Below are 107,765 nucleotides of genomic sequence, written 5' to 3' on the forward strand. Positions count from 1 at the left end.
TCTCGATTAAGCCCGTCAATGAAAGTTTTGATAACGCACTGCTTGCCTACAATGCCGTATTGGAACCAAGCATGGATGCCACCCTAGACAAACTGAAGCACTTCGTCAGCGAATTTGTGATTCAAGTGCCGCAGGTTCAAGTTATTGAGTACAAAGGTCAGCAGATCATCATGGATATGTTTGAAGCCTTCAGCGCGGACCCTGAACGCCTGTTGCCACTGCCAATCAGGAAACAATGGCTACAACATCAAGATGAATCCAGAAAGATGCGCGTGATTACCGATTACATCTCATCAATGACCGACGACCTTGCTCAGAAGATACACCAACAGCTGTTTTCAGCACATACTGAGTTCTAGGCTTACTCGCCGTACTTAGACAAGTATTAGTGAGATTACGCTAAGTAGTTTTTCTCAAATACGCCTGGCGGCATTTGATTGATTTGAAACTGAATCATTTGGTCAAATGCCGTTAGCAGCGGGCTGAAATCTCGGTCACCTTCTAATAAGTTCAGCAAATGGTACCCAGCCTCTACCGTCGACAAGCTATTTTCGCTTGGCGCTTTACGGATTCGGTAATTACCTTTGAGATCTTTTGGCAGGTGGACCGTGCTTAGCGCATGCAAGTTGCTAGACACTTGCCACATCTTGAATGCCTTTTTCCAAGTGCCATCGAGTAGAATCACACGCAGCTTTTTATCAAGGCGTGTTAAAGACTCGACAGGCACAGAGTGTTCACTCGGGTACAAAATCACGTGCTGATATTGCTCATCAGCCAGCAATGCATTCAGTCGTTCATTGTCTGAAAAATCTTCTCCGACAATCGTCACACTGTTTTTTAAAGATAACGAGAGGATACGCGCGGTTCCCATCGGACGATGCTCTTCTGATGGGTGCTGAAGAATGATAAGCTCAACGTTCGACTCTAGTGGTGTAACCCACTGACAAATACAAGCTCTCAAAGCCTTGCTGCATTGGGGGCAATAACGAGACATGGATGTAATGTGTACCCTGTTTTAATTTTCACTTCACTTTTATGCGTCATATTCCAACTAGAGCCAGTGCAGACTTGGGTAGTTTGGGATAAAAGTGCGATTGTCGATGGACAATGGTGGCGGATCCTAACAGGAAACTTTTCACATACCAACTACTCACACCTGCTAATGAATCTAGCGGGCTTATGGATCATCAGCTATCTGTTCCAACCCACACGAAAACAACTTACCTCGGCTTTAGCTGTAATTAGCTTAGTTACAGGGTTAGCTCTATTACTTTCAAGCATTCAGATTTACGTAGGCTTATCGGGAACACTGCATGGATTGTTTGGCTTATTCGCGCTTAGAGAGACGCTAAACGGCAGGAAATCGAGTTGGCTTTTGGTATTAGGGTTAGTCGCTAAAATCGCTTGGGAGCAGCTTGTTGGTCCTTCTAGTACGACTGGTGAACTGATCAACGCGAGAGTAGCAATTGAAGCCCACCTAGCAGGTGCACTGGCAGGCGGCTCCATGGCAATCATTTCATTTTTAATGAGTAAAAAAGCGAACTAAAGCTGTATCCTTTCGCGATTCTTTTCAACCGTTGCTTCTCCAATCCCTTTCACACTCGCCAAGTCATCAGCACTCGCAAACGCGCCGTGCTCAGTTCTGTAGTCGACAATATCTTTGGCTTTCTTATCGCCCACGCCTACCAGTAACGCTGATAGCTCTTCTGCGGTCGCAGTATTAATGTTTACTGTAATCTCAATACCTTCGTAGAGTTCAGCTTTGGTTGGTCTGTCTGCAAATACGGTAGGGCTTAAGAAAATCAAAAATGAAAGAAGTAGTGTTGAATATAGAGTGCGCATAATCTATTCCTTTGTGAAAAAAGGTAACTTATGCGTTTGTATCAAGAGATAACATGATCGCTAGATAAAAATAAAGCGGGCCACCTAAGTAACCCGCTTTGTTCTACATCTTATTTTCATCAGCTTGCTTGTTGGCTCACAAATCTGCTTGAGAGCTCGACTAGCGACACAATTGATGATTATTGACCTTGGCCTACAACGTAGTATTCAACGTCTGCGTTTTTGCGTAGTACGTTTAATACGTTAGTCAGATCTTGCTGGTTACCAACACGCTCTAACTGAGCACCAATTTGAGTGCTATATGCAGGGTTAATTTCAGCCGTTACTTTAGATAGCTCTACAACAACGATATTGCCGTTTTGGTCTTTAGACTGGCCGAATACCACTTTGCCTTCTTCTGGCTTCGCTAGAGCGAATACAGACGCAGCTAGTGGAGAGTTGCGGTCAATTGTCTCAAGTTCTGTGAAGTCAAGGTTATTTTCAGCTAGCACTGCTTCGTTACCAGCTTTTAGGTCGTTAACAAGCGAAACACCTAGCTCAACAGCTTGCTCTTCCGCTTTAACAGCAGATAGCGCAGCTACAACTTGATCTTTCACTTCTTCAAGAGGAAGAACAGTCTCATCACGAGTCTCTTCAACACGTACAACGATTACGTGCTCAGGAGCGACTTCGATAACTTCAGAGTTTAGGCCATCTTCTTTCACTTCAGGGCTCAAGATAGCTTGCATTACTGCAGGCGTCTTCAACACTTCAGGTGCATCTACTTGAGAGATAAAATCAGTTGTTGTGATCTTAGCGTTAATAGCCTCTGCAGAATCATCTAGTGAATCAGGAAATTCAAACGCTACTTTTTCTAGCTCAGTTTGCATTTCGTAGAACTGGTCTACTGCGTGTTGGTCTAGAAGTTCTTGCTTAATCTCCGCTGCTACTTCTGCGTATGGCTGAGATTCAGGCGCTTTTAGTTCGTCTAACTTAATGATGTGGAAGCCGAAATCAGACTTAACCAAGCCAGTAGTATCACCTACATTCTGAAGTGCGAAAGCTGCGTCTTCGAATGCTGGGTCCATAACATCACGTTCGATCCAACCTAGGTCACCGCCAACATCCGCACTGCCGAAGTCGTCAGATTTCTCTTCCGCTAGCGTAGCAAAATCAGCGCCTGCGTTTAGCTCGTCTAGGATTGCTTGCGCTTTCGCTTCATCGTCGCCTTCAACAAGAATGTGACTAACTTTACGTTGCTCTGCCGTTGAGTACTTGTCTAAGTGCTCTTGGTAGTATTTTTGTGCTTCTTCGTCGCTTACTTCAAGCTGAGACTTAAGTGATTCAGCAGAAAGTTCGATGTAAGATACTTTAGCTTGCTCTGGACGAGTGTACGCTAGAGGGTTTTCAGTGTAGTACTGTTCGATTTGCTCGTCAGTTAGCTCAACGTTTTTCGCAAGGTCAGCAACAGAAAGAGTTACTGTACGAATATCACGAGTTTGTGCAATTAGCTTGCTTTGCGTGTCGATTTCGCCTTGAAGAACAAACTCACTGCCTTGAAGTGCAGTGACAAGCTGGTTACGCATTAGGTCACGACGCATGTATTCAGCGAAGCTTTCTGCGCTGAACCCTGCACGACGTAGTGCTGCTTGGTAAACTTCTTGGTCGAATTGACCCGCAGTTTGGAACTGAGGCATTTCTAGAATCATAGTACGGATTTGAGAATCACTGATTCGTAGGCCTAGAGACTCTGCTTGCTGCTCAAGTAGAACATCGTTGATCATGCGATCAAGTACTGATTTACGGAAAGACTCTACGTATGCAGGGTCTGCAAGCATTTGAGCAAAGTAATCGCCAAGCTGAGATTGCATGCGATTACGTTCGTTTTGGTAAGCTTGTTCGAACTCACCACGACCGATTTCTGTACTGCCAACTTTAGCTGCTGCGTTGTTACCGCCACCGGTGATGTAGCTACCTACACCTGCGAATACGAATGACAGGATAATCAACCCAAGGATAATTTTTACCGCGATGCTATTCACGCCTTCGCGTAATCGATCCATCATAATTTAAGTGCTCTCCGGATATGAAGCATTGGCTTCAAAATAAAAATCTATTCACGCGATATTATCAGAAAAAGAAATGCGCATCAGTAGGATGCGCATAATTTAAATTAGTTCAATGTGCTTCGCACATATACTGTTTAAGAATGAAACATCATTTTTCAAACAGTAAACGCATTTTACTACCTTCCCCTCTTTCAAATAGAGGTTTCAGCAATAGGAATTAGTTACATGCGTCTTTAAGTGCTTTACCCGCTTTGAAGCCAGGTACTTTAGCTTCTGCGATTTGGATCTCTTCACCAGTTTTTGGATTACGACCTGTACGAGCTGCACGAGTACGAACACTGAAAGTACCAAAGCCAACAAGTGCAACTTGATCGCCTGATTGTAGCGTTGTACCAACAGCTTCGATGAATGCGTCTAGAGCGCGGCCAGCTGAAGCTTTAGAGATGTCTGCGTTTTCTGCGATTGATTCTACTAGTTGTGTTTTATTCACTGTTTTTCCCCTATGTGTCATCTGTGACTACTTCTCGATGACTGTACGTTCCATTTTGGTTTTAATTTAGCCGCAAGCCTTATTGCAAAAGGGCTGCCGCTTTGATCAATAACTTAGCGTCCAAAAAAAACGCTGACAAGCCTTTTCGGGCCTATCAGCGTAATTCTTTACTTATTTTTGCTATGCATCACTATTTTTTCACGTCAAACTCGACCCCTGACGGATCTCGTTCTAGCGCGACTTTCAGTACTTCGTCAATCCATTGGACAGGGATCACCTTCAAGTCAGCGATTACGTTGTCTGGAATCTCTTCCAAATCACGCTCGTTGTCTTTCGGAATCAGTACTGTTTTGATGCCACCACGGTGCGCAGCAAGCAGTTTTTCTTTCAAGCCACCGATAGGTAAAACTTCACCGCGAAGGGTAATTTCACCAGTCATACCAACCTCAGCTTTCACCGGATTCCCCGTTAAGCTAGAGACAAGTGCAGTACACATCGCGATACCCGCACTTGGGCCATCTTTCGGTGTTGCACCTTCTGGTACGTGAACGTGAATATCACGTTTCTCATAGAAATCTGAGTTGATGCCTAGTTTTTCAGCACGAGAACGAACCACGGTCATCGCAGCTTGAATCGACTCTTTCATCACATCGCCAAGAGAACCAGTTTGCGTTAGCTTACCTTTACCCGGCATTGCCTCAGTTTCGATAGTCAGCAGATCACCACCAACTTGAGTCCAAGCTAAGCCTGTTACTTGACCAATACGGTTGCTCTCATCCGCTTTACCGAAGTCGTGACGCTGAACACCTAAGTACTCTTTTAGGTTATCCATCGTAACAGTCACAGACTTAAGGTCGCTGTCTAACAGGATGTTTTTAACCGCTTTACGGCAGATCTTAGAAATCTCACGCTCTAGGCTACGTACACCTGCTTCACGTGTGTAGTAACGGATAATACCGATGATTGCAGAATCTTCGATAGTAATCTCGTTTGTCTTTAGACCGTTGCGTTTCACTTGCTTATCAACAAGGTGACGCTTAGCGATGTTTAACTTTTCGTCTTCTGTGTAACCAGACAGACGAATCACTTCCATACGATCCAGTAGTGGGCCAGGAATGTCCATCGAGTTAGAAGTTGCTACGAACATAACGTCTGAAAGATCGTAATCTACTTCTAGATAATGATCGTTAAACGCGTTGTTTTGCTCTGGGTCTAGTACTTCTAGTAGTGCTGAAGATGGGTCGCCACGCATATCAGAAGACATCTTGTCGATTTCATCTAATAGGAACAGTGGGTTCTTAACGCCAACTTTAGACATCTTCTGGATTAATTTACCCGGAAGAGAACCGATGTAGGTACGACGGTGACCACGAATCTCAGCCTCATCACGGACGCCACCTAGTGCCATACGTGTGTACTTACGACCTGTAGCAGCCGCGATAGAGCGCCCCAGTGACGTCTTACCCACACCTGGAGGACCAACAAGACAAAGGATTGGACCTTTCAGTTTATTAATACGGTTCTGCACCGCCAAGTACTCAAGAATACGTTCTTTAACACGCTCTAGGCCATAGTGATCTTCGTTTAAGATCTCTTCCGCTTTCGCTAGATTCTTCTTAACTTTTGAGCGCTTAGCCCAAGGAACGCCAACCATCCAATCGATATAGCTACGTACTACTGTTGCTTCAGCAGACATTGGCGACATCATTTTCAGTTTTTGCAGCTCTTGCTCGGTTTTTTCACGAGCTTCTTGAGGCATTTTTGACTCTTCGATCTTCTTCTTCAGAGTCTCGAATTCGTCTGGAGCGTCGTCCATCTCGCCAAGTTCTTTCTGAATCGCTTTCATTTGCTCATTCAGGTAGTACTCACGCTGAGATTTTTCCATCTGCTTCTTAACACGGCCACGGATGCGTTTCTCAACCTGCAGGATATCAATCTCTGACTCCATTTGGCCCATCAGGAACTCTAGACGCTCAGTCACATCTAGAATCTCCAGTACGTGCTGTTTGTCTACTAGTTTAAGTGGCATGTGTGCTGCGATGGTATCAGCAAGACGAGCTGCTTCATCAATCCCATTCAGTGAGGTTAGAACCTCTGGTGGAATCTTTTTGTTTAGCTTAATAAAGCCTTCGAACTGATTGATCGCGCTGCGAACAACCACTTCTTGTTCTTTTTCGTCAAGTTCTGAGGTAACAACGTATTCGGCATCCGCTAGGAAAAATTCACTCTCTTTGAACTCGTGAATTTTTGCACGTTGCTGACCTTCAACAAGTACTTTAACCGTACCATCAGGGAGCTTAAGTAACTGAAGAATGGTAGCGACGGTACCTACTTTAAATAGGTCGTCAATTGAAGGCTCATCAGTATCCGCTTCTTTCTGCGCAACAAGTAGTACTTGTTTGTTAGCTTCCATAGCCGACTCTAGGCAAGTAATCGATTTTTCACGACCAACAAACAATGGAATAACCATGTGTGGGTAAACCACTACATCACGTAGAGGTAGCACGGGGATTTCGATACGCTCGGAACGTTCCAAGTTCATATATTTCTCTCTTCCGCTTTAACTTATAAAGCAGTATATGGGGCTTAAACGACTGGATTCAATGGAAGAATAAAAAAAAGGAGGTAATTGCTTACCTCCTTTTTCAATTTGAGCGACTTGTCTAAAAAAGACCTACTCTGCAACAGCAGCTTGATTGTCTGAGTTGCTGTAAATCAACAGTGGCTCTGACTCACCATTGATTACCGACTCATCAATCACAACTTTGCTTACATCAGTTGAAGATGGCAGTTCGTACATCGTTTCTAGTAAAACACCCTCCAAAATAGAACGTAGACCACGAGCGCCCGTTTTACGGCTCATCGCTTTCTTAGCGATCGCACGTAACGCGTCTTCGCGGAACTCTAGCTCTGTATCCTCTAGCTCAAATAATGCTGCGTACTGTTTAGTCAGTGCATTCTTCGGCTCACAAAGGATTTGGATTAGCGCTTCTTCATCAAGCTCTGTCAATGTGGTCGTAACAGGTAGACGACCAATGAATTCTGGGATTAGACCATACTTCACTAGATCTTCAGGTTCTACTTGAGTGAACAGTTCACCAATCGTTTTGGTTTCATCTTTTGAACGCACTTCAGCGCCAAAGCCGATACCAGAACCTGTTTCTACACGTTGTTCAATCACTTTATCTAGGCCAGCAAATGCACCACCACAGATAAATAGGATCTTAGACGTATCCACTTGCAAGAACTCTTGCTGTGGATGCTTACGACCACCTTGTGGTGGAACAGAAGCAACTGTACCTTCAACAAGTTTTAGTAGAGCTTGCTGTACACCTTCACCAGACACGTCACGCGTGATTGATGGGTTTTCAGCTTTACGAGAAATCTTGTCGATTTCATCGATGTAAACAATGCCGCGTTCCGCTTTCGCTACGTCGTAATCACATTTCTGAAGCAACTTCTGGATGATGTTTTCAACATCTTCACCCACGTAACCCGCTTCGGTTAGTGTAGTTGCGTCTGCCATTGTGAAAGGAACGTCTAGGAAACGAGCCAGTGTTTCAGCCAGTAGCGTTTTACCACTTCCGGTAGGACCGATAAGAAGAATGTTACTCTTACCTAGTTCTACGCCTTCAGCTGTCGTATCACCATTACGTAAACGCTTGTAGTGGTTATATACTGCAACTGCTAGCACTTTTTTCGCGTATTCTTGACCGATTACATAGTCATCAAGGTGCTCACGAATCTCACGCGGCGTTGGCAGCGATTCAGATTCTTTCTTAGGAAGAACATCTTTGATTTCTTCACGAATAATGTCGTTACAAAGATCGACACATTCATCACAAATGTAAACAGAAGGACCTGCGATTAACTTGCGAACTTCGTGCTGGCTTTTGCCACAGAAAGAGCAGTAAAGCAGTTTACCGCTACCACCCTCTTTGCTTTTATCTGTCATTCGCTAACCTCTTAGCCTTTACTCTCTATGGTTTGAGTGTATATCAATTTGCATCACTTTGCGTCAAACAATTGCCCTGCAATTATTGACCGCGGTGATTAAGAACTGAATCCACTAAACCGTATTCTACTGCTTGATCAGCAGACATGAAATTGTCACGATCTGTATCACGCTCAACAACTTCTAGAGGCTGACCAGTGTGCTCTGCCAATAGTTTGTTTAGCTTTTGTTTGATCGTTAGGATCTCTTGCGCGTGAATCTGAATATCAGACGCTTGGCCTTGGAAGCCGCCAAGTGGCTGGTGAATCATTACGCGTGAGTTTGGAAGCACGTGACGCTTACCTGGAGTACCACCCGCTAGTAAGAATGCGCCCATAGAACAAGCTTGACCCATACATACTGTGCTCACGTTTGGCTTGATGAACTGCATTGTGTCGTAGATTGACATACCAGCTGTTACGCTACCGCCCGGCGAGTTGATGTAAAGGTAGATATCTTTGTCTGGGTTTTCAGATTCCAAGAAAAGCAGTTGAGCCACGACAAGATTTGCCATGTGGTCTTCCACTTGACCTGTTAAGAAAATGATTCGTTCTTTTAATAGACGAGAATAAATATCGTAAGAACGTTCACCACGGGAAGTCTGTTCAACCACCATAGGAACTAGTGCGTCCATAATCGATGGCATTGTATTTTTTTCTTGGTAGCTCATATTCTTATGTCCCTAAAATAAATGGCCCGAATGATAAAATCATACGGACCATTGTTAGCAGAATTGTCGACCGTACGTCAACCTTCTACGTCAGATATTACTATATTAAGCAGGTTGCTGATTCATTAGCTCGTTGAAGCTAACTTCTTTATCAGAAACTTGAGCTTTAGCAATGATTGCATCAATAGCTTGCTCTTCTAGAGCAACGTTGCGCATGTTGTTCATCATTTGCTCGTTTTGCTCGTAGTAAGCAATAACTTCAGATGGATCTTCGTATGCTGTAGCCATCTCTTCAATGATAGCTTTAACTTTCTCGTCGTCAGCTTTTAGTTCTTCAGTCTTGATTACTTCACCAAGTAGAAGACCTACAACTACGCGACGTTTAGCTTGCTCTTCGAACAGCTCACGTGGAAGTTGGTCAGCAGCTTCAGTGTTGCCACCGAAACGTTGAGCAGCTTGTTGACGTAGAACACCGATCTCTTGATCGATTAGAGCAGAAGGTACGTCGATGTTGTTTTCGTTAACTAGACCGTCGATAGCTTGCTCTTTGATGCGGTTCTTAACAGCTTGCTTAAGCTCACGCTCCATGTTCTTACGAACTTCAGCTTTAAGACCTTCAACGCCGTCAGTTGCACCGAACTTAGCAACGAATTCTTCGTTTAGTTCTGGAAGTTCACGAGCTTCAACTTTGTTTACTTTGATTGCAAACTTAGCTGCTTTACCCTTTAGGTTTTCAGCGTGGTAATCTTCTGGGAAGTTTACGTCGATTTCGAATTCCATACCTGCTGTTTTACCAACGATACCGTCTTCAAAACCAGGGATCATGCGACCAGCGCCCATCTCTAGTGGGAAGTTCTCAGCTTTACCGCCTTCGAACTCTTCACCGTCGATAGAACCAACGAAGTCGATAGTTGCACGAGAACCAGCGTCAGCTGCAGTGTCAACTTCAGTCCAAGTTGCTTGCTGCTTACGTAGAGTTTCGATCATCTCTTCAACGTCTGCATCTTTAACTTCTACTGCTGGCTTCTCAACAGCGATGTTTTCTAGACCTTTCAGCTCAACTTCTGGGTAAACTTCAAAAGTTGCGTTGAATACTAGGTCAGCGCCTTCGTTGTTTTCAACTGGTGCGAAAGTTGGTGCGCCAGCTGGGTTGATTTTCTCTTTAACGATCGCTTCGATGAAGTGACGTTGCATTACTTCGCCCATCACGTCTTGACGTACTGCTTTGCCGTACATTTTAGCAACCATCTTCATTGGCACTTTGCCTTTACGGAAACCATCGAAACGACGATTTTTCGCGATGTTGCGTAGTTCAGCTGTAACTGCATCTTCGATGTTAGCAGCAGGAACAGTAATATTTAGACGGCGCTCTAAGCCTTCTAGCGTTTCAACAGTAACTTGCATTATATAAACCTCAAAACTGGCTCAGTAATCTGAGCATATGAGCCGTAACTTAGCTTTAATTCAAAAGCCGACGTTGTTGGCTGCATCCTTGTGTAGTGCTCTATCCGAACACCTAATTTAAAATCGAGCATTGATGTTTGAATTGATCATTCAACCAAACAACAGACTAATCAGCGATATCTTCATCTTCACATACTTATTAAAATCTCAGTTTTCACTCGCTATTAAAAAGCAGCGAAGCTTGTTTTCGGAAACAAGAAAGGTATCTCCGATTAGCCTCAGGACAGAAATTTTAGACGCGACATTCTAGCGATCTGTTTAATCTCTGTCGAGCCGTTCACCTCTGCTTAATGATGAATGCTCTAAATTCGTCCAACTAAATGATACAAAAACGTTCAGAACATCACTTAGCACAACAGAAATGGGGACAATAGCGACTTTTTCAAGGGAATCGAGGGCTTTTTTTGCTAAAAAACTTAAAAAGAGATCTTGCTCTTGTTTTACCCCTCAGAGTCGATAACTTTTTCAACAATCTCCTTTACAAAGCCTTAACCTAACTCCATCTACTGGCTCTCTATTTTCAGCAAAAACTACCGCTAATTGCTGTGCTGAATGAGAGAAAGCAAGCTTTATATTGTTGCCCCCCGATTTAGCGGAGAACCTGCATGTTTCAAGCTTCGAGAATTCGTATCCTGTTATTGAGCGCCTACAGCGCCTTGATGATCCTTGGTGGCCACTGGGTATGGAATACGAGCCATCAAAGTTTGTTGAATGATCACCAATCTAACTTAGACCGCTTTTCCGTCCACATTGCCAGCCAATTAGATAAGTTTGCCCATATCCCTGAGCTGCTTTCGCAGGATAAAGAGCTGGTTGATGCCCTGCACTCACCAAGTAACACTGCTCAAATAGAACTCACCAATCGCTATCTAGAGCACGTTAACAGTGTGATTCAGGCGTCTGACACCTACTTATTGGATAGCATCGGTACCACTATCGCGGCCAGTAACTGGAACCTAAAACATTCTTTTGTTGGGCGTAACTTTGCCTTTCGCCCTTATTACCAACAAGCCATTCAAGGGCATGAAAAGCAATACTTTGCTTTAGGTTCAACTTCAGGAAAGAGAGGCTACTATTACTCTTATCCGGTCTCTTATGCTGCGGAAATAATTGGTGTAATTGTAGTAAAAATGGATTTGTCTTCGATTGAAGCGAGCTGGCAAGGTAAACAGAGCTTTTTTGTCGCGGATGATAAAGACCAGATTATTTTTATGTCGAGCAATCCCGAATGGCTATTCAAAAGTCTTCAGCCTCTCGATGATGCACAACAAGTTCGCATTCGCGAGAACCAGCAATACCTCGATACCCAGATTGAAAGCCTTCACTTCTCTGGCGAACTTGAGGGCGCGACCAGCAGCATTCGTTCACCTCACCCTTTAGTTAGAGAAAAGTTTTTTACCTCTTCACGCTTTCTACCTGACCCTGGATTAACGGTCAGGGTCTTCTCTCCTACCCACTTGGTTTGGTGGGATTTAGTCGCCTACATGGTGGTATTGAGCTTAGTATTCGCGATTATTTATCTTGTCATCCAGCTTAACCTTCATCGCCAACACCGACGCGCTCAGATCGACAGATTACAGTCTGAAGCGAATCAGAAGCTAGAGTTCCAAGTACTCGAAAGAACCTCTGAGTTGCATGGAGAGATCAAACAACGTATTGAAACCGAGCGAGTATTGAGACATACCCAAGACGAGCTCATCCAAGCAGCCAAACTTGCGGTATTGGGTCAGATGTCAGCCAGTATTAGTCATGAGTTGAATAACCCTCTCGCGGCTATTCGCAGCTATGCCGAAAATGGGCGACTGTTTCTGGCTAAAGAGAAAATAGATCGAGTCGATGACAACTTATCGCGTATTTCAGCACTTACCGAGCGTATGGCTAAAATCAGCGACCAGCTACGCTCCTTTGCTAAAAAGTCAACCGCTGAAGAGCTGCACACCTTGCAAATACTGCCCATTCTTAACTCATCTAAAGAACTGATGAAACCTCAGTTCAAAAGTGAGCGAGTTAACCTTAATGAACTACCCGAAACCTTTGATGCCTCAGTGCTCGCTAACGCCATTCAACTGGAACAGGTCATCATCAACCTGCTCACCAATGCAGTTCAGGCAATGGAAAGCCAAGACGATAAGCAATTAGCCGTTTTGTTAGAACTCAAAGAAACGGAAGAGGCTCAAGATAACACGCTACTGATTCACATCGATGACAACGGGCCTGGCTTTACATCTTCATCAAGCGGTAACTTTTTCGAGCCTTTCCACACCACCAAGAAGAACGGACTTGGACTGGGTTTATCGATATCTCAGCAAATAATCAGCGGAATTAACGGCAAGCTCACAACAGGAACCAGTCCACAAGGTGGTGCTCGATTTAGCATTGAGTTACCCGTTATTGAGTAACAGCAAGAGCAACAGCGAGAACTTCAAAGACAAAAGAATAAGCACCAACATACTAAGCAAAAACAACAGACTGAGATTCGCCCACTCAAATAAGAGCGAACAAAAACTCAGCAATAATTAGCATAAAAGAGCAAAGGAATAACTATGTGTCACGTCTATTTCATTGATGATGAATCCGACCTAAGAATAGCGATTGAGCAGAGTTTTGAGCTCGCGGATATTAACGCCGAATTCTTTCCCGATGCGGAATCAGCTTTGCTCGCGATTCAAGACAACGGGTTACCTCATGTGATCATTACCGATATCTGTCTACCCGGTATCTCTGGCCATGACTTGCTCAACACTGTCATGCATAAAGACACAGAGATTCCCGTCATCATGATCACAGGGCACGGTGACATCTCGATGGCAGTACAAGCGATTCAAGACGGTGCCTACGATTTTATCGAGAAACCTTTTACCAATGAGCGCTTGATAGAGACCACCAAACGCGCCATTGAAAAGCACCAGCTTACCTTGGAAAACCTCGAGCTAAAACGCTCACTCAAAGCCAGTAAAACCCTTGGGCCAAGAATCATTGGTGATAGTCAGTCCATGACTGAGCTTCGCTCTGTGATTACACATGTCGCCGACACCAACGCCGATATCTTGTTATTTGGCGAGACAGGCACAGGTAAAGAGCTGGTCGCACGCTCCCTACATGAGCAAAGCAGCCGCAGAGAACAAAACTTTGTCGCTCTAAACTGTGGAGCCGTTCCTGAAAACCTAATTGAGAGTGAGCTCTACGGCCATGAAAAAGGTGCATTCACAGGTGCAGAGAGTAAACGTGTGGGTAAGTTTGAGTTTGCTCAAGGTGGAACCCTGTTCTTGGATGAAATAGAATCCATGCCGATGCAAGCACAGATACGCCTGCTGCGCGTGTTACAAGAGCGAGTGATTGAACGCATTGGATCTAACCAGTTACTCCCTTTGGATATACGCGTCATTGCTGCTACCAAAGTAGACCTTAAGAGAGCCGCAACGGAAGGCACTTTTAGACAAGACCTCTACTATCGTCTTAATGTTGTAACTCTTGATTTGCCGCCACTTCGCAGCCGCAAAGAGGATATCGCTACCCTCTTCCACCACTTTTTACTGGTTGCCGCAGCTCGCTATGGCAAAACCGCACAGGCACTTCCACGCAGCGACCTTCACAAGCTCATCACCCATGACTGGCCGGGAAACGTACGAGAACTGAGGAATACCGCTGAACGCTTTATCTTACTTGGTAAACTTGCACAGCTGGGAGATACGGTTGAACAGGAATGCTGTCCTAGCCTCGCTGATCAGGTCGCAAGCTTTGAAAAGTCCGTCATTGAACAAGCTTTGAGCGATAACGAAGGCAGTATCAAGCTAACAATGGAGCTGCTTAACGTACCGCGTAAAACGCTCTACGACAAGATGCAACGCTACCACATCGACAAAGACGATTTTAAGTAATGAACGACCTTCTGCAGATTTAGGCTCTAAGTTGGCAGAGATGCATCAGCTCAACCATACTTTCATTATCTAATTAACAACACAAATACAGTTAGGTCATGAACGAGAAAACAACAGTTCCTGCGATATCCGATACCGTTTTGATCGATGGGCATTACGAAGAAGAGAAGCGTTCGGGGCGCGAGCGACGAAAAAGTAACGTTCGTTGGAAAGGTTACGACAGAAGAAACAAAACCTCTCGTCGTGATCCAGGCAACAAAATAGATGAAAAGGTTTAACTTTTCATCTATTCATTGAGGGTAAAGCTGCAAATAATTGTGTTATTTAGTGATGATTTCCGGCCCCATCAAGGTGGTTGGCAACCAAGTTGATACCCAAGGCACGTAAGTTACGATTATCAAGAACAAGAACATCACACCAACCCACGGCAGCGCCGCCTTCACCACATTCATCATCGACATCTTGGCGACACCAGCTGTCACAAATAGGTTAAGCCCAACAGGCGGCGTTATCATGCCAATCTCCATGTTAACGACCATCATGATACCAAGGTGAATTGGGTCAATACCCAGCGCAATCGCGATAGGGAAAACCAGTGGTGCAACAATGATCAACAGACCTGATGGCTCCATGAACTGACCACCAATCAACAGGAGCACGTTCACCACAATCAAAAAGGTGATTGGGCCAAGACCCGCCGATAGCATAGATTCTGTGATCATCTGTGGAATACGTTCTTCTGTTAGAACGTGCTTCAGAATCAGAGCGTTCGCAATGATAAACAGCAGCATGATCGTCAGCTTACCTGCGTCATACAGCGTATCTTTGGTATCTTTGTGGAAGAAGGTTTGGAACACTTTAACCAGTGCTGGCTTGGTGTTGTTCTTATCCGCAAAAGGCCCCATATCTTTGTAGATAAAGTTAGCGATAAAGAAGGCATACACCGCTGCCACTGCCGCAGCTTCGGTTGGAGTAAAGATACCACCGTAGATACCACCAAGAATGATGACAATCAGTAGCAAGCCCCAACTCGCGTCTTTTGCAGCGGCGAACATTTCACCCCACCCAACAAACGGCTGAGCTGGGATCTTCTTAATACGAGCTGCAATGTAAATAGCGATCATCAGCATCACGCCAGCCAGCAAGCCTGGGATCACGCCACCAAGGAACATACGACCTACCGATACATCGGTTGCTGCTGCGTAAACCACCATTACGATTGATGGCGGAATCAAGATGCCCAAAGTACCGGCATTACAGATAACGCCTGCAGCAAACTCTTTTGAGTAACCATTTTTGATCATACCTGCGATAACGATACTACCGATTGCCACTACCGTTGCTGGTGAAGAGCCAGACAGCGCAGCGAACATCATACATGCCACAACCGACGCCATCGCCAAGCCACCACGGAACCAGCCAACCATCGCGATAGCGAAACGAATAATACGTTTCGCCACGCCACCAGTGGACATAAAGCTAGAAGCCAAGATAAAGAAAGGAATCGCTAACAGTGTGTAGTGACCTGCAAAAGCATTAAACAGAGTTTGTGCAACCGATGCCAATGACGCATCTGAATGCATCAACAAAAACAGGATGCTTGATAAACCGAGGGAAATCGCAATTGGCACACCGACCAACATAAAAGCAATTACCATCAAAAATAGATATAACATTGCCATGATTAGTCTTCCTTACCGTTAGGCTTTGTACCCGACACGTTGGTCTTGTTGTTCGTAGTCGAATCCAATACTGCAGTCGCGTCTTCGTCAGAACCCGCAAGCACATCCGCTTTCAACGCATCCAGCTCTTCTTCGGCCTCATGACCTGCAATCATGCGGTCGAGTTTGCCCGTCACAACTTGGTAAGCAATTTGGATGAATCGGAACGTTAGTAATGCCATACCAATCGGCAATGCCATGTAAGGAATAAAGCGTGGCAACTTTTCGTATCGCTCACCTTCATTCAGCCAGTCAGCAAGAAACTGCAGCATCTCTGGCATTGGGATATCATCGGTTTCATACCATGCGCGATCGGTCGCGAATGGGTACCAATAATTCCATGAGCCGATGAGAAGTAAGATTGAAAAGACAAGACAGCTAGTAACAGCAATTAACGCGTACACCTTGCGTAGCTTTTCAGGGGCAAGGTTGATTATGACATCAACGCCAATGTGAAAGTGTTTTTTAACACCGTAAGAAGCGCCTACTAATACCATCCATGCAAACATGAATACTGTCAGTTCCAATGCCCATAAAATATTGTCGTTGAACGCGTATCGAAAGACCACGTTCGCAAAAGTTAGCAGGGTCATAGCACCTAGAAAGAAGGCTATTAAAAACTCTTCAATTGAATCGGTGACTCTTCCGACTTTGGAAAATAAAGACTGTTCCATTTGAGACTGTTCCATAAAATGCTCCGCTTATAATTGTTTTAATAAAGGGCAGCGGTAGAGAGCCGCCGCCCTATAGCGGTGTTATTGGTTTGAAGCTAATGCTGCATCGATAAGATCTGAGCCGATGTCTTTTTCAAACTTCTTCCAAACTGGTTGAAGTGCCGTTACCCATGCTTGACGCTGTTCAGGCGTCAACGTACGAACTTCACCACCAGCTTCGATGATGTTGTTTTTGTTCGCTAGGTTAACTTTTGAAGATTCAGCGTTACGCGTTTCAGAGACTTCCTGAACGATGGTGCCAAGTTGTGTACGTACATCTTCAGGTAGGTCTTTCCAGAAGTCGTTTGACGTTACGACTAGGTAATCCAAGATGCCGTGATTGGTTTCAGTTACGCCGTCTTGTACTTCGAAGAACTTCTTACCGTAGATGTTTGACCATGTGTTTTCTTGGCCATCGATAACCTTAGTTTGCAGGCCACCGTACACTTCTTTAAAAGACATCTTCTGTGGGTTAGCGCCTAGCTGTTCAAACTGAGCCACTAATACGTCTGATGCTTGTACACGAAATTTCAAGCCGTCTGCATCTTCTGGGCTGACAAGCGGTTTGTTCGCAGACATCTGCTTCATGCCGTTGTGCCAAAATGCCAAGCCTTGAAGACCACGACGCTTCATTGCGTTTTTCAGCTTTTCACCAGATTCTGAGTTTTGGAAACGGTCAACAGCTTCTACATTTTCAAACAGGAACGGAAGGTCAAAAATGCGGTATTTCTTAGTGAACTTTTCAAATTTAGACAGTGAAGGTGCCGCCATTTGAACATCACCATTTAACAGGGCTTCCAGTACCTTGTTATCATCGTAAAGCGTTGAGTTTGGGAAAACTTGCATACAAGCTTTACCATTCATTTCCGTGTTTACTCGCTCTTCAAGTAGAGAAGCAGCGATGCCCTTCGGGTGCTTATCCGTGTTGGTTACGTGACTGAATTTAATCACGATTTCACCTGGGTCACAGTTTGCAGCAGCATTAAAACTGGTGAGTGCCAGAGCAGATACAGAAAGCAGGGTAAGAGGCTTAAACATTATTATTCTCCTTATTAAACAAAACAGCCCTTCAATGGGAACTGCGTGCTTTCACTAAGGCAATTAGCGCGCCATATTGACACAAACCATTAACAACCCTTCAACCACAAGGCTTGGCAATATCGAGTCGCTCATCAGGCAGCTCAGCTATTAATATTAATGGGTGGGAAATGACCCATAGAATATTCATAAATGGGTGAGAGTTGACCAAACTATCAGTGATGAAATAAATGGGTGAGAGTTGACCAAACTATCAGTGATGAAATAAATGTAAGGAGGAAAAATAAAGGCCACCACTTCGGTAAACAAAGTGACAGCCTCATATAGAGATTCTTTGGAGCTGGTTATCTCAATAGGATATTGAAATATTTTCTGAATCAGTTGACTACGAGTTCTGCATACGCTTTTTAAGTCGTGCTAAATCAATGGCACTTGAACGTACCGTCAGCTTAATACACTCGTAGTCATACTCTTCTTTCACCACGCTCATGTTTGAGCGGATCTCACCAATGATACCTTGTCCAGAATAAGGAATCGTAATCTCTTCTTCGATCATCCCTTGCTCTGCCACGCCCACGATGTACTTATGAAGCTTGGTGATATCCATTGGATCGCGAGTTGACGTCAGCATCGCATCTGGAAATTCGTCCATCAACGCAAGCTGCTGCTCTTCACTTAATCTGTCGCACTTGTTGAGCACCAAGAGTTTTTCGCTGTCTTCGACGCCAACTTGCGCCAATACTTCGTGTACCACATCAAGCTGAGCGCGAAATGAAGCGTCAGATGCATCAACCACATAAAGCAGTAAGGACGCGTCATGCGCTTCTGCGAGCGTTGAGTGGAATGAAGCAACCAGATCATGTGGCAGCTTCTTGATGAAACCAACCGTATCTGACACTAGGATACGCGGTTGAGTGATCGGCTGAAGTGCACGAACTGTGGTATCTAGGGTTGCGAACAGCTTGTCTTCACCACTCACTTCGGTTGCGGTCATTGCACGCATCATCGAAGATTTACCCGCATTGGTGTAACCGACTAGAGCAACGGTGAAAAGCTCCGAACGCTTGGTGCGTCGGTTCTTCATTTCATCTTGTACACTTATCAGCTCACGCTTAAGCGCAGCAATTTGGTCGCGTACTTTACGACGATCAAGCTCTAGTGAGGTTTCACCAGCACCCTGACCCATCTGACGCTCTTTGTCACCGTCGGCTGTTTCACGAAGCCGAGGTACTAAATAATTTAGGCGAGCGATTTCAACTTGCAGACGTGCGGTACGAGTACGAGCGTGGCGACTGAAAATCTCGATGATGATACCGGTGCGATCAAACACCTCGACACCTAAGTGAGCTTCCACGTTGCGCAGTTGAGAAGGGCTCAAATCACAGTCAAACACCACAACATCAGCGGTACCAAACTCCATCTGTTCAGATGGCAAGTCATCAAAATCGAGCTCATCAATCCCAGCATGAAAGTCAAAAGACTCATCGATGAAATCTTCGTCTTCCACTTCTTGAATCGAACCTTGGTAACCGGTTAGATGAGCAATTTCTGCAAGCTTACCAACACCCAACACGTTTTGTCGTTGAGTGGAACTGTGGTGTTGTGACTGAGTACCGACCACTTTAAACCCTAAGGTTGTCACTAATCGAGCAAGTTCAGCAAGAGACTCTTTTGCTTCGTCACCTTTAAAATCAGGCGTCGTAATAGAGATAAGTAAAGCGTTACTAGCGGAGGGTTTTGCTGTTAGTTTCATGTTTTATTCTGTCTATGCACAAAAGTGCACCTAGTATTGGGTCTAAAGTAGCGCGATCCTACGCTGTTCTCAGTCCGCTTTATAGAGCTAACCGTGACTAATTGGCGATATTATTTCAGTTAATCTATTTATCTCGTTTATCCCTCTGTTTTCATAAGGAAATAAAATGAGCTAAAACAGAAAAAGGCAGCATCACGTTTTCAATTACGAATTAGTGATACTGCCCTACTTTAAGCTTAGCCTTTAATTGAGCGACTGACTCAAAAACTAGAAATCAATTCTCGCTTCAGTCTGTGCATCAAAGAATACCGCTTTCGACAGGTCAAAATGCAGTGGTGCCATCTGCCCTACCGAGACTTCAAATTCCGATGATAAACGACACGCCACTTCTTGATCGTTTACTTTCACCATCGCAATCGTATCTGGCCCTGTCGGTTCTAGCACTTCCAGTTGCAAGTCCAGTTTAGTGGTTGCTGATAGATTATCACCTTGTTGCTCAGTAATATGCTCTGGGCGAAGGCCAATCACCACTTCTTTGCCGTCTTGTTCACGCATACTTTTCGGCAGTCGAATATAGTGCTCTTGATCAGCGGTACCAATCACCTTAATGATTGGGTTCTGCTCCTCGTCGAGATCTACCATGGTCTTGATGAAGTTCATCGATGGTGAACCCATAAAGCCTGCCACAAACATGTTGCTTGGTTTGGTGTAGATCTCTTGCGGTGTACCTAGCTGCTGCAATTCACCATCTTTCATTACCGCGATGCGATCAGCCAGCGTCATTGCCTCAATTTGGTCATGGGTTACATAAACAATCGTGGTATTAAGCTTTTGATGTAGGCGCTTAATCTGGTGGCGCATTTCCACACGCAGCTTCGCATCCAAGTTGGAAAGCGGCTCATCGAACAAGTACAGCTTAGGACGACGCGCCAGTGCACGTCCCATCGCCACACGCTGACGTTGACCACCCGATAGCTGTGATGGTTTACGATCCAGCAGTTGTTCGATTTGCAGCATTTCAGCGACTCGATTCACTTCAGCATCGATCTCGTCCTGCGGCATCTTGCGTATCTTCAAGCCGAAGGCGATATTGCCGCGAACCGTCATGTTTGGGTATAGCGCATAAGATTGGAACACCATCGCGATGTCGCGGTCTTTAGGTTCAACCTGAGCCACGTCGACACCATCAATCACTATCTCACCTGAACTAATGTTTTCTAGCCCAGCAATGGTGTTCATTAGGGTGGATTTTCCACACCCCGAAGGGCCGACAAGTATCAAGAACTCCCCCGAATCGATACTAATGTCGATGCCCTTTAACGTTTCGTTGTCCGCGTTGCGATAAGTTTTACGGATCTGTTTTAAATCTAATGTTGCCATGGGTAATTATCCTTTTACTGATCCTGCCGTTAGGCCACGAACAAAATATTTTCCTGCGAAGACATACACCAACAGCGTTGGCAATGCGGCGATGATCGCAGCAGCCATATCAACGTTGTACTCTTTAACGCCCGTGCTAGTGTTGACTAAGTTGTTTAATGCTACGGTGATTGGTTGAGTCTCTGAGCCTGAATACACCACCCCGAATAAGAAATCATTCCAGATTGCAGTGAACTGCCAGATCACCGTCACCATGATGATCGGTGTTGAGATCGGTAATAAAATCTTAAAGAAAATGGTAAAGAATCCCGCACCATCCAGTTTTGCCGCTTTGATCAATTCATCAGGAATCGAGATGTAGAAGTTACGGAAAAACAGTGTTGTAAACGCCATGCCGTAGATAACGTGTACAAGTACCAAGCCAATAGTGGTGTTTGCTAAACCCATTTTGCCCAGTACGGTCGCCATAGGTAACAGCACCACTTGGAATGGAATGAAGCAACCGAACAGCAGCAAACTAAAGAACAGGTTTGAGCCACGGAACTGCCACTTAGTGACAACATAGCCATTGAATGCGCCTAGTAGTGTTGAGATAGCCACCGCTGGAATCACCATTTGGAACGAGTTCCAGAAATAGCCTTTAACTCCTTCGCATTTTACGCCAGTACACGCGCTGTCCCACGCTTTGTACCAAGCGTCGAACACCCACTCTTTGGGTAAACTCATCAAGTTACCCGCCTTGATATCTGGCAGGGTTTTGAATGAGGTAAGAACCATCACAAACAGCGGCATTAGGTAAACCAAGCAGAAGAAAAGCAGCGCCGAATAGATAAACATTCGAGCAAAGTTGATGTTGTTCATCATGACTTTTTCTCCCTAAGCTCTGAGTAAAGATAAGGCACCAGAATCGCTAGAATACCGGCTAGCATCATCATGGCACTGGCAGCACCTAGGCCAATTTGTCCGCGTGTAAACGAGTGTGCATACATGAATAGCGCAGGAAGATCCGACGAATAACCCGGGCCACCCGCCGTCATTGCTGTCACAAGGTCGAAGCTCTTAATCGCAATGTGTGAAGTAATGATCACCGCGCTGAAAACCACAGGTCGCAAGCAAGGCAAAATGATTTTGAGATAAATAGTGGGTAAGCTTGCACCGTCAATTTGCGCCGCTTTAATGATCGAAGAATCGATACCACGCAGGCCAGCTAAGAACATCGCCATCACGAAACCTGACGACTGCCAAAGCGCGGCAATCACTAAGGTGTAGACCGCCATTTCAGAGTCAACCAACCAGTCAAATTTAAAGTCGGTAAAGCCCCAATCTTGCATCAACTTTTCAATACCTAGACCCGGATTCAGAATCCACTTCCACGCTGTACCCGTCACGATGAATGACAGCGCCATTGGGTAGAGGTAGATGGTACGTATCGCGCCTTCTTGACGAATGTTCTGGTCAAGCAAAATCGCTAAACCGACACCCAAGACGATAGCAATCACCATGAATAGGATCCCAAACGCACCGAGGTTGGTGATTGAGGTTATCCAGCGATCGTTCTCCATCAGCTTTTCATATTGAGCAAAGCCAACAAAATTGAAGCTCGGCAGAAATCGAGAATTAGTAAACGACAGCGCTGCCGTCCAGAATATGTAGCCGTAGATACATACCACAGTCACCAACGCGGTCGGTGCCAGCACAATCTTAGGTAACCAATGCTGTAACCTGTCAGCAAAACTAGGCTTTGGTGCAGGCTGGCTCCTTGTCGGTTTTGGAGTCGACTCAGTCAAAACATGCTCCATAACTTTTCCTTGTTGCACAATTGAGCCAATGGCTTACCTCTCGGCACCACATCAGCATCACGCATATCAGAATTGAGGTGAAGAGCGGATAGGCTCCCTACGAACCTACCCTTAGGGATAAGCAACATACTCAGTAACTCATGTTCTGTTCATATTGCTTGTCAAGCTAGGTTAGATAGCCGCTTTTACCGCTTTCGCTAACTTAGCTGCTGCCTCTTTAGGATCCGCATCTTTTTCGTTGAAGAAGTTAGTCACAACGTCATAGATAGCGCCTTGGGCATAGCTTGTTGTAGACAGGCCGTGAGCCATACTTGGTACAAGGTCACCAGATTCCGCACTCGCTTTGAAGGTTGCCATTGAGTCCAACGCACATTGGTCGAACTTAGACATATCCATATCGAGGCGCACTGGAATCGAGCCTTTGTTTAGGTTGAAGACCTCTTGGAAGTCTTTAGTAAGAATGGTTTTCGCAAGATCTTGTTGCGCTTTTTGATTCTCTTTATCGCCTAGCTCGAAGAAAGCAAAGCTATCGATATTGAAAGTAAATTGGCCGTCAGTACCCGGAGTTGGTGCACAGATGTAGTCTTTGCCTGGCACTTTGCCTGCTGCGGTAAACTCGCCCTTCGCCCAGTCACCCATGATCTGCATTGCCGCTTCACCATTGATAACCATTGAAGTTGCTACGTTCCAGTCACGACCTGGAGAGTTGCTGTCGATGTAGTCACGCATCTTTTTGAACTTGGTGAACACTTCGACCATTTTGTCGCCAGATAAAACGTCCATATCTAAATCAACGAACGCCTTGTTGTAGTCTTCACTGCCGAGTACATCAAGTGCCACCGCTTCGAAGACTGTCGCGTCTTGCCAAGGTTGACCACCGTGTGCCAGAGGGATGAAACCTGCTGCTTTAATCTTGTCTGCAGCGACAAAGAATTCATCTAATGTCGTTGGAACAGTCACACCCGATTTCTGGAGTACTTCTGAGTTTGCCCAAAGCCAGTTAACACGGTGAACGTTCACAGGAACGGCTACGTACTCGCCGTCCCATTTCATTACTTTGGTAACAACAGCAGGAAGTAAGTCATCCCACTTTTCTTGTTTCGCGGTTGCATCGAGAGACGTTAGAAAACCTAAACCACCCCACTCCTGAATATCATGACCTTTGATCTGCGCGGCAGATGGCGGGTTACCAGATACTGCTCGTGTCTTTAAAACGGTCATCGCACTTTCACCGCCGCCACCAGCAACTGCGAAATCTTTCCAAGTATGGCCTTGTTCTTCAATCATCTCTTTAAGTACTGCAGCGGATTTGGCTTCACCACCAGCAGTCCACCAGTGAAGGACTTCCACTTCACCAGCTTGAGAAAATGTTGAGGCAGCAAGAAGAGATAGAGTAAGTAGGGTTTTATTGATTTTCATTATAATCTTCCATGTTTAGCGGACTCGACGCCCGGTTCAATAAAGAGTCTACTTATTCTGATTTATAAGATTGAAACAAAAGGTAAGCCCAATGTAACACAATTGTTACATTACACTTCTAGACCACGTGGGATATAGACTTTGGCTTCTAAGCCACCTTGAGGGGAGTTGCGAATAATGAGATCTCCGCCATGTCCGTGCAGGATATTTCGGCAGATTCCAAGCCCTAGACCATGTCCTTGATCGTCGGTTGCAAGCCTAAAGTAGGGTTCAAAAACCAACTCAAGTTTATCTTCTGGGATGCCTTTGCCGTAGTCCTGAATCGTCACGATTACCCATACAGAATCGCTACTGATATCGACTTTTGCTGATGAACCGTATTTCACCGCATTGTCGATAAGGTTGGTCAGCACACGTTTGATCGCCAATGGTTTAGCGACTAACGGCTCCACCACAATGGGTTCAAACTCTACTAAGGTTTGATGCTGATTATGCGACTCAATAACCGAAGCAACCATATCATTAAGGTCAATAATGGCGTTGTTTTCGTGAAGGTCGGTATCTCTTACAGCTTGCAGAGCCCCCTTAACCATCATCTCTAGCTCATCTAAATCCTTGTTGAACTTATCTTTCTTAACTTCGCTTTCCAACAGCTCAGCTCTCAGCCTAAGCCGAGTTATGGGTGTCTTTAGATCATGAGAGATAGCAGAGAAGAGATGCTCCCTATCGGCCACATAACGACGAATACGCTGCTGCATCCGATTAAACGCCCGAGTCGCCGTGACCAGTTCAGTCGCTCCCTCTTCGTTTAGCGGAGGTTGTTGAATATCCATACTCATCTCGTTAGCTGCCCTTGCGAGCTTTTTAAGTGGGCGCACCTGGCGGCGAATCATTAAGTACGTCAACACCAGCAGAATCAACGTTGATGATAGCAAGAAGATCACCTGCTCACGACCAAGAATAGTATCATCCAGTTTGACGTAGGGAGCTGGCAACAGTGCTGCAATATAAACCCATTCATGACTGGCTAACTCAATCTGAACAACTAGAATCGGTGGATTAAGCGGCTCTAAGGTTAAGGTATGATGCGCCCACGATCGCGGGAGATCGCTCAAGTAGATATCATTTTTAAGCAAGCGAAGGAGTTCTGGGCGAGAGAAATCGACACGAACTGATTCCACCTTATTAAGCTTGCTACTCAAGACACTCTCTATCGCTTCTATCGATGTGATTTTTAAGCGGGTATCGGGGATCGGCTCAACAATCAAAGCCTCTTTATTGAAAGAGACGAAGAATCGCGTCCCCCCCATATTGCGGATTTGGTCTAACACGATATGACGATACTTGACGGGCAAAGACTGAAAGAAGGTCACTGTGGAAGCAAACATGTTAGCCATGCTCGATGAAGCCGAACGAATACCTTCTAACTCTTTATGTTTGGATTCGCTATACCAAATCGAGGTTGCGATACCTTGCGCGATGACGACGGCTAGCAAGGTCAAAAGCAAGGTTCGAGCAACCAAGGAATTTGGCTTTAAACTTCTCAACCACTTCATAAGCAGTTCTTCTTAATCAATGTTCATAATGCACAGGTACAGCCAATATATAGCCGTTACCACGCATGGTTTTGATGTAGTGTGGGTATTTAGCGCAATCACCTAGTCGGCTTCTCAAACGACTTAACTGCACATCAATGCCGCGCTCAAAAGGCAGTGCTTCACGTCCTCTGGTCGCAAAAGAGATGGTGTCTCGGTCTAGCACCTCATTTGGGCGAGTTAGAAACAGCATTAACAGTGAAAAATCACTGCCCGATAAATCCATCTCTTCAGCGCTTTCATTGTGTGAGATTCGGTGCGCAAGAGTATCGAGCGTCCAATCACCAAAGATGATCTGTTTAGGTAATGCGTCACTCGGCTTGTCATCGACCACTTGAACACGTCGTAGCAAGGCCTTAATACGAGCCATTAACTGGCGCGGACTGAATGGTTTGGCGATGTAGTCATCGGCACCAATTTCCAAACCAATGATCTGATCGGTTTCATCCGATACCGCAGTCAGCATAATGATAGGCACATTAGAATTTTTACGAACGCGCTGACACAAGGTAAAACCATCGTCACCAGGAAGCATTACATCGAGAAGTATCAGGTCAGGATACCCTTGGCTTTGTAGATGAGTTTCTAGTTCAGCCCCATCTCCAACCGAAGAGACATCGAAGCCCGATTTTGAAAGGTACTCTTCCAGCAAGTCGCGGATTTCTTGATCATCATCCACCACGAGAATTCGAGTATTTGTTGGCATCGCCCAAACCTATAAAATTTACAACCTATTCACATAGTGTATAGGCAGGTCGACTTTTTGATTATTGATATGTTTGTAAAATTAGAAGAGCAAACAGATAGAGATCACAACTAAGCGACCGCTATCTGTTGGTTTTGTACTGATATGTCGATTTAAGACGAACAGCTGATCTCCATGCCTTTACCCCATTCCGGTGGCAAGGCTGCTAAGTATTCGTAATCGGGGTGCTCTGCATATGGGTCCGCAAGTACCACCATCAGAGCATCAATATCGCTACTATCGCCACGTTCGGCCTTTTCAATCGCCAGCTGAGCCAAATAGTTTCTAAGAATGTATTTAGGATTTACCTGCTTCATCTTTTCGCAGCGCTCTGTAGCCGAGCTCTCTTCGAGTTCACAGCGTTGCAAATAGTTATCTAGCCATAGCTTCGCGGCATCACGATCGATGACTAAATCAATGACTTCCTGAGCAGGTAAAGTGTCTAGATTCGACAGAGTTCTAAAGAACCTAGGGTAATCCACTTTATTTTGCGACATTAACTCGAACATAGATTCAAACAAGCGGCTGTCACCTTCTTGCTTGGAAAGTAAACCGAGCTTTCTACGCATCAACTGACTAAAGTATCCGTTCATTTGTGGCTCGTACTGTTCCAGTGCCGCTTCTAAGTCAGCCCTCTCCACTAACGGTGACAACGCATGTGCCAACGCCGATAAATTCCACATCCCGATTCTTGGTTGCTGATTGAACGCATAACGACCTTGGTAGTCAGAGTGATTGCAGATCAAGCGGGGATCATACTCATCAAGGAAGGCAAACGGACCGTAATCGAAGGTTTGTCCAATAATCGACATGTTATCTGTATTCATCACCCCGTGGGCAAAGCCATTCGCTTGCCACAACGCAATCATCTCCGCAGTACGATCGACAATTTGATTAAACATAGCAGCGTATGGCTTTTCTTCATCTAGGCACTCAGGGAAGTGCCACTCGATGACTTTGTCGGCCAACAACTTTTGTTCAACCAACTGATTTGTGTAAAACAGGTGCTCAAAGTGACCGAAACGGATGTGTGATTCTGCAGCACGTACCAGTAGTGCACCCCATTCTTGCTTCTCTCGGTAAACCGGCGTGTCACTGGTCATCATTGCCAACGCACGAGTCGTTGGGATATTCAGCCCCGCCATCGCTTCACTGCACAAATATTCGCGCACAGTCGATCGGATAACCGCACGCCCGTCACCCATGCGCGAATACGGTGTTTTTCCTGCACCTTTTAGGTGTAAGTCGAACGTTTCGCCACTTTTAGCGACAACTTGAGCTAACAACAACCCTCTTCCGTCGCCCAAATCAGGGTTATAAGCACCAAACTGATGGCCTGCGTATTTCATAGCTAACGGGGAAAATTGCTCTGGTTTCACATTGCCAGACAAGGTATCTAGCAATTCTTCTGAAGCGCTCTCAAATGAAGGAAAGCCGAGTTCAGTCGCAAGGTTTTGATTCCAAGCGAGCCATTGTACATTGCTTAACGGAGTTGGTTGGATTGGGGTATAGAACAGTCGAGGTAATGCAGTAAATCGATTGTTAAATGAAATAGAATCCCAGACAGACATGAGAGATACACTGTAAATAAAAGATAATTTAAGATTATCACAGTTTAGTAACAACTTCAGATCAGGTTATAGGGATAGATAATTTTGGAGAAGGTTGCTTGCTTAATAATAGATCAAGAGAAAGGCTTTGCTAAAGGAAAGAAGGAATTTAGTGGCTAAGCTGTTGAGAAAAGCCACATTTATTGAAGAAAGAGTTCTAACTTTGAAAACTTTTTTACAAGTATGTTCATAATAAAAACAGGAAATATAGAGCCATGAAGCTGACTACATTAGAGCAAGAATACCCACTAGAGATAGAGTAGAGAAAATCCAAGTGCGGCTGATAACGCCAAAGTTGCTGTGTTGAATCATTTCTTGATGCTGCATATGCCTCTCCTTGAGAACGTGATGGTGTAACTACAATATATCGGCTTTTTATTAAAATCAGCAAGCATATTAATGTTAACCTTTTATGACAGCACCAAGAAGTTTCTGTAACTATTCACCCTTTAATAAATCATAGAGTTAAGCTCGACTAGTCGTTGAAAGCAGCGCTCCAGCTCCAATAAACACGCCCCCTGTCACACGATTGAAAACCTTGGCACGACCTTTAGCAAACAACCAGTTCGAAGACTTTGCGCCTAAATACGCGTAGACCAATAACCAAGACAGCTCCATCACAGCAAAGGTTGAGGCAAAGACGGCAAACTGTGGTAATAACGCGAGTGATGGGTCAATAAACTGTGGGAAAAGTGCGGTAAAAAACAGAATCGCTTTAGGATTACTGGCGCCGACAATAAAGCCACTTACGTAGTGAGAAAGGACACTCTCTTTAACGACTTTAGATTCTGATTCCTGACCCGGTAGTTGGTCATAATCTTGCTGGCTCGAGCGTAACGACTTCCATCCAAGGAAAATAAGGTAAGCAGCACCCGTCCATTTAATGACATTAAATACCACTTCAGAAGAAGCAATAATTACACCGAGTCCCGTAAACGATAGCGTGAGGATTCCGGTAATCGCCGTTAGGCTACCCAAGGCAGTAAATATCGATAATTTGAAGCCCGATTGCACACCTTTGGTCATGCACAATAAAGAACTTGGGCCTGGGGATGCCGTCAAGATCAGCACGGCTAGCAGATAGTAAATCCATGTATCAAAGCTCATCGTGAATTCTCCTTAACTCACTAAAACGACTAAATATTAAACACCAATATGTAATAAGACCTCATCTTGATCAACTAAATATTGCACTTAACGTCTTCGATATGAATACAAACATCTTTAATCTAGGCAATAAAAAACGCCATGCAGCAATGCATGGCGTTTAAACAAAACGTTTCAAAGCGAACGTCTTACTAGATTTTAGGTTCTAAGCTTACAGCCCGATGACCGGATCATTCGCTTAATAGCTACAAACTAGTCTTTGTAGATAGAAAACTCATCAGCACAAGCAACTAGCTGCTCGCGAGTCATCATGAATACACCGTGACCACCATTAGAGAACTCAATCCAAGTGAATGGAATCTCTGGGTACTGATCCATCATGTGAACCATTGAGTTACCTACTTCACAGATCAGAATACCGTCATCAGTCAGGTAGTCTGGCGCGTTAGCTAGGATACGGCGAACCAGTTTAAGTCCGTCAGAACCTGCAGCTAGGCCAAGTTCTGGCTCGTGAGTGAACTCATCTGGCAGGCTGTTCATATCTTCCTCATCCACGTATGGTGGGTTAGATACGATCAGGTTGTATTTCTCTTTTGGCAGATCACGGAACAGATCTGAACGGATTGGGAACACTTGTTGCTCCATGCCGTGATCTTGAACGTTCTGCTCTGCAACTTGCAATGCATCTGTAGAGATATCAATTGCGTCAACTTCGGCTTCCGGGAATGCGTGTGCACAAGCGATAGCAATACAGCCACTGCCCGTACAAAGATCCATGATGCGAGTCGGCTCTTCAGTTAACCAAGGTTGGAATTGAGCTTCGATAAGCTCACCAATTGGCGAACGAGGCACGAGTACACGCTCATCAACGAAGAACTCAAGGCCACAGAACCAAGCTTTGTTCGTCAGATAAGCCGTTGGTGTGCGATCATTGATACGCTTGATTACACGCTCAACAATGCGTAAACGCTCGCTGCTCGTCAGGCGAGAGTTCAATACATGTGAAGGAACATCAATCGGCAGATAAAGAGTTGGTAAAATAAGTTGTACCGCCTCATCCCACGCATTATCAGTGCCGTGACCATAAAATAGGCCCGCTGCATTGAAGCGGCTAACAGTCCAACGAATCACATCTTGAAGCGTGTGTAGTTCTGATACCGCTTCTTCTACAAAAATCTTATCCAAAATTGTCTCCGAAAAGCGCTACAATACTGCTAATTACGTTTCAAATTAGAATTCATAACCTGATGAGCAAAAAAGACACCGATTTCGATGACGATTTCGCCCTGTTCAGCGATGCAGTAAAGGGCGTTAAAAAGTTGCAACAGGATACCATAATCCAGCAGCCAAAAAGAAATGCCAAACAAAAAGAAATTACTCGAACGGCAAGACAAGCCAGTGACAGCGAGTTTTATTTCTCAGATGAGTTCATTCCGCACCTTAGCGAAGAGGGTCCAACACGCTATGCGCGTGACGATGTATCCAAGTATGAAGTGAAACGACTTCGTCGTGGTGTCTATGTTCCAGATGTCTATTTAGACATGCATGGCATGACTCAACAAGAAGCCAAACGCGAGCTTGGCGCAATGATCGCACATTGTGTCAAAGAAAGTGTCGCATGTGCCTGTGTTCAGCACGGCATCGGTAAGCACATCTTAAAAGAGAAAGTGCCTTTGTGGTTGGCTCAACATCCAGATGTAATGGCTTTTCACCAAGCGCCTCTTGAGTTTGGCGGCAATGGTGCACTGTTAGTGTTGCTCTCTATTCCAGAGAAATAGAACGAGTCTTGAACACATTACACTAAATAACAAAGAGCACCTCAATTACTGAGGTGCCCTTTTCTATTCTGGCCGTCGCACTATGTCTTATCAACCCCTAAGTTATGGGTTGATGTTCCACAGCAGCTCGCCTTTTTGTGTCTCAAGGTCGAATTCAATACACGCTAAACCTGATGTTGGGAACATCGGTGGCGCCATACCGGTTGCGAATTCAGCAGTTAAGTAGCCCACTAGAGGTAAATGAGAAACAAATAAAATGGTCTCTAGTTTTTCTACTTCAGCCATTGCCACGGTCAAATCAAACACATCGTCAGACATTCCATAAGGCGTGATGTCATCACAGGTTTCTACTTTCTTTCCAGAAAACGCCTGAGAGATCTCTAACCACGTTTCTTGTGCCCTCAAGTATGGGCTCACTAGTACTTTATCGAACTGGCTGATGCCCTGCTCGTTTGCAGCTTGAGCCACCGCAAAAGACGCTATTTTACCGCGCTTAGTTAACGCTCGTTCTGCGTCCGAGTTAGCAAAATGTTCTGCTTCACCGTGGCGCATTATGAATATTTTCATGTTCAGTCCTGTCTACGTAACATTTCGAAAGTCGATATATCCCATATCAGCGATACGCTACTTAGCGTTTGGCCCTCAATCCAGAGGGAGCCGCAGTCTATATAAATAATTATATCAAGTCACTTGCTAAAGAGTTCGACTTTCTTAACAATCTTATTAAAAGAAAATAAATCACTGATAAAAATCGACAAAGTGATTTAGAAGTCGCCAAAAAAAGCACTTCATATCCCAAAATATGACCACAAGGTTTGCATGCCGAACCATCGGGTACATAATTTAAAAACCACCTTCTTCGGAGATGATCCAGTGCACTTAAGCCCCAATGATGAACACCAGTACCGTTACCTCACCTTACATAACGGATTGCGAGTACTTTTGGTTCAAGATCATAGTGCTCAAAAAGCTGCAGCTGCACTCGCCATTAATGTCGGGCACTTTGATGATCCTGCCGACCGAGAAGGATTAGCACATTATCTAGAGCATATGCTATTTCTAGGAACTGAAAAGTATCCAAAGGTCGGAGAGTTCCAAAGTTTTATCAGCCAACATGGTGGCAGCAATAATGCCTGGACTGGAACAGAGCACACCTGCTTCTTCTTTGACGTTGAATTAAATGCCTTTGAGAGCGCCCTCGATCGATTTAGCCAATTCTTTACTGTTCCTCTATTTAACGAAGAAGCGCTAGATAAAGAGCGCCAAGCCGTTGATTCTGAATACAAGATGAAACTCAACGACGATGCGCGACGCCTTTATCAAGTTACCAAAGAACTGGTTAATCACAACCACCCATTCTCGAAGTTTTCTGTCGGTAATATCGATACGTTAGGTGACAGAAATGGCGTCACCATTCGTGAAGAGATTTTCACATTCCACCAGCAACAGTACTCTGCAGACCTAATGACCCTGACGCTGTCTGGCAATCAACCATTAGATGAGATGCAAAACTGGGTTGAGGAGCGCTTTAGCTCCATCCCCAATCACAACCTTCAAGGCAAAAAGGTTGAGGTGCCCATTGTTGGCGAATCGAGTACTGGTGTTCAAGTGCACGTAGAACCGATTAAGGATGTCCGCAAGCTTACCTTAACCTTCCCTATGCCGAGTATGGATGAACACTACGGTGTCAAACCACTGTCATTCTTCGCACACCTATTAGGTTACGAAGGAGAAGGCAGTTTGATGATGAAGCTCAAAGAGAAAGGCTGGATAACATCACTTTCTGCTGGTGGTGGCGCTAGCGGCAGTAACTACCGTGATTTCACAATGAGTTGCTCACTAACTATCGAGGGCTTAACCAAAACAGACCACATCATCCAAGCGGTGTTCCAATATATCAAGTTGATTGAACAACAAGGGATTGAAGAGTGGCGTTACCTTGAAAAACGTGCCGTTTTAGAATCCGCTTTCCGTTTTCAAGAGCCAGCAAGACCGCTCGATGTCGTTAGCCATTTGGTTATCAACATGCAGCACTATCAAGAGCAAGATGTGGTTTATGGCGACTATAAAATGTCGCATTTCGACGAAGATCTACAACGTTCACTGCTTCCTTACTTAACCGTCGACAATATGCGTGCGACCATTATTGCCAAAGGTTTTGAATATGACAGGGAAGCAAAATGGTACTTTACGCCCTACTCGGTGACTCCTTTTACAGCTGAGCAAATACAATGCTTCACCTGCATTAATCCCGGTTGGCAGTTTGAGCTACCCGGTAAAAATCCGTTTATTTGCTACGACTTAGATCCAGCAGAACTTGAAGGTGACGCTGAGCATCCGCAGCTGTTACAAGAGCTCGATGGTTTTAAGCTATGGCATCTACAGGATCACCAGTTTAGAGTGCCAAAAGGCGTAGTGTATATCGCCATCGATAGTCCACATTCAGTTGCGAGCCCAAGAAATATCGTTAAAACACGCTTATGTGTCGAGATGTTCCTAGATTCGCTGGAAAAAGAAACCTATCAGGCAGAGATAGCGGGCATGGGCTACAACATGTATACCCATCAAGGTGGTGTCACACTGACACTCTCTGGATTTAGCGAAAAGCAGCCACAATTGCTCAACATTATCCTAGATCGCTTTCAGGCACGCGACTTTAGTCCAACACGCTTCGAGACCATTAAGCATCAACTTCTCAGAAACTGGAATAACGCATCCCAAGACCGTCCAATTTCGCAACTGTTTAACGCAATGACGGGGATTTTACAGCCCAACAACCCACCTTATGCGGTGTTAATTGAAGCGTTAGAAACCATTGAAGTCGATGAACTCTCTTCATTTGTTCAATCTATTTTGGCCGAGCTTCATGTTGAAATGTTTGTGTATGGCGACTGGCGACAAGCTGATGCTCACAAGATGGCTGAAACACTCAAGGATGCACTGCGAGTTCAAGATCAAGCTTATGAAGAATCGCTACGTCCACTGATCATGCTGGGTGAAAACGGGAGCTTCCAGCGTGAAGTAGTGTGCAATCAAGATGATTCGGCGATCGTGGTTTATTATCAATGCCCTGATATTTCGCCAAAGAATATTGCGCTGTATTCGTTAGCCAACCATTTGATGTCGGCGACATTCTTCCATGAGATACGCACCAAGCAGCAACTGGGCTACATGGTTGGCACGGGCAACATGCCACTCAATCGACACCCTGGCATTGTTCTTTATGTGCAATCGCCGAATGCGGCTCCTGCTGATTTACTCGTTTCAATCGATGAGTTTCTCAACGCCTTTTACATGGTGTTGCTGGAGCTGAACGACTACCAATGGCACAGCAGTAAGCGAGGCCTTTGGAATCAAATATCGACACCAGATACTACATTGCGAGGATGTGCTCAGCGCTTATGGGTCGCGATAGGCAATAAGGATTTGAAGTTCAATCAGAGAGAACGAGTACTAGAAGAGCTCAAAGGGCTCACTCGTTCAGACATGATGCGTTTTGTGGTTAGTCAGCTTAAGCCACGCACTGCTAACCGACTGATTATGCATGCACACGGCAACGCTCATAGCGAAGAAGAGAAACTATCGGCAGGTGTCGAGATTGGCTCTATTGATGAGTTTCAGTTGCGCCCGAAAGATACTGAACTGGGCTAATTAACGGGCTAACAATAAAAAAGGTTGATGTGAAAACATCAACCTTTTTTATTGGGTGAAGCACAAAAACAGATCTCCTATTACGCTCCTTCGTCGCTTTAGGAGATGACGTTAGTTTTGATTGAGATGCGTTTGATTACCTGCCTTATCAACGCAATAGCTTACTTACTTTCTATCTCTCTATCGTCATTCTCGAGAAAGAGGAACAACTGAATTGAGAACCTCCCACACCGAAAACACTACCAGACAAAACACATCACTCTCCCCGTCATTCCCGAGAAGGAGGAACAACTGAGTCGGGAATCTCACTCTTTCCACAATCATTCATAAAACAAAAAGCCCGCATCAACTTCTTGATACGGGCTTAATAGTTAGCGTACTAGAGAATTACTTGTAGAAAGATTCATCCAGACCAGCACGCGTCAGTAGGCCATCACATGGCGCGAAACGATCACCGTACTTCACAGCAAAGTCGTTCATCATCTCAACCAGTGACTTAATACCAATTTGGTCCATGTAACGGAACGGACCGCCCAGGAATGGAGGGAAACCAATACCGAAGATAGCACCAATATCGCCATCACGAGGGCTACGGATAATGCCTTCATCCAGACAACGAACCGCTTCATTCAGCATAGGCAACACGCAACGCATCGCGATGTCGTTATCACTTAGCTTAGGCTCAGGTTGCAGCTTAAGTAGCTTGTAAACAGACTTATCAACTTCCTTCTTCTTGCCTTTATAAGTGTAAAAACCTTTACCACTCTTACGGCCTTTACGGTTGTCATTCAGAAGAATGTCGAACACATCAGGGCCTTGGAAACGGTCACCTAACTCATTGACTAGAATCGGGATGATCTTAGCACCGATATCCACACCTACCTCATCTAGCAAGGTAATTGGGCCAACCGGGAAACCAAAATCTAGCAGTGCACTATCCAGTTTTTCAATCGGCTCATTCGCTAGTAGCAGGTGTGCCGCTTCATTCATGTATGGAGCAAGAATACGGTTTACGTAGAAACCTGCCGTGTCTTTAACAACAATCGGTGTTTTGCCTTGTTTCTTCGCTAATGCCACTACCGTCGAGATAGTCTCTTCTGACGTTGTTTCATGAGGGATGACCTCAACTAGCGGCATTTTCTCTGCAGGACTGAAGTAGTGCAGACCTACCACGTTTTCTGGGCGCTGTGCCTTCTCTGCAATCTTATGGATTGGCAGTGATGAAGTATTCGTCGCGAAGATAGTATCTGTCTTAGCGTTTTGTTCAATGTCTGCAACCATAGACTGCTTAAGGTCGAGATCTTCAAACACCGCTTCAATCACTACATCTGTGTGGTTGAAGCTCGTAAAGTCGATACCACCAGAAAGCTGAAGCATCTTACTTTCAAGGCCAGCACGGCTCAGAATGCGACGCTTACGCTGCTTATCGAACAACTTGTAATTATAGTTAAGCGCGTTCAAGACACCATCATTTGATACATCTTTAATACGAACCGGTACTTTTGCTTTCGCCACACTCACATGGCTAATACCTGCCCCCATTAGACCACCGCCTAACACACCAACACGCTTAACCGCTTTTGGTTCTGCGTCTGCACCGTGTTCTTTCTTCATTTCAGTAGTAGCAAAGAAGATAGAACGAAGTGCTTTTGATTCAGAGGCCATGACCAGTTCAGAGAAACGCTTCGCTTCATACTGAAGACCTTTTTCAAAGCCGTTTTCTAGGCCGTAACGAATCACATCGAGAATCGCGTCAGCTGCTGGGTAGTTACCACGAGTTTTCTGATTGGTTTTCTTGGTAGCTTGTTCGAAAATAACTTTACGACCAAGACTATTGCGAGAAATCAACTTCTCTTTAGTCGAAGCTTGGCTCGTAGAAGCAAGGCGCTTGCCTTTTTTGCTGCCCGTATTCTTTTCAACATAGCTTTTCGCTACTTCAAGTAAAATAGTATCTGGCACACAAGCATCCACAACACCAAGCGATTTCGCTTTCTTAGCGCGCAGTTGCTTACCGGTAAGAATAAGATCGAGTGACGGTAGCAAACCAATTAAACGAGGCAAGCGTTGTGTACCGCCAGAACCTGGCAGTAAACCTAGCTGAACTTCAGGTAAACCAAGGCGCGTCTTATCAGAATCGGTACATACACGGTAGTCACAAGCTAATGCGAGCTCTAAACCGCCACCAAGACATGGGCCGTGAATTGCAGCAACAACTGGGTAAGGAAGATCAGACAACGCTTGGAACATCTCCTGACCTTGGCGTGCTAGAGATTGTGCTTCATCAGCGGTTTTACACGCATCCAGCATTCGAACATCAGCACCAGCGATAAAGTTATCTGGCTTAAGAGAATGAACGATTAGGCCTTTAACACGGCTTTGTTTCTCTTTTAACTGCTCAAAGATCGCTTTCATCTCTTCAGCAAAAGCCGCTTGTAGCGTGTTCATTTTCTCGCCTGGTACATCAATCGCTAGCCAAGCAATGTCTTGGTCATCGATGTTAAGAGAGAATGCAGTCGCTTTCTTTTTCGGTGCTTCAGTCATTGGAGTTGACTCCGCGTTAGTAACTACTTCTTTTTCTGTTGTTGCATCAAGAGTCGTAGACATTATTCTACCTCCAAGATCATTGCTGCGCCTAAACCACCAGCTGCACATGCTGTATTCAGTGCCAAGCCGCCACCGCGACGTTTTAATTCACGTAATGTTTGAGTCATCATACGCGCGCCAGTTGCTGCAAACGGGTGACCGTAAGCAATTGAACTGCCCAGCACGTTGAACTTATCCATATCAATCTCACCGATCGCTTTATCACGGCCAAGATTCTTCTGCGCGAACTCATCACTCGCAAACATCTTCACATTCGCTAAAACTTGAGCTGCGAAGGCTTCATGCATCTCGATAAGTGTCAGGTCCGATAGCTCTAAGCCAGTGTTTTTCAATACTTGAGAGGTCGCGTAAGTCGGGCCCATTAGCATATCCGTTTCAACGCCAATCGCTGAGAACGCGTAGCCACGAATATAACCTAACACTTCTAAGCCTAGCTCTTTCGCTTTGCCTTCGCGCATTAACATCACAGCTGCACCACCATCAGTCAGCGGTGTTGCATTAGCAGCAGTCACACTGCCGTATTTTCTATCGAATGCAGGACGAAGTTTGGCGTAACCTTCAACCGTAGAGTCATGACGAATGTTGTTATCTTCCGCTAGGTACTTTTTGTATGGTGCCGGAAATGCCGTCATTACTTCATCTTTAATCTTGCCTTCTTTCCATGCTTGAGAAGCCAAAGAGTGAGAACGGTGAGCAAGCGCATCTTGAGCTTCACGAGTAATACCGTGTGTCTTTGCCATCTGCTCAGCAGTTTGTCCCATCGATAAACCAGTCGAGTACTCAGCAACCGCAGGAGGCACTGGCATCAAGTCTTTCACTGAAAGTGTTTTAAGGATTTTCAGTTTTTGGCCCATGGTTTTCGTTTTGCTCAGCGCTAGTAAGTTAGCGGCAAGCTTTTTAGAAACACCAATCGGCAATACAGAAGAAGAATCTGCACCACCAGCAATGCCGACATCAATCGTGCCAGCCATAATGCTTTCAGTCACATTAACAGCAGCTTGGAAGCTGGTCGCACATGCTCGAGTCACACTATAGGCATCGGTATTGATATCCATGCCTGTACCCAACACGATTTCGCGCGCGATGTTCGGTGCTTCTGGCATTTGCACTACCTGGCCGAACACGACTTGTTCGATAAGCGCAGGATCGACATCAGTTCTTGCAAGCATTTCACTCACAACCATTTTGCCTAAGTCGACCGCAGGCACTTGACTAAATTCGGTGCTCTGGCGAGCGAATGGGGTTCGTAATCCAGCGACAACGGCAACACGTTCTCCAGAACGCGTTTTGACTTCCTGTTTGCCCATGGTTTCTCCTTAAAGTTAAGAGGTCAGACCTGAAGCATTGTAAAGAAGTTGTTAATTAAATCAAACGAGCGTTTAAATAAACGTGATACGAGTATCTCACTGTCTGAAAATATAACTGCAAATTCAGGCGAACCTTTTGAGGTGAAAGGTTGTCGTAAGATACTAAGCTATTGTCGGTAAAGACTGTTATAGCGGTGTAGGAGATGGGTTTTCTTGAGGAAAAAAAACCACACAATACTGTGTGGTCGGAATGTATAAAGCAATTAACTTAACGCCAATTGAAATAATCAGTTTCCTGATTAGGAGAAAGTAAAGTCAGCCTTCAAAAGGAAGTGCCGTCTTGCTCAACATGCTAGTCATCAATGACTAACTAGACGACAAGGTGTACTATAACTTTTTCAGGGTCTTAGATTTTGAAGTAGATCAATTTTAATGTGATTTTACGAATTCCTGCCTCTCGTTCGCTCTAAAGACGAAACAGATTATAAAACGAAGCACAACGAATAGAGCACAACTATACGCAGAGCAATTATGGAGGCTCGAGTGTCAATAATAAAAATGTTTGGAAAGAAAAAAGCCAAACGTCCGGTCAACTCTGATATGGACAAACAAAGAAAATATGAAGCTCTCGTACGTGCCTATCACCGTGACCTCTTTCGCTACGCCTATTGGTTATGCAAAGACAAAAGCATTGCCGAAGATTTAGTGCAAGAAACTTGCCTCCGCGCATGGAAATCACTCGATAACCTAAAAGATGAAAAAGCCGCGAAGTCTTGGCTGATTACTATCTTGCGCCGCGAGAATGCTCGACGTTTTGAACGCAAACAATTTGATCTGGTTGATATCGACGATCATGGTAACGATGCCAGTGTCAGTGATGACCCGCACCATCAACACCAATGGTTGCAAGTCCAGATAATGAAACTTGAAATTGATTACCGTGAACCTCTCTTCTTACAAGTGATTGGTGGTTTTAGTGGTGACGAGATCGCGGATATTCTCGATCTCAACAAAAACACGGTGATGACACGTTTATTCAGAGCTCGAAACCAATTGAAAGAGATGCTGGATACAGAAGAAGCAGAGAGGGGGCAACATAATGGATGATTTAGAATTTCGTCGTCGTGTATTGTCGGAACCTAAACAACGCACACAAGATATTGTTGATGCAGCCGCGAGCAGTGAAGCTAACAGTCACTTTTTAGATGACGTACTGTCGCTTGATAAACAGATCCACTCTGCAATGAATGTAGATGTGCCAGACGATCTTGCCGATCGTATTCTGTTCAATCAAACCTCAAGCGAAGAGAGCAAAGTCGTAAGGCCCACGTTTGCGAGACGTGCAATGGCAATGGCGGCCTCTGTAGCGTTTGTTGCTGGTCTATTGGTTGGCCAGGTAAACTGGGGGAATGCGTTAGTATCTCCAGCACACGCAAGCTTGGCTGATACGGCGATGCAGCATGTTATCGATGAAAAAAGCTTTGTCAGCACCATTGATGAACAAGTTACATCACAGCAAATCAATGCAAAAATGAACCCATTTGCTTTTCAGTTTGATGAAACTTTCCCATACCACGTCTATTACCTGAACCATTGTGGTTTTGGGAAGTCTACCGCAGTACACATGGTATTCCAGGGTGAAAAAGGCAAAGTTACGCTATTTCTGACTAGCATCCCGTCTGACAAACCAGTCGACTTTGATGAAAAAGGAATGTCAGGTTCGGTGACACCAATTGATAACAGCAGTTTGATACTCGTCGGTGAAAATGGCGAGGATGTGTCTAAAATCTCAGAAAAGCTGACGAAAATGATCAAACCGATGAGCTAATCAGCTCTCAAAGCCCCTCAATTAAAGGCCCAGCAATTATACTCTTGATATTGCTGGGCTTTATTTATAAATAAAACACCAATCCATTCACAAAACAAATAGCCTTAGAGTTAAAACTCTAAAAAACAGCATTTAGCGCCATTTTCGTGCCAGATAGGCGTCATTTCCATAATTTTCCACTCAAATTTTCCAATGGTCGGATTTGTATATCGTATACTTGCGAATAGGATCAGCCACCATTGAGCAATTGCTCAAATTAATCGCCCTGTAGAGGCGGATATATAAAGGAATAAATGAATGACTACCAACAACACGCGTCTGTTTAAAAAGTCTCTTTTAGCAGTAACAATTACACTGGCGTCTTCGCAAGCGATGGCAGCAGGTTTCCAACTTAACGCACAATCAGCAACCGGTATCGGCCGTGCTTTCGCTGGTGATGCAGTAATCGCAGATAACGCGTCAGTAATGGCACGTAACCCTGCAGCAATGGCACTATTTGACAAAACCGAGCTATCTCTTGGTTTTGAAACAATCACTTCAATGATTGAAGTAAAAGATGCTAGCTACAACACTCTTGGCGGCGCTATGCCGGTAGATAACGTTGATGATGTTGGTGATACTTCAGTAGCTCCAAACATCCACCTCATTGTTCCTGTTAACGAAAAATTTGCTTGGGGTGTGAACGCTTACTCTAACTTCGGTACTAAAACTGAATTCTCAGATGATTACCTAGCTAGTGAATATGGCGGTTTAACCGATGTAATGAGCATCAACTTCGGTCTTGCAGGCTCTTACCGTCTAAACGACCAATGGAGCTTTGGTGCAGGTCTTGACCTGATCTACGGTGAAGGCACAATGAAGCGTACTGCTGGTGTAGGCTTTGGCCCAGCCGCAGGACAAAAGCTACTTGACGTAGATGGTGCAACTGGTTGGGCTGTCGGCTTCAACGTAGGAACAGTTTACGAGCTCGATGAAAACAACCGTTTTGGTTTATCTTACCGTTACAGCCCTGAATTCACTGCGGAAGATGACAATGGTCAAGAAATCACATTACCTCTACCAGATATGGCAGAGTTCTCTGGTTTCCACAAAATTGAAGACACTAAATTCGCTGTTCACTACTCTGTTCAATGGATTGGCTGGAGTGCATTCGACTCGATTGATTTCGAGAAGTTAGATCCTACTCAATCGACACTAGCTTACGCATTAAGCGGCGGCACAGGTGCATACCAGAAAGATTACAAATGGCAAGATGGTTGGCACTACGCTATTGGTGGTACATACTACCTGAACACTGATTGGACGCTTCGTGCTGGTTACATGTACGACACAAGTGCACAAGATTCACTAACTTCTATCTCTGTACCAGATTCAGATCGTCAGTGGTTCTCTGCTGGTTTCACATACCACATTAATACCGACTCTAACGTAGACTTTGGTTTCACTTACCTACTAGGTGATGATACTAAAGTTGAAGAAAGCTTAGGCGCAACTTCTGTTAGCGCAACAACGCACGCTGATGCAATCCTACTAGGCCTACAATACAGCCGCAGCTTCTAATATAAGCTAGGTTATAATTCTCAAAGGGTCGCTTTATGCGACCCTTTTTTATTGTCTAAGCCACTGACTAACATTAATTTAAACTTACAGCTGTAGCCTACACGGGCTATTTATAGCTACAAGTGTACGCTCAAATTCGATCACACACTCGAAACATTCAGACTATTAAGCTAATAATCAGTCATATTTTATCATTTAATCGCTAAAACACTGTTTTACTCGAATTTCATTTTTAATGTAATAACTCTAAAAGTAAAATTGTGGCACTAAATACTTATAATTCAGCGAACATAATAATGAAAATGAATAAGACTCTTCTATCTACTGCAGTGGCAGTTGGACTACTTTCAACTTCTACGGTGACTCAAGCAGCGGGCTTTCAACTAGCAGAATACTCAGCAACAGGCCTGGGCCGAGCTTACGCTGGTGAAGCAGCAATGGCTGACGGTGCAGACGCACAATGGCGTAACCCTGCAATGCTAACTTACCTAGAAGGCACTCAAGTTTCAGTTGGTGCTATCTATGTTGATCCAAACATCGACATCGACGGCACTTCTACCTCTATGATGGGACAATCGACTCCATCAAATTCTAGTGATTTTGCACACAGTGCAGTAATTCCAAACTTTTATGTTTCTCATAAGTACAACGACAAATTCGCGTTAGGTTTTGCGGCTGGCACGAACTACGGCATGGAAACTGACCTAGGTACAGACTTCGGTGGCGCAAACCACGGCAACGAAGCAAGCGTTAAAACCATGGAGCTAAACCTTAACGCCGCTTACCAAGTACTTGAAAGCGTATCTATTGGCGGAGGTATTCGCTACGTAATGGCTGAAGGTAGCTTTGGTGCGGTATCTACTGCGAATTCTCTAGTTCAGATTCCTTTTGGCACAGCTTTAAAATACATGGAAGGTGATGACACAGCGTGGGGCTGGCAAGTTGGTACAGCTTGGCAAATCAATGAAAATAACCGCTTAGGCTTTACCTACAAGTCAGAAGTAGACCTAACGCTTGAAGGCCACGCTAACGGTGTCGCTTTTGATGTTGTTGCTGGTACTTTAGGTTCTCCCGTGAAGTCAAAATACAACGGCTCAATGGAACTAGCTTTACCAGCTACAGCGGAACTGGCAAGTTTCCACCAACTTACCGACAAGGTAGCGGTTCACGCGAGCGTTAACTGGACCAACTGGAGCAGCTTTAAAGAGCTAGTTGCAGACATTCCTGAATTCGGCCCAGCTCGAACTCAAGATATCAAAGAAGAAAACTGGGAAGACAACTACCGCTTCGCTATTGGTACCACATACCAAATGACACCTAAGCTGGCACTACGTTCTGGTATCGCCTACGATACTTCAGCAGTAAGTGATGAGCACCGTACCGCGACGATTCCAGAAACTGACCGTACTTGGTTAAGTATTGGTGCAGGTTACCAATGGTCTGAACAACTAACATTAGACGCTGGTTTTACTTACATTCTAGCTAAAGATGCAAAAATGGTTGAAGCGGACACAGCTTCTGCACCATTTGGTGGTAACTTCGAAGGTGAAGTTACTGGTAGCATCTGGCTAGTTGGTGTACAAGCTAACTACCGCTTTTAATCTGTTGATTTAATCTATAGTCTCAAGCATTAAAAAGGCTCGATGTTATTTTCAACATCGAGCCTTTCTTTTATCGCTTTCTTCATCTAAATCTAGTAGTCGTCTAGATATCCATCGATGAAATCTTCTTGTTCGAGATCCACCTCTTCAGGTTCAATCTCAGCTTTAAAGTCACGGCGTTGGATGTAGACATCACGTGTTAACGCGTATGGATCTGGAGAGTCATCTAACAAGGCTTCTTGAGATACTAACTGAGCACGTGTTTCCATCCCTTCAAAGGCCCACTTGCCCAGACCGGCCCAAACGTTCAACAAAGACAGAGGCACATAGAGGCTGTCCACCTGACTCGTCACTTCACGAGTCGTGACAGGACCGTAACCTGGCACCATAAAATACGGCCCATTTCCTACACCGTAATGACCAATTGCATCAGAGAAAGATTTATCATCATATTTAGTGATCCCGGCTTCGCTAGCAATGTCAATCAAACCTAACAAACCAAACGTCGAGTTAATCCAAAAACGATTAAAATGGTCAACTGCTTTTCTGCCATTACCCATAAGTAAGTTATTCACCATACTGGCTGGTTCGTCTAAATTGGCGAGAAAATTGGAGATTCCTGTGCGAATGGGGGCAGGTGTGTAATCAACATAAGCGACAGACACCGGCCGAACCAAATAAGGATCTAAGTAGTCATAATTGACCGTCCACATCGCTCGGTTGAAACCTTCAAAAGGATCATTAGGGTGGGACTCTTCGACGTATTCAGAGGTTTCAAGATTATTATTGCTTTCATCTGGCGCACTAGAGCAGCCCACCGTAAGGCTTGCGATAAAGAGTAAACTCGAGAGTCTTAAAACACTGACAGACATATCACCTTTCCATAAGGAATAATAAAAAGGCCAGCAATCGCTAGCCTCAATTGTTGGCGTAAGTCTATACCGTTTATATAAAAATCGGAATAGCTACCCCCTATGCAAAATGCCAATTAATATTGCTTATTGATGTTAATTGTTACTGGCGTACCCAATTCCACCACTTTACTTTCGCCATACCAATCACCATCTCGGGTTGAGACATTACCATCAGAATCAAGCCTCGCTCTCACCATCAAAGTATCAAGACTAGACAATTTTTGACTTTGGATCATGCTATTACCGTCATCAAGTACAACTGTACGAGGGAATGAACCCAGCGGATAACGTGCCGCAGCAATGGGCATACGTGAGCCATCCGCTCGGTGCACAGAGACAACGAGCACTGACTTAGGGTCCGCATCCACCTCTGCGGATAGTTTAAGTGTTACTGCCACACTTTTGCCTTGGTCAACACCCATCACGTCGCCCATTTTCTTCTGAGCGCTTTCGATGCTGCGAGAAAGCATTTCATAACGGCTGTCTTGTGGACCAATCATTTGTTGCATGATGCTCCAGTACTTAACCGCACCTGGGTAATCTTGACGCTCAAATGCATCGAATGCGAGTAGCGAGAACACACGAAGATCAACGTAATCGTTTTGAACCAAACGACTTAGAAGCAAGCGAGCTTGGTTTTGCTCTGCCTCATCTGGAGATAACATCAGTGCTTGTGCAAAGCCAAGTTGAACGTCTTCGTCCTTAGGCTCTAGCTTGTAAGCACGCTCCATCGCATCAATCGCGGTTTGTGCATCACGGTTAGCTAGTGCAATACGCCCTAGTAGCAACCAACCCGTTGAATCTTTTGGTTGGTAATGCAAGCGGGTACGTAGTGCTAGTGTCAAATCTTCAAGTTCATCATCAGTTAGCGTACCGCCTTCTGATGACATTAGCTTTTTAGACAGCTCAGGAAGGTTGCTAGTGACTTCTTGCCAGTGTTGCACTTTGTCTAGCGCACCAAATTTAAAGTACATACCGTAGGCAACTGCAACAACCAAGATAATTGACGGAACAACCACGCCGAGTGTTGAGATATGAGTCTTTTTAATTTCTTGTTTAACAGGAACATCGTCAAGCAGAGATTGTTTCAAATCAGCGATCAGCTCCTGTTGGTTATCAACAAGACCTTCTTCAGCTTCTACTTCTAACTCATCAAGACGATCTTTGTAGAATGCTTTGTTCAATTCATCGCGAAGCACATCATCGTTGTTTGCCTTTTTATTTATAAAAGGCATAACGATCATCAAGATTGCTGCTAGCGATAGAATAATGGTCGAAACCCAAAATAGAGTCATTACTGTTTATCTCCGTCGTTCTCTTCATCGAGTAACGCTTTTAAACGTGCTTCTTTGTCTGCATCCCAGTCTTTGTCTGACTCTGTTGCCGCTTGTGATTTTGACTTTCTGCTTCGTAAAATGATCAAGCCAAATCCAAACACAACCACTGCAAACGGACCAATCCAAAGGATCGACGTCGCAAGTGTTAGTGGCGGATTGTAAGTAACGAAGTTACCGTAACGAGCAATCATGTAATCAATGATGTCTTGCTTCGACTTACCATCTTTTGTCATTTCGTACACTTTTTGGCGCAAGTCGACCGCTAATTCAGCATTCGAATCACCAATCGTGTTGTTCTGGCATTTAGGACAACGCAGCGTGTTGCTCAGCTCTTTAAACTGCTGTTCTTGGTCAACGTTATCGAATTCATGAAATTCGATAGGCGCTGCAGACACAGTCGCTGAAATCGCCAACGTAGCAAATAAAGTAATCAGAGCCTTCTTAATCATTTCGCTTCCTCCAACAACTCGTTATACATCGGCTCAAGCGTCGATGCCCAGTTCGTTGGGTTCACATCCCCCACATGGCGATAACGAACAACGCCATTGGCGTCGATTAGGAAAGTCTCCGGAGCACCATAAACGCCAAGATCTAGGCCTAACATGCCGTTACCATCGAATAGGCTTATCAGATATGGGTTCCCCAACTCTTTTAACCACCCCACAGCCTTATTACGTTCGTCTTTATAGTTTAAACCAATAATCTTAACGCCCTTGTCAGCAAGCTGATTTAAGTAAGAATGCTCTGCATAACAAGTGGGACACCAAGTTGCCCAAACATTTAGTAACAGCGGTTCGCCTTTAAAGATAGCTTGGTCATGAAGCTTGCCTGGTTGCTCTAAGTCTTCTAAATCAAACTTGGGTACAGGCTTACCAATTAACACTGATTCAAGTTTAGTCGGGTCATCACCCGACTGGTTACGCATCAATTGTGTTGCAAATATTCCGGCTAGAACCATAAACGCAATTAATGGAATGAATAAAATCTTTTTGCTCATTCGAGTTAAATCTCCTGCTCTTTAGCCGACTTTTTGGATGGTTTACGGAAGCGGTAACGACGATCACTGATAGCAACAATACCACCTATTGCCATGATCAAAGAGCCCGCCCAAATCCAGCGCACAAATGGTTTGTAGTAAATACGAACAGCCCAAGATTTGTTGTCGTCTAAACGTTCACCCATTGCGATGTAAAGGTCACGAGTTACCCCGCGGTCAATTGCTGCCTCAGTCATCATAGACTTGGCAGTGCTATAAAAGCGTTTTTCTGCATGAAGTGTGTTGACGTACTTACCTTGTTTTGTGATTTCAAAGTCAGCAATGTAGCCATCGTAGTTTGGACCGTCTTTATCTCGAACACCCGTGAATAAGAAATCGTATCCTTCAAGCTGATAACTCTGCCCAGGCGCTAGACGAACATCACGTTCGATACTGTAATTCTGTACCATCGCAATACCAATTACAGTGACCGCTAAACCAATGTGACCACACACCATAGCCCAATGGCTGCGTGGTAGCTTAGTCAGCCCCTTCATGAACGTGTGGCGGTGAGTCGCACGCTCGTGCAGTTCGAAGCCATGCATAAAGATGATCCAGAATGCCATCACCCAGCCTGCAAACGCAGTACCACTGAAACGATCGGCCAGTACCATCACCAAAAGCGCACTCAAGCCCAACGAGAATACACCTGAAATAACCATCGGCTTAACGAGCTTAGATAGGTTGTCACGCTTCCAACGAATAAGAGGACCGATACCCAATAGGAACGAGAACGGAATCATTAACCAGAAAAACAACATGTCGAAGAATGGCGCCCCGATAGATACCGAGCCCAAACCTAGCTGTTTGTGAACGAGTGGTAATAGAGTTCCTACTAACACCACCACTAAAGCAGCGATTAACAGGATATTGTTACCGAGTAGTGCGTTTTCACGAGAGACTAGATCGAAGTTACCGCGAACACGTACTGACGCACCTTTAACAGCGAACAGCAATAATGAACCACCGATAACGAATACCAAGAAGCCTAGGATGAACATACCACGAGCCGGATCCGACGCGAACGCGTGAACCGATACTAAGATGCCCGAACGCACTAAAAACGTGCCTAACAAGCTCAATGAGAATGCAGAGATCGCAAGTAATACAGTCCAAGCTTTGAACGTACCGCGCTTTTCTGTAACCGCAAGCGAGTGCATTAGCGCTGTACCTGCCAACCAAGGCATAAACGATGCGTTTTCTACTGGATCCCAGAACCACCAGCCACCCCAGCCAAGTTCGTAGTAAGCCCACCAAGAACCTAGCGCGATACCAATTGTAAGGAATAACCAAGCTGCAGTTGTCCAAGGGCGAGACCAACGAGCCCAAGCCGTATCCAAGCGCCCACTCATTAGAGAGGCGATAGCAAAAGAGAAGGCTACTGAGAAACCTACATACCCCATGTAAAGCATTGGTGGGTGAATAATCAAACCCGGATCTTGCAGAAGTGGGTTTAAGTCACGACCATCAACAGGGAAGAAAGGCAGTGTACGTAGGAATGGGTTAGACGTTACGATAATGAACAGCAAGAAGCCGACACTGATCAAACCCATGATAGCCAATACGCGAGCTACAGACTCTTGAGGCATACCACGGCTGAATGTTGCGACTGCTACCGTCCAACCAGCTTGAATGAGTACCCAAAGCAGCAATGAACCCTCGTGTGCCCCCCAAGCGGCGGTGATACGATAATACCAAGGTAGTTGGCTATTTGAGTTACTTGCAACATACTGAATCGTAAAATCATTTGTGTAAAATGCGTAACACAGAATAAAGAACGAAATCGCTAAGAATCCGAACATGCCCCACGACAAAGGTCGTGCGCTGTTCATCAGTAATGTGTTGTTTCGAGCGGCTCCATACAATGGGAGCACGCTTAGCAGCAATGCAAGTCCCAAGGACAGGATCATCGCAAAATGGCCGATCTCGGCTATCATTGAGCTTTTCCTTCTTTTTGTTTAGTCGTGTATTGCAAAGGCTCATGTGTTTTCTTCATTGCTTCCGCAACTTCAGAAGGCATGTATTCTTCATCGTGCTTCGCCAACACCTCAAACGCTTCGATTGTCGTTGCGTCTTTTAAGACACCTTGAGCAACAATACCTTGGCCTTCACGGAAAAGATCAGGAAGGATACCATCGTATAAAATTGTTACTTTTGGGCCAACATCAGCTAAATCGAAGCTAACTCGCAATGATTCGTTATCACGGTTCACAGAACCAACGACAACCATGCCACCAATGCGTAGGCGCTGACCAACTTCAGGTTTCTTACCATCTTTGCCGTTCACAAGTTCAGTTGGCGTGTAGAACAGATCCATGTTCTGGTTTAGTGCATAGACAATCAATCCAATAGTTGCACTGATACCAAAAAAGATCGCTAAGACAATGCCCAGCCTCTTTTTGCGTCTTGGGTTCATAGAGTGTTCTCCATATCTTTTGCTGCATCAATACGAGCTTGACGGTCTACTTTAGCTTGTACTTCAGTTAGTAACTGCTTACCACGACGAACACTTACTATCAGTAAGATGATCATCGAGAAAAATGTGATTCCAAATGCGCTCCAAACGTATGAGGCGTAACCACCCATAGAAAAGAAATCACTCAAAGATTCAAAATACATAAATACCCACCCTACTGCGCTTGATCAGCCGCAAGCTTGCGAACCCATGGACGATGACTTTCTTTACTGATAATTTCATTGCGGAAACGAATCATAGTCAAAGCGCCGAAGAAGAAAGCGAAACCGAAGATGTTAAAAAGAAGCGGCCATAACATGTCACTTGAAATCGAAGGTTTTGCAAACTTAGTGATCGTTGCACCTTGATGAAGAGTGTTCCACCACTCTACCGAGAAATGAATGATAGGGAGATTAATCACGCCAACAATAGCCAAAATACCAGCCGCTTTAGCTGCTGTTTTTGGGTCATCAAACGCGTGGTGCAGTGCAATTACACCCAGGTATAGGAATAGAAGAATCAACTCTGAGGTTAGGCGTGCATCCCAAACCCACCAAGCGCCCCACATTGGCTTACCCCAAACTGCACCAGTCAGTAGTGCGATAAAGGTAAACACAGCGCCTATCGGTGCCATCGCCAATGCAGCCATGTCAGATAGTCTTACCTGCCATACCAATCCAATGAACGCTGCGATCGCCATCGACATGTATACGCCCATCGACCAAATGGCAGAAGGAACGTGAATGTAGATAATTCGGAAACTATCACCCTGTTGATAATCAGAAGGGGCAAACGCAAGGCCCCACACCGTACCGACGGATAGACACAATAGCGCTAGGATTGAGAACCACGGCAGAAGTTTACCAGCAAGCTGGTATGACGTTTCTGCTTTGGCATAGGGATGGAGCCATTTCCACATGTTGTAATCTCACTCTTACTTCATATTGCTTACAGCTACTAAAGCTATAATTATAATAATATCTTTGTTCTGCTATCTGCTTTGCTGACTCTATGAGTCTCATCGAACACTTTGGTTATCTATAGCTATACGATACTGGTACCGTTATCAGTTCACACTCACACGAAGTGCGGCACTAATCGCAAAAGGAGTTAGCGTCATCGCACCCATCAACATTGCGCCGAGAATCGCTAATTGACCATTGTATGCAACGCCCAACGCCGCAGCGTCAATCGCTGAGGTCGCGAAAATCAAAATAGGGATGTACAGCGGTAAAATTAGCAGGCTCAGTAACACCCCGCCCTTTTGCAACCCAACCGTCAATGCAACACCAATCGCCCCAATAAAGCTCAAGGCAGGTGTTCCGACAAGCAGAGTCATTACGACAGATAGCCAAGTGTCAAAATCTAATGACAACAAGACAGCCAACAATGGGCTAATTAAAATTAATGGTAACCCGGTCAATAACCAGTGTGCTATGACCTTGGACAATATTACTAACTGCAACGGGATGGGCATCAGCATCATTTGTTCAAGTGCGCCATCTTGAAAATCATCACGGAAAAGACGCTCAAGAGAAAGCAATGCAGAGAGCAACGCGGCAACCCAAACAATACCCGGAGCAATACGTGCAAGTAAATTTGGCTCTGGGCCAATACTCAAAGGAAAAAGTGTAATCACAATAATGAAGAACCATAGCGGGTTAAAGATATCCGCTTGGCGTCGAAAAGCGATAAGCAGCTCACGTCGGATAATCGTGGTCATTGAAGAGATCATATTACTCACCCAACTTTATTTTTCTTAGTTTCGGGCTATCAGCAAACATATCTTGGTGAGTAGTGAGTAACACAATCCCACCGTTATCCGCATGCTGAGAAAAAAGCGATTCTAGAACCTTAACGCCCTGCTTATCAATCGCAGTCAACGGTTCATCGAGAATCCACAACATCTGCTTACTCAACCAAAGACGAGCTAAAGCTACGCGACGTTGTTGGCCAGCAGACAACTGACCCGCAGGCACATCTTCTCGGCCTGCAAGCCCTACCTGAGCAAGTGCTTGATAAAGCTCTTCCTTGTTCGTTTCGCCACAATGAATTGACTGGTAGAAACTGAGGTTCTCATAAGCGCTAAGCTCGCGCTTTACACCAGTTTGATGGCCAAGAAAAAGCAGATTTTGATGATACAGATCTCGACTAGATTCAATCGGCTCGCCATCCCAAGAGATAGTACCTTCATCACGATCACCTAAACCAGTAATAATCCGAAGGAGTGTTGTTTTCCCTGTACCGTTTCGACCTTCAACTTGAACCAGTTCTCCCGGTTTCAATTGAAAAGACAGCGATTCAAACAGAACCCTTTCGTCACGAACAGCTGTTAAATTTGAGACTTCTAACATAGGTAAATTTAGTCGAGTAATAAGAGGGGTATAGTAACACACCAATATAGCGACAAAACAGGACTAGGCGTTTTCAGTAGAACAAAGTCGGTAAGAAACTGTTACTACTGCATCACAATTTACACATTTTGACCAGAGATGAGATATTACAATAGTAACAAGCACTTATAAACTTCGTTCTACACACAGTTACTCAGGCACAAAAAAAGAAGCCGAAGCTTCTTTTTAAAGGAGTGTGTAACAAACAGAATGTGCTTGTTACGAGTAGCGCTCAATTTAACGGCGTCGAGGTGAATCCCTGCGTTCACGAGAGGTGGTGGGGTGCTCATCAAACGAGGAAAGGTCACTTCGTAATGACGGAATCTTCTCTTTACCTGCAAGCTTGTTCTGTAGAGACATCATTAGCTCAGCTTCAGCTTTGGGTAATTCACATTCTTCAATTAACTCGTTAATCCCAGCGCCAAGCTGAACCATTTTCGTTGCACGAGTATACAAACGTCCATCGCTATCCGCATGTTCCAGTTCGACAATACGTTCATTCAGGTGTTTGATTAGATCTTGTTGTTCAGTCACTTTCTGGCCAAGGCCAACCACAACAGAGCGAACTTCTAGCAATTGCTTACTCGATTTTTGTAGCTCTTTGTCCAAGTTTCGGACTTGCAGACGTGACTGAGCCAATTGCTTTTGAATCGCACTTTTTACTTTGCTAATCAAAATCACAATGAATAACGTAAAAACCCCAACTCCAGCAATCAGTGCAGCAGGGCTTAAAGGAAGCGCTTCAAACATTATAGGTGAGCCATCTCATCCCATTCGTCTTCGCTTAGTAGTTTGTTCAAATCGACTAATATAAGCAGCTTGCCATCGCGGTTGCTTACGCCCTGGATGAACTTCGCGCTTTCATCAGTACCTACACTTGGTGTTGTATCGATTTCAGAAGAACGTAGATAAACCACTTCAGCAACGCTATCAACCAGGATGCCAATAACTTGACGCTCAGATTCAATAACTATGATACGAGTGTTATCCGTGATTTCACCTTGCATCAAACCAAAGCGAGAGCGAGTGTCGATAACAGTAACAACGTTACCACGTAGGTTAATAATACCTAGCACGTAGTCAGGAGCACCTGGTACAGGAGCAATCTCACTGTAACGCAATACTTCACGAACTTGCATTACATTGATGCCGTAAGTTTCTTCTTCTAGCTGGAATGTTACCCATTGAAGTACTTCATCATTCGTTTGATCTTTTCTTACTTCAACTTCACTCATTTGAGACATAGATAATCCTCTTGCCGTCGTTACCGGCCACTATTATTAACTTGATGCTTTTGTTGTACCAGTCGTGGTACTAGCTCAATGCTTTTACATCTAGCCCTGCATTTAGCATGGCGATTAATGCTTCGACATGGATCAAAGCACACATTTTTTCTTTTACCATACCAGCGAGCCATGGCCGTTTACCTGCCATTTCTCGCCAACGTACTTTGTCAGTATTCAGCAGCTCGGTGCCTTTAAGCTCAGTGCTTGCAAGCCCCCACAAGCTTTCTCCAAGCACCACTATATATTGATAGTTTTCTTTGTATTCGTCACTGGCTAACTTCTCAGCCATCACCCATTTTGCGGTGTCGACCACATCTAACTGGCTTTCTTGGTTGGTTTGTAAACCCAAGTACCAAGATGGTTTGCCAATAATATGATTGACCTCTTCGAGGCGATGGATGCCACCCAGTTCATCTAGCGGTACCGCAAAGGTCACGCCATTGACATCGAAATACAAAACTTGGAAGTCTTCTGTTCGAGACGTACTTTCCCAAGAAGTAAACTGCCCTGCACCGCCCGCTTGTGTTTCTGGCTCAGTCGCGGAATCAGTGTCAGGAGCATCGGCTTCGATTTCAGAGGCTTGCTGCTCAAAGACTAGAAGTTCTGCTTCTGCTGTTGGCTCTTCGATTGGCTGCAGTTTCACTTGAGGTTCTGCCGCTATCGATAAATCGGCTTCCGGAAAATTCCAGTCTTGAATCTCTGGCTCTAATGAGACTTGAACCGACTCGACCGCTGCATCAAACATTTGCATGTCTGCTTGCTGAGCGATTTTCTGCGTGTTCTGGTCCATAAGCTCGTCAAGGTTCAGGTCCTCAACAACATTGGTTGCCTCTAGCCGACTCAGTAGCTTCTGAACGTCCTCTAGATTAGGTACTTCAAACTCAGCTGCACGTATTTCGGCGTAGCTTGAGTAATGACTCGCTAATTGACGCTCTGGCTCTGGCTCTGGCTCTGGCTCTGGCTCTGGCTCTGGCTCTGGCTCTGGCTCTGGCTCTGGCTCTGGCTCTGGCTCTGGCTCTTCAAATTGTGACTCATCATCAGACTCGTCAACTAAAAATTCTTCAGTTTCAAAGCTATCATCACCTAATAGCGCAGTAAAATAATCATCCAGTGCTTGTTCACTCGATAAACCTGGTCGCGCTATTGTTGATTCTTTATTCTCGCTCATTTATCGCCAACCTTTCGAGATAAATAAGCAGCTGTTTATAAGCAAATACACCTCGGCTACCCGACGCAAAGTGAGAGGCTGGCAAGCGCTTTAAGCTTGCATCTCTAAACTTAGTATCAATCGGGACAGCTGATGTCCAAACTTGGTTTGGATAATCATCTTTCAGCTGCGTAAGAGTTTGCAGCGATGCCTTAGTTCGTTTGTCGTACATGGTAGGGACAATCGTCACCTTAAACGGCGTTTTACGAGACTTCTGCATAATGGTTAGCGTGCGAATCATGCGCTCTAAACCTTTCATTGCCAGAAACTCGGTCTGGACCGGAATCAAAATACGGTCACTCGCCGCTAAGGCATTTACCATCATCACACCAAGAATTGGTGGGCAGTCGATCAACACATAGTCGTAATCGTCTTTCAACGCCGTTAAAGCACGCTTCAAGATTAACCCCATGCCGCTTCGATTTCCCATCACACGGTCAAGTGTTGCCAGTGACATATGTGCTGGAATGATATCGATGCCTTCAACTTCGGTTTGTAACGTCAGTGGTCTTACCGTCTGCGCAGAAAACTCACGAAGCTGAAACAGATCGAACAAGCTAGACTCCACCGTATCTGAGTCGTAACCCAGATAGGTGGTCAGTGATGCATGTGGGTCAGTATCAACCAATAACACACTGTGCCCTTTTAGAGCAAGCAAGCCTGCCATGGTTACAGTCGTGGTTGTTTTACCAACACCACCTTTTTGGTTTGCAACACTCCAAACAATCATCTTGATTTACCTAAGCTAACCCAACTTCAACCAAGATCCGTTCCGCGATGCGGTCCAGAGGTAGGTCTTCAGTAGAAATGCCAGCTTTTGCTACAGCTTGAGGCATACCATATACAACGCAGCTATCTTCATCTTGCGCCCAGACAGTCGAGCCCGCAGCTTTCAACATGCGTGAACCTTCACGACCATCTGCGCCCATGCCTGTCAGTATCATAGACAATACTTTGTCGCCGTAGATCTTAGCTGCAGAACCGAAAGTCACATCGACACATGGTTTGTAGTTCATGCGATCGCCGCCATCAATAATTCTTAGGCGAGCCGAACCTGCACGACCATCAACCATCATCTGCTTACCGCCCGGAGCAAGGTAAGCAACACCAGGCTTCAACACATCTCCGTCTTGAGCTTCGCGAACTTCGATCTTACACAAGGTGTTCAAGCGACTAGCAAAAGCCGCAGTGAAAGTCGCAGGCATATGCTGAACTAGCGCAATCGGATGCGGGTAATTCGCAGGGATGCGCGTCAAAATTTTCTGTAGTGCAACAGGGCCGCCAGTCGATGTGCCAATGGCGGTTAGTTGATACTTTTTGCCCGAGGCTCTGAACTTCGCAGCACTTGCAGCAGCAGGTCTAGCGGCTGGAGCCGCATTAGATACCGATTGACGCAATGGCGTTGATGTTGAGGCTGCTGTCACTCTCGGTGCAATTGGCGCACGACGCATAAAAGCACGTTTAGCCGCAATCTGAATCACACGCTGTTGAAGTAACGCAACGGCATCATCGCGGTTACGTGCTATGTCTTCAAACTTCTTAGGTAGGAAGTCTAAAGCACCCGCATCTAGAGCATCTAATGTCGCTTTAGCACCGTCATGCGTTAGCGATGAAAACATCAAAATAGGCGTTGGAGACGCCGCCATAATTTCACGAACGGCAGTGATACCGTCCATGACAGGCATTTCGATATCCATGGTAATTACGTCAGGTCTTAGCTGTTTCGCTTTCTCTACCGCTTCCTTACCATTTACCGCAACATCGATGACTTCTAGGCGAGCCTCTGAATTGATGATCTCGCTCACTCGACGACGAAAGAAGCTCGAATCATCAACGACTAATACTTTAATCGCCATATTTATCCTTAAATTAAATTCTTGACGCAGCTGCGTACTGCTTCAACAAGTCCGGCACATCTAGAATCAATGCAATGTGACCATCACTTGTAATTGTTGCACCTGCCATGCCTGGCGTACCTTGCAACAGTTTATCAAGCGGCTTGATAACCACTTCTTCTTGACCGATAAGCGTATCAACAACAAAACCAACACGCTGGCTACCTAGTTGCACGATAACCACATGACCATGTCCTTTACGTAGCTCAACATCGCCAGCCTTCGGTGCAAGCCAGTTCTGCAAGTAGAACAATGGAATCGATTTATCTCGAACGATGATGGTCAACTGGCCATCAACCACGTTAGTGCGGCTTAAATCTAGGTGGAAAATCTCGTTAACCGAAGCCAAAGGCAGCGCAAATGGGTGACCAGAAACACCAACCATCAAGGTAGGTAGGATCGCTAGTGTCAGTGGAACCTTGATCGTAATCTTGGTGCCTTGTCCCATTTCAGAATCGATATCAATTGAGCCATTCAGTGTGTTGATCGCTGTTTTCACAACGTCCATACCTACACCACGACCAGAGATATCAGAGATCTGCTCTTTACTTGAGAAGCCTGGTGCGAAGATTAGGTTGAAACACTCTTTATTTGATAAACGAGAAGCAGCATCTTCATCCATCAGACCACGCTTGACCGCAATAGCACGAAGCTTATCAGGGTCCATACCGCCACCGTCATCAACGATAGCCAGTTCAATGTGGTCACCCTCTTGAGAGGCAGATAGAATCACTTTACCGGTTCTTGATTTACCCGCTATCACTCGGTCTTCCGGCATTTCAATACCGTGGTCAACTGAGTTTCTCACCAAGTGAATCAGTGGATCAGCAAGCGCTTCTACTAGGTTTTTATCTAGGTCCGTTTCTTCGCCGCGCATCTCAAGAACGATGTCTTTTTTCAGGCTACGAGCAAGGTCACGGACAACTCGAGGGAAACGACCAAATACTTTCTTGATCGGTTGCATACGAGTCTTCATTACCGCACCTTGTAGGTCTGCAGTAACAACATCTAGGTTAGAAACAGCTTTCGACATTTCTTCGTCGTTGCTATTTAAACCAAGGCTAACCAATCGGTTACGAACCAATACCAATTCGCCAACCATGTTCATAATGGTATCCAGCGTAGAGGTATCTACACGAACGGTCGCTTCCGCTTGTTGCTTTTTAGCAGGCGCTTTCACTTCCGCTTTCGCAGGGGCATTTGGTGTAGGTTCAGCTTTAACTGCTACTGGTGCAGCTGGTTGCGGCTTAGGCGCAGCTTGTGGTGCCACTGGTTTCGCTTCTGCTGGCTTAGTTGCAGCATCAAGTTCTTCAGCCGATGGACCGTTACCTGAACCATGTAATTGGTCAAGTAACATCTCAAACTCTTCGTCTGTCATCAGGTCATCACCTTCAGACATCGCCGAAACTGGAGCAACAGGAGGAGCTGGCGGTGGAGGCGGCGTCGAACCCGTACTTGTCGGGCTGTTACCCGCACCATGCAGTTCGTCCAATAACTTTTCGAATTCGTCATCAGTGATATCACCACTATCAACCACAGGTTGTGGCGCAGCTGGTGCTGGCGGCGGTGTTGGTGCTACAGATGACGTTGGTGAACCACCTTTACCATGAAGTTCATCAAGCAGACGCTCGAATTCATCTTCAGAGATATCGTCTACTGAAGAGGCGCTGATGCTCGGACTTTCGACAACCGGTTCAGGTTCAACAGCGATAGGCTCAGGGATAACAGGTGCAGGCGCTTCTACTGGTGCAACTTCATCCGCTGACTCTGGCTTACAAAGACGGTGAAGTTCATCCAATAATGCTTGATCTGCTGGCACTAAAGGTTCCTGATCTTGCACGGCTTGGAACTGTGTATTAACAGTGTCTAGAGCCTGCAGCATAGTATCCATCAAACCTGATGTTACGCTGCGTTGGCCATTGCGTAGAATGTCGAACACATTCTCAGCACCATGACAAGTATCCACCAGCTCAGTTAATGCTAGGAAACCAGCACCACCTTTTACTGTATGGAAACCACGGAAAATAGCATTTAATAGGTCTTTGTCGTCAGGGTTATTCTCAAGCTCTACCAGCTGCTCTGATAGAAGTTCAAGGATCTCTCCTGCTTCGACTAAAAAGTCCTGAAGAATATCTTCGTCTAAATCGTAGCTCATACGTTACCTTTAAAATCCAAGACTGGATAACAAATCGTCGACTTCATCTTGAGAAGCAACAGCATCTTCACGCTCTTCTGGATCCATGATTGGTCCTTCTGGAGTAATCGATGCTTTCTTCTCTGATGTTGGAGTTGGCTCAATCTGATTCGCACCAAAGACGGTGAGAATCTCAACCAAGCGCCCTTCAACCTCATTCACCAAGGTAATAACTTTGCTAATAATCTGCCCAGTTAAGTCTTGGAAATCCTGAGCCATTAAGATTTCAGTCAGTTGTCCACGTAGTTCGGTACTATCGCCCTCTACTTGGACAAGCAATCCATCAATGCGGTGACATAAAGCTTTAAATTGTGCCAGCTCAATGCGGCCATGCATCAGTTCATTCCATTGAGGCCTTACTTGAAGTAAACACTCGTGTAGGTTGTCTGCGATTGGCATACAGCGATCGACAGCGTCCATCGTTTTATTTGCCGCAACTTCCGTTTTATCAATGACATACTGAAGGCGATCCCTTGCATCAGGGATTTCATCATTTGCGATAACGCTAATGCGCTCGTCAAAGTTGAATTGTGTCAAAGAGTCATGGAGGTCGCGAGTCAGACTACCTATTTCTTGAAGCATTGGATTGTCTTGAAGACTAAAGTTGTCCTCATAAATGCTTCTAACAAGAGAATCAGCACCTTGCTGCTCATCGTTTTCAAGCAGCTCTACTAATTTTTTTGCTTGTTCTAATGAAATCATCCTGAGTTCGGCCTTACTCCGCATATTTGTGACGCTTCAACGTTTGAGAGAAACGGGAAACTAAAAAGTTAATCTCTCTCTAGAAGCGCCTAAAAATAGGTTATTTTTAATGCTTATAATCGCTCAAAAATCTTATCTAGTTTCTCTTTAAGAGTTGCGGCAGTGAAAGGCTTCACAATGTAACCATTTACACCCGCTTGCGCAGCTTCGATGATCTGCTCACGCTTCGCTTCTGCTGTGATCATTAGCACTGGAAGGTGCTTAAGTTCAGCGTCTGCACGAATGTGTTTTAGCAGGTCGATACCTTGCATGCCCGGCATGTTCCAGTCAGTTACCACGAAATCAAATTCGCCTTTTTTCAGCATAGGTAACGCGGTCAAGCCATCGTCTGCTTCTTGTGTGTTGTTGAAACCTAAGTCGCGAAGTAGGTTTTTAACAATTCGGCGCATCGTTGAAAAATCATCAACAATGAGAATTTTCATGTTTTTGTTCAAATTAGCCTCCACTGAATAAAAATCAGTGTTGTTAGTCGTTCTGTGTCCAAGCACTTAATTTAGTGCGTAAACGCTGCATAGATTGGCTCAATATTTGGCTGACACGAGATTCGCTGACACCCAATACTTCCCCAATCTCTTTTAAATTGAGTTCTTCGTCGTAATAAAGCGAAAGCACTAGGCCTTCTCTTTCCGGAAGCTGTTTTATCGAATCGATCAAAGCTTGGCGGAATGACTCATCAGCAACTCCTTGAAAAGGCGCGTTATCTTGAGAGTCTTCATTCGGAGATATTACATCATCTGAGACGCCTAAATCTTCGATCCCGACCAGTCTTGAGCAATTAATATCAGTTAAAGCACTATGATACTGCTCTAAACTGAGTCCCATGTGCTTTGCCACTTCGGCATCGCTTGGGTCGCGGTTGAGAGTGCTCTCTAATTCCGCAATTGCACTGCTGATTTCTCGATTGTTTTTATGAACCGATCTCGGTACCCAATCTCCTCGGCGAATGTCATCCAACATTGCACCACGGATTCGAATACCGGCATACGTCTCAAAGCTTGCGCCTTTGGTACCATCATAGTTTTGTTGCGCTTCAATCAAGCCGATCATGCCAGCTTGAATCAAGTCATCAACCAATACATTAGGCGGTAATCGCCCCAACAAGTGATGAGCGATACGTTTAACCAACACAGAGTACTTCTCAAAAAAAGCCTGTTGGCTATTGTGATTAGCGTGTTGGTCGTAGGTAAGCGCTTTATTCACCAAATGGTTCCTCTACAAATTCAGTACGGTTCAGCAGTCTTTCAACAAAGAACTCCAAGTGTCCACTTGGTGTTTTTGGTATTGACCAGGTCAATGCTTTATTTGCCAATGAGCTGATTGCCAATGCAGCTGGAGAGCGAGGAAACGCGTCGACTACAATTTTCTGCCTCTTGACTGATTGACGTACTTTATCATCTAAAGGAATACATGCTACGAGTTCGAGGCTCACATTCAAGAAGCGCTCTGTGACCAAAGTCAATTTTGCAAATAATTCTCGGCCTTCACGGTAGCTTCTGACCATATTTGCGACAACTTTAAATCGCTGAACTTGGTGCTCTCTGCTCAAAAGCTTAATTAATGCATATGCATCTGTGATTGAGGTAGGTTCATCACATACCACAACCACCACATCTTGCGCGGCTCTTGAGAAACTGATCACCATGTCCGAGATACCAGCCGCGGTATCTACTAGCAAGATGTCCATCTCGTCTTCAAGCGTACCAAATGCGCGAATCAAACCAGCGTGTTGTGCGTGCGATAGCTCTGTCATGCTCTGAGTACCTGAAGTCGCTGGAATGATTTTAATTCCGTGCGGACCTTCCACAATCGCATCTTTGAGTTCACACTCACCCGCTAACACATGTCCAAGGTTTCGCTTAGAGCGAATACCCAACATGATATCGACGTTTGCAAGGCCTAAGTCGGCATCAAGCACCATAACTTTTTTACCTTGGCGCGCCATACAAATAGCCATACCTAACGTCACGTTAGATTTACCAACGCCACCTTTACCGCCCGTTACCGCAATAACTTTGGTGATAGAAGGCTTGGTTAAGCGACGGAGGCCGCTAGCTTGATCGTGTATCATATTTTCATTCATATTTATCCGCCGCCTAGAGCCCTTCAGAATCGCTGTTCCAGTAATGAGGTTCATTCTCTGTAGATTTCTCTAATAGCTCATTTGCCTTAGCAATCATGTACTTTGGTTGAGCTATAACGATATCTTCAGGAACTCGTTGACCATTTGCTATATAAGCAACTGGTAATGCATTTTGTATTACGACACTGATGAATTCACCAAGACTGAGGGATTCATCCAATTTAGTCATGATGCATCCCGACAATGGGATTCTTCTAAAGTGTTCAATTGTCTCTTGTAGTACTTTGCGTTGTGCTGTAGCCGGCAAAACAAGGTAGCTATTGATAACGGAGCCACTCTCTTGCATCAATGTGTCTAACTGCTCAGATAGACGAACATCTCGTTGTCCCATACCTGCAGTATCGACCAGAATCAGGCGACGATTACGTAACTGGTATATTACATCGGCCAGTTCGCTAGAATCTTTAGCAACTCTTACAGGACAACCCATAATTCGACCATAAATCGATAACTGCTCATGTGCACCTATACGATATGTATCCGTTGTCACTAGTGCGACGTTGTCTGCGCCATATTCCATGGCAGCGCGAGCCGCAAGCTTTGCAACCGTCGTCGTTTTACCCACGCCAGTTGGGCCAAGTAGAGCCACAATTCCGCCGCGTTTTAGAATGTCTTTTTGTGTCACGGAGATCTGGTCAGCAACCAAGGCTAACAACGCCTTCCATGCACGAGCTGGTTTGGTATCTTCTGGAATGTAACAAGCCATCTGATCAGCAAGCTCTGCAGACACGCCCATTCGTTCCAGACGTTTGATAAGCATGGCTCTCAGCGGTTCACGACGCTCAACCTCCTGCCACATCAGTCCTGACACTTGATGCTCTAACAGACGGCGAATTGAGGTCATCTCTTCGCGCATCGTTTCCATTTCAGTATCAGAACCTTTGGATTGACCACTGTCACGGCCACGATCATAGCGAGTCGGATCTAAACGAGGCGCAGGGCGCTCAACTCGGCGATCTTCAGCAATCAATTTAGAAAGACCGGTTTTGCGAGCAAATGCTGAATCTAGGCTACCGCTCGATGGCTGGCTGTTGTGCGACAAGTTGCTATTGCTAGATTGGCGATTGAGTAATGCTGACAGAGAGTCTTCGTTTTCAGCGCGGTGCTGAGGTTCATCGTCCGTACCATGACTGTATTGCTTAAGCATGTTTGCAAAGCGCTTAGTCATTGAACGTCCACCTTCAGAATTTGACCGGAGGCTTACCTTGTCATCATCTAATTCGCGACGTCCTGCCGGAGCTGAGGGAGCGGCCATTTGCGTGTATTGGCTATGCACAGGCTGCTGAGGTTTGTTGAGTCTTGGGCTCGCTGCTGACGGGCTAGATTCGCCATCAATAGCGGCAACAATTTCCACGCCACCTGCGACCTTTTTGTTAGACATGATCACAGCGTCTGAACCAAGTTCTTCTTTCACTTGGAGCAGAGCAGTTCGCATGTCTTTTGCAAAAAATCGTTTAATTTTCAATTCGATCGTCCGTTCTAATTAGGCGGCTTAATTACCAACAGCTTGTACTATACGTATCTGCTTTTCATCCGGTATTTCTTGGTAAGACAGCACTCTTAAGCTTGGGATCGTGTTCTTCACGAATTTAGCTAGAGTCGAACGCAACACGCCTGAAGTCAGTAGCACTGCAGGCTCTCCTTTCAGCTCTTGCTCTTGAGTCGCTTGGCTAAGAGAGGTCTGTAAACGTTCCGCTAAACCAGGTTCAATACCAGCAGATTCTCCGCCGGATGCCTGCATGGTTTGATGCAAGATTTGTTCCAGCTCAGGGATTAAGGTTATTACAGGTAACTCTGGCTCTATCCCATTGATTTCCTGAACAATTAGTCGTTTCAATGAGATGCGAACTGCCGCAGTTAATATGTCAGGTTCTTGACTCTTGCTCGAGTACTCCGACAAAGTTTGGACTATGGTTCGGATATCACGGATTGGGATGGCTTCGTTGAGCAGATTTTGTAGCACTTTCACTACCACACCAAGCTGCAGTTGATCCGGTACAAAGCCTTCAACCAACTTAGGTGTTGAGCGACTGAGCATCTCAAGTAGGTTCTGAACCTCTTCATGACCAATAAGCTGCGACGCATTATTAGTAAGCAGCTGGCTAAGGTGGGTTGCTAACACGGTCGACGAATCAACCACTGTATAGCCGAGAGCCTGAGCGTGTTCACGTTGTTCCTCACGAATCCATACCGCTTCTAGACCAAATGCTGGATCGATAGTCGGCTCACCGTCGATCATCCCGTACACTTGACCTGGGTTAATCGCGAGCTCCATATCCGGCTTTATCTCAGCCTCACCCACTGCGACACCCATCAAGGTGATTCGGTAGCTGTTTGGTGTCAGTTCTAAGTTGTCACGGATGTGTACTGCTGGGATCAAGAAGCCGAAATCTTGAGACAACTTCTTACGCACACCTTTAACGCGTTCTAGTAGTTCTCCGCCTTGGTCTCTGTCTACCAGAGGAATCAAGCGATAGCCTACCTCAAGGCCAATAATATCAACAGGTTGTACGTCATCCCAAGAGAGCTCTTTTTGCGAACCTGTCTCTCCACTAGCCTCAACAGCCACAGGGAGATCCGGCTCCAATGCCTTCTTCTTCTGTTTCTTATCGATGTAATAAGCCGCACCACCAGCAACCGCAGCTAAGCTCAAAAACGCGAAGTGTGGCATGCCAGGGACAATACCCATCACGCCGAGAATCGCCGCAGTGATCATCAAGGCTTTTGGATTGTCGAACATCTGGAAGATGAGCTGTTGGCCCATGTCTTCATCGGTATTTTGACGCGTTACCATCATAGCAGCAGCGATCGACAGTAATAGAGATGGAATTTGTGCAACCAGACCATCACCGATGGTCAGTAGAGTATAGATTTCGATAGCTTCACCGAAACCTAAATCAAATTGAGCCATGCCGATGCTCAAGCCACCAATGATGTTGATGAACAGGATCAAAATGCCCGCTATCGCATCACCTTTAACGAACTTCGAAGCACCATCCATCGAGCCATAGAAGTCGGCCTCTTTGGTAACTTCAAAACGTCGCAAACGCGCCTGATCTTGATCGATCAAACCCGCATTCAAATCGGCATCAATTGCCATTTGTTTACCCGGTAACGCATCCAAGGTAAAACGCGCACTTACTTCCGAGATACGGCCAGCACCTTTGGTAACAACCATGAAGTTGATGATCATTAAGATCAAGAACACCACTAAACCAACCGCGTAGTTACCACCGATAACTACGTTACCGAAGGCTTCAATCACGTTACCCGCAGCATCGCCACCTTCGTGACCGTGCAGCAGAACCACACGAGTAGATGCTACGTTCAAAGCCAATCGAAGCAGAGTCGCAATTAGGAGGACGGTCGGGAAAGCGGCGAAATCTAGAGGTCTTCGGGTATAAACCGACACCAGCAACACAACCATAGCGAGTGCGATATTGAAGGTGAAGAACATATCCAGCAAAAACGCAGGAATTGGCAACACCACCATCGCCAGCGTGGCAAGTACCATAACAGGCGCACCAATAGCAGGCATGGCACGGTTAGGGATTTTTGGTAGCTTGTCCGCAAAAGGCAGGGAAAATTTCATAAATCTAGATAGTTTCGCTAAGTTGTCGCCATTCGCCAACAAGTCGGGCTTAGGGCTAAGCTATGTTGCCAACGTAACAGCAACAAGGTTTATTATTGATCAAGTTTATCATGACCGGCTTATAATGTTCGGGATTGATACAGCAAACACTGTACCAATATCGAACGTCAATATATCAGCGCTTAGTTGTCAAATAGAAGCTAATTAGTTCCTCTATTATTAAGCTTCATAAGGCTGAGCTCAAGTAATTGATCTAATGACGTAAATCAGGTGGGATCGGCATATTAGAATCTTGCAGTTTTGGCCTCTCACCGCCGCGTTTTCGATATTGTTTTAGCTGGAACACATATGCAAGCACTTGGGCTACAGCGGTAAACAGACCGTCAGGAATTTGTTGTTCGAGCTCTGTAGTGTGATAAAGCGCCCTTGCCAACGGTGGTGCAGGAACAATATAGATATCATGTTCTCGAGCGATTTCACGGATCTTCATCGCCATGTGATCAACACCTTTCGCAACCACAATTGGCGCTTTATCTTGATTCTGCTTGTAGCGTAACGCCACTGAGAAGTGCTCCGGGTTTGTGACAATCACGTCCGCTTGAGGTACATCAGCCATCATACGACGCTGAGCGGCTTCCCTTTGCAACATACGAATTCGACCTTTCACTTCCGGCTTACCTTCAGTGTCTTTGAATTCGTCTTTCACTTCTTGCTTGGTCATCTTCAATTGATCGGCGTGTTGCCAAATCTGGAATGGGATATCGATAGCCACCACAATCAGCAGAGAACAACTTATCAAGAGAATGAAGTTAAGCAAAATATCCAAGGCGTGAAAGATATTCTGCGGATAAACATCCATGCTCAGCTGCATTAAGTCATGTTGAGAGGCCTGAATCAGATAAACAGCCATTCCCGATACTAGCGCCACTTTCAAAATCGATTTAATCAGTTCAACCCAGCTTTGCAGGCCAAACATACGCTTGATACCACTGAGTGGATTGAGCTTAGACGCCTTTGGCATCGCAGCTTGCATCGAGAAGTTAATCCCGCCAACACCTGCTGCGCCAATAACAGCCGCAATAAACAAGGTGATCAGAATTAAGAACAGCGGAAACAGCAAGTTCACCAATGAACCACCAGCAATTTCCAGTAGTTTGTTGGTATCAAAGATTTCATCGCGGCTTAAAGAAAACAGGCGTTGCATAACCTCGAACAGCGCCTTCGCCATCGATTCACCAAACCACATTAGTGCAACGGCACCGACAATTAATACCGATGCTGACGCCAGCTCTTTTGACCTTGCAACCTGCCCTTTCTCTTTGGCCTGTTGCAAGCGTCTAGGCGTGGCGTCTTCTGTGCGTTCTTGAACGTCAGACTCTGCCATTTCAGTCTCCTAGCAATCTAACCGGATTAGACGACATATCTGTTGCTCACCTTGCATCCAAAATAGCTCATAGTGACTATATAAGCCGCCAAGGATGTACCAACAAAGCAACAGACCCACGAGTAGCGCAAATGCAAAACCCAAAGAAAAGATGTTTAGCTGAGGCGCGGCACGTGTCATTACACCGAATGACAGGTTTATCGTCAGCAACGCGATTATTCCCGACAGCGACATCGCCAATGCCGCTTTGAACATGATGCCGAGCCATAATGCCAGCTCTCGAAAATCGACCGAGGTCAGAGAGCCACTACCAATCGGCAGAGTTTTAAAACTGAATACCACCAGCTGCAACATCTTCAAGTGACCGTCGGTTGCCAAGAAGAACATAGTGGCAAGTAGCATGAAGAGCTGACCCAATACTGGCGTGTTCTGGCCGTTTGCTGGGTCGACCATAGAGGCGAAACCTAAGCTCGATTGCATACCAAGGATTTGACCGAGCATAACAAAGGTTTGAATCATAAACTGAGTGACAAAACCCATCGCCACACCAATCACAATTTGTTCGAAGACGGTTAGGAAGCCTTGGAAAGAGAGCAGTTCAATCTCTCTGGGAACCGCGGGAATCGCAGGCATGACTGCGAAGGTAATCGCCAAACCTAAGTACAGACGAATACGCGGCGACACAAAACGTGCACCGGTGACCGTCATCACCATCAGCATGGCTGAGATGCGAGTGTAAGGCCAAAAATAATTGGCTAACCACTCTAGTACAAGGCTCGTTGGGTATTCCATATCGGTTTAATACAGAACTTGAGGTAAACGTTCGATGAGTTCAAAAAAGAACTCCATCATCATCTGAGTCATCCAGTGCGCAAACAGCATCAAGGCTAATAAAGTCACGATCAAACGCGGCAGGAAACTCAATGTTTGTTCGTTGATAGAGGTCGCTGCTTGGAAAATAGCGACGACTAAACCAATAAGCAGGCTGGGAATAATGATGGCGCAAACCATGATTAACACCATCCAAAGTGCGTCTCGGAACAACTCTACGAATATTTCAGGATTCATGATGTCCCCCAGCTACAAGGCAAAACTGCCGGCGAGTGTGGAGAGTATCAGGTTCCAACCATCAACAAGAACGAACAGCATCAACTTAAACGGTAGCGATACGATCATGGGTGACAACATCATCATACCCATCGCCATCAATACCGACGCCACCACTAAGTCGATGATCAAAAACGGCAAGAACAGCATAAAGCCAATCTGGAAAGCCGTTTTGAGTTCAGAGGTGATAAATGCAGGAATCAGCACCGCCATTGAAACGTCTTCAGGGTTGGTCACTTCCGAACCGGAGATCTCAACAAAAGTCTCTAAGTCTTTGATTCGGGTCTGCTTGAGCATGAATGATTTGATCGGCCCTTGGGCGACATCAAATGCTTGTCGTGCGGTGATCTGCTCATTCAAATAAGGTTGAACCGCCTGTTCATTCACCTGATTGATCACCGGTGACATGATGAAGAAGGTCAAGAATATCGCGATACCGATGATAACTTGGTTCGATGGTGTTTGTTGCAAACCCATTGCCTGACGCAGAATAGACATCACAACAACAATACGGGTGAACGAAGTCATTAAAATAACCATTGCCGGCAAGAAGCCAAGCATGGTCATCAACGCAAGAATTTGCAGGTTGATCGAGTAGTCTTCACCACCGTTAGCATTGGTCGTCATGGTGAAGGCTGGAATGCCGCCCCCGCTACCCGTCAAGCTACCCGTGGTCATAGTGGTCGATTTGGCTTGGTCTTGTTCCATCGTGCTGATGGTGACCGACTCTGAACCAGCTGTGTTGGCAGGAATAACAGTGCCGTCTTCAGCCTGTGCAAATACCGATACACTAAACAAAAGGGTACAGAGAAGAGTAAGCTGAACCAGCAACACTTTCGCCACTCGGAAAGCTCCGGCTTGGCAAAAGTAAGATGAGTTCAAAAGTCCGTTATTTGTTTGCATCTTTTTTCATGAGCTGGGAAAGCTGACTTGAGAATGTACTTTTTTCCAGCATCTCCTGTGTAAGAGGTTTATCAAGCTTAGAGATCAGCTGAATAGATTGGGTAGTAATGCCCACCAAGAACTGCTCATCACCCGCTTGTACAATAGCGATACGCTCTTTGGTACCCACAGGGATTTGCCTAACAATCACCAAACCTTGTTGATTAGACATCGTTGGCACTTGCATGCGCTTAAGCAACCAAGCAATAAATAAAATGAAGGCTATAACGAAAATTAGCGACCCAAAAGTAGTCGCTAAATCAAGAGAAGGCGGCGTCGCTGCAAAGGCAACAGAAGGAATTGAGAGTAGCCCCATTCCGACTATTGCTCGAGATAAGCTCTTCAACCTTAGAGAAGATAAGCTCATTAACGTAGCTTCTTAATACGTTCTGTTTGGCTAATTACATCGGTCAAGCGAATACCAAATTTGTCGTTCACCACAACCACCTCACCGTGAGCGATCAGGGTACCATTGACCATCACATCCAGTGATTCACCAGCAATGCGGTCTAGCTCAACAACCGAACCTTGGTTCAATTGCAGAAGGTTACGGATACTGATCTGAGACCGGCCAACTTCCATAGAAATGGTGACTGGGATATCCATAATGGTATCCAGTTTACGACGCTCGTCTTCAGAAATCGGAGACGATGAATCAGTTAGCTCATCAAGTGGTGCCGCAAGCACGTCATCAATATCAATTGACGGCGCAGAAGGATCCTCACCAAGTGCTGCAGCCCATTCGTCCGCTAACTTTTGATCTTCACTAGGTTCCATTACCAATTCCTATACTTTTATCTATTTTGCTATTCGTTATCATCGCTATTTTCTAGTTCAGACATTAAGTCTTTGCCTAGGAAAGCGAGATCAGTTTTTACCACATGAGGTCTTTGAATTTTTTCAGAAATCTGTACCGCGAGTTTTTCACCCGAGCGCCCCATCTTTACACGGTAGGTCGGCAGCTCCTCTACGAACATAGTCGCGTGCTCAGGCATGTTCATTGGAATGACATCACCAGGGCGCAGCTCCATTAAGTCACGTAGTGAGATATCTTGCTCTAGAAGGTTGACGCGGAAGTTAACAGGCACGTCCATGATTTCATCACGCAGTGCTGTGCTCCAACGAACATCGGTTTCCATTTTGTCTGATTGAACACCCGCATCAAGCAGTTCACGGATCGGCTCAACCATGGAGTAAGGCATGACTACGTGGAAGTCGCCACCGCCGCCATCCACTTCGATATGGAATGAGCTAACTACGATCACTTCGGTTGGGCTCACAATGTTCGCCATACTCGGGTTCACTTCAGAATCCAAATATTCAAACTCAACCCCCATTACTGGTGACCAAGCTTCTTTGTAATCTTCAAATACAATCTTCAGCAGCAGCTGGATAATACGCCTTTCCGTTGGCGTAAATTCACGGCCTTCAATCTTGGCGTGGAATCGTCCATCGCCACCAAAGAAGTTTTCTACAAGAATGAAAACAAGCCGCGCTTCCATGGTGATCAACGCCGTACCTTTAAGCGGACGGAAACGCACCATGTTTAAACTGGTTGGTACGTACAGGGTGTTTTGGTATTCACCAAATTTCATCATCTGTACACCGTTGATCGACACTTCAGCCGTTTTACGCAACAAATTAAATAAGCTAATTCGCATATGACGTGCGAAACGCTCGTTAATAAGTTCAAGGGTCGGCATTCGACCACGGACGATTCGATCTTGAGAGGAGAAGTCAAAATTAACCGCACTATCATTGTCGGTCTCTAAGACATCTTCAACTTCTTCAACATCATCAACGCCGTGTAACAGCGCATCAATTTCGTCTTGGCTTAATAAATCGGTCACAAATTACCTATTGAATTACGAAGTCAGTGAATAACACTTTTTCAATCACAGGCTGGCCAACAGCTTGAGCCAGACTTGCTTTAATATCTTCTGTCGCTTTGTCACGCAGTTCTACTCGCCCTGTTGGTGAGCGAAGTTGATCAACCGTTGCCGAAGCGAACGTTGCGAGCAATGTGCTTTCTACAAGTGGAGAGTGGTAACGCGCCAGGTCTTCATTCTTGCTACCACGCACCATCAGCTGTGCTTTTATCTGAACTAGGCGATCTTTTTTATCACCTGTCACATTGAACAAGAAGGGCTGAGGGATGTTCACATACATAACAGGCTCTGCTGCAACCACAGCAGTGGCTGGCTGGGACTGAGATTCTGAGGCACTATCATCGGAGCCTAAGAAAAAGAACAGCGCACCACCAATACCAAGCAGTAAAACAACGACCGCTATAATGATAATAAGGAGCTTACTCTTCCCTTTAGGTGCATCTTGTACTTCTGCCATACTTTACTCTAACTTCCTGTTCTTTCGATTAACTGACGGTTCTGTCTATTAGCTGGTTCTGTCTGTTAACTCAGTGTGCTCAGCCTGGTATTAGGCATAATAACTAATTCCATCACGCTTTGATGCGACATTCAATTCAAGATTGCTGCCACTATCAAGGTTTTCATCACCTTGCGTATCATTTGTGCGGTTAGAGCCTGATTGTTGCTCACCACTGTTGTATCTGTCTTGCCCTTGACCTGAACTTTGCTGTTGAACTGATGAATCGGCAAGCTGCATACCCTGTTGAGCAAGCATCTCTCTCAATCGAGGTAAGGTTTGTTCAATCACATCCCTCGCCTGTTGGCTGTTCACTGTAAAGTGCACGTTAGCCACGTCATTATTCATGGTCATGCGGATCTTCATATGTCCCAGCTCTGGTGGGTCGAGTCGAATGTCTAAGTTCTTAAGGTTTTTAGACATCATCATTTGTACTTTTTCAGCGACCTGTTCGTTTGCTAGCTCTTTAGTCAGCTGCAACGGTGCCTGTTGAGCGGCTTGAATCTCGGCTCGTGTTGGTGGTGAACTTGCGTTCGCTGCACCTTGTACACCAGACGCAGAAGCTATCTGCTGAGCAAATGTGGAGTCTTTCGAATCTTCCTTAGCACCGGCTTTGCCTAGGCCAAAAAGAGCAGCCGCACCTGCACCGGCCTTAAGCAACATATCTGTTGAACCCGCTTTAGTCGCGGCTGGTGCTGCATTCAGCGCCACACCTTGCGCGGTTAACGCCGGATCCAACGCAGCTTGTGGCTGTTGTGCTGCTACATTAGCTTGTTGAGCAGCTGCCTGTTGGGCTACATGCGTATTATTAGCGTGCAACATTGCTGCTTTATCCGTCGCTGCATGAGTGGTAGCCGCATTACTTGCAGCTTGTGCCGCAGTTCGCTGCGCTGCTGTTGAAGCTGCCGCTGCTAAGGCTTTGGCTTCATTTGAATCTGTATTATCCCAATCAATCGCAACAGGCTCAGCAGAGGCATTGTTTGCACCCGGAGCTTGGCTCAATAAAGCCGTTGCTTGTTGCTGAACGTTTACGAGTTGTTTATTCAAAACATTTAACTCAGCGGTCGTTTTAGCCAGCATCGCTTGTTCATCTGTTGTCAAACTTGCGCCACTTTGCTGCTTCTGCAGTAAACCATCAATAACAGACTGTTTTGACTCAATCTGAGCGTTAAGTTGATTGAGCGCTTTGGTGTGAGCATCTACCTGTTTTGCTAACTCAATATCCGCTGAAGACAGTGCTTGGCTTTGCCCAGCAACTGCTGCTTGTGCTGCATTTTTCTGGCTGAGCTCTCGGCTCATGCTTGCTTCAATCTGCTCTGGAGTAACGCCTTTATCCATCAACTGACGAATTTCATCATCTGTTAATTGGGAAACGCCTTTCCCGCCAGTAAGCACAGCAATTTCAGAGTCCACTTCTAGCGCGCTACCTTGATTCGCTGCGTTAGTTTGCTGTAGTTGCTTACCCACGTCACCTTCAACAGAAGCTCCTGGAATATTACCTTGAGCTTGATCCAACTGAGCCAGTTCTAACTGAGACTGCTGTGGCAAGGCTTTGCCGTTTGGCGTCTGATTCAGCGTGTTATTTGCCTCATCCAACTGGCCTAATAACTTGTTTCCTTCATTCATCACAGCCGCCGCTTGCGATGCTTGGGTCGATTCGTTTACCGCTGATGAAGCCTGACCTTGGGGTGGAGCTGTCTGCTCCTTAGAGCCGTTGTTGTTAGGCAACTCATCTTTCTCACCCGCCTTGTTAGCGGTAGCTGTATCATCGGCTGAATTCGCTTTAAGTTGAGACTCTGAGCTAGAGACTGCCTCTACAGGAGTTTTGTCTGTGGCTTGCTCACCCTCAACTTCTGAAGCCACTTGCTTACTTTGTGCTTGGCTTGACTCATCCGTAGTCTCAGCTGTTGAGTTCGTTTTCCTTGCTTCATCTGAAGCTTCACTTTCTTCAAAGCCGAGCGCTTCTTTAAAAGATTCAAAGAAACCTTTTGAGTCACCGCTTTCCTCCACCTTTGAAGCGGCAGAACCAGTATCCAACAACGAAGACGTTGTATTGGTCGCTGAATTTGAAGAAGGACTAACGTTCATATATACAAGCTCTATCTACTAGCTTTGCCACCATAAACAGGTAACAAAAAGAAAGTCGGATGCTTTCATACCTTTAGCAGGCACAATGCGCAATTTTATATAAAACAGAGCAAGAAACATGCCTAGAAACCTCAGCTAATCACCATCTGAATAGCGCCAGTAGGATTCGTGGCTCAGGATCACATCTTCTTTCGGCTATAGAGCAAAGTTGAAAACTCATCCATCTGCTTTTGCTCTCTTTGATCCTGCAGTTTGGCTCTCTCTTTCTGCTTCTTCTCCATCAACCACTCGTAGGATTTGCGCTTCTTACGCAATTCCATCCAGTAGTTCTGGCAGTTATCGACCTGATTTTTAAAGTGATGCTCCGCTTCTCGCTGTTTAGAAAGCGTTTCATCCAATTGAGTTAAAAAGCGATTCAAATGCCCATATTGGCTGGCTGTTAGTCCAGCCTTGCCTCTATCAACAAGTTGCTGGCAATAATCCAGTCGATACTTTTCAATCTGCGCGACCTGTTCGTAGTAACCTTGCAACTCAGCATTCGCTTTGTTAAGCGCTAGGACTGCTTGGTTTTCTTGGTCTTTTGCTTGGTCGAGAAGAAACTCTAATGCGTTATCCATGACTAACCTTAATGACCTGCTAGCCACCTAGTACGTGCTTCAACATGTTGACGCACATATCGTAAGGAACTGTTTCTTTCATCTTCTGCTGCAAGTACTCATCTAACTTCGGCTTCAAGGTGAAGGCGCTATCAATCGCCGTATCGGTACCCGGCTTGTAAGCACCAATCGACACCAAGTCTTGGTTCTTGCGACAGATAGAAAGCACTTGTCTTACGGCTTTCGACATCAACACATGTTCTTCGGTGGTGATTTGAGGCATCACACGGCTGACAGATTTCTCAACGTCAATCGCAGGATAATGGCCCGCATCTGCCATTTCACGTGACAACACAACGTGGCCATCAAGAATCGCTCGTGAAGCATCGGCGATTGGATCTTGTAGATCATCGCCTTCGGTTAGTACGGTAAAGAAAGCGGTGATTGAACCTTGCTTATCATTGCCGTTACCCGCACGCTCAACCAGCGCTGGCAACTTAGCAAATACCGATGGCGGATAACCTTTAGTTGCTGGCGGCTCGCCAACAGATAGTGCGATTTCACGCTGAGCCTGTGCAAAACGGGTCAGTGAGTCCATCAGGAGCAAAACATCTAAACCTTGGTCGCGGAAATATTCCGCCACCGTTAGCGCCGTTTGACAGCCTTTCAATCGCATCAATGGTGATGAATCGGCAGGCGCAGCAACCACAACCGATCGCTTACGGCCGTCTTCACCAAGAATCTCTTCGATAAACTCTTTTACTTCACGTCCACGCTCACCGATTAAGCCCACCACAACCACTTGCGCTGTGGTACCTCGAGTCATCATACCTAGTGTTACGGATTTACCGACACCAGAACCGGCGAACAGACCGATACGTTGCCCTTTACCTACCGTCAGCAGGCCGTTAATCGCTTTCAAGCCAACATCAAGTGGTTCAGAAATTGGCTTACGTGCCAGAGGGTTAATCGGTTCGGCACTGAATGATGCGCGTTGCTCAGTGTAGATAGGACCAAGCCCATCCAGTGGGTTACCCACACCGTCGATAACACGGCCGAGCAATTCCATACCCACCGGGATACTACTTTCAGAAGTCATAGGAGTGACGCGAGCACCGGGTAAAATCCCTGTGATTTGTTCACTCGGCATCAGAAACAGGTTATCACCGGAGAAGCCAACGACCTCAGCTTCCATCTGGCCAGACATGGTTTCAACTAAACACAGACTGCCGATCGGGGCTTTACAGCCAGTTGCTTCAAGGGTTAGTCCGACTACCCGCAACAATTTACCAGAGGCAACGGGACGTGATTTTAGCCCTTCGACTTTGTATTGGCTGAGACGATTCGCTAACTCAAGCATTACGCATGACCTTGATGGCGATTAGCACCACAGAAGCTCTGGATAACGTTCTTCACACGCTCTTCCATTCGATAGTTCACACTCGACTCACCCGCTTCAATTTGTACATCGCCACGGTTGAGCGCAGGCTCTGAAACTAATGTCCAATTGCGGCAGTCCAGTTCAGTATCCCCATGTGCAGAGCGAATGATCGTGACGTCTTCTGGATTAAGCTTCAACGTAATAGCGTGACCAGAGATCGGCAGCGACTCTACTGACTCTTTCACGGTATCTAGGATGATTTGTGGATTGGTCTGAACTTCAACGTGCACCACCTCTTTAACCATGGACAGCACCATGTCCACCAGCTGCTTTTCAACCTGAGCGTTCATCAGCTCTAAAGGTTGAGCAAATTGATTCGCGAGCCCCATAAAAATAGCAACTTGTTGTTGAATATACTCTTGACCAGCGGTGACACCTTCGAGCTTTCCGACTTCATTACCTTCGGCATGGCCTGCGGCGAAGCCTTCTTCTTTACCCTTTTCATAACCTTGCTTGAAGCCAGCTTCCTGACCTTGATGCAGACCTTCTTGGTAAGCGCCTTGCTTGATCAGTTCGATTTGTTCTTCGGTCAGAATTAGCTCTTCTTCTTCGATCGCTTCTTCAACCGTTGGCATCCAACCTGGGTCGTAGTTAAACGCCGTTTCTTTGGCTTGTATACTCACATCAGAGGTGTAATCAGGTAGCCCCCATTTCTGAGGTTGGGCAACCGTATTATCTTCTTCAGGGCGAAGGAAGCCGCGTTTTCTATCACCTGACATATCAGTACCTATTTCTGAGTGAGTCCAACTGCTCTTAAATTCAGGCAGTTAAACTATAATTAATCTGTGGTTCGAGGTTGGATAAAGAAAAGCCCCAATGGTGTGGGGCTGTTGAGGTTTCTGTATTAAAGGAACTCATCGGCGCCACCAGACAGCATAATCTCGCCACTGTCTGCCATCTTCCTCGCAATACCCAAAATCTCTTTCTGAGCTGCTTCTACGTCAGAGACTTTCACTGGCGGCATCGCCTCAATATCGTCTCTCATCATATCGGCAGCACGTTTAGACATGTTCTTGTAGATCTTCTCACGTAGGCCTTCATCAGCACCTTTAAGTGCTTTCTGGAGAACGTCTTGTGGTACGTCACGTAGCAGTTTCTGAACGCCTTGGTCATCCACTTCAATAAGGTTTTCAAAGACAAACATAAGATCTTGAATCTGCGTTGCCATGTCTTCGTCTTGATCGCGGATTTGATCCATCAAGACACCTTCTACGTTATTATCCATGTAGTTCATGATCTCTGCCGCTGCCTTCAGACCGCCAATTTTAGCTGCTTGGGCACCAGCTTGACCCGCGAATTGTTTCTCCATGATTTCATTCAACTCAGCAAGCGCCGAAGGTTGAACTTCTTCAAGATTGGCAATACGCATCATCAGATCTAGACGTACACGTTCAGGGAACTGAGACAGAATCTCAGCAGACTGATCGGCCTCTAAGTAAGACAACACGATGGTTTGAATCTGCGGGTGCTCGTTAATGATGATACTTGCCACCTGACGAGGGTCCATCCACTTAAGAGAATCCAAGCCTTTTGAACCGGTTCCTAGAAGGATTTGGTCGACAAGGTTGTTGGCCTTGTCTTCACCCAGAGCAGCCACCAACGCATTACGCATGAAGTCTTCACTGCCCATACCGATGTTGGTGTACTTCTGAATATCATCTAAGAAAGCACGGTGCACAGCGCCGACTTTTTCTTGAGACAAATCTGTTGCACGAGCCATTGCACTACCCACACGTTGAACCTGCTTAGGTTCTAGATGGCGAATAATTCCGGCCGCGTCCTCTTCGTTCAAACTTAGCAATAAGATCGCAGCACGTTCATCGCCTGAGATAGAGCCGATATCCACACTTGAGACATCAAGCACTTCACCGCCTTCAGATTGTTGTGGAACAATTTCGTTAGCCATCTGCCATCCAATTCTTAACTACTTGAGCTGCTAGCTCTGGTTCATTCGCTACAAGTGCACGTACTGCTTTCAGCACGTCTTCATCTTTGTGAAGGTTCGGTAAGTCGATGCTTGAACCAAATTCAAACAGCTCGCCACCTTCAATGTCACCACCAATTAGGCTGGTCTCGCCATCGGCACCAATTGGCATGCCGTCTGGGCCGTACATCTGGTCATCACTGTCTGCGGCTGGGTTAAGCAGTTTCTTCATCGCTGGACGAACAAGAACTAACACCACCACAATAATAACCAACGCGCTTGCAAACCAACGTACCCAATCATTGAAGTTAGGGTGTTCCCAAATTGGTACATCAGGAACCACATCTGTGATTTGTGGTGCGAACTGCATGCTTAATACATTCAATAAATCACCGCGGCTTTCATCAAAACCGACCGTACCAATAAGTACTTGGCGAATCGCGTTGATTTCGCTAGCAGGGATTGGCGTGTGCACCACTTCACCCGTATCTGGGTTGATGGATTGACGATCTTTAATCGCTACCGATACCGTTTGACGGTTCACCGTACCAGTCTGCTTACGCTCGTGGCTGATAGTGGTGTCTAATTCGAAGTTTCGCGTCGCTTCTTTATGAACAGAGCCCTGACCAGTCATCGCGCCATCTTTCATCTGAGCCACATCTTGAGGGATAGACGCATCTGATGGAGGCTGATTGCTCAAAGCCCCCGGAATACCAGCGACAGTGTTGCCGTTGTTGTAATCTTCTAGGGTGTATTCGCTTCGCGTTGCCGGTGTGTTAGGATCGAAACGTTTTCTGGTTTGCTCAACTGCGTTGAAGTCGAGCTGAATATCAACCTGAGCCGTGTAGTTTCCAAAACCAAGGATAGGAATCAAGATAGAGTCAATTTTCTCACGCAGTGCTTGTTCTTGGTTGCGCTCTAACTCATGTTCTTTACGACGCGCTGCTGATGTTGGGTCTTCAGAACCAGAACTCAGCAGTCTACCATGCTGATCTGTCACGGTAATTCGTGAAGTATTCATTCCCGGAACCGCACTGGCGACCATATCAACAATAGATTCGACTTCTTGCTGCTTGAGGTTAGTACCCGTTTTTAGTGTTAAAAAAACTGAAGCAGAGGCTTCTTGATTATGACGGACAAAAACACTTTGTTTAGGCAAAGCCAATAGGACATGAGCCTTGCGTACTGGCTGCATCTCTTCAAAAACCGCCTCCAACTGCCGTTCACGGCTCAACTTGAGGCGCTCTTGCTCTAAACGCTGTGAGACTCCAAAGCCCATATCTTGCATAAGAATGTCATCACCTTCTCTTGTCTCCTGGTTCAAGCCAGCTCGAACCATATTAAGCTTCAGAGAATTATATTCACTCGCAGGTACAGAGATAGTATTGCCTTCAAGTGAATATTCGATCTTTTGCTGATCTAAGTAGTCAAGAACTGGGATCAATTCTTCTGTTTCGTAAGCCCCTAATGGACGCATTTCTGGCTCTTTTACCCAGAAAAACAGCATCACAATAAGCGCGACACAGATTGAGATAGACAGCACTAAGACAACCTGACGAAGTAAATCTAGGTCACCTACGGCCATATCAAATTTAGATGAACTACGTTCACCTAGATCGGGATTTTGCCCTTCTCCGTCCAGCTCAGCACTCGCAATGAGTGCGTGGTCGTTACCATCGCTCACGGTTAAATCTGTTGTTTGACTATTATCTGCCACTACTTAAATACCCAACTTATACCGGCATATTCATAAGCTCTTTATACGACTCAACCAACTTATTTCTAATTTGAATTGTCGCTTCAAAGGCCACACTAGATTTATTGCGAGCAATCATCACCTCAGACAGCGACACACTTTGGTCACCGCTATCAAAACGAGTTTGAAGATCCCCTGAGGTCTTTTGCAATGAGTTCACATTGTTGATGGCTTGCGTCAGCATGTTGCCGAAGTCTGCACCGACCGTTTGTCCTGTCGCAGCAAGGCGCGAGCTCGCAGCTTCGGCCATCATTGCCTGCATTTCGCCATGTAAACCATCTATTCTCATTTACTACCTCAAGGAGTCAAATTTATGACTATCTATTTTGCTGTATTATTGACGCAGCAATTAGCGTGCCATACCTAAAACGACTAGACACCCAATTACACTAGTCAGAAAGCTTACACTACTAATCAGTGTTTAGTTTGGGATATCTATTCCAGCATCGCGCATTTTTGCTAATTTATAGCGCAATGTACGAGGGCTAATACCTAGTTTCTCAGCCATATCTTTACGTCGGCCATTACATACGATCAAAGTTTCGAGGATAATCGCATACTCTTGATCTCTCAGCTCATTCCCTAACCCTTCACTGCTTGAAGCGATTTTATTAACCGGGCTTGCTTCTGCAATAGGCTTGATATCCGGCGTTGCTACATCGCTACCTTCTACAATCTTCTGTAAACCACCAGCATCTTGCCAATCAATCCCTTCAAGTAGAATATGCTCACAAGAAATTTTTTCTTCTTCGCTCAGAATCAAGGCACGCTGCACGACATTATCAAGCTCACGGACGTTCCCCGGCCACGGATAATTGACGAGTTTGCTGATCGCTTGAGTTGACATAACCGGTACTGGCATACCCAGTTTGGTACAGTGGCGCTCAACCAAGTGCTTCGCCAAAGGCTCAATATCACCTTTACGTTCACACAGTGGAGGCCAAGAAATTGGGAAAACATTCAAACGGTAGTACAAGTCTTCACGGAAATTACCCTCAGACACATACTGCTTGAGGTCTCGGTTACTGGTCGCGAGTACACGAACATCAAGTTTAATACTCTTGCGACTACCTAAACGCTCAACTTCACGCTCTTGCAGCACACGGAGTAACTTAGCTTGTAGGCCAAGGTCCATTTCACTGATTTCATCGAGTAAAATAGTACCGCCTTGAGCTTGTTCAAACTTACCCGGACACGCCTGAATAGCGCCAGTAAATGCGCCTTTCTCGTAACCGAACAGAGTCGCTTCCAACATATTGTCAGGAATTGCAGCACAGTTAATCGCGACAAACGGACCATCTTTACGGTTAGAGGCATTGTGGATGTAGCGTGACATCACTTCTTTACCTGAACCACTTGGGCCAAGAATCATAACATTTGCGTCCGTTTTGGCCACTTTATCGGCCAGCATCATTAGTTTGATACTTTTCTCATCGGCAACGATGGCATCACCATTGTCGTCCGACTTAACGGGAGCGTAACGGCTCACCATATTTAGCAGTACTTCCGGCGCAAATGGCTTTGCCATGTAATCGATAGCGCCCTCTTTCATTGCAGCAACGGCATCTTCGATGTTGGCATAAGCTGTCATCAACAATACTGGGAGATTCGGCCAATGCTGCTTGATGTTTCTTAATAGTGCTAATCCGCCCATACCTGCCATCTGAACATCAGAGACAACGATATCAACAGAATTCGATTTTAGTTTGACCAGAGCATCTTCAGCACAATCTGCTTCTAGCCACTCATAGCCAGCAAGCGCGAGTGTATCGACAAGGGCCTCACGTAGACCTTCATCATCTTCGACGATTAACACTTTGCTTTGAGCCATAGGGTTCTCCAGTGTAAATTCAGTTAAAACTTATTAGTCTTCAGTAGAAGCGTTTCTTTCTAGTGGCAAGCACATGGTAAAGCATGCGCCGTCACCCTCTTCTGATATCAATTCCAATCGGCCTTCGTGTGCTCGACATACCATTTGTACAACCGCCAAGCCTAAGCCTGTACCTTGCGAGCGAGTGGTAAAGAATGGTTCCATGATTTTACCTTGAAGCTCTCTCGGTACGCCGGGACCACTGTCTTGTACTGATATCTTAAGCTCGCCGTTGACCGGCCTAAAAAACACATCTATTTGTGATTCTTTGCCGGCAATTTGAACCGCATTCAAAACGAGATTACTCAAAGCAGAGGCAATCGCGTTGGCATTGCCGAACATTTGAGTCAGTTCGCCTTCCACTTCTTGGCAGTAATCAATTTTGTTCGATTTCAACGCCGCTTCGACCATTGGCTGAAACTCTGTGATCAATTCAGCCACAGTAAAAGGTTTCACCACCTTGTTATCGCCGCCCTTAGCAAATAACAGCATGTCATTGACTTGCTTCTCTAAGTCATGAAGTCTATCCATGAGCTTAGATTGAAAACGTGTCTTCGTTGCCGCTGGTAGATTCGGTGCGGCAAGGTTTGACGCATACAACATCGCGCTAGAAAGCGGTGTACGAACCTGGTGAGCAAGTGACGCCACCATTCTGCCTAATGACGACAAACGCTGAAGATCACTAACCCGTGATTGCAGCAAACGCGTCTCAGTCAGATCGGTAATCAAAATCAGCTGACCTGTGGTAGACGCAGAAATAGCCAAACGTACCTTTCGACCGTTCTTTAATGAGATCTCATGACCATCATCGTCTTTTGGATCAAAAGCACTTTGGATAACAGAAAACCACTTTTCTCCAACTAACTCTACGCCAAGAATGCGGTGCGCTTCAGGGTTTGCTTCTCTTACTTCACCATGGGTATCTAGCAAGATAACACCAGCGGGCATAACATCGAGCACTTGCTTGTAACGCTCAACCTGTTGTTCAACAGAATCTAAGTGTGATTGATTTTCTGGTTCGTTAGAAACGTGCATGTCAAAAATGTGCCTCAGATACTAAAACAGCCTGACATGCACAAAACGAGCCAGGCTATTTGCTTTATTTATCAAATAGTTAAGCAAGCAACAACTCGACTATGGTTTATCTTATCGCTTAGCTAAAGTGAACGATTAGCTAAAAACTTCGTGTTTGTTTTTTCGTTTTTCGAAAAGCAGAACACTAACGCTGCAGATTGTATTTACGCATTTTCTCAACCAGAGTGGTTCTTCGCATGCCTAACATGTCTGCCGCTCGAGCAACAATACCGCTCTGCGCTTCCAAGGCTTGATTGATCATATTCACTTCCATATCAGCGAGCAGCTCTTTCAGGTTAACCCCTTCTGGTGGTAATTCCTGAGGTGCATTCGCGTTGTCAGTCATATCATCTTGCTGATCGAAGCTGAAATCTTCCGAAAACAGGTCGGCTAACGCGTCACGCTCTTGCTCTTCCTCAGACACAAAGCTACTAAACTCTGGTTGGAATTCAGGAATATCACTGTATCGATACTTAGTTGGTAGGTGGTTTACGTCCACTAAGCTATTCGGGTAGAGAATAACCATACGTTCCACCAAGTTCGCCAGTTCACGTACGTTACCTGGCCAGTCATGTTCCATAAGAGAGTTAATCGCGCGAGGCGTAAAGCAGATAGGCATGCTACCTTCCGCTTCCATTCTCGTCATAAGTTCCTGAAGAAGAAGAGGAATGTCTTCTTTACGCACTTGTAATGCCGGCATTTCAATCGGGAACACGTTCAAGCGGTAGTAAAGATCTTCACGGAATGAATCATCGTCGATCATATCTTCAAGGTTACGGTGTGTGGCCGCAATCACTCGAACGTTCGCCTGAATAGTACAATTGCCACCTACGCGTTCAAAGCATCGCTCTTGTAATACGCGTAACAGCTTAACTTGCATAGCCATTGGCATGTCGCCAATTTCATCAAGGAATAGTGTGCCACCTTCAGCTAACTCAAAACGCCCTTTACGTGCGGTAATTGCGCCAGTAAATGCGCCCTTTTCATGACCGAAAAGTTCACTCTCCAACAAATCTGGCGGGATTGCGCCACAGTTCACTGGAACAAACGGGCCAGAGCGGCGCTTTGAATGATAATGGATGTTACGTGCAACCACCTCTTTACCGGTCCCGGACTCACCAAGAATCATTACATTCGCTTCAGTAGAGGAGACTTGTTCAATAAGGTGACGAACTTCTTGAATACCTGCACTTTGACCCACTAGGCTGCGAAACAGTGTGTTCTTGCGCGCTGAAGAGACAACTTGAACCCCTTTGCGACCTAGGAAATCTTTGCAGTGTCTTAATGCGTCACTTAACTGGGGGTAGTTTAGGGGCAGCTCGAGTTCACCAACAAAATTGGTAAGCTCATCAACAGGATGGTTGTTTTTGCCAATCACAAGCAAAGGGATATGATTCGCGTGAACAAGCTTATCATTCAGTGATGCGTTGAAGCATTTACCTTTTATTGAGCCGATAATGCAACCTGCCCACTGCAATGACCAGTCGACTTTGCGCGCTTGTTCAGAGCTGATAACTTCGCAGCTCTCTCCTACAAACTCTAATATTGTGCTTAAATTGTGACGATCTTGAGCGTTATCGTCTACGACAAGCAGTTTTGCCAAACCTTGCATAAGTAGGAATTATTGCCTTTATTTTGGTGCGATGCGGAAAAACGGTGAGCAACGTAATCCATAAAATTTAGAATTCTATCTGTGATCATGGTTTACGAGGACAAATTTATGAAATCAGCAACGAAAAAAGCCATTAGGCTATCTAATGGCTTCTATTTTATTTGATTAAAAAAATAAGGCAACCAACCAATTAGCGGATCTAAGGTTGGCTAAAACAGCAATTTTTCTTTAAATACCGACTTCAGCTGACGTCAAGTTGTGATATTCATTCGGAATTTGGTCCCAAGCACTCTTAATTTCGCGAATAATATCGATAACATCATCAATAGGCTGAGGGTCATTTTTGTGATTTGCCGCAGAAATTTGCGTGATCATGAACTCATAAAGTTGATCTAGGTTTTTCGCAATATCACCACCATCGTCCATAGAAAGGCAGCTGCGTAGGCTAATAATGATATCTAGAGCCTTGCCAAGACGCTCACCTTTAACAGGAATATTGCCCGCTTGCATTGCCGCTTTACCTTGGATCAAACGCTCGATCGCGCCCGCCATCAGCATTTGCACAATCTTATGCGGTGAGGCAGCCGTTAACTGACTATCCACTGATACCTTTTTATATGCCTGTAAAGAACCGCGCATAGTAAACCTCTTCTATAAAAACTTTTTGTATTGTTGAACTGACTTGGCACCGTGTCGGTACTTGTGCAGGTTTTTCCCTACCCGACCAGTTTCAGACTGCATCAATTCGACTAATTGTCTTGTTCTCGAAATGGCTTCAAACCACTCCGAACTTTGCTTAACGTCAGGGTATGAATCGATGAATTGAAGCACGTTTTGCAATAACTGTTCTCTGTTATCGACAAGTGTCGCTATTTCTTCAGCATTTATTTCACTAAATTCGAGCTTAGAGATAATTAATTGATCTAGTTCACAAAGCTCTTGAAGCTGATTGGTCATCTATTAACCCAACGCATTCATCATGCTGCCAAGCTGAGACTGCATCTTACTGGTTGCATCTTGCATTGCGGTGAACTTAGAGTGAGTACGACTTTCGAGACTGTCCATACGGCGGTCTAAGGCGTTTTGGTCGTCTGCTAAACGGTAGTTCTGTTCAACCAAACTCTTTTCTCGAGTACGGATTGAACCCGTAATACCAGTGATACCCTGAATCGCATCTTCGACTTTTTTAGCAAAGCCATTATTGCCGCCAAAGAACTCACCCAGCTTATCAAAGTTATTGTTTAGCTGGCGGTCAAGCATGTCGTAGTTGATCTCTAACGAGCCTTGTCTTGTGGTCGTGATACCAAACTCTGTTAAAGACTTAAGGTTCTCTGGCGCCCCTTCTATACTTGAAGAGAATACCCCTTTCAATCGTGAGTCGGCGTTACGAACCGTACTATCGCCAGAAAGTGGGCCTTTTTGTCCGCTCGCAGGATCGACACCTGCCAAGTTTTTAGACACTTGGTAAAACTGGTTGTAGGAATTCACAAAAGCTTCAATGTCTTGGCGAACACTATTGCGGTCGTACTCAACACCAATTTCTGCCGGCGGCTTATCTTTTGGCGTCTTTCCTTTCACCGTAATATCAATGCCTTCAACAGCATCTTCAATCACATTGTTGTTACTCGAGAGCTGAGCGACACCGTCCAGAACGACCATTGAGTCTTGGCCAGCTTGAACTTCGGTCATGCCGCTGTAACTATCAAAAGATTGCTGAGCAAGCGCCAAATCAGCTTGTGCCTTGTCGACTTTCTCTAAGCGGTCTCGCTCTTCAGGCTCTAATTTGGCACGTTCGATATTTTTCGCTTGCTCTGCGGTCAATTCACCGTTTTCTACTTTCTTGGCCAGATCCGCTTTTTCTTGAGCGATCTTCTCTTCAATACGTGCTTGCTCTGCTTCTAATTTCTGCTGAGCTTCTTTCGGTGTCACATATGAATCAGTCAAAGTACCAGAGGCCGTGTTCGACCAACCAGGAACATCAGGCGCCTTCTCGATCGCTTTTTCGTCAAGCTCAAGCTCTGGTGTGTAATAAGAATCTAACAACGTGCCAGAAGCGGTTTCCGTCCAACCTGGGATATTGTCTTCAGGCATGACAGATTTTGCCGCTTGAGCGGCGTCTAGGGCAGCTTGGCCATCTGCAGCGGCTTGTTCACCGAAGCTAAGGCTTTGAGAGCCATCTTCTGCAGGGGATGTTGAGTCCGCTTGAGAACCTGGAATGATATTGCCGTCTTCGTCGACAGCTTGATCAGCTTTCGGATCATCATCAGAGATAGCTTCACCGATAAGAGCAACGGCTTTTCCAGCAGGTGTGAGGCCAAGTACGTCTTGAGCGGCAAGGCGAGCTTTCTCTAGCGCTAAAACACGTTCTTCAAGGGTTTTGTATTCGAGTTTTTTTAGAGGATTTGACGCATCAGATTCTACATTGATGCTGATCTGTTGGTCTGCGCCAGACTGGTTGGAGGCGACAATAAGTCGGGGGCCTTCGGTATCATTAATAATGGATGCACGAACGCCTGGGTTTCCATCTGCACCGTTTATGCTGCGAACAATATCGATTAGCTTTGATCTATCGCCAACTTGCACATCAAAGCTATTATCACCAAGCGAAACCTGCAGCTTACCCGGGCCAAATTTCATATCATCAGATAGAACATCAGACGCTACTTTATGACTCTGGGCAAGCTGCAACACATCGATGGCATATTTGCCAGCGATCGCTTCAGTAGTCGCGGTTGCAGAAACAAGCGCTTCATCAGTACTTTCCACTGTACGTACAGCGAAAGCTTTTTCCTGACGAAAGTTTGTCATCAGGTTTTTCATCGAATCGAGAGATTCTCTGAGTCTTCCATAGGCACTAATGCTGGTATCGATTCGCGCTCTTTCATTGTCGATTCGTTGCTGTTTAGGTACACGCTCTGAATCCACAATTTTGCTGACCATGGAATTGATATCCATGCCAGACGAAATCCCCATTGGGCCAAAACTCATTAAACCACCTCAATAATACGACTTAGACCTTCACCTCAAATATTCTACTATTCGAGTTTTGGGCTGCTAGGCGTCTTAGAATTTCAAGCATTTCTTCATCAGGTATCTGACGAATAATATCGCCGGTTGTGGTTTCATAAATAGTCACCACATCCCTTCCCGATTCTTCATCGACCTTAAAGGCAACGCCCTTATTGAGAGAGGAGATAAACTCGTTTACCTTCTCCACCATTTTGACTCGCTCTTCATCATTTAACTCTTTTCTCTCTTGAGCTAATTGAATCGCAGCTTCGGTAGCTTCTTCTTTCGATTTCTCTACCTTACCATGAGAGGTTGCTTCTTTCAGTCGTGAAATGCTCGACGCACTACTACCTTCATCGCTTGCAATTTTAATGCCATTAGGTGAGCCATAAGGCTGGATGTTCGATGCGTTAGATGGTATTTCCATAACACTCTCCCTCCCTCCTTCATGAGCCAACAGTAAAACTCCACTTAAAGCGGAGTTTACCGCTACTTACCGAGGTAAGTTTAGCCCAATAAGCTTAGAGCTGCTGATGGCGATTGTTTTGCTTGAGCTAGAATAGACGTACTCGCCTGTTGTAGGATTTGAGACTTGGTCATTGCTGTTGTTTCTTTCGCGTAATCGGTATCTTTGATACGGCTCTTAGACGCATTAACGTTTTCGTTGATGTTGTCTAAGTTGCTGATTGCGTGGTCAAAACGGTTTTGGAATGCACCAAGAGATGCACGTTGGCTATCTACAGATTTTAGAGCGCCATCGATGATGGATACCGCTTCGTTTGCACCCGCAACTGATGTTACGTCGATGTCGTTTACAGTTACATCTTTGCCTGCACCAATACCTAGCTCACTTGCAAGACTGCCACCAAACTCAACATCACCCTCAACTTTTTGGCTAGAAGCGAAAAGTTGCAGTTTACCGCCTTCACCTACAGACGCTTTAACGTCTTGGCTTTGACCGTTGATGTAAGTTGCTAGCTCTTCGATATCGTTGCCTTCTTTAGCAGAGATAGATAGCTCTTGAGCTTCACCGAACTTATCGTTGTATTTGATAGTCAGGTCAGCACCAGCACCTACACGCCATGATGGATCTTTACCTTCAGTAACACCATAGCTCTTACCACCCATTTCTTGAGTGTCGGTACGCATGTTGCTCATAGATAGCATTACCGCTTCACCTGAGTCAGCACCGATTTGGAAAGATTGGCTACCGTAAGTACCGTTTAGAAGCTTGTTACCACCAAAAGAGGTTGTTTCAGCGATACGGTTAAGTTCTGTGTTAAGAGCAGATACTTCTTCTTGGATAGCGACACGCTCAGACTTGCTGTTTGAACCGTTTGCAGATTGAAGAGAAAGGTCACGCATACGTTGCAGAATGTTGGTTGACTCATTCATTGCACCTTCAGCTGTCTGTGCAATAGAGATACCGTCATTTGCGTTTTTCACAGCCATATCTAGGCCGCGACTTTGTGACGTTAAGCGGTTAGAGATTTGTAAGCCTGCAGCATCATCTTTTGCGCTATTGATTTTATAGCCAGAGGACAAACGCTCCATTGATTTTTGAGTACCTTCAGCCGCGTTGTTTAGGTAACGCTGAGCCGTCATTGCAGACACGTTAGTGCTTACATTAATCGCCATAGTTGATCTCCTTTAGGCATTTTTTAACGCACTTATGTGACTCTCACCTCACACAAATACATATCAATTTGTTTACGCACCACTGTCTCTCTCACCTTACATTGGTACATATCATTTCTCTCAATCCCTTTAACGGCGCCTTAATTAGAAGCTTTAATGAAAAATGTGTTTTTTTTCGCGTTATTTTCAATAACAAAGAAAAGTGTGATCGCCGTTCAATTAATCGACCGATATGCGCTAAAGTTTCCTGTCTTCACTCATTTATAAGTGTTGCATTGCACATAAAAAGAATAAAGCGGATCCCTGATATCTCGTTCTACTCGACTCTGGGATGACGGTTAATTACCTCACCGACTCACAGATAGCTCTTCATTTCTGACAACGGTAAACCAAAACTAAAAAATCACCTCCTCTAAAAGCTAGATTCCTGACACTTCGCTCTATTCGGTTCTGGAATGACGGTTAATTACCGCATCGACGTACAGATAGCTCTTCATTTCTGAAAGTGGCAAACAAAAACTAAAGAAATCACTTCCTCGAAAAGCTAGATTCCTGATACCTCGTTATACTCGGGTCTGGAATGACAATAAAATATTTGGTCTAACTGCGTCGTTGCTTACTCTAACCACTAGTGATGCAATTAAAAACAATTGGATAACCTTCGTCCGGCTCCCGTCATTCCCTACAAGGACGGACGACCGTGACCGGGAATCTCACTTATTACCCATTACCCAATTTAGGCATTCCCGCATGCACTTTAGCCACCCGCAGAAAAGCAAAAACCCAGCCGAAGCTGGGTTTGTTTAGCGCTCATCTCTCACCACGAGCTAATTTGTGGAGGCCTTCCGTTAACGCTTTGTCTCAACAACGCTTATAGTCAACGTGGCTTTTCAATCGATTAACCTAGTAGGCTAAGTGCCGAGTTTGGCGCTTGCTTCGCTTGAGCAAGAATCGAGCTTGAAGCTTGAGAAAGGATCTGAGACTTAGTCATCTGAGTCGTTTCTTTCGCGAAGTCGGTATCTTTAATACGGCTCTTAGATGCGTTAACGTTCTCATTAATGTTGTCTAAGTTGCTGATTGCATGGTCGAAACGGTTTTGGAAAGCACCTAGCTCTGCACGGTGGCTGTCTACGTACTTAAGTGCCGCATCGATGATTGCTACAGACTCTTGTGCACCGCCAACAGATGTTACGTCGATAGTATCAACCGTCACTTCTTTAGATGCTTGAATACCTAGCTCACCAGCAAGACCACCAGAGAAAGACACATCGCCGCTTACTTTGTTGTTACCAGCGAACATTTGTAGCTTACCGTCTTCAGTTACAGACGCTTTCACAGAGTCTTGTTGACCGTTGATGTATGTCGCTAGCTCTTCGATGTCATCACCCGCTTTTGCGCTGATGTCAATTTCTTGAGCTTGACCAAAGTTATCTGTGAACGACAGTTTTAGGTCGTTAGAACCCGCTTGTACGTTCCAGTCTTTGTCTTTAGCGTTCTCAGTTTGGTAGCTCTTACCACCCATCTGAGCATTATCAGAGCGCATATCTTTCAGGTTCAGCATTACCGCTTCGCCGTTATCCGCACCGATTTGGAATGATTGTGTACCGTAAGTACCGTTAAGCAGCTTGTTACCACCAAAAGACGTCGTTTCCGCAATGCGGTTTAGCTCGTCGTTCAGAGCCGTTACTTCTTCTTGAATCGCTACACGCTCAGCTTTTGAGTTTGAGCCGTTTGAAGATTGTAGAGACAAATCACGCATACGTTGCAGGATGTTAGTCGTCTCGTTCATTGCGCCTTCAGCGGTTTGTGCAATAGAGATACCATCGTTCGCGTTACGAACAGCAACATCTAAGCCGCGGCTTTGAACGTTCAAACGGTTAGAGATTTGTAGGCCCGCAGCGTCGTCTTTTGCGCTATTGATTTTAGAGCCAGAAGATAGACGCTCCATTGATGTTTGTTGTGCGCTGTTTGCGTTGTTTAGGTAACGTTGCGCAGTCATCGCTGAAACGTTGGTATTTACATTCACTGCCATGGTGATTTCTCCAATTGATTTTCCGGTATTGCGGTTTCCGACGTCTCGGAAAACCAAGTAGTTCTCTCAAAGTTACTTTTAATAACGGCGTAACTGACGAAACCTTTAGGAAAAAAACAATAAAATTAACGAAATAGTGACAAAGAATAGGAAAGCGTGACTGGTAGTAAAATTATCAAAAAAAGATAAGAAAAACGCTAAAGTTGTCGAGAAGTCAGTCGAGCGATGTTTTGTTTTTTTAATTAACCAAAGAAGCCAAATAAACTGAAATGGTATTATGAGATTTAAAGTAATTGATTAACCCAACAAGGTTAAGGCAAGGTTAGGTGCTTGTTTCGCTTGAGCCAGAATGGTGGTGCTCACTTGCTGCAAAATTTGCTGCTTTAGCATCTGAGTCGTCTCCTTGGCGTAATCGGTATCTTTGATACGACTATTTGAGGTCGCCAAGTTTTCATGAACATTTTCAAGGTTGTTAATGGCGTGGTCGAAGCGGTTTTGCATTGCGCCTAGTTCAGAGCGATGGCTATCCACATACTTCATCGCAGTATCTAGAACAGAGACAGCGCGCTGTGCCCCACCCACATCCGTAACATTGATGTCATTCACCGATTCATAGTAACCCGCTGACATCGACAGTTCACTCGCGAGTGAACCAGAGAAAGAGATGGTGCCAGAGGTATCTTCACCAGACATGTAGATCTGAAGCTGCCCATCATCATTAACCGAAGCTGAGACCAGATCCGTTTGACCATTGATGTAGGTCGCCAACTCTTCAATGTCATCGCCGACTTTCGCATTAATGGTGATCTCTTGAGGCTGGCCAAAACGATCGGTAAACGACATCGTCATATCATTCTGATTGGATTTCACTGCCCATGAGTCATTGGCCATGCCATTAGCAACATAACTAACCCCCCCCATGTTGATGTCATCGGTACGCATACTTTTGAGGCCGATTTGTACCGCCTCGCCAGAGCTACCACCAATCTGAAATGACGTACTACCAAAATTACCATTGAGAAGTTTTTTGCCACCAAAAGAAGTAGTCTCTGCAATACGATTCAGCTCATCGTTTAATGCGGTAATCTCTTCTTGAATGGCCGTTCTTTCCGACTGACTGTTCGAACCATTACTCGCTTGCAGTGACAAGTCACGCATACGTTGCATGATATTAGTGGTTTCGTTCATTGCGCCTTCGGCAGTTTGCATAATGGATATACCATCATTCGCATTTCGAACAGCGACATCAATACCACTCATCTGCGCTTCTAGACGGTTGGAGATTTGAAGACCTGCAGCATCATCTTTGGCGCTATTAATACGGCTCCCTGAAGCCAAGCGCTCCAAAGATTGGTTCAGCATGTTGTTGGCATTAGAGAGATTCCTCTGAGCAACCAGCGCTGAGACATTGGTATTAACAGTTATCGCCATAGACCTACACGTACAAAAAGATGAATTACACTCACGATGGCTTTTATATCGACCAATTCAGATAAAGCTTTAATAAAAAAAGAGCCCTGAGGCTCCCTTTGTTTATTCTTTTGAGACGACTTACTTAATCGTTAATGCGCTCAACATCACAGTTGAAGGAGCGAAATAGTAAGCACCTGTCACTGCCTTAGTAAAGCGAAGCAATTGGTCTGTTTTGCCATCGGTTACACCGTACATGCTCTCTAACATCGCATCAAAGTTATGACGAACGTTACAGTAAGCAATGAACAGTAAACCATGGTCGCCTGTTGCTGTGCCGTAAGGTAGGCTGTGACGAACGATCTTAAGGCCTTTGCCCTCTTCTTTGATATCTACACGACCAACGTGAGACGCCGCAGGAACATCATCTAGCTCAATTGAGTCAGGCTTAGTACGACCAACCACTTTTTCTTGCGCCGATACGTTCAATCGATTCCAAGCTGGCAGGTTATGAACAAAACGCTGCACCATCACGTAGCTACCGCCTGCAAATTCGCCTTCAGGAACAACGGCAACTTCCGCGCGTTGTGCATCTTTCGGGTTTTCAGTACCGTCGACGAAATCCGTCATATCACGAGAATCTAGGAAGCGGTAACCGTAAGTTTCATCAACCACTTCAACATCTGCCGCTACTTCAGATAGCAATTTACGTAAGATGAAGAAATGCAGATCGTGTCGGTTTGAATGGCAATGAATTAACACATCAACTGGCGTACTGGGTGCGGTAACATCGCCTTCGCCAAGCGCTGGGAAGTCGATCAGATCAGTAGGAGCTTCCTGCTCAAACTTGTCCCAAAACGCCTTAGAGAACGCAACCGAAGCCGTCAGGTTCGCGTCTGGTTGAGTTTGGTTTAGTTCTTCGATTAGCGCTGGAATCTTTTGGATTTCTGCTAATACATTAGCAGTATTAGCATTCACTTTCAGTTGAACATAAAGAGCGAAAGGCCCTGCTTCAGGCAAAATAGCACTTTGAACGTTAGGCTGCTCATTTGAGACATTAAGCATAGATTATTCCTTCCAGTTTTAGCTTCTAAGTATAATTGTGAATGGGACAAATGTTTTGATGAGAATCAGTCTTCGTGCTCAACCACTTTAAAGCAATCCCTTGCTGCATGGCTATTGATTAGATAAAGCGCTAACCACAGTAGCAACAATAGAGTCATACCATTCGACCAACGGAACCAACCATTATCCAAATAGATTAAATAAATCGTATGGGAGCCCTGCGCTAAAATAGCAGCCATGGTCACCCAACGCCCCCATGACACCACTTTATTGAGGCGTTTTCTCTCTGGAGATCTTAGTCCAAATAACCACATCAGTAACAAGCTAGGGACACTCAAGGCAATCCCAACATAAAACATGTGATGATCCGGATAGATGATCTCGAGAATATCGGTTCCCGACTCTCTACTTGCACCTGCAACGATGAAAACGACGAGAGCTTTCGCAAGAAACAGCCAACCTAACCATAATAAGATTGGCGCCTTTAAGAAGCCGTGCTTGTCGTATTGTTCTATGGAGTACCGCACAAATCTCACTTTCACTTGTTTTCAAACCAACACTTTAACGCAAATCATTCATACTTAGTTAGGTTTACGTTATCTTATTGGTTAATACGTTTTAATTATCGAACTTAGTATGAAAAAGAAAACTAATACACCGTCTGTTGAATCTCAACAAGAGGCACTGAAGATAGCCAAAGCGACTCAAAAGCCCGCTCAAACTAAAGAACAAACAAAATTGATTGCTCAGGGTATTGAGAAAGGCATCGCGCTTTACAAGAAACAACAGAAAGAACGCAATCGCCAAGCAGATAAAGCAAAGAAACGCGTGCAAAAAGAAAAGCAAACTCAACAAGCGGCGATAGAGCAAAAGCACAATGCAACAGCTAGTGTTGAAGCGACATCAAATCACTCAAGTAAATTGCCATGGGTACTATTAATCGCGAGCTGGGTCGGTTTTGCGATTTATTTGATGCAATAACAGGACAAATTTATGAAAAAGGAATGGATGGCACTAGCAGTGAGTAGCATGCTGTTGGGATGCACCACACACACTTCAGTACCTCATGATGAGGCCGACGGAGTGAGAATGGATTATCACGGCATCATTAATATCGACCAGTGTGAGTATAAAGGGGAAGTCACTGGTAGCGAAGGCCATTGGTACAGCTACCTGTTTTACCCGAATGATACCTTGATTCAGGGTGCGATGAATGAGCTTAAAGCTAACGCTATCCAACTTGGTGCAGATACGGTCATCTTTACCCTACCTCAAGATTTTTCAACTTCGGTTACCATGCTTGGTACCGCTTATCTTTGTAAGTAGTTAGCCTCTCTTTTAGCCGCCCCCAAAAAGAAAGCCAGCTCTCGCTGGCTTATGCACTAAATCCGAGGCTTGTTGCTATATCGCCTTTTCGTTCAAGAACCCACTGACTGTCAAATGGCCCCCAGTCGGATAACTGGTAATAACCATCATTATGACGTCGCCCATCTTGAACAAACATAAGTTCGATACCGATCCCCGGTAACGCCTTGAGTACATCTTGAATAGTACGACGAGGCCAACCCGTTTTTTCGATGAGTTTAGGCACATTTGGCCTATCAAGGCTTTCAACTAACAATGCTAAATATAGCCGCCTTGCAAAAACAGGACTCAACTCCATTGACACCTCCTATATACGTGCAACCCAATTATTTCTTTTTTCGCTGACAACATGTTGAGGCTGATCAATAAGTCTCCAATAGTGACATTTTCTTACTGTTTTTTTTCGTTCAATGAAATATTCCTCACTCTATTTTGTCTGAATTGCCGCTTCCTGATAGGATTCAATTCATAACAATGAAAGAAAATCACCCAGAGGAAGAATAATGACTATCACAATGTTTGGTATCCCAAATTGCGACACGATTAAAAAAGCTAAGAAATGGCTCGAAGCTGAAGGTATCGAGTTCGAATTTCACGATTATCGCAAACAAGGCATCACTGAAGAGTTAGTAACAAGCTTCTGTTCAGAGCTTAGCTGGGAGCTTGTACTAAACAAACGTGGCACGACTTATCGTCAGCTTTCTCAAGAGCAAAAAGACACGTTAACAGAACAAAAGGCAATCACTCTGCTTGTTGAACAACCAGCGATGATCAAGCGCCCTATTTTGAAAGTCGATGGCAAACTTCACATCGGCTTTAAAGCTGACCAGTACGCGGCTATTTTTGCGTAATAAGCAATTTGCGCAATAAGCAACATTAGAACAGATAACAAGGCGTTGAACGTACTCTGTTCAACGCCTCAAATTAATGACTCGACGTTTTATTTAAACAAGGAATTCAAGGATGACAGATAGCCCAACTCTGGCTCTGGCAAAAGACCTCATTAGCCGTCAATCGGTAACCCCTGAAGATGCGGGCTGCCAAGAGCTAATGATTAATCGCTTAAAAGCACTCGGTTTTGAAATCGATATAATGGTATTTGAAGATACGACGAACTTCTGGGCTCGCCGAGGGACTGAAGCACCTCTGTTTGCTTTTGCAGGCCACACAGACGTGGTACCAGCGGGTCCAATCGAACAATGGAGCACCAAGCCATTTGAGCCAACCATTGTTGATGGCTACTTACACGGTCGTGGTGCGGCAGACATGAAAGGTTCTCTGGCTTCAATGATAGTTGCCGTTGAGCAATTCATCGAGAAATATCCAGACCATTCAGGCTCAATTGGTTTCCTTATCACCTCTGATGAAGAAGGCCCTTTCATCAACGGCACGGTACGTGTTGTTGAAGCTCTCATGGAACGCGGTGAAAACATCGACATGTGTATTGTTGGTGAACCATCAAGTACTGAGTTTGTTGGCGATGTGGTGAAGAACGGCCGCCGTGGCTCTATCACAGGCGATCTAACGATCAAAGGAACGCAAGGTCATGTTGCCTACCCTCACCTAGCGAATAACCCAGTACATAGCTCTCTGCTGGCAATTCACGAACTAGCGACGACGGAATGGGACCAAGGTAATGACTACTTCCCACCAACCAGCTTCCAGATCCCGAATGTGAGTGCGGGTACTGGCGCATCAAACGTGATTCCAGGTGAGTTTAATGTTCAGTTTAACCTGCGCTTTAGTACAGAATTAAGCAATGATGTTATCGTTGAACGTGTGACAACAACGCTCGATAAATACGATTTCGAATACGATCTTAAGTGGACCTTCAATGGCGACCCATTCCTGACAGACGCAGGCTCATTGCTTGATGCAATTGTTGATGCCGTTGGTCACGTTAATGATGTTAAACCAGCACTACTGACAACTGGCGGTACGTCTGATGGTCGCTTCATTGCCCGCATGGGTGGACAAGTGGTTGAACTAGGTCCAGTTAACGCGACCATTCACAAAGTTAACGAATGCGTGAAAATAGCGGATTTAGAGAAACTAACCGACATGTACGAAAGAACGTTAGTGAACTTGTTCGCTAAATAGATCTTTCCTCACGAAGTATCACCTCCAAACATTAGAGATTCGTTATGACCCCAGAGCAGCTTACCGGACAATCAGATTCTCACCTGGTACCGACACTAATTGGTACTAAGAGCTTCTTGGTGCATAGTGATGTTATCGATGACCTAAACAGTTTGATTGAAGCTGCTCAGCTTGCTGGTTTTAAATTGGAGATTGCAAGTGGCTTTCGTGACTATGAAAGGCAATCTCTGATTTGGAACCGCAAGTTTTCTGGTGAAGCCCCAATCTTGGATTCAGATAGCCAACCACTTGATGCTTCAACACTCACTGAACATCAAAAGCTGTCGGCGATTCTGAGGTGGTCTGCGCTTCCTGGAGCGAGCCGCCACCATTGGGGTTGTGACTTCGATGTGTTTGCTCGTAACCACCTTCCAGAAGGTGCACAGCTGCAATTAGAGCCATGGGAATACCTTACTGGCCACCAGCAAGCGTTTTATCAGTGGCTCTCTGCTAATGCTGCACAATTTGGGTTCTTTTTTCCCTATAGCCAAGACCTTGGTGGTGTGGCGATAGAACCTTGGCATATTAGCCATAGTAACGTTTCGGAGCTGTGTTTATCACAGTTATCCCCGACTTTACTTGGCAAGCAACTCCAATCTAAGCCAGTATTAGGGTATAAGATTATTATGGAGCAGCTAGACGAGATCTATGCGCGCTTCGTAGCGAACATCAGCCATTAGGAGCGCTTATGTTGGAGTGGCTTACAAACCCTTGGGTTATCATCATCATCGTGGTTAGCGTTGTGGTAGGTAACATCGCAGCTCTAAAACAGACCGCTAATATGGATCTCGGACAAACAAGCCGTGGGAAAAGGGAAAATGACTTGGACAAGCTCAATCGTCTAGATAAGCAGAACCAGGAAAAAGCTCAATCAAAAGAGACCAAAGATAGCTGATCTTGCGGTCAAACGAACACAAAAAAGAGGACACTATGTGTCCTCTTTTTATTTGTTTGCGTTGAAGCATTAGCTGAACTAAAAGGGCCGATATTCCGCAGCCCTCCAGCCTATCAAGCTTTACTTACTCAGCTTCCGCGCCTTTGTCATCTTTGGTTTGGTCCGCAACGTGTGCTAGAACAGGAACCAACGACTTAAGCAGCTTCTCTTCTACTGGCTTACCTGACGCATCCGTCACGTTAATTGACGTTCGGTTGCCAAGATCACCAAACAGGAAGTTATAAGTACCTGATTTTAAGTCAACAGGTTGCAAGCCAACTTCTTCCCAGAACTCATCATCAGGTGAAGCGTATTGAGCTTTCACTGTCCCTTGAGACTGGTTACGTTCTTCAAGTTCAAACCCCATAGACGGTAACAAGGTTGGCAAACGCTGCCAGAATAGGTTGTATGGAGTCCGAGCAATAATCACTGGTAAACCGCTACGATCGGACCCCATTGAGATTGGAATACGCTTCACTAACTCTTGTGCTTTCAGCGCTGCTTCAGCACGTAAGTTTTCATCGTATTTAGCCATCACTAAATTGGTTAAGAAAGCGTTGTAACGTTCTTTGTTGGTTGCCGTTACTGGCTTATCTTTATTACCTTCACGCCAGTCGATAAGATTAATCTTGAAGCCATAACGGTTGTTCGCTTGGAAACGAGAGATGGAGTAGCGGCTGCCGATCTCTACGTCTTCGTCCTCAGAAACCCAAGTAACCCAATCGGTCTCAATCTCGTTCTCTGACTGCTCTCGAATACCAATGCTACGCTGAGCTAACATGTCGACAGCAGTCTGCCATACTCGGTCTGCCTCTTCTGCGCGAAGTAGCCACAATGTTACTTCACCATTTTGACGCTCAGTACGAGCACCAGGTATCAATTCAAGCACCTGCTGCGGTGGGCGAATATCCACATCACGCCCTACACCACCGCTGAATTGACCGCTTGGAATGTCAAAGTTTGGGTAGAACTGAGGCTGAGCTTCTTCAGGCAACTGCCACTGTGAAAACTCAGGCGTTTCTAAGTATTCGAAATCATCTTTGGCTTGACGACGTTGAGTCGGGCTGCCAGAACATGCTGTAAGAACGAAAACAGCCAGTGACCCAATCACTAGCTGGTGAGAATACTTCATTTATACTCCTAAATGCCGAAGGTTCGCTTCGGCATCACTTCATACGTTTTTAGTAAATACACGCTTCAGTCATTGCTTGAGCAACAACAGGTTGAGCTGGTTCTGACAGTTCAGTCAGAGGTAAGCGTAAGCTACCTTCAGCGATCAGACCCATTTTATGAACCGCCCATTTTACGGGAATAGGGTTAGACTCAACGAACAAATTCTTATGTAAAGGCATCAAACGCTCATTGATCGCTTCTGCTTCTGCAAACTTACCCTCTTTAGCAAGTTTGAACATAGTAGCCATATCCGCCGCTGCAACATTATTCGTTACAGAAATCACACCATCACCACCACGCTTAACAAATTCTAGACCTGTTAAGTCATCACCACTTAGTAAGATAAAATCTTCGCCACAAAGTTCACGGTGAATTGCAATTCTGTCGAGATCACCCGTCGCATCTTTAAGTGCAACAATATTTTCGATCTCAGAAAGGCGAGCAACTGTCTCTGGTAATAAGTCTACAGCTGTACGACCTGGTACATTGTATAAGATTTGAGGAACATCACTTACTTCAGCAATCGCCTTGTAGTGTTGGTACAAGCCTTCTTGAGTCGGTTTGTTGTAGTAAGGTGTTACGCTCAGGCAACCCGCAATACCAGAACCGTTCAATAAACGACTGAATAGCACTGACTCGTGCGTCGCGTTTGCGCCAGTGCCAGCAATAACAGGGATACGGCCATCAGCAAATTCGACGACTTTATTAACGACTTTAACATGCTCTTCAATAGTGAGTGTTGAAGACTCACCGGTTGTGCCAACCGCAACCAAGCCATCACTACCAGCAGCAACATGGTGCTCAACCAACTTTTTAAGGCTGTCGAAATCCACTTCGCCGTCTGCATTAAATGGCGTCACTAGCGCAACGATACTTCCTGAAAACATGTCTATCTCCGTTAATTTATTCTTTTTGCATGTTACTGTAAGCCAATCAATAAACACAAGACATTAAAGTGGCTTAGCGGCAACATCGGTATGAAATATTGTCGTATGTTTGAGGTAAAACGGCTTATCGCGCCATTCAGCCTAAAATTTTTATAACTTGGGCTCAATCTAACGGATAGGAAAACCGTCAATGTCAATATCAGGTAAGCTGTACAGCCATTCGACTAACTTGCGTTTCCGCGGTTTAGATATTCTTTTCATTTGTTGACTGTTAGGCGCAAGATGAGTCATAAAAAGCCCCGCTTGCACGCTTATTCCTCCTGCTAACTGTGCTAACATGCATGAATCAATGGAATATATAGAGACGTGATTTTATGACTCAACATCTAGTAATCACAGCTGTGGGCACAGACCGCCCAGGTGTTTGTAACCAAGTGGTTCACTTGGTCACTCAATCAGGCTGTAACATTATTGATAGCCGTATCGCACTGTTTGGCGAGGAATTTACGCTTATCATGCTGCTGTCTGGTAAAGCAAACAACATCACCCGTGTTGAAACCACCCTGCCCTTGCTTGGCCAAGAGCACGACTTGATTACGATAATGAAGCGAACCTCTCCGCATGATGTGGTAGAGAACTCCTACACGCTAGAAGTGTTCGTTGAGTCAGATGACAAACTCGGCTTGACCGAGCAGTTCACACAATTCTTTGCAGACCGAGACATCGGCCTCGACTCGCTGAGCGCACAAACGATCAATAAATCTAAAGTCCAGCTCGACAACGACCAGTTCCATATCTCTATTACCGCTTCTGTGCAGTCAGAATGTAATTTGATGCAGCTACAAGAAGAATTCAACTCGCTGTGTCAGAGCCTATCAGTTCAAGGCTCGCTCAACTTTATTAAAAACAGTCTTTAAAAAGGAAATATCATGAATACGCTAACGGCTGGTGTTCCAGCACCTGCTTTTTCTCTTCCGGATCAAGATGGCAATATCGTATCTCTTGGTGACTTCAAGGGTAAAAAGGTCCTTTTCTACTTCTACCCAAAAGCAATGACTCCAGGTTGCATCGTGCAAGCAGAAGGCCTACGTGATATCAAAGCACAGCTGGATGACCTAAACGTAGTTGTTCTGGGTGTAAGTATCGACCCAGTGAAACGTCTACCTAACTTCATTGAGAAGAAGTCTCTCAACTTCACACTGCTGTCTGACGAAGACCACAGCGTTGCTGAGCAATTCGGTGTATGGGGTGAGAAGAAGTTCATGGGCAAAGTTTACGATGGCCTGCACCGCATTAGCTTCCTAATTGACGAAGAAGGTCAGATTGAGCACGTCTTCAACAAGTTCAAGACAAAGACTCACCACGAAGTGGTGCTAGAGTACTTCAACCAAGAAGCTTAATACATGCCAGTTTGCGAGCCCTCGTTATAACGATAACGGGTCAACCTCAGCGAATGCAGCCGTTAAAAAGGCCGAATCTCGATGATTCGGCCTTTTGGTAACGCATAATGATGGTTGGCGATCCTCTAGGGAGTTTGGCTCACACCAACTTCCCTAAAGCGGTGGACTGAAAAGACCTTGTGTTTTAAGTCAGCCTAGTCTTGTTCAGCTAGTGCAAGTATCTCCGCTATCTGACGCACATAATCAGACAGAATAATACGGAGTACGGGCCGCCACCTCACTTCAGGAGTTTCCGCTATCTGAGCCAGCCTATGGTTAAAGCGCAACCAAAATAGTCCTTCGGTTTCTGAAGAGATAGTCGCAGTCATATCCATACCATCTTCCATGTGCAAAACTTCATCAAACAAAAACGGTGTCTGATGGTATTGATAAAAGGGTAAACGCATTGACCAAGGATTAACGGTAAAATACATATGTGGCTTATTTAGATAAGCATTAAACAATACCCCCTCCTCGATCGGTTGAGAAGCGAATACATCTCTTTGCCACATAGTTGGCAACATATTGTCGGTATGCTGCTGACGAAGTCTATAGAGCGCTGAGAAGATAAAGTCACCAAATTTATCCCAACTTTTTTCGAAAGCGACTTGGCTCAGTTCGTAGTCCAATTGTTGAGATAAGTACTCCACGGCTTGAGCTGGTGTGCTCTCAGGGTTGATCCTACTCAATACTTCTATCAAAGCAGGATATTTTGCACTGATGACATCCAGCGAGGGGTTACCTCTATAGAAGTAGTGTCTTTGCTCTGTTAGACGTGCTTGCCATTGATGCCACAGTTGCTCAAGTGGATACTTCAACTCCTGCTCAGTCCAGCCATGTTGAATTCTTCGTTGGACATATTGCTGAATATCAAGATCAAATAAGGGAGCGTCTTGCATATAACGTAAAACAGGGTCGCGGCGCTCATCAAATTGAATTAACTTCCCAGGGTAATCTTGGCAGTAAGTTCCACCGCAAATATAACCCGCGTCAACACGAAATGAGCCACTTTCTATCTCTTCTTCGGTCAACGGATATGGGTGCTGATAAACAACCGAAGCAAATCGCTCCAATGCCACTAACCGAGCTTTTTCATACAAGGCATCCGAATAGTCCTTATAGCTCTGCTGCGCTCGCATAAAACGCGCATTTGTCGTCGATGTTTCAATACTCTTGTTTATATAAATGGTTCGCCAATCAAGAATAAGATTAGAAATTTCTTGTCCAGCTGCACGCTCACTGCGCAGAAGTAAGCTTCTCAAACCATTGGTCATCGAATCATTATTAAACGTTACCAGAGTACCAAGATGGCCGGGCAAATTGCTTGCTAGACACTGATATAAGGACTGATTGATCGTGGCTTTATCCCCTTCCCCTGTTGCAAAATAGGCATGAGCATTCTGCCGTTCAATACCGCATAGAGATTGTCCGATCACAGAGAGCTGTGCTGGTCTAATGCCGTTCAAACGTGTGAGCTGGGTAGCGAAAAACTCATAGTCCATATGCGAAAGAATCACATCGAGCTTATTCTGCTTCTCCAAAACTTGCTCGATATAAAGTGCATCGAAATGAAGAATATTATTATCGATAATACGTTTAAGGTTTTCTGTTGCATGAGAGCGCAACGTTTCAAAGTCATGCTTTAACGTATTCTGACTATTACTCAACGAGGCTTTATCGGGTGTTGATACCGAATAACGATAGTAATCTTGTTGGTTCATTTGCCGAATTATTGTATCAGTAGTCGCTCGGTGAGATTGATAATCTACCCAGCTTACGGCTTCATTAATGGCTGGCACGATACTAAAAAAATTCTGCGCTCGATCGAGGTCGGTTTGATGATCATCATACACAGAGCGGGTTACACTCTCCCACCAAGGCCCAAGAATACCAATATCAGCGATAAACATGGCTGTTTTGAAAGATTCTTTAAATACCTGCTTTACGACTTTGGTTTTAATATTGGTCATTCCAAGACGACTAACAGCCTCTGCTTCTTCTATCTCCATCATATCTTGAGCATCAATACCAATCGACAGTATCTGATCCGTGTTTGACATCCATGAAGAGGAAGTTCCGCCAATCGCTGCGTTACTAAAATCTATACCAGGGATGGCCTCTAACGCCATCGCCTCATCACTAAAGCTAGCGATATCGTCAGAAAACTCACTCTCGAGACTTTCCATCCACTCAAATTCACTTTTGACCTTTGTGTCAGCGAGATTACATATCGTCGCATGGGCAACACCACTCATCATTAGCCATACAATAAACAGCCTAATCAAAATCATCATTACATTGCCTCCGGAAGACAAATACTGGAAGCAGAGCTTAACTGTGAAGACATAAATTCTGTTTGGCCATAGCGTTTCATCAAGGATTGCCATTCTTGTGCGCGCTCAAAGCTCAACTTAGGGTTAAGCGTTAGCTCATTAGAGGCTCGACTGATCATAAGTTTGGGGTTAAACGATGCTTTCAATGATTGAGCGATAGGAAATAAGTGCTCCGATTGCCCCATCCCAAATAAAACGACATGACTGCGATTACTAAGCTGTACCAAATCCTGGGCGATGATGCCCTCTGATGAGAAGGTCAACGTGTTGATGGGCTGTACTTCAAAGCTCGCGTAAGCCTCAAGTAAGTTCTGTCTTGCCGAGATAGCCACTTGCAGGTTGTCACTCTCCAACGGTGAGAGATTTTCAGGGACTGTCACATAAATGGGGTATTGGTATTTTGCAGCCATGCGAAACACCTCTGCATCGAGCATAGAGATGCTTTTTAGATCCGCATGAGTCAGGTAATCATGGTTTAAAACCAGCGCAGGTTTTGCCCCCGAGGTCATAAAACGTCTAACCCTCTTAAACATCTTATAGTTGTTTCCTTGACTAGAGACTGTGCTCTTTAATTCGCTACCTAATGTTGGAACATCCGCATCAAGCGCAACCATCTGATAGTCAAACATCTCTTTAGGCCAAACCATGTCTCTTACTGGGGCTCCACGCTCTATTGCCAAGTGAAACTCACTCACCGCCAATTCGCGATTCATTGCATTGAGAGACTCCATCGTATCGACAAACTGTTGACTATCGATACTCGAATGAGAAAGGCGAGACGCCTCTACCCACTGCTGTCGATAAGCCATACGTTGATTCACACGGCTTAATCGCTCTTGGGTAATAATGTGCTTTTCGATCGGATTTAGCGGATCGCTATAGGCAAGACCAGCCGCTGATATCTCGGAACCACTCAGTTCAACCCTTCTCTCCTGTCCCTCCAAAGAGCGAATAAGAGTCGTTGCTGCCTCAATGAATGATCCCGTCAAGTAGTCCCGACCATGCAGCATTTGGTGACCGGTATCAACAACGGTATCTGCGATGTCAAAACTATCGGGTATGTAATAGGAGCTTCTTGGAGCCAGATAAATCACAGCCGGCACTCCCAAACCATTAGAAGCATTCGCGAGAAAGCCAGGATCGAACAAAAGTGGACGAGTCCTTGACCAGCCAGACAAAGATAACCGAAACACCAAATGAATCTGCTTAGCAACTTCACTAGGCGCGTCTATCGCATAAGCAGGTTGCTCTCCTGGTCGTGCTATCGGCGCATAATCATTAATCTGACGGATAATTTCTCGTCCAGAAGGGGTACTGTTAAGGGCGTTTAGGTGGGCTTGGACGGTTTGAATAAATGAGTTGTCGGTAGTCTGCACATAAATATGCCGATCCACTTGATATAGGTGACCCTCTTCAGATGACATCGCGATGACTCGCCTTCCATCAGGGGGAGTATGAATAGAAATGGACGCATGTGCGTTGAAGCAGGCGAGTGCAAAAAAGATGAATTTGATTTTCATGATACAGCTCTGTTGGGTGGAAGAGCTTTATTCGATAAGAGAGACAGGGCCGCATTCACTATGCTTACCTAAAGAACAAAGGATTAATGCAAAGTGATTGCATATGATCTGGCATATTACATTCTTATAAAGGCGCGTAAACCCATTTACCCATTGAATAATAATAAACCAAGTTTAATCCAATGGGTTTGTTGCAAAAACCTCGCTCCCCGCCCAGCTTTCGCTATGATTCATCCTTAAGCAAGCTTTATGGGAAAATCAGAATTCCAATTCCGTGACCTCTCGCGAGCTATCGGCAAAATTCTGGATTTTGCTTCCCCGATTAACCCAATAACCAATCGGCTTATGGAACGTTATTGCCAGTCTCAAGCGTAAAGGCCGTTTATGGTAAGATTTAGAACACCGGCAAGTGAAATATCTGAACAATGGTATTGAGTCTAACCATTCCTCTACTAAAAACCTCATAGAAGCCACTGGCGGCTTCAAAATGCAAAAGCAGGCTTGGTCAGCGATTCAAGATTTTGTAGGAATACGGATGTTGAATAAGGGTCAGTTTGATTGTTGGCTATGTCGTGATGAGCCGAAATCGAGGGTACAGGAGAGGTCCGCCTTCGTTAACGAATTCTTCTATATTTTTGGTATTTATGCTTGAAATGAGGTGCTCAGATAGGCACATCAGAAATATTTTAATTTTTGCAAAAAGCCCAGCAGTATAACAGTATGTAGTGCTCCAGTAGTTTCAACCTTAATGGTTGGCTTATATCCTGTAACTGAAAACATCACAACTAATACCAAAATTAAGCCACCCAACTATTTACAGAGCGAAGATAAGGTATTCTCACATTCTTATTTTTATATCATTAAAATATCAATCAACATCATCCAGAATTTTTGTTGAGTAACCTTGATACTTTTCATAGCTGTCCATATCCTCTTTATTACCTTTACTAGCTAGGTATTCGAGCAGCTTTCCAGCTTCAATAAAATCGTCCTTTGCGCCATATTTAAGCATAATAAAAGCTAAAGCTCTTGTTGATGATTCCTCCCCCATTAAGTGAGAGTTGTAAAAACTCTGCTTTGCAAGGATATATAGTTCATTTTTTTTACTATTTTTATCATTTGAGTTTAATATATACAAATAAATCTTACCTAGAAGACCATACGTAGCTGCACTATACTTCCCTTCTGGAACCTTTTTAAGTAAAGCCACCGATTTATTAACATCCCTATCAACATGAAATCCTTGATAATATATAGAAGCTTCTAGGATCAAAGCATTAAAATTCCTTTTATATGTCATTTCACTTAGATTCAATAGAATTTCATTGTAATCATAAAGCTTATGAAGCTTTTCATAATTATTTAAATAAACAACAATGGCACCTAGTCGATCTTTATCACTTTTAGATTCAATATTTCCCGTAAAACAGTGATGTATATCTTTATAATTATTGCATAATCTCACCTCTGTCTCATTCTCCATAGCAAAAAGCTCCTTTGAAAAAGAACTCGTTGAGTATATAAAAAAAAGAAAAAAAACTGCCATTAATTTCATTCACTATCCTTTATTACATCACATGTTGAACTTGATATTTATTTATAATAAAATTTATTTCTAATAGCATTGTTAATATTAGCATCAATATCACTAATATTGTCTATGACACTCTTCATGCTTGCCTCAACATTACCCTTAATGGTTGTATTACTAACACTACCTGCGGCTTCCATTCCAACAATCCCTGTTGTGTCAGTATATAGCCCTCCCTTCACAGAGCCTACAGGAGTATTTAATTTGGGACCGAGACTCAGTTTACCAGCAACTTGCTTCAATTAATCATAATAGTGTAAATAAAAACTCACACGCCTTAAAAAACCATAATTCATGAAATTATAATATGAAAAGTCAGAAAACAAGTAGAATAACCTTAAATGTCATGAATACTTAAAATATTTTCTATCACTTCACAATTTATACAACTTCATAATGAAAAAATAAACCTGATCTCATTAAATATTAATTGTAATTCTGATAAAGGTATCAAAATGTTTGATTTAGTGAAGTGCACTTTTCTGTTTGCTTTTTTAATAACTACACAGGCTATCGCGCAGCCAAATTCTGAAGATAAAGTAAACCTATGGGAGAAAGCGCTAGAAGTTCGATTAACACCAAATGAAATCGATCTATTGCATTTGGATACAAAAATCCGCTTACCTCGTTCTGTTCGCGCTAACAATAAAGAAAGCTACGCGACTGCTCAAACAAATATACTCGGTTATGGCTTTAACCTTATTTCAGAGCAACCGATAAGAAATCGCTGTATTCTTAACCATAAATATCAAACGATAAATAACTTCAGCCGATACATTGAAGGCCGAATTGTTACTAGCAAATCTGAGGTCGATGAATTTTTCTCTTCAGCACTTTCCACAAATATCGATGGGCGCTACGGTGGCATTTCTGCTTCTGCCCGCTTTAGACGCGATGTATCTAATAGCTTTCAAAACCTAGAACAGAACAATACGGTAGCCTTTGTTATTCAAGAGAGAACAAAAAGACTCATCCGTGACGCCTGGCCAACTCTTGACCCAAGGGCAAAAGCATTACTGGATACCAATACTGAAATCAGTAAAAGTAATTTTAGAGCACTCTGTGGTGATGAATTCATTGATGGTGTGCAATACGGTCGTGAGATCTCATTGTTGTTGCAAGTTAAATCAAAAACACAACGAAGTGAGGACGCGGCAAAAACGGCAGCACAGATATCCGCGAATTACATGTCGCTCGTTTCAGGTGGTCTAGATCATGAGACCAAAGAAAAATATCGACAGTATCAACAAGATTATGACATTGTGATAAAGGCCTACGCGGCAGGTGAGCCTATTACGCTTTCTGACACCAATTTATTTAACTTCGCCGAAAAATTAAGAACCTTTGAAAATAGTTCTGACAGACAAGACAGTATCCTCAGTTATCAAACCGCCGCCTACCAAGTGCCTGAACAAATGGAGTACTGGCAAACCTTTAAAGACTATCGTCCAGCGAGAAATACAATGAAAAAATGGCATCAATTTATGGTATTTAAGCACCCAGACCTGTGCCAGTACCGCGATGCGAAATCTGTGTGTGCTCTTACTCGGCAAGAGTATCAAGAAATGCAAATGAACTGTGCTAGCACCTACAACTGGAATCGTTGTCACGAACCAGAATCACCTCAGTGCCTGCTTCTTTCAGGCCAACCTTGTAACCAACTAAACATAATGGGCAAACTGAAATGGTATGATGCCGTTATTGATTGGGAACAAAGCTATGAAGCCATATTTCCAAAAGAAGCTGTTGAGCTTCATATTATTGGTTATGAGAAAAAATTAGAAAACCGAGAGGTTAAAACCCAAACGATTGATTTGAAGCTAAACCTTGACGACCCAAACCGATTTAATGGTGAGTTTGTCTGTGATTTGATAATGAAAGAAGACAGAGTCGGTATGTGCGCTGTCCTTAATGATAAAGGTGTTGGTAAAGTCATTATAGAGGAACTAAGGTATTTACTGAGGGATTAGTGATGCTGGGAAAGAGATAGGGCACATACCTCTTTAGACCGCCTCTATGTGCCTTAAAGACTTTTTAACTCGCTTATTGAACAAAGGACAAACAATTGTACATTTGTTTGTCCTTCTTGTCGGAACTAAGGAAATGAAATTGAGTATAAAAAGAAATATCATAACATAGCTTCTTATTCCCCACACACATCTTAATTATTGATAGTTTAAATACAAAACAATCTCTCCTATCAATACTCTCTTGTTAATATTGAATTAATAACACTGTGTTAACG

General features: G+C 44.9%; 100 protein-coding genes and 2 pseudogenes (1 of these 102 only partly in view). 21 read left to right on the forward strand and 81 right to left on the reverse strand.

From position 1 onward, the window contains the following. Positions 1 to 359: the end of an anti-phage deoxyguanosine triphosphatase gene (locus A3712_RS11710; RefSeq protein ID WP_063523565.1), read on the forward strand. The gene continues 985 nt to the left of window position 1, outside the view; only the last 359 of its 1,344 coding nucleotides appear in the window; its start codon lies off the left edge, out of view; the stop codon is at positions 357 to 359. Positions 360 to 394: 35 nt separating this feature from the next. Here the strand turns inward: A3712_RS11710 and A3712_RS11715 are convergent, their stop codons facing one another. Beyond that, positions 395 to 994, reverse strand: a complete 600-nt coding sequence (locus tag A3712_RS11715) for a tRNA-uridine aminocarboxypropyltransferase (protein WP_063523566.1) — start codon at positions 992 to 994, stop codon at positions 395 to 397. Between the two features lie 9 nt (positions 995 to 1,003). Here A3712_RS11715 and rrtA point away from each other — a divergent pair, with 9 nt between their 5' ends. Beyond that, the gene (gene rrtA, locus A3712_RS11720; protein ID WP_063523567.1) at positions 1,004 to 1,546 is read left to right on the forward strand and encodes a rhombosortase; all 543 of its coding nucleotides are present in this window, start codon (positions 1,004 to 1,006) and stop codon (positions 1,544 to 1,546) included. Here the strand turns inward: rrtA and A3712_RS11725 are convergent. From A3712_RS11725 to A3712_RS28705, 8 genes and pseudogenes are all read right to left on the reverse strand, one after another. Beyond that, positions 1,543 to 1,842, reverse strand: a complete 300-nt coding sequence (locus A3712_RS11725; RefSeq protein ID WP_063523568.1) for a ComEA family DNA-binding protein — start codon at positions 1,840 to 1,842, stop codon at positions 1,543 to 1,545. The genes rrtA and A3712_RS11725 overlap by 4 nt on opposite strands. 179 nt (positions 1,843 to 2,021) lie before the next feature. Next, positions 2,022 to 3,887 carry a peptidylprolyl isomerase gene (gene ppiD / locus A3712_RS11730; protein ID WP_063523569.1) on the reverse strand — a complete coding sequence of 622 codons (1,866 nt, stop codon included), beginning with the start codon at positions 3,885 to 3,887 and terminating at the stop codon, positions 2,022 to 2,024. Positions 3,888 to 4,107: 220 nt separating this feature from the next. Next, positions 4,108 to 4,401, reverse strand: coding sequence for an HU family DNA-binding protein (locus A3712_RS11735; protein WP_012604504.1), 294 nt, complete (start codon positions 4,399 to 4,401; stop codon positions 4,108 to 4,110). A 169-nt stretch (positions 4,402 to 4,570) separates the two neighbouring features. Further along, positions 4,571 to 6,922 carry an endopeptidase La gene (gene lon / locus A3712_RS11740; RefSeq protein ID WP_063523570.1) on the reverse strand — a complete coding sequence of 784 codons (2,352 nt, stop codon included), beginning with the start codon at positions 6,920 to 6,922 and terminating at the stop codon, positions 4,571 to 4,573. A 132-nt stretch (positions 6,923 to 7,054) separates the two neighbouring features. After that, the gene (gene clpX / locus A3712_RS11745; protein ID WP_008220631.1) at positions 7,055 to 8,335 is read right to left on the reverse strand and encodes an ATP-dependent protease ATP-binding subunit ClpX; all 1,281 of its coding nucleotides are present in this window, start codon (positions 8,333 to 8,335) and stop codon (positions 7,055 to 7,057) included. 82 nt (positions 8,336 to 8,417) lie between these two features. After that, on the reverse strand, positions 8,418 to 9,044 hold the full coding sequence (gene clpP, locus A3712_RS11750; protein ID WP_004736080.1) for an ATP-dependent Clp endopeptidase proteolytic subunit ClpP: 627 nt from the start codon (positions 9,042 to 9,044) through the stop codon (positions 8,418 to 8,420). A 105-nt stretch (positions 9,045 to 9,149) separates the two neighbouring features. Then, positions 9,150 to 10,448, reverse strand: coding sequence for a trigger factor (gene tig, locus A3712_RS11755; protein WP_063523571.1), 1,299 nt, complete (start codon positions 10,446 to 10,448; stop codon positions 9,150 to 9,152). A 318-nt stretch (positions 10,449 to 10,766) separates the two neighbouring features. Further along, positions 10,767 to 10,955, reverse strand: a pseudogene (locus A3712_RS28705) (hypothetical protein); the annotation flags it as partial. A 158-nt stretch (positions 10,956 to 11,113) separates the two neighbouring features. Between A3712_RS28705 and A3712_RS11760 the strand changes: the two are divergent. From A3712_RS11760 to A3712_RS11770, 3 genes are all read left to right on the forward strand, one after another. Next, a complete protein-coding gene (locus A3712_RS11760; protein WP_063523572.1) occupies positions 11,114 to 12,907 on the forward strand; it encodes a sensor histidine kinase in 1,794 nt (597 codons plus the stop codon). 144 nt (positions 12,908 to 13,051) lie between these two features. Further along, the gene (locus A3712_RS11765; protein WP_063523573.1) at positions 13,052 to 14,386 is read left to right on the forward strand and encodes a sigma-54-dependent transcriptional regulator; all 1,335 of its coding nucleotides are present in this window, start codon (positions 13,052 to 13,054) and stop codon (positions 14,384 to 14,386) included. Between the two features lie 98 nt (positions 14,387 to 14,484). After that, a complete protein-coding gene (locus A3712_RS11770; RefSeq protein WP_063523574.1) occupies positions 14,485 to 14,664 on the forward strand; it encodes a hypothetical protein in 180 nt (59 codons plus the stop codon). A gap of 42 nt (positions 14,665 to 14,706) precedes the next feature. Here A3712_RS11770 and A3712_RS11775 read toward each other — a convergent pair whose 3' ends face one another. The 13 genes from A3712_RS11775 to prmB form a co-directional block, all read right to left on the reverse strand. Next, a complete protein-coding gene (locus A3712_RS11775) occupies positions 14,707 to 16,068 on the reverse strand; it encodes a TRAP transporter large permease (RefSeq protein ID WP_063523575.1) in 1,362 nt (453 codons plus the stop codon). A gap of 2 nt (positions 16,069 to 16,070) precedes the next feature. After that, positions 16,071 to 16,796: a TRAP transporter small permease gene (locus A3712_RS11780; RefSeq protein ID WP_063523576.1), complete on the reverse strand. Its 726-nt coding sequence runs from the start codon at positions 16,794 to 16,796 to the stop codon at positions 16,071 to 16,073. 66 nt (positions 16,797 to 16,862) lie between these two features. Continuing rightward, positions 16,863 to 17,858 carry a TRAP transporter substrate-binding protein gene (locus A3712_RS11785; RefSeq protein WP_063523577.1) on the reverse strand — a complete coding sequence of 332 codons (996 nt, stop codon included), beginning with the start codon at positions 17,856 to 17,858 and terminating at the stop codon, positions 16,863 to 16,865. Positions 17,859 to 18,243: 385 nt separating this feature from the next. Further along, a complete protein-coding gene (hflX, locus tag A3712_RS11790; RefSeq protein WP_063523578.1) occupies positions 18,244 to 19,611 on the reverse strand; it encodes a GTPase HflX in 1,368 nt (455 codons plus the stop codon). 267 nt (positions 19,612 to 19,878) lie between these two features. After that, entirely contained in the window at positions 19,879 to 20,991 is a 1,113-nt protein-coding gene (locus A3712_RS11795) for an ABC transporter ATP-binding protein (RefSeq protein WP_063523579.1), read from the reverse strand. A gap of 6 nt (positions 20,992 to 20,997) precedes the next feature. Then, positions 20,998 to 21,855, reverse strand: a complete 858-nt coding sequence (locus A3712_RS11800) for a carbohydrate ABC transporter permease (RefSeq protein WP_063523580.1) — start codon at positions 21,853 to 21,855, stop codon at positions 20,998 to 21,000. Next, a complete protein-coding gene (locus A3712_RS11805; protein WP_063523581.1) occupies positions 21,852 to 22,790 on the reverse strand; it encodes a carbohydrate ABC transporter permease in 939 nt (312 codons plus the stop codon). Before A3712_RS11805 ends, A3712_RS11800 begins: the two co-directional genes overlap by 4 nt. Before the next feature lie 171 nt (positions 22,791 to 22,961). Next, positions 22,962 to 24,209 (reverse strand): ABC transporter substrate-binding protein, encoded by a 1,248-nt coding sequence (locus A3712_RS11810; RefSeq protein WP_063523582.1) that lies wholly within the window; start codon positions 24,207 to 24,209, stop codon positions 22,962 to 22,964. Positions 24,210 to 24,319: 110 nt separating this feature from the next. Further along, positions 24,320 to 25,765: an ATP-binding protein gene (locus tag A3712_RS11815; RefSeq protein ID WP_063523583.1), complete on the reverse strand. Its 1,446-nt coding sequence runs from the start codon at positions 25,763 to 25,765 to the stop codon at positions 24,320 to 24,322. Positions 25,766 to 25,781: 16 nt separating this feature from the next. Further along, on the reverse strand, positions 25,782 to 26,510 hold the full coding sequence (locus A3712_RS11820) for a response regulator (protein ID WP_063523584.1): 729 nt from the start codon (positions 26,508 to 26,510) through the stop codon (positions 25,782 to 25,784). A gap of 152 nt (positions 26,511 to 26,662) precedes the next feature. Next, on the reverse strand, positions 26,663 to 28,120 hold the full coding sequence (locus A3712_RS11825) for a protein adenylyltransferase SelO (RefSeq protein ID WP_063523585.1): 1,458 nt from the start codon (positions 28,118 to 28,120) through the stop codon (positions 26,663 to 26,665). A gap of 504 nt (positions 28,121 to 28,624) precedes the next feature. After that, positions 28,625 to 29,266, reverse strand: a complete 642-nt coding sequence (locus A3712_RS11830; RefSeq protein WP_063523586.1) for a LysE family translocator — start codon at positions 29,264 to 29,266, stop codon at positions 28,625 to 28,627. Positions 29,267 to 29,518: 252 nt separating this feature from the next. Further along, positions 29,519 to 30,451: a 50S ribosomal protein L3 N(5)-glutamine methyltransferase gene (gene prmB, locus A3712_RS11835; RefSeq protein ID WP_063523587.1), complete on the reverse strand. Its 933-nt coding sequence runs from the start codon at positions 30,449 to 30,451 to the stop codon at positions 29,519 to 29,521. 62 nt (positions 30,452 to 30,513) lie between these two features. Here prmB and smrB point away from each other — a divergent pair, with 62 nt between their 5' ends. Further along, positions 30,514 to 31,044: an endonuclease SmrB gene (gene smrB / locus A3712_RS11840; RefSeq protein WP_063523588.1), complete on the forward strand. Its 531-nt coding sequence runs from the start codon at positions 30,514 to 30,516 to the stop codon at positions 31,042 to 31,044. A 102-nt stretch (positions 31,045 to 31,146) separates the two neighbouring features. Here the strand turns inward: smrB and sixA are convergent, their stop codons facing one another. Further along, positions 31,147 to 31,611, reverse strand: a complete 465-nt coding sequence (sixA, locus tag A3712_RS11845) for a phosphohistidine phosphatase SixA (protein WP_063523589.1) — start codon at positions 31,609 to 31,611, stop codon at positions 31,147 to 31,149. A 306-nt stretch (positions 31,612 to 31,917) separates the two neighbouring features. Between sixA and A3712_RS11850 the strand changes: the two genes are divergently transcribed. Further along, positions 31,918 to 34,695, forward strand: coding sequence for an insulinase family protein (locus tag A3712_RS11850; RefSeq protein WP_063523590.1), 2,778 nt, complete (start codon positions 31,918 to 31,920; stop codon positions 34,693 to 34,695). A gap of 387 nt (positions 34,696 to 35,082) precedes the next feature. Here A3712_RS11850 and fadJ read toward each other — a convergent pair whose 3' ends face one another. Together fadJ and fadI are read right to left on the reverse strand one after the other, a co-directional pair. Beyond that, complete coding sequence (gene fadJ / locus A3712_RS11855; protein WP_063523591.1) at positions 35,083 to 37,299, reverse strand: fatty acid oxidation complex subunit alpha FadJ; 2,217 nt, start codon at positions 37,297 to 37,299, stop codon at positions 35,083 to 35,085. Further along, the gene (gene fadI / locus A3712_RS11860) at positions 37,299 to 38,606 is read right to left on the reverse strand and encodes an acetyl-CoA C-acyltransferase FadI (protein WP_019824831.1); all 1,308 of its coding nucleotides are present in this window, start codon (positions 38,604 to 38,606) and stop codon (positions 37,299 to 37,301) included. Before fadI ends, fadJ begins: the two co-directional genes overlap by 1 nt. 558 nt (positions 38,607 to 39,164) lie before the next feature. Here fadI and A3712_RS11865 point away from each other — a divergent pair. The 4 genes from A3712_RS11865 (at position 39,165) to A3712_RS11880 (ending at position 43,595) form a co-directional block, all read left to right on the forward strand. Beyond that, the gene (locus tag A3712_RS11865) at positions 39,165 to 39,713 is read left to right on the forward strand and encodes a sigma-70 family RNA polymerase sigma factor (RefSeq protein ID WP_063523592.1); all 549 of its coding nucleotides are present in this window, start codon (positions 39,165 to 39,167) and stop codon (positions 39,711 to 39,713) included. Beyond that, complete coding sequence (locus A3712_RS11870; RefSeq protein ID WP_063523593.1) at positions 39,706 to 40,434, forward strand: DUF3379 domain-containing protein; 729 nt, start codon at positions 39,706 to 39,708, stop codon at positions 40,432 to 40,434. The genes A3712_RS11865 and A3712_RS11870 overlap by 8 nt, the downstream gene beginning before the upstream one ends. Before the next feature lie 297 nt (positions 40,435 to 40,731). Further along, complete coding sequence (locus tag A3712_RS11875) at positions 40,732 to 41,994, forward strand: outer membrane protein transport protein (protein ID WP_063523594.1); 1,263 nt, start codon at positions 40,732 to 40,734, stop codon at positions 41,992 to 41,994. Positions 41,995 to 42,290: 296 nt separating this feature from the next. Then, a complete protein-coding gene (locus A3712_RS11880; RefSeq protein WP_063523595.1) occupies positions 42,291 to 43,595 on the forward strand; it encodes an outer membrane protein transport protein in 1,305 nt (434 codons plus the stop codon). A 92-nt stretch (positions 43,596 to 43,687) separates the two neighbouring features. Here A3712_RS11880 and A3712_RS11885 read toward each other — a convergent pair whose 3' ends face one another. The 49 genes from A3712_RS11885 to A3712_RS12125 form a co-directional block, all read right to left on the reverse strand. Next, entirely contained in the window at positions 43,688 to 44,467 is a 780-nt protein-coding gene (locus A3712_RS11885) for an MlaA family lipoprotein (RefSeq protein WP_063523596.1), read from the reverse strand. Between the two features lie 116 nt (positions 44,468 to 44,583). Continuing rightward, on the reverse strand, positions 44,584 to 45,804 hold the full coding sequence (gene ccmI, locus A3712_RS11890) for a c-type cytochrome biogenesis protein CcmI (protein WP_063523597.1): 1,221 nt from the start codon (positions 45,802 to 45,804) through the stop codon (positions 44,584 to 44,586). Beyond that, positions 45,804 to 46,295: a cytochrome c-type biogenesis protein gene (locus tag A3712_RS11895; RefSeq protein ID WP_063523598.1), complete on the reverse strand. Its 492-nt coding sequence runs from the start codon at positions 46,293 to 46,295 to the stop codon at positions 45,804 to 45,806. The genes ccmI and A3712_RS11895 overlap by 1 nt, the downstream gene beginning before the upstream one ends. Next, positions 46,292 to 46,843 (reverse strand): DsbE family thiol:disulfide interchange protein, encoded by a 552-nt coding sequence (locus A3712_RS11900; RefSeq protein WP_063523599.1) that lies wholly within the window; start codon positions 46,841 to 46,843, stop codon positions 46,292 to 46,294. The genes A3712_RS11895 and A3712_RS11900 overlap by 4 nt, the downstream gene beginning before the upstream one ends. 5 nt (positions 46,844 to 46,848) lie before the next feature. Beyond that, positions 46,849 to 48,819: a heme lyase CcmF/NrfE family subunit gene (locus tag A3712_RS11905; protein ID WP_063523600.1), complete on the reverse strand. Its 1,971-nt coding sequence runs from the start codon at positions 48,817 to 48,819 to the stop codon at positions 46,849 to 46,851. Then, positions 48,816 to 49,298 (reverse strand): cytochrome c maturation protein CcmE, encoded by a 483-nt coding sequence (gene ccmE, locus A3712_RS11910; protein WP_063523601.1) that lies wholly within the window; start codon positions 49,296 to 49,298, stop codon positions 48,816 to 48,818. The genes A3712_RS11905 and ccmE overlap by 4 nt, the downstream gene beginning before the upstream one ends. Beyond that, complete coding sequence (gene ccmD / locus A3712_RS11915; protein WP_063523602.1) at positions 49,295 to 49,501, reverse strand: heme exporter protein CcmD; 207 nt, start codon at positions 49,499 to 49,501, stop codon at positions 49,295 to 49,297. The genes ccmE and ccmD overlap by 4 nt, the downstream gene beginning before the upstream one ends. A gap of 11 nt (positions 49,502 to 49,512) precedes the next feature. Continuing rightward, positions 49,513 to 50,256 (reverse strand): heme ABC transporter permease, encoded by a 744-nt coding sequence (locus tag A3712_RS11920; RefSeq protein WP_063523603.1) that lies wholly within the window; start codon positions 50,254 to 50,256, stop codon positions 49,513 to 49,515. Between the two features lie 147 nt (positions 50,257 to 50,403). Further along, on the reverse strand, positions 50,404 to 51,072 hold the full coding sequence (gene ccmB / locus A3712_RS11925; protein WP_063523604.1) for a heme exporter protein CcmB: 669 nt from the start codon (positions 51,070 to 51,072) through the stop codon (positions 50,404 to 50,406). Position 51,073: 1 nt separating this feature from the next. After that, the gene (gene ccmA / locus A3712_RS11930; RefSeq protein WP_063523605.1) at positions 51,074 to 51,691 is read right to left on the reverse strand and encodes a cytochrome c biogenesis heme-transporting ATPase CcmA; all 618 of its coding nucleotides are present in this window, start codon (positions 51,689 to 51,691) and stop codon (positions 51,074 to 51,076) included. Positions 51,692 to 51,967: 276 nt separating this feature from the next. Next, positions 51,968 to 52,480 (reverse strand): DUF2802 domain-containing protein, encoded by a 513-nt coding sequence (locus A3712_RS11935; protein ID WP_063523606.1) that lies wholly within the window; start codon positions 52,478 to 52,480, stop codon positions 51,968 to 51,970. Then, positions 52,480 to 52,974 carry a chemotaxis protein CheW gene (locus tag A3712_RS11940; RefSeq protein ID WP_004739873.1) on the reverse strand — a complete coding sequence of 165 codons (495 nt, stop codon included), beginning with the start codon at positions 52,972 to 52,974 and terminating at the stop codon, positions 52,480 to 52,482. The genes A3712_RS11935 and A3712_RS11940 overlap by 1 nt, the downstream gene beginning before the upstream one ends. A gap of 70 nt (positions 52,975 to 53,044) precedes the next feature. Next, positions 53,045 to 54,184, reverse strand: coding sequence for a chemotaxis protein CheW (locus A3712_RS11945; RefSeq protein ID WP_063523607.1), 1,140 nt, complete (start codon positions 54,182 to 54,184; stop codon positions 53,045 to 53,047). Further along, complete coding sequence (locus tag A3712_RS11950; RefSeq protein WP_063523608.1) at positions 54,171 to 54,953, reverse strand: ParA family protein; 783 nt, start codon at positions 54,951 to 54,953, stop codon at positions 54,171 to 54,173. The genes A3712_RS11945 and A3712_RS11950 overlap by 14 nt, the downstream gene beginning before the upstream one ends. A gap of 10 nt (positions 54,954 to 54,963) precedes the next feature. Continuing rightward, positions 54,964 to 56,079, reverse strand: coding sequence for a protein-glutamate methylesterase/protein-glutamine glutaminase (locus A3712_RS11955; protein WP_063523609.1), 1,116 nt, complete (start codon positions 56,077 to 56,079; stop codon positions 54,964 to 54,966). 13 nt (positions 56,080 to 56,092) lie between these two features. Beyond that, positions 56,093 to 58,273, reverse strand: a complete 2,181-nt coding sequence (locus tag A3712_RS11960) for a chemotaxis protein CheA (protein ID WP_063523610.1) — start codon at positions 58,271 to 58,273, stop codon at positions 56,093 to 56,095. 9 nt (positions 58,274 to 58,282) lie between these two features. Further along, positions 58,283 to 59,014 (reverse strand): protein phosphatase CheZ, encoded by a 732-nt coding sequence (locus A3712_RS11965; RefSeq protein WP_063523611.1) that lies wholly within the window; start codon positions 59,012 to 59,014, stop codon positions 58,283 to 58,285. 113 nt (positions 59,015 to 59,127) lie between these two features. Continuing rightward, positions 59,128 to 59,496, reverse strand: a complete 369-nt coding sequence (cheY, locus tag A3712_RS11970) for a chemotaxis response regulator CheY (protein WP_008218307.1) — start codon at positions 59,494 to 59,496, stop codon at positions 59,128 to 59,130. 43 nt (positions 59,497 to 59,539) lie between these two features. Next, positions 59,540 to 60,274, reverse strand: a complete 735-nt coding sequence (locus A3712_RS11975) for an RNA polymerase sigma factor FliA (protein ID WP_004739861.1) — start codon at positions 60,272 to 60,274, stop codon at positions 59,540 to 59,542. After that, on the reverse strand, positions 60,267 to 61,154 hold the full coding sequence (locus A3712_RS11980) for a MinD/ParA family protein (RefSeq protein ID WP_063523612.1): 888 nt from the start codon (positions 61,152 to 61,154) through the stop codon (positions 60,267 to 60,269). The genes A3712_RS11975 and A3712_RS11980 overlap by 8 nt, the downstream gene beginning before the upstream one ends. A gap of 13 nt (positions 61,155 to 61,167) precedes the next feature. Continuing rightward, on the reverse strand, positions 61,168 to 62,679 hold the full coding sequence (gene flhF, locus A3712_RS11985) for a flagellar biosynthesis protein FlhF (protein ID WP_063523613.1): 1,512 nt from the start codon (positions 62,677 to 62,679) through the stop codon (positions 61,168 to 61,170). 27 nt (positions 62,680 to 62,706) lie between these two features. Continuing rightward, on the reverse strand, positions 62,707 to 64,806 hold the full coding sequence (gene flhA / locus A3712_RS11990) for a flagellar biosynthesis protein FlhA (RefSeq protein WP_063523614.1): 2,100 nt from the start codon (positions 64,804 to 64,806) through the stop codon (positions 62,707 to 62,709). 253 nt (positions 64,807 to 65,059) lie between these two features. Next, entirely contained in the window at positions 65,060 to 66,190 is a 1,131-nt protein-coding gene (flhB, locus tag A3712_RS11995; RefSeq protein WP_063523615.1) for a flagellar biosynthesis protein FlhB, read from the reverse strand. A 9-nt stretch (positions 66,191 to 66,199) separates the two neighbouring features. Further along, positions 66,200 to 66,982, reverse strand: a complete 783-nt coding sequence (fliR, locus tag A3712_RS12000; RefSeq protein WP_063523616.1) for a flagellar biosynthetic protein FliR — start codon at positions 66,980 to 66,982, stop codon at positions 66,200 to 66,202. 6 nt (positions 66,983 to 66,988) lie between these two features. After that, a complete protein-coding gene (gene fliQ, locus A3712_RS12005) occupies positions 66,989 to 67,258 on the reverse strand; it encodes a flagellar biosynthesis protein FliQ (protein ID WP_004739854.1) in 270 nt (89 codons plus the stop codon). A 12-nt stretch (positions 67,259 to 67,270) separates the two neighbouring features. Continuing rightward, positions 67,271 to 68,200, reverse strand: coding sequence for a flagellar type III secretion system pore protein FliP (gene fliP / locus A3712_RS12010; protein ID WP_197465817.1), 930 nt, complete (start codon positions 68,198 to 68,200; stop codon positions 67,271 to 67,273). After that, positions 68,187 to 68,606 (reverse strand): flagellar biosynthetic protein FliO, encoded by a 420-nt coding sequence (fliO, locus tag A3712_RS12015; RefSeq protein WP_063523617.1) that lies wholly within the window; start codon positions 68,604 to 68,606, stop codon positions 68,187 to 68,189. Before fliO ends, fliP begins: the two co-directional genes overlap by 14 nt. Further along, positions 68,606 to 69,016, reverse strand: a complete 411-nt coding sequence (fliN, locus tag A3712_RS12020; RefSeq protein WP_063523618.1) for a flagellar motor switch protein FliN — start codon at positions 69,014 to 69,016, stop codon at positions 68,606 to 68,608. The genes fliO and fliN overlap by 1 nt, the downstream gene beginning before the upstream one ends. 29 nt (positions 69,017 to 69,045) lie before the next feature. Then, positions 69,046 to 70,089, reverse strand: coding sequence for a flagellar motor switch protein FliM (gene fliM, locus A3712_RS12025; RefSeq protein ID WP_063523619.1), 1,044 nt, complete (start codon positions 70,087 to 70,089; stop codon positions 69,046 to 69,048). 7 nt (positions 70,090 to 70,096) lie between these two features. Beyond that, the gene (gene fliL, locus A3712_RS12030; protein WP_004739848.1) at positions 70,097 to 70,585 is read right to left on the reverse strand and encodes a flagellar basal body-associated protein FliL; all 489 of its coding nucleotides are present in this window, start codon (positions 70,583 to 70,585) and stop codon (positions 70,097 to 70,099) included. Between the two features lie 90 nt (positions 70,586 to 70,675). Beyond that, positions 70,676 to 72,712 carry a flagellar hook-length control protein FliK gene (locus tag A3712_RS12035; protein ID WP_063523620.1) on the reverse strand — a complete coding sequence of 679 codons (2,037 nt, stop codon included), beginning with the start codon at positions 72,710 to 72,712 and terminating at the stop codon, positions 70,676 to 70,678. Positions 72,713 to 72,891: 179 nt separating this feature from the next. After that, a complete protein-coding gene (gene fliJ / locus A3712_RS12040) occupies positions 72,892 to 73,329 on the reverse strand; it encodes a flagellar export protein FliJ (RefSeq protein WP_063523621.1) in 438 nt (145 codons plus the stop codon). Between the two features lie 19 nt (positions 73,330 to 73,348). Further along, positions 73,349 to 74,668: a flagellar protein export ATPase FliI gene (fliI, locus tag A3712_RS12045; RefSeq protein ID WP_063523622.1), complete on the reverse strand. Its 1,320-nt coding sequence runs from the start codon at positions 74,666 to 74,668 to the stop codon at positions 73,349 to 73,351. Next, complete coding sequence (gene fliH, locus A3712_RS12050) at positions 74,668 to 75,468, reverse strand: flagellar assembly protein FliH (protein ID WP_063523623.1); 801 nt, start codon at positions 75,466 to 75,468, stop codon at positions 74,668 to 74,670. Before fliH ends, fliI begins: the two co-directional genes overlap by 1 nt. Positions 75,469 to 75,593: 125 nt before the next feature. After that, a complete protein-coding gene (fliG, locus tag A3712_RS12055; RefSeq protein ID WP_063523624.1) occupies positions 75,594 to 76,655 on the reverse strand; it encodes a flagellar motor switch protein FliG in 1,062 nt (353 codons plus the stop codon). Further along, positions 76,648 to 78,390, reverse strand: a complete 1,743-nt coding sequence (gene fliF / locus A3712_RS12060) for a flagellar basal-body MS-ring/collar protein FliF (protein WP_063523625.1) — start codon at positions 78,388 to 78,390, stop codon at positions 76,648 to 76,650. The genes fliG and fliF overlap by 8 nt, the downstream gene beginning before the upstream one ends. A gap of 16 nt (positions 78,391 to 78,406) precedes the next feature. Further along, positions 78,407 to 78,718, reverse strand: a complete 312-nt coding sequence (gene fliE / locus A3712_RS12065) for a flagellar hook-basal body complex protein FliE (RefSeq protein WP_063523626.1) — start codon at positions 78,716 to 78,718, stop codon at positions 78,407 to 78,409. A 132-nt stretch (positions 78,719 to 78,850) separates the two neighbouring features. Continuing rightward, a complete protein-coding gene (locus tag A3712_RS12070) occupies positions 78,851 to 80,260 on the reverse strand; it encodes a sigma-54-dependent transcriptional regulator (protein ID WP_063523627.1) in 1,410 nt (469 codons plus the stop codon). A 33-nt stretch (positions 80,261 to 80,293) separates the two neighbouring features. Then, on the reverse strand, positions 80,294 to 81,334 hold the full coding sequence (locus A3712_RS12075; RefSeq protein ID WP_063523628.1) for a sensor histidine kinase: 1,041 nt from the start codon (positions 81,332 to 81,334) through the stop codon (positions 80,294 to 80,296). Positions 81,335 to 81,518: 184 nt separating this feature from the next. Continuing rightward, on the reverse strand, positions 81,519 to 82,985 hold the full coding sequence (locus A3712_RS12080; protein WP_063523629.1) for a sigma-54 dependent transcriptional regulator: 1,467 nt from the start codon (positions 82,983 to 82,985) through the stop codon (positions 81,519 to 81,521). Positions 82,986 to 83,213: 228 nt separating this feature from the next. Continuing rightward, the gene (fliS, locus tag A3712_RS12085; RefSeq protein WP_008218262.1) at positions 83,214 to 83,624 is read right to left on the reverse strand and encodes a flagellar export chaperone FliS; all 411 of its coding nucleotides are present in this window, start codon (positions 83,622 to 83,624) and stop codon (positions 83,214 to 83,216) included. A gap of 12 nt (positions 83,625 to 83,636) precedes the next feature. Beyond that, on the reverse strand, positions 83,637 to 83,942 hold the full coding sequence (locus A3712_RS12090; RefSeq protein WP_063523630.1) for a flagellar protein FliT: 306 nt from the start codon (positions 83,940 to 83,942) through the stop codon (positions 83,637 to 83,639). Between the two features lie 3 nt (positions 83,943 to 83,945). Next, positions 83,946 to 85,973, reverse strand: a complete 2,028-nt coding sequence (fliD, locus tag A3712_RS12095) for a flagellar filament capping protein FliD (protein ID WP_063523631.1) — start codon at positions 85,971 to 85,973, stop codon at positions 83,946 to 83,948. Between the two features lie 22 nt (positions 85,974 to 85,995). Beyond that, positions 85,996 to 86,421: a flagellar protein FlaG gene (flaG, locus tag A3712_RS12100; protein WP_063523632.1), complete on the reverse strand. Its 426-nt coding sequence runs from the start codon at positions 86,419 to 86,421 to the stop codon at positions 85,996 to 85,998. A gap of 80 nt (positions 86,422 to 86,501) precedes the next feature. Continuing rightward, the gene (locus tag A3712_RS12105) at positions 86,502 to 87,632 is read right to left on the reverse strand and encodes a flagellin (RefSeq protein WP_063523633.1); all 1,131 of its coding nucleotides are present in this window, start codon (positions 87,630 to 87,632) and stop codon (positions 86,502 to 86,504) included. A gap of 898 nt (positions 87,633 to 88,530) precedes the next feature. Beyond that, positions 88,531 to 89,664, reverse strand: coding sequence for a flagellin (locus tag A3712_RS12110; protein WP_063523634.1), 1,134 nt, complete (start codon positions 89,662 to 89,664; stop codon positions 88,531 to 88,533). A 297-nt stretch (positions 89,665 to 89,961) separates the two neighbouring features. Continuing rightward, positions 89,962 to 91,095 carry a flagellin gene (locus tag A3712_RS12115; protein ID WP_063523635.1) on the reverse strand — a complete coding sequence of 378 codons (1,134 nt, stop codon included), beginning with the start codon at positions 91,093 to 91,095 and terminating at the stop codon, positions 89,962 to 89,964. A 120-nt stretch (positions 91,096 to 91,215) separates the two neighbouring features. Continuing rightward, positions 91,216 to 92,139, reverse strand: a complete 924-nt coding sequence (locus A3712_RS12120) for a Dyp-type peroxidase (RefSeq protein ID WP_063523636.1) — start codon at positions 92,137 to 92,139, stop codon at positions 91,216 to 91,218. A 65-nt stretch (positions 92,140 to 92,204) separates the two neighbouring features. Beyond that, on the reverse strand, positions 92,205 to 92,666 hold the full coding sequence (locus A3712_RS12125; RefSeq protein WP_063523637.1) for a DUF2919 domain-containing protein: 462 nt from the start codon (positions 92,664 to 92,666) through the stop codon (positions 92,205 to 92,207). A 109-nt stretch (positions 92,667 to 92,775) separates the two neighbouring features. Here A3712_RS12125 and A3712_RS12130 point away from each other — a divergent pair, with 109 nt between their 5' ends. Together A3712_RS12130 and A3712_RS12135 are read left to right on the forward strand one after the other, a co-directional pair. Next, positions 92,776 to 93,120, forward strand: a complete 345-nt coding sequence (locus tag A3712_RS12130) for a DUF2956 domain-containing protein (RefSeq protein ID WP_063523638.1) — start codon at positions 92,776 to 92,778, stop codon at positions 93,118 to 93,120. A 12-nt stretch (positions 93,121 to 93,132) separates the two neighbouring features. Next, a complete protein-coding gene (locus A3712_RS12135; protein ID WP_063523639.1) occupies positions 93,133 to 93,465 on the forward strand; it encodes a DUF4156 domain-containing protein in 333 nt (110 codons plus the stop codon). A gap of 49 nt (positions 93,466 to 93,514) precedes the next feature. Here the strand turns inward: A3712_RS12135 and A3712_RS12140 are convergent, their stop codons facing one another. Then, on the reverse strand, positions 93,515 to 93,802 hold the full coding sequence (locus A3712_RS12140; RefSeq protein ID WP_004741665.1) for a winged helix-turn-helix domain-containing protein: 288 nt from the start codon (positions 93,800 to 93,802) through the stop codon (positions 93,515 to 93,517). Positions 93,803 to 94,007: 205 nt separating this feature from the next. On the opposite strand from A3712_RS12140, the gene A3712_RS12145 reads away from it, so the two are divergent. From A3712_RS12145 to A3712_RS12160, 4 genes are all read left to right on the forward strand, one after another. Then, positions 94,008 to 94,355, forward strand: a complete 348-nt coding sequence (locus tag A3712_RS12145) for an ArsC family reductase (RefSeq protein ID WP_063523640.1) — start codon at positions 94,008 to 94,010, stop codon at positions 94,353 to 94,355. A gap of 112 nt (positions 94,356 to 94,467) precedes the next feature. Then, positions 94,468 to 95,604, forward strand: a complete 1,137-nt coding sequence (gene dapE, locus A3712_RS12150; RefSeq protein WP_063523641.1) for a succinyl-diaminopimelate desuccinylase — start codon at positions 94,468 to 94,470, stop codon at positions 95,602 to 95,604. A gap of 44 nt (positions 95,605 to 95,648) precedes the next feature. After that, a complete protein-coding gene (locus tag A3712_RS12155) occupies positions 95,649 to 96,323 on the forward strand; it encodes a M15 family metallopeptidase (RefSeq protein ID WP_063523642.1) in 675 nt (224 codons plus the stop codon). 8 nt (positions 96,324 to 96,331) lie between these two features. Continuing rightward, positions 96,332 to 96,538, forward strand: a complete 207-nt coding sequence (locus A3712_RS12160) for a DUF2897 family protein (RefSeq protein WP_063523643.1) — start codon at positions 96,332 to 96,334, stop codon at positions 96,536 to 96,538. Between the two features lie 124 nt (positions 96,539 to 96,662). Here the strand turns inward: A3712_RS12160 and bamC are convergent, their stop codons facing one another. Further along, on the reverse strand, positions 96,663 to 97,709 hold the full coding sequence (bamC, locus tag A3712_RS12165) for an outer membrane protein assembly factor BamC (protein ID WP_063523644.1): 1,047 nt from the start codon (positions 97,707 to 97,709) through the stop codon (positions 96,663 to 96,665). Between the two features lie 49 nt (positions 97,710 to 97,758). Then, positions 97,759 to 98,637, reverse strand: coding sequence for a 4-hydroxy-tetrahydrodipicolinate synthase (gene dapA, locus A3712_RS12170; RefSeq protein ID WP_063523645.1), 879 nt, complete (start codon positions 98,635 to 98,637; stop codon positions 97,759 to 97,761). Positions 98,638 to 99,011: 374 nt separating this feature from the next. On the opposite strand from dapA, the gene A3712_RS12175 reads away from it, so the two are divergent. Together A3712_RS12175 and bcp are read left to right on the forward strand one after the other, a co-directional pair. Further along, on the forward strand, positions 99,012 to 99,554 hold the full coding sequence (locus tag A3712_RS12175; protein ID WP_004741657.1) for a glycine cleavage system protein R: 543 nt from the start codon (positions 99,012 to 99,014) through the stop codon (positions 99,552 to 99,554). Positions 99,555 to 99,566: 12 nt separating this feature from the next. Beyond that, positions 99,567 to 100,037 (forward strand): thioredoxin-dependent thiol peroxidase, encoded by a 471-nt coding sequence (bcp, locus tag A3712_RS12180; protein WP_004741656.1) that lies wholly within the window; start codon positions 99,567 to 99,569, stop codon positions 100,035 to 100,037. Positions 100,038 to 100,231: 194 nt separating this feature from the next. Here the strand turns inward: bcp and A3712_RS12185 are convergent, their stop codons facing one another. Together A3712_RS12185 and A3712_RS12190 are read right to left on the reverse strand one after the other, a co-directional pair. After that, positions 100,232 to 102,370, reverse strand: a complete 2,139-nt coding sequence (locus A3712_RS12185) for a hypothetical protein (protein ID WP_063523646.1) — start codon at positions 102,368 to 102,370, stop codon at positions 100,232 to 100,234. Beyond that, positions 102,370 to 103,929 carry a hypothetical protein gene (locus A3712_RS12190; RefSeq protein WP_063523647.1) on the reverse strand — a complete coding sequence of 520 codons (1,560 nt, stop codon included), beginning with the start codon at positions 103,927 to 103,929 and terminating at the stop codon, positions 102,370 to 102,372. Before A3712_RS12190 ends, A3712_RS12185 begins: the two co-directional genes overlap by 1 nt. 349 nt (positions 103,930 to 104,278) lie before the next feature. On the opposite strand from A3712_RS12190, the pseudogene A3712_RS12195 reads away from it, so the two are divergent. Next, positions 104,279 to 104,581, forward strand: a pseudogene (locus A3712_RS12195) (DDE-type integrase/transposase/recombinase); the annotation flags it as partial. Between the two features lie 216 nt (positions 104,582 to 104,797). Here A3712_RS12195 and A3712_RS12200 read toward each other — a convergent pair. Then, a complete protein-coding gene (locus tag A3712_RS12200) occupies positions 104,798 to 105,484 on the reverse strand; it encodes a hypothetical protein (protein ID WP_063523649.1) in 687 nt (228 codons plus the stop codon). Between the two features lie 38 nt (positions 105,485 to 105,522). Beyond that, positions 105,523 to 105,660 carry a hypothetical protein gene (locus tag A3712_RS27375; protein ID WP_157618748.1) on the reverse strand — a complete coding sequence of 46 codons (138 nt, stop codon included), beginning with the start codon at positions 105,658 to 105,660 and terminating at the stop codon, positions 105,523 to 105,525. Positions 105,661 to 105,975: 315 nt separating this feature from the next. On the opposite strand from A3712_RS27375, the gene A3712_RS12210 reads away from it, so the two are divergent. After that, positions 105,976 to 107,490 carry a hypothetical protein gene (locus A3712_RS12210; protein WP_063523651.1) on the forward strand — a complete coding sequence of 505 codons (1,515 nt, stop codon included), beginning with the start codon at positions 105,976 to 105,978 and terminating at the stop codon, positions 107,488 to 107,490. Positions 107,491 to 107,765 lie beyond the last annotated feature (275 nt).

Source organism: Vibrio sp. HI00D65, from assembly GCF_001635455.1.
Lineage (GTDB): Bacteria > Pseudomonadota > Gammaproteobacteria > Enterobacterales > Vibrionaceae > Vibrio.

What these genes read in the sequence shown, in the direction of transcription:
- A3712_RS11715 (WP_063523566.1), bottom strand. Translation starts at nt 994, where the DNA reads ATGTCTCGTTATTGCCCCCAATGCAGCAAGGCTTTGAGAGCTTGTATT.
- A3712_RS11725 (WP_063523568.1), bottom strand. Translation starts at nt 1,842, where the DNA reads ATGCGCACTCTATATTCAACACTACTTCTTTCATTTTTGATTTTCTTA.
- ppiD (WP_063523569.1), bottom strand. Translation starts at nt 3,887, where the DNA reads ATGATGGATCGATTACGCGAAGGCGTGAATAGCATCGCGGTAAAAATT.
- A3712_RS11735 (WP_012604504.1), bottom strand. Translation starts at nt 4,401, where the DNA reads ATGACACATAGGGGAAAAACAGTGAATAAAACACAACTAGTAGAATCA.
- lon (WP_063523570.1), bottom strand. Translation starts at nt 6,922, where the DNA reads ATGAACTTGGAACGTTCCGAGCGTATCGAAATCCCCGTGCTACCTCTA.
- clpX (WP_008220631.1), bottom strand. Translation starts at nt 8,335, where the DNA reads ATGACAGATAAAAGCAAAGAGGGTGGTAGCGGTAAACTGCTTTACTGC.
- clpP (WP_004736080.1), bottom strand. Translation starts at nt 9,044, where the DNA reads ATGAGCTACCAAGAAAAAAATACAATGCCATCGATTATGGACGCACTA.
- tig (WP_063523571.1), bottom strand. Translation starts at nt 10,448, where the DNA reads ATGCAAGTTACTGTTGAAACGCTAGAAGGCTTAGAGCGCCGTCTAAAT.
- A3712_RS11760 (WP_063523572.1), top strand. Translation starts at nt 11,114, where the DNA reads ATGTTTCAAGCTTCGAGAATTCGTATCCTGTTATTGAGCGCCTACAGC.
- A3712_RS11765 (WP_063523573.1), top strand. Translation starts at nt 13,052, where the DNA reads ATGTGTCACGTCTATTTCATTGATGATGAATCCGACCTAAGAATAGCG.
- A3712_RS11770 (WP_063523574.1), top strand. Translation starts at nt 14,485, where the DNA reads ATGAACGAGAAAACAACAGTTCCTGCGATATCCGATACCGTTTTGATC.
- A3712_RS11775 (WP_063523575.1), bottom strand. Translation starts at nt 16,068, where the DNA reads ATGGCAATGTTATATCTATTTTTGATGGTAATTGCTTTTATGTTGGTC.
- A3712_RS11780 (WP_063523576.1), bottom strand. Translation starts at nt 16,796, where the DNA reads ATGGAACAGTCTCAAATGGAACAGTCTTTATTTTCCAAAGTCGGAAGA.
- A3712_RS11785 (WP_063523577.1), bottom strand. Translation starts at nt 17,858, where the DNA reads ATGTTTAAGCCTCTTACCCTGCTTTCTGTATCTGCTCTGGCACTCACC.
- hflX (WP_063523578.1), bottom strand. Translation starts at nt 19,611, where the DNA reads ATGAAACTAACAGCAAAACCCTCCGCTAGTAACGCTTTACTTATCTCT.
- A3712_RS11795 (WP_063523579.1), bottom strand. Translation starts at nt 20,991, where the DNA reads ATGGCAACATTAGATTTAAAACAGATCCGTAAAACTTATCGCAACGCG.
- A3712_RS11800 (WP_063523580.1), bottom strand. Translation starts at nt 21,855, where the DNA reads ATGATGAACAACATCAACTTTGCTCGAATGTTTATCTATTCGGCGCTG.
- A3712_RS11805 (WP_063523581.1), bottom strand. Translation starts at nt 22,790, where the DNA reads ATGGAGCATGTTTTGACTGAGTCGACTCCAAAACCGACAAGGAGCCAG.
- A3712_RS11810 (WP_063523582.1), bottom strand. Translation starts at nt 24,209, where the DNA reads ATGAAAATCAATAAAACCCTACTTACTCTATCTCTTCTTGCTGCCTCA.
- A3712_RS11815 (WP_063523583.1), bottom strand. Translation starts at nt 25,765, where the DNA reads ATGAAGTGGTTGAGAAGTTTAAAGCCAAATTCCTTGGTTGCTCGAACC.
- A3712_RS11820 (WP_063523584.1), bottom strand. Translation starts at nt 26,510, where the DNA reads ATGCCAACAAATACTCGAATTCTCGTGGTGGATGATGATCAAGAAATC.
- A3712_RS11825 (WP_063523585.1), bottom strand. Translation starts at nt 28,120, where the DNA reads ATGTCTGTCTGGGATTCTATTTCATTTAACAATCGATTTACTGCATTA.
- A3712_RS11830 (WP_063523586.1), bottom strand. Translation starts at nt 29,266, where the DNA reads ATGAGCTTTGATACATGGATTTACTATCTGCTAGCCGTGCTGATCTTG.
- smrB (WP_063523588.1), top strand. Translation starts at nt 30,514, where the DNA reads ATGAGCAAAAAAGACACCGATTTCGATGACGATTTCGCCCTGTTCAGC.
- sixA (WP_063523589.1), bottom strand. Translation starts at nt 31,611, where the DNA reads ATGAAAATATTCATAATGCGCCACGGTGAAGCAGAACATTTTGCTAAC.
- fadJ (WP_063523591.1), bottom strand. Translation starts at nt 37,299, where the DNA reads ATGTCTACGACTCTTGATGCAACAACAGAAAAAGAAGTAGTTACTAAC.
- fadI (WP_019824831.1), bottom strand. Translation starts at nt 38,606, where the DNA reads ATGGGCAAACAGGAAGTCAAAACGCGTTCTGGAGAACGTGTTGCCGTT.
- A3712_RS11865 (WP_063523592.1), top strand. Translation starts at nt 39,165, where the DNA reads ATGTTTGGAAAGAAAAAAGCCAAACGTCCGGTCAACTCTGATATGGAC.
- A3712_RS11870 (WP_063523593.1), top strand. Translation starts at nt 39,706, where the DNA reads ATGGATGATTTAGAATTTCGTCGTCGTGTATTGTCGGAACCTAAACAA.
- A3712_RS11875 (WP_063523594.1), top strand. Translation starts at nt 40,732, where the DNA reads ATGACTACCAACAACACGCGTCTGTTTAAAAAGTCTCTTTTAGCAGTA.
- A3712_RS11880 (WP_063523595.1), top strand. Translation starts at nt 42,291, where the DNA reads ATGAAAATGAATAAGACTCTTCTATCTACTGCAGTGGCAGTTGGACTA.
- A3712_RS11885 (WP_063523596.1), bottom strand. Translation starts at nt 44,467, where the DNA reads ATGTCTGTCAGTGTTTTAAGACTCTCGAGTTTACTCTTTATCGCAAGC.
- ccmI (WP_063523597.1), bottom strand. Translation starts at nt 45,804, where the DNA reads ATGACTCTATTTTGGGTTTCGACCATTATTCTATCGCTAGCAGCAATC.
- A3712_RS11895 (WP_063523598.1), bottom strand. Translation starts at nt 46,295, where the DNA reads ATGATTAAGAAGGCTCTGATTACTTTATTTGCTACGTTGGCGATTTCA.
- A3712_RS11900 (WP_063523599.1), bottom strand. Translation starts at nt 46,843, where the DNA reads ATGAGCAAAAAGATTTTATTCATTCCATTAATTGCGTTTATGGTTCTA.
- A3712_RS11905 (WP_063523600.1), bottom strand. Translation starts at nt 48,819, where the DNA reads ATGATAGCCGAGATCGGCCATTTTGCGATGATCCTGTCCTTGGGACTT.
- ccmE (WP_063523601.1), bottom strand. Translation starts at nt 49,298, where the DNA reads ATGAACCCAAGACGCAAAAAGAGGCTGGGCATTGTCTTAGCGATCTTT.
- ccmD (WP_063523602.1), bottom strand. Translation starts at nt 49,501, where the DNA reads ATGTATTTTGAATCTTTGAGTGATTTCTTTTCTATGGGTGGTTACGCC.
- A3712_RS11920 (WP_063523603.1), bottom strand. Translation starts at nt 50,256, where the DNA reads ATGTGGAAATGGCTCCATCCCTATGCCAAAGCAGAAACGTCATACCAG.
- ccmB (WP_063523604.1), bottom strand. Translation starts at nt 51,072, where the DNA reads ATGATCTCTTCAATGACCACGATTATCCGACGTGAGCTGCTTATCGCT.
- ccmA (WP_063523605.1), bottom strand. Translation starts at nt 51,691, where the DNA reads ATGTTAGAAGTCTCAAATTTAACAGCTGTTCGTGACGAAAGGGTTCTG.
- A3712_RS11935 (WP_063523606.1), bottom strand. Translation starts at nt 52,480, where the DNA reads ATGTTTGAAGCGCTTCCTTTAAGCCCTGCTGCACTGATTGCTGGAGTT.
- A3712_RS11940 (WP_004739873.1), bottom strand. Translation starts at nt 52,974, where the DNA reads ATGTCTCAAATGAGTGAAGTTGAAGTAAGAAAAGATCAAACGAATGAT.
- A3712_RS11945 (WP_063523607.1), bottom strand. Translation starts at nt 54,184, where the DNA reads ATGAGCGAGAATAAAGAATCAACAATAGCGCGACCAGGTTTATCGAGT.
- A3712_RS11950 (WP_063523608.1), bottom strand. Translation starts at nt 54,953, where the DNA reads ATGATTGTTTGGAGTGTTGCAAACCAAAAAGGTGGTGTTGGTAAAACA.
- A3712_RS11955 (WP_063523609.1), bottom strand. Translation starts at nt 56,079, where the DNA reads ATGGCGATTAAAGTATTAGTCGTTGATGATTCGAGCTTCTTTCGTCGT.
- A3712_RS11960 (WP_063523610.1), bottom strand. Translation starts at nt 58,273, where the DNA reads ATGAGCTACGATTTAGACGAAGATATTCTTCAGGACTTTTTAGTCGAA.
- A3712_RS11965 (WP_063523611.1), bottom strand. Translation starts at nt 59,014, where the DNA reads ATGATTTCATTAGAACAAGCAAAAAAATTAGTAGAGCTGCTTGAAAAC.
- cheY (WP_008218307.1), bottom strand. Translation starts at nt 59,496, where the DNA reads ATGAAAATTCTCATTGTTGATGATTTTTCAACGATGCGCCGAATTGTT.
- A3712_RS11980 (WP_063523612.1), bottom strand. Translation starts at nt 61,154, where the DNA reads ATGAATGAAAATATGATACACGATCAAGCTAGCGGCCTCCGTCGCTTA.
- flhA (WP_063523614.1), bottom strand. Translation starts at nt 64,806, where the DNA reads ATGAAATTTTCCCTGCCTTTTGCGGACAAGCTACCAAAAATCCCTAAC.
- flhB (WP_063523615.1), bottom strand. Translation starts at nt 66,190, where the DNA reads ATGGCAGAGTCTGACGTTCAAGAACGCACAGAAGACGCCACGCCTAGA.
- fliR (WP_063523616.1), bottom strand. Translation starts at nt 66,982, where the DNA reads ATGGAATACCCAACGAGCCTTGTACTAGAGTGGTTAGCCAATTATTTT.
- fliQ (WP_004739854.1), bottom strand. Translation starts at nt 67,258, where the DNA reads ATGAATCCTGAAATATTCGTAGAGTTGTTCCGAGACGCACTTTGGATG.
- fliP (WP_197465817.1), bottom strand. Translation starts at nt 68,200, where the DNA reads ATGCAAACAAATAACGGACTTTTGAACTCATCTTACTTTTGCCAAGCC.
- fliO (WP_063523617.1), bottom strand. Translation starts at nt 68,606, where the DNA reads ATGAGCTTATCTTCTCTAAGGTTGAAGAGCTTATCTCGAGCAATAGTC.
- fliN (WP_063523618.1), bottom strand. Translation starts at nt 69,016, where the DNA reads ATGGAACCTAGTGAAGATCAAAAGTTAGCGGACGAATGGGCTGCAGCA.
- fliL (WP_004739848.1), bottom strand. Translation starts at nt 70,585, where the DNA reads ATGGCAGAAGTACAAGATGCACCTAAAGGGAAGAGTAAGCTCCTTATT.
- A3712_RS12035 (WP_063523620.1), bottom strand. Translation starts at nt 72,712, where the DNA reads ATGAACGTTAGTCCTTCTTCAAATTCAGCGACCAATACAACGTCTTCG.
- fliJ (WP_063523621.1), bottom strand. Translation starts at nt 73,329, where the DNA reads ATGGATAACGCATTAGAGTTTCTTCTCGACCAAGCAAAAGACCAAGAA.
- fliI (WP_063523622.1), bottom strand. Translation starts at nt 74,668, where the DNA reads ATGCTTGAGTTAGCGAATCGTCTCAGCCAATACAAAGTCGAAGGGCTA.
- fliH (WP_063523623.1), bottom strand. Translation starts at nt 75,468, where the DNA reads ATGTCAGGTGATAGAAAACGCGGCTTCCTTCGCCCTGAAGAAGATAAT.
- fliG (WP_063523624.1), bottom strand. Translation starts at nt 76,655, where the DNA reads ATGGCTAACGAAATTGTTCCACAACAATCTGAAGGCGGTGAAGTGCTT.
- fliE (WP_063523626.1), bottom strand. Translation starts at nt 78,718, where the DNA reads ATGAGAATAGATGGTTTACATGGCGAAATGCAGGCAATGATGGCCGAA.
- A3712_RS12070 (WP_063523627.1), bottom strand. Translation starts at nt 80,260, where the DNA reads ATGGCTCAAAGCAAAGTGTTAATCGTCGAAGATGATGAAGGTCTACGT.
- A3712_RS12075 (WP_063523628.1), bottom strand. Translation starts at nt 81,334, where the DNA reads ATGCACGTTTCTAACGAACCAGAAAATCAATCACACTTAGATTCTGTT.
- A3712_RS12080 (WP_063523629.1), bottom strand. Translation starts at nt 82,985, where the DNA reads ATGCAAGGTTTGGCAAAACTGCTTGTCGTAGACGATAACGCTCAAGAT.
- fliS (WP_008218262.1), bottom strand. Translation starts at nt 83,624, where the DNA reads ATGCGCGGTTCTTTACAGGCATATAAAAAGGTATCAGTGGATAGTCAG.
- A3712_RS12090 (WP_063523630.1), bottom strand. Translation starts at nt 83,942, where the DNA reads ATGACCAATCAGCTTCAAGAGCTTTGTGAACTAGATCAATTAATTATC.
- fliD (WP_063523631.1), bottom strand. Translation starts at nt 85,973, where the DNA reads ATGAGTTTTGGCCCAATGGGGATTTCGTCTGGCATGGATATCAATTCC.
- flaG (WP_063523632.1), bottom strand. Translation starts at nt 86,421, where the DNA reads ATGGAAATACCATCTAACGCATCGAACATCCAGCCTTATGGCTCACCT.
- A3712_RS12105 (WP_063523633.1), bottom strand. Translation starts at nt 87,632, where the DNA reads ATGGCGATTAATGTAAGCACTAACGTGTCTGCAATGACGGCTCAGCGT.
- A3712_RS12110 (WP_063523634.1), bottom strand. Translation starts at nt 89,664, where the DNA reads ATGGCAGTGAATGTAAATACCAACGTTTCAGCGATGACTGCGCAACGT.
- A3712_RS12115 (WP_063523635.1), bottom strand. Translation starts at nt 91,095, where the DNA reads ATGGCGATAACTGTTAATACCAATGTCTCAGCGCTGGTTGCTCAGAGG.
- A3712_RS12120 (WP_063523636.1), bottom strand. Translation starts at nt 92,139, where the DNA reads ATGCTTAATGTCTCAAATGAGCAGCCTAACGTTCAAAGTGCTATTTTG.
- A3712_RS12130 (WP_063523638.1), top strand. Translation starts at nt 92,776, where the DNA reads ATGAAAAAGAAAACTAATACACCGTCTGTTGAATCTCAACAAGAGGCA.
- A3712_RS12135 (WP_063523639.1), top strand. Translation starts at nt 93,133, where the DNA reads ATGAAAAAGGAATGGATGGCACTAGCAGTGAGTAGCATGCTGTTGGGA.
- A3712_RS12140 (WP_004741665.1), bottom strand. Translation starts at nt 93,802, where the DNA reads ATGGAGTTGAGTCCTGTTTTTGCAAGGCGGCTATATTTAGCATTGTTA.
- A3712_RS12145 (WP_063523640.1), top strand. Translation starts at nt 94,008, where the DNA reads ATGACTATCACAATGTTTGGTATCCCAAATTGCGACACGATTAAAAAA.
- dapE (WP_063523641.1), top strand. Translation starts at nt 94,468, where the DNA reads ATGACAGATAGCCCAACTCTGGCTCTGGCAAAAGACCTCATTAGCCGT.
- A3712_RS12155 (WP_063523642.1), top strand. Translation starts at nt 95,649, where the DNA reads ATGACCCCAGAGCAGCTTACCGGACAATCAGATTCTCACCTGGTACCG.
- A3712_RS12160 (WP_063523643.1), top strand. Translation starts at nt 96,332, where the DNA reads ATGTTGGAGTGGCTTACAAACCCTTGGGTTATCATCATCATCGTGGTT.
- bamC (WP_063523644.1), bottom strand. Translation starts at nt 97,709, where the DNA reads ATGAAGTATTCTCACCAGCTAGTGATTGGGTCACTGGCTGTTTTCGTT.
- dapA (WP_063523645.1), bottom strand. Translation starts at nt 98,637, where the DNA reads ATGTTTTCAGGAAGTATCGTTGCGCTAGTGACGCCATTTAATGCAGAC.
- A3712_RS12175 (WP_004741657.1), top strand. Translation starts at nt 99,012, where the DNA reads ATGACTCAACATCTAGTAATCACAGCTGTGGGCACAGACCGCCCAGGT.
- bcp (WP_004741656.1), top strand. Translation starts at nt 99,567, where the DNA reads ATGAATACGCTAACGGCTGGTGTTCCAGCACCTGCTTTTTCTCTTCCG.
- A3712_RS12185 (WP_063523646.1), bottom strand. Translation starts at nt 102,370, where the DNA reads ATGATGATTTTGATTAGGCTGTTTATTGTATGGCTAATGATGAGTGGT.
- A3712_RS12190 (WP_063523647.1), bottom strand. Translation starts at nt 103,929, where the DNA reads ATGAAAATCAAATTCATCTTTTTTGCACTCGCCTGCTTCAACGCACAT.
- A3712_RS12200 (WP_063523649.1), bottom strand. Translation starts at nt 105,484, where the DNA reads ATGAAATTAATGGCAGTTTTTTTTCTTTTTTTTATATACTCAACGAGT.
- A3712_RS27375 (WP_157618748.1), bottom strand. Translation starts at nt 105,660, where the DNA reads ATGGAAGCCGCAGGTAGTGTTAGTAATACAACCATTAAGGGTAATGTT.
- A3712_RS12210 (WP_063523651.1), top strand. Translation starts at nt 105,976, where the DNA reads ATGTTTGATTTAGTGAAGTGCACTTTTCTGTTTGCTTTTTTAATAACT.